At 52.2% G+C, this 115343-nt stretch carries 102 protein-coding genes (1 of these 102 running past the window's edge); 47 read left to right on the forward strand and 55 right to left on the reverse strand.

What is annotated here, in order from left to right; all coding sequences use genetic code 11:
* Positions 1 to 318: 318 nt before the first annotated feature.
* From J2I46_RS25930 to J2I46_RS25940, 3 genes are all read right to left on the reverse strand, one after another.
* A complete protein-coding gene (locus J2I46_RS25930; RefSeq protein ID WP_207332005.1) occupies positions 319 to 1806 on the reverse strand; it encodes a glycoside hydrolase family 130 protein in 1488 nt (495 codons plus the stop codon).
* 146 nt (positions 1807 to 1952) lie between these two features.
* A complete protein-coding gene (locus tag J2I46_RS25935) occupies positions 1953 to 4307 on the reverse strand; it encodes a glycosyltransferase family 4 protein (RefSeq protein ID WP_207332006.1) in 2355 nt (784 codons plus the stop codon).
* Between the two features lie 142 nt (positions 4308 to 4449).
* Entirely contained in the window at positions 4450 to 5031 is a 582-nt protein-coding gene (locus J2I46_RS25940) for a T9SS type A sorting domain-containing protein (protein ID WP_207332007.1), read from the reverse strand.
* 139 nt (positions 5032 to 5170) lie between these two features.
* Between J2I46_RS25940 and J2I46_RS25945 the strand changes: the two genes are divergently transcribed.
* From J2I46_RS25945 to J2I46_RS25955, 3 genes are all read left to right on the forward strand, one after another.
* Positions 5171 to 5329 carry a hypothetical protein gene (locus J2I46_RS25945; protein WP_207332008.1) on the forward strand — a complete coding sequence of 53 codons (159 nt, stop codon included), beginning with the start codon at positions 5171 to 5173 and terminating at the stop codon, positions 5327 to 5329.
* A gap of 163 nt (positions 5330 to 5492) precedes the next feature.
* Positions 5493 to 5912, forward strand: coding sequence for a VOC family protein (locus J2I46_RS25950; RefSeq protein ID WP_207332009.1), 420 nt, complete (start codon positions 5493 to 5495; stop codon positions 5910 to 5912).
* Positions 5913 to 5949: 37 nt separating this feature from the next.
* Positions 5950 to 6348, forward strand: a complete 399-nt coding sequence (locus J2I46_RS25955) for a DoxX family protein (RefSeq protein ID WP_207332010.1) — start codon at positions 5950 to 5952, stop codon at positions 6346 to 6348.
* A 175-nt stretch (positions 6349 to 6523) separates the two neighbouring features.
* On the opposite strand, the gene J2I46_RS25960 is transcribed toward J2I46_RS25955, so the two are convergent.
* From J2I46_RS25960 to dtd, 4 genes are all read right to left on the reverse strand, one after another.
* Positions 6524 to 7093: a DUF3109 family protein gene (locus J2I46_RS25960; RefSeq protein WP_207332011.1), complete on the reverse strand. Its 570-nt coding sequence runs from the start codon at positions 7091 to 7093 to the stop codon at positions 6524 to 6526.
* Between the two features lie 5 nt (positions 7094 to 7098).
* Complete coding sequence (locus J2I46_RS25965; RefSeq protein WP_207332012.1) at positions 7099 to 9423, reverse strand: LysM peptidoglycan-binding domain-containing protein; 2325 nt, start codon at positions 9421 to 9423, stop codon at positions 7099 to 7101.
* Positions 9424 to 9426: 3 nt separating this feature from the next.
* On the reverse strand, positions 9427 to 10068 hold the full coding sequence (locus J2I46_RS25970) for an O-methyltransferase (RefSeq protein ID WP_207332013.1): 642 nt from the start codon (positions 10066 to 10068) through the stop codon (positions 9427 to 9429).
* A 137-nt stretch (positions 10069 to 10205) separates the two neighbouring features.
* A complete protein-coding gene (gene dtd, locus J2I46_RS25975; protein ID WP_207332014.1) occupies positions 10206 to 10655 on the reverse strand; it encodes a D-aminoacyl-tRNA deacylase in 450 nt (149 codons plus the stop codon).
* A gap of 199 nt (positions 10656 to 10854) precedes the next feature.
* On the opposite strand from dtd, the gene J2I46_RS25980 reads away from it, so the two are divergent.
* Positions 10855 to 12249 carry a sensor histidine kinase gene (locus tag J2I46_RS25980; protein ID WP_207332015.1) on the forward strand — a complete coding sequence of 465 codons (1395 nt, stop codon included), beginning with the start codon at positions 10855 to 10857 and terminating at the stop codon, positions 12247 to 12249.
* Positions 12250 to 12320: 71 nt separating this feature from the next.
* On the opposite strand, the gene J2I46_RS25985 is transcribed toward J2I46_RS25980, so the two are convergent.
* Together J2I46_RS25985 and namA are read right to left on the reverse strand one after the other, a co-directional pair.
* The gene (locus J2I46_RS25985) at positions 12321 to 13577 is read right to left on the reverse strand and encodes a metal-dependent hydrolase family protein (protein ID WP_207332016.1); all 1257 of its coding nucleotides are present in this window, start codon (positions 13575 to 13577) and stop codon (positions 12321 to 12323) included.
* Positions 13578 to 13738: 161 nt separating this feature from the next.
* Positions 13739 to 14812 carry an NADPH dehydrogenase NamA gene (gene namA, locus J2I46_RS25990; RefSeq protein WP_207332017.1) on the reverse strand — a complete coding sequence of 358 codons (1074 nt, stop codon included), beginning with the start codon at positions 14810 to 14812 and terminating at the stop codon, positions 13739 to 13741.
* A gap of 199 nt (positions 14813 to 15011) precedes the next feature.
* Between namA and J2I46_RS25995 the strand changes: the two genes are divergently transcribed.
* The 3 genes from J2I46_RS25995 to J2I46_RS26005 all read left to right on the forward strand — a co-directional run bounded on the left by J2I46_RS25995 (position 15012) and on the right by J2I46_RS26005 (position 18377).
* Positions 15012 to 15515, forward strand: a complete 504-nt coding sequence (locus J2I46_RS25995) for a hypothetical protein (protein WP_207332018.1) — start codon at positions 15012 to 15014, stop codon at positions 15513 to 15515.
* A 133-nt stretch (positions 15516 to 15648) separates the two neighbouring features.
* Positions 15649 to 16704 (forward strand): ferredoxin--NADP reductase, encoded by a 1056-nt coding sequence (locus J2I46_RS26000; RefSeq protein WP_207332019.1) that lies wholly within the window; start codon positions 15649 to 15651, stop codon positions 16702 to 16704.
* Between the two features lie 11 nt (positions 16705 to 16715).
* On the forward strand, positions 16716 to 18377 hold the full coding sequence (locus J2I46_RS26005; protein ID WP_207332020.1) for an NAD(P)/FAD-dependent oxidoreductase: 1662 nt from the start codon (positions 16716 to 16718) through the stop codon (positions 18375 to 18377).
* A 22-nt stretch (positions 18378 to 18399) separates the two neighbouring features.
* Here the strand turns inward: J2I46_RS26005 and J2I46_RS26010 are convergent, their stop codons facing one another.
* The 3 genes from J2I46_RS26010 to J2I46_RS26020 all read right to left on the reverse strand — a co-directional run bounded on the left by J2I46_RS26010 (position 18400) and on the right by J2I46_RS26020 (position 22553).
* Positions 18400 to 19305, reverse strand: coding sequence for an NAD-dependent epimerase/dehydratase family protein (locus J2I46_RS26010; protein WP_207332021.1), 906 nt, complete (start codon positions 19303 to 19305; stop codon positions 18400 to 18402).
* A 248-nt stretch (positions 19306 to 19553) separates the two neighbouring features.
* Positions 19554 to 21668, reverse strand: a complete 2115-nt coding sequence (locus tag J2I46_RS26015; protein ID WP_207332022.1) for a peptidylprolyl isomerase — start codon at positions 21666 to 21668, stop codon at positions 19554 to 19556.
* Positions 21669 to 21833: 165 nt separating this feature from the next.
* Positions 21834 to 22553 carry a DUF3291 domain-containing protein gene (locus J2I46_RS26020; RefSeq protein WP_207332023.1) on the reverse strand — a complete coding sequence of 240 codons (720 nt, stop codon included), beginning with the start codon at positions 22551 to 22553 and terminating at the stop codon, positions 21834 to 21836.
* 125 nt (positions 22554 to 22678) lie between these two features.
* On the opposite strand from J2I46_RS26020, the gene J2I46_RS26025 reads away from it, so the two are divergent.
* On the forward strand, positions 22679 to 25000 hold the full coding sequence (locus J2I46_RS26025) for a glycosyl hydrolase family 95 catalytic domain-containing protein (RefSeq protein ID WP_207332024.1): 2322 nt from the start codon (positions 22679 to 22681) through the stop codon (positions 24998 to 25000).
* A 127-nt stretch (positions 25001 to 25127) separates the two neighbouring features.
* On the opposite strand, the gene J2I46_RS26030 is transcribed toward J2I46_RS26025, so the two are convergent.
* The 5 genes from J2I46_RS26030 to J2I46_RS26050 all read right to left on the reverse strand — a co-directional run bounded on the left by J2I46_RS26030 (position 25128) and on the right by J2I46_RS26050 (position 29045).
* A complete protein-coding gene (locus J2I46_RS26030) occupies positions 25128 to 25676 on the reverse strand; it encodes a sll1863 family stress response protein (protein WP_207332025.1) in 549 nt (182 codons plus the stop codon).
* A 150-nt stretch (positions 25677 to 25826) separates the two neighbouring features.
* On the reverse strand, positions 25827 to 26435 hold the full coding sequence (locus J2I46_RS26035; RefSeq protein ID WP_207332026.1) for a thioredoxin family protein: 609 nt from the start codon (positions 26433 to 26435) through the stop codon (positions 25827 to 25829).
* Between the two features lie 346 nt (positions 26436 to 26781).
* A complete protein-coding gene (locus J2I46_RS26040; protein WP_207332027.1) occupies positions 26782 to 27873 on the reverse strand; it encodes a M28 family metallopeptidase in 1092 nt (363 codons plus the stop codon).
* Positions 27874 to 27876: 3 nt separating this feature from the next.
* Positions 27877 to 28404 (reverse strand): hypothetical protein, encoded by a 528-nt coding sequence (locus J2I46_RS26045; RefSeq protein ID WP_207332028.1) that lies wholly within the window; start codon positions 28402 to 28404, stop codon positions 27877 to 27879.
* 152 nt (positions 28405 to 28556) lie between these two features.
* Positions 28557 to 29045, reverse strand: coding sequence for a hypothetical protein (locus J2I46_RS26050; protein ID WP_207332029.1), 489 nt, complete (start codon positions 29043 to 29045; stop codon positions 28557 to 28559).
* A gap of 383 nt (positions 29046 to 29428) precedes the next feature.
* Between J2I46_RS26050 and J2I46_RS26055 the strand changes: the two genes are divergently transcribed.
* Positions 29429 to 29623: a cold-shock protein gene (locus J2I46_RS26055; RefSeq protein WP_085412350.1), complete on the forward strand. Its 195-nt coding sequence runs from the start codon at positions 29429 to 29431 to the stop codon at positions 29621 to 29623.
* 98 nt (positions 29624 to 29721) lie between these two features.
* Here J2I46_RS26055 and J2I46_RS26060 read toward each other — a convergent pair whose 3' ends face one another.
* The 4 genes from J2I46_RS26060 to J2I46_RS26075 all read right to left on the reverse strand — a co-directional run bounded on the left by J2I46_RS26060 (position 29722) and on the right by J2I46_RS26075 (position 32858).
* Positions 29722 to 30717 carry a c-type cytochrome gene (locus J2I46_RS26060; RefSeq protein WP_207332030.1) on the reverse strand — a complete coding sequence of 332 codons (996 nt, stop codon included), beginning with the start codon at positions 30715 to 30717 and terminating at the stop codon, positions 29722 to 29724.
* A 179-nt stretch (positions 30718 to 30896) separates the two neighbouring features.
* Positions 30897 to 31478, reverse strand: coding sequence for a carboxymuconolactone decarboxylase family protein (locus J2I46_RS26065; protein ID WP_207332031.1), 582 nt, complete (start codon positions 31476 to 31478; stop codon positions 30897 to 30899).
* A 75-nt stretch (positions 31479 to 31553) separates the two neighbouring features.
* A complete protein-coding gene (locus tag J2I46_RS26070) occupies positions 31554 to 32108 on the reverse strand; it encodes a peroxiredoxin (RefSeq protein WP_207332032.1) in 555 nt (184 codons plus the stop codon).
* Between the two features lie 330 nt (positions 32109 to 32438).
* On the reverse strand, positions 32439 to 32858 hold the full coding sequence (locus J2I46_RS26075; protein WP_207332033.1) for a hotdog fold thioesterase: 420 nt from the start codon (positions 32856 to 32858) through the stop codon (positions 32439 to 32441).
* Positions 32859 to 32922: 64 nt separating this feature from the next.
* Between J2I46_RS26075 and J2I46_RS26080 the strand changes: the two genes are divergently transcribed.
* The 3 genes from J2I46_RS26080 to J2I46_RS26090 all read left to right on the forward strand — a co-directional run bounded on the left by J2I46_RS26080 (position 32923) and on the right by J2I46_RS26090 (position 35730).
* Positions 32923 to 33558, forward strand: a complete 636-nt coding sequence (locus J2I46_RS26080; protein ID WP_207332034.1) for a histidine phosphatase family protein — start codon at positions 32923 to 32925, stop codon at positions 33556 to 33558.
* Positions 33559 to 33807: 249 nt separating this feature from the next.
* Positions 33808 to 34890, forward strand: a complete 1083-nt coding sequence (locus tag J2I46_RS26085; protein ID WP_207332035.1) for a sensor histidine kinase — start codon at positions 33808 to 33810, stop codon at positions 34888 to 34890.
* Positions 34891 to 34986: 96 nt separating this feature from the next.
* Complete coding sequence (locus J2I46_RS26090; RefSeq protein ID WP_207332036.1) at positions 34987 to 35730, forward strand: LytR/AlgR family response regulator transcription factor; 744 nt, start codon at positions 34987 to 34989, stop codon at positions 35728 to 35730.
* 292 nt (positions 35731 to 36022) lie between these two features.
* On the opposite strand, the gene J2I46_RS26095 is transcribed toward J2I46_RS26090, so the two are convergent.
* On the reverse strand, positions 36023 to 36184 hold the full coding sequence (locus J2I46_RS26095) for a lmo0937 family membrane protein (RefSeq protein WP_207332037.1): 162 nt from the start codon (positions 36182 to 36184) through the stop codon (positions 36023 to 36025).
* Positions 36185 to 36686: 502 nt separating this feature from the next.
* Here J2I46_RS26095 and J2I46_RS26100 point away from each other — a divergent pair.
* Both J2I46_RS26100 and J2I46_RS26105 read left to right on the forward strand, forming a co-directional pair.
* Entirely contained in the window at positions 36687 to 37061 is a 375-nt protein-coding gene (locus J2I46_RS26100) for a response regulator (RefSeq protein WP_207332038.1), read from the forward strand.
* Positions 37062 to 37190: 129 nt separating this feature from the next.
* Positions 37191 to 38663 (forward strand): sigma-54-dependent transcriptional regulator, encoded by a 1473-nt coding sequence (locus J2I46_RS26105; protein ID WP_207332039.1) that lies wholly within the window; start codon positions 37191 to 37193, stop codon positions 38661 to 38663.
* 50 nt (positions 38664 to 38713) lie between these two features.
* On the opposite strand, the gene J2I46_RS26110 is transcribed toward J2I46_RS26105, so the two are convergent.
* Entirely contained in the window at positions 38714 to 39358 is a 645-nt protein-coding gene (locus J2I46_RS26110) for a porin family protein (protein ID WP_207332040.1), read from the reverse strand.
* A 342-nt stretch (positions 39359 to 39700) separates the two neighbouring features.
* Between J2I46_RS26110 and J2I46_RS26115 the strand changes: the two genes are divergently transcribed.
* Complete coding sequence (locus J2I46_RS26115) at positions 39701 to 40150, forward strand: response regulator (RefSeq protein ID WP_207332041.1); 450 nt, start codon at positions 39701 to 39703, stop codon at positions 40148 to 40150.
* Between the two features lie 73 nt (positions 40151 to 40223).
* Positions 40224 to 41708, forward strand: coding sequence for a hybrid sensor histidine kinase/response regulator (locus J2I46_RS26120; protein WP_207332042.1), 1485 nt, complete (start codon positions 40224 to 40226; stop codon positions 41706 to 41708).
* 82 nt (positions 41709 to 41790) lie between these two features.
* On the opposite strand, the gene J2I46_RS26125 is transcribed toward J2I46_RS26120, so the two are convergent.
* Together J2I46_RS26125 and J2I46_RS26130 are read right to left on the reverse strand one after the other, a co-directional pair.
* Positions 41791 to 42327 (reverse strand): hypothetical protein, encoded by a 537-nt coding sequence (locus tag J2I46_RS26125; RefSeq protein ID WP_207332043.1) that lies wholly within the window; start codon positions 42325 to 42327, stop codon positions 41791 to 41793.
* A 9-nt stretch (positions 42328 to 42336) separates the two neighbouring features.
* Positions 42337 to 43743: a BamA/TamA family outer membrane protein gene (locus tag J2I46_RS26130; protein WP_207332044.1), complete on the reverse strand. Its 1407-nt coding sequence runs from the start codon at positions 43741 to 43743 to the stop codon at positions 42337 to 42339.
* A 255-nt stretch (positions 43744 to 43998) separates the two neighbouring features.
* Here J2I46_RS26130 and J2I46_RS26135 point away from each other — a divergent pair, with 255 nt between their 5' ends.
* Positions 43999 to 45501, forward strand: coding sequence for an MFS transporter (locus J2I46_RS26135; RefSeq protein ID WP_207332045.1), 1503 nt, complete (start codon positions 43999 to 44001; stop codon positions 45499 to 45501).
* Between the two features lie 77 nt (positions 45502 to 45578).
* Here J2I46_RS26135 and J2I46_RS26140 read toward each other — a convergent pair whose 3' ends face one another.
* The 3 genes from J2I46_RS26140 to J2I46_RS26150 are packed head-to-tail and all read right to left on the reverse strand — an operon-like array spanning position 45579 to position 48442.
* Positions 45579 to 46793, reverse strand: coding sequence for a hypothetical protein (locus tag J2I46_RS26140; protein WP_207332046.1), 1215 nt, complete (start codon positions 46791 to 46793; stop codon positions 45579 to 45581).
* Positions 46774 to 47346, reverse strand: coding sequence for an RNA polymerase sigma factor (locus J2I46_RS26145; RefSeq protein WP_207332047.1), 573 nt, complete (start codon positions 47344 to 47346; stop codon positions 46774 to 46776). Before J2I46_RS26145 ends, J2I46_RS26140 begins: the two co-directional genes overlap by 20 nt.
* Positions 47339 to 48442 carry a hypothetical protein gene (locus J2I46_RS26150; protein ID WP_207332048.1) on the reverse strand — a complete coding sequence of 368 codons (1104 nt, stop codon included), beginning with the start codon at positions 48440 to 48442 and terminating at the stop codon, positions 47339 to 47341. Before J2I46_RS26150 ends, J2I46_RS26145 begins: the two co-directional genes overlap by 8 nt.
* Before the next feature lie 172 nt (positions 48443 to 48614).
* Between J2I46_RS26150 and J2I46_RS26155 the strand changes: the two genes are divergently transcribed.
* The 3 genes from J2I46_RS26155 to J2I46_RS26165 all read left to right on the forward strand — a co-directional run bounded on the left by J2I46_RS26155 (position 48615) and on the right by J2I46_RS26165 (position 53232).
* Positions 48615 to 49553: a carbohydrate kinase family protein gene (locus J2I46_RS26155; protein WP_207332049.1), complete on the forward strand. Its 939-nt coding sequence runs from the start codon at positions 48615 to 48617 to the stop codon at positions 49551 to 49553.
* Positions 49554 to 49963: 410 nt separating this feature from the next.
* A complete protein-coding gene (locus J2I46_RS26160) occupies positions 49964 to 51625 on the forward strand; it encodes a DUF1800 domain-containing protein (protein WP_207332050.1) in 1662 nt (553 codons plus the stop codon).
* A gap of 98 nt (positions 51626 to 51723) precedes the next feature.
* Positions 51724 to 53232, forward strand: a complete 1509-nt coding sequence (locus J2I46_RS26165; protein ID WP_207332051.1) for a DUF1501 domain-containing protein — start codon at positions 51724 to 51726, stop codon at positions 53230 to 53232.
* On the opposite strand, the gene J2I46_RS26170 is transcribed toward J2I46_RS26165, so the two are convergent.
* Together J2I46_RS26170 and J2I46_RS26175 are read right to left on the reverse strand one after the other, a co-directional pair.
* Positions 53222 to 54058, reverse strand: coding sequence for a hypothetical protein (locus tag J2I46_RS26170; protein WP_207332052.1), 837 nt, complete (start codon positions 54056 to 54058; stop codon positions 53222 to 53224). The genes J2I46_RS26165 and J2I46_RS26170 overlap by 11 nt on opposite strands.
* 361 nt (positions 54059 to 54419) lie before the next feature.
* On the reverse strand, positions 54420 to 55622 hold the full coding sequence (locus J2I46_RS26175; RefSeq protein WP_207332053.1) for a PQQ-dependent sugar dehydrogenase: 1203 nt from the start codon (positions 55620 to 55622) through the stop codon (positions 54420 to 54422).
* Between the two features lie 194 nt (positions 55623 to 55816).
* Between J2I46_RS26175 and epsC the strand changes: the two genes are divergently transcribed.
* Positions 55817 to 56638, forward strand: a complete 822-nt coding sequence (gene epsC / locus J2I46_RS26180; protein WP_207332054.1) for a serine O-acetyltransferase EpsC — start codon at positions 55817 to 55819, stop codon at positions 56636 to 56638.
* A gap of 21 nt (positions 56639 to 56659) precedes the next feature.
* Here the strand turns inward: epsC and J2I46_RS26185 are convergent, their stop codons facing one another.
* From J2I46_RS26185 to J2I46_RS26195, 3 genes are all read right to left on the reverse strand, one after another.
* A complete protein-coding gene (locus J2I46_RS26185; protein ID WP_207332055.1) occupies positions 56660 to 57697 on the reverse strand; it encodes a glycosyltransferase family 2 protein in 1038 nt (345 codons plus the stop codon).
* Between the two features lie 126 nt (positions 57698 to 57823).
* Complete coding sequence (locus J2I46_RS26190; protein ID WP_207332056.1) at positions 57824 to 58174, reverse strand: YbaB/EbfC family nucleoid-associated protein; 351 nt, start codon at positions 58172 to 58174, stop codon at positions 57824 to 57826.
* A gap of 56 nt (positions 58175 to 58230) precedes the next feature.
* Positions 58231 to 60126 carry a T9SS type B sorting domain-containing protein gene (locus tag J2I46_RS26195; RefSeq protein ID WP_207332057.1) on the reverse strand — a complete coding sequence of 632 codons (1896 nt, stop codon included), beginning with the start codon at positions 60124 to 60126 and terminating at the stop codon, positions 58231 to 58233.
* A 255-nt stretch (positions 60127 to 60381) separates the two neighbouring features.
* Between J2I46_RS26195 and J2I46_RS26200 the strand changes: the two genes are divergently transcribed.
* The 5 genes from J2I46_RS26200 (at position 60382) to J2I46_RS26220 (ending at position 66589) form a co-directional block, all read left to right on the forward strand.
* Positions 60382 to 61608, forward strand: a complete 1227-nt coding sequence (locus J2I46_RS26200) for a bifunctional 3,4-dihydroxy-2-butanone-4-phosphate synthase/GTP cyclohydrolase II (protein ID WP_207332058.1) — start codon at positions 60382 to 60384, stop codon at positions 61606 to 61608.
* 147 nt (positions 61609 to 61755) lie between these two features.
* Positions 61756 to 63873: a BatA domain-containing protein gene (locus J2I46_RS26205; RefSeq protein WP_207332059.1), complete on the forward strand. Its 2118-nt coding sequence runs from the start codon at positions 61756 to 61758 to the stop codon at positions 63871 to 63873.
* A gap of 132 nt (positions 63874 to 64005) precedes the next feature.
* The gene (locus J2I46_RS26210; RefSeq protein ID WP_207332060.1) at positions 64006 to 64809 is read left to right on the forward strand and encodes a TauD/TfdA family dioxygenase; all 804 of its coding nucleotides are present in this window, start codon (positions 64006 to 64008) and stop codon (positions 64807 to 64809) included.
* Entirely contained in the window at positions 64806 to 65798 is a 993-nt protein-coding gene (locus J2I46_RS26215; RefSeq protein WP_229379960.1) for an aldo/keto reductase, read from the forward strand. Before J2I46_RS26210 ends, J2I46_RS26215 begins: the two co-directional genes overlap by 4 nt.
* A gap of 26 nt (positions 65799 to 65824) precedes the next feature.
* A complete protein-coding gene (locus J2I46_RS26220; protein WP_207332061.1) occupies positions 65825 to 66589 on the forward strand; it encodes a glycosyltransferase family 2 protein in 765 nt (254 codons plus the stop codon).
* A gap of 70 nt (positions 66590 to 66659) precedes the next feature.
* Here the strand turns inward: J2I46_RS26220 and J2I46_RS26225 are convergent, their stop codons facing one another.
* Positions 66660 to 67094, reverse strand: a complete 435-nt coding sequence (locus J2I46_RS26225; protein ID WP_207332062.1) for a hypothetical protein — start codon at positions 67092 to 67094, stop codon at positions 66660 to 66662.
* Between the two features lie 128 nt (positions 67095 to 67222).
* Here J2I46_RS26225 and J2I46_RS26230 point away from each other — a divergent pair, with 128 nt between their 5' ends.
* The gene (locus J2I46_RS26230; protein ID WP_207332063.1) at positions 67223 to 68191 is read left to right on the forward strand and encodes a YheT family hydrolase; all 969 of its coding nucleotides are present in this window, start codon (positions 67223 to 67225) and stop codon (positions 68189 to 68191) included.
* Between the two features lie 139 nt (positions 68192 to 68330).
* On the opposite strand, the gene J2I46_RS26235 is transcribed toward J2I46_RS26230, so the two are convergent.
* The 4 genes from J2I46_RS26235 to J2I46_RS26250 all read right to left on the reverse strand — a co-directional run bounded on the left by J2I46_RS26235 (position 68331) and on the right by J2I46_RS26250 (position 72832).
* Positions 68331 to 68567 carry an acyl carrier protein gene (locus tag J2I46_RS26235; protein WP_207332064.1) on the reverse strand — a complete coding sequence of 79 codons (237 nt, stop codon included), beginning with the start codon at positions 68565 to 68567 and terminating at the stop codon, positions 68331 to 68333.
* Positions 68568 to 68707: 140 nt separating this feature from the next.
* Positions 68708 to 70012 carry a TolC family protein gene (locus J2I46_RS26240; protein ID WP_207332065.1) on the reverse strand — a complete coding sequence of 435 codons (1305 nt, stop codon included), beginning with the start codon at positions 70010 to 70012 and terminating at the stop codon, positions 68708 to 68710.
* Between the two features lie 107 nt (positions 70013 to 70119).
* Positions 70120 to 71730 (reverse strand): DHA2 family efflux MFS transporter permease subunit, encoded by a 1611-nt coding sequence (locus J2I46_RS26245; RefSeq protein ID WP_207332066.1) that lies wholly within the window; start codon positions 71728 to 71730, stop codon positions 70120 to 70122.
* 13 nt (positions 71731 to 71743) lie between these two features.
* Positions 71744 to 72832, reverse strand: coding sequence for an HlyD family secretion protein (locus tag J2I46_RS26250; RefSeq protein ID WP_207332067.1), 1089 nt, complete (start codon positions 72830 to 72832; stop codon positions 71744 to 71746).
* A 175-nt stretch (positions 72833 to 73007) separates the two neighbouring features.
* Between J2I46_RS26250 and J2I46_RS26255 the strand changes: the two genes are divergently transcribed.
* Positions 73008 to 73490 (forward strand): MarR family winged helix-turn-helix transcriptional regulator, encoded by a 483-nt coding sequence (locus J2I46_RS26255; protein WP_207332068.1) that lies wholly within the window; start codon positions 73008 to 73010, stop codon positions 73488 to 73490.
* A 94-nt stretch (positions 73491 to 73584) separates the two neighbouring features.
* Here the strand turns inward: J2I46_RS26255 and J2I46_RS26260 are convergent, their stop codons facing one another.
* The 4 genes from J2I46_RS26260 to J2I46_RS26275 form a co-directional block, all read right to left on the reverse strand.
* Positions 73585 to 74454 carry a geranylgeranylglycerol-phosphate geranylgeranyltransferase gene (locus J2I46_RS26260; protein ID WP_207332069.1) on the reverse strand — a complete coding sequence of 290 codons (870 nt, stop codon included), beginning with the start codon at positions 74452 to 74454 and terminating at the stop codon, positions 73585 to 73587.
* 77 nt (positions 74455 to 74531) lie between these two features.
* Positions 74532 to 75368 carry a hypothetical protein gene (locus tag J2I46_RS26265; RefSeq protein WP_207332070.1) on the reverse strand — a complete coding sequence of 279 codons (837 nt, stop codon included), beginning with the start codon at positions 75366 to 75368 and terminating at the stop codon, positions 74532 to 74534.
* 124 nt (positions 75369 to 75492) lie between these two features.
* Positions 75493 to 78816 carry a S41 family peptidase gene (locus J2I46_RS26270; protein ID WP_207332071.1) on the reverse strand — a complete coding sequence of 1108 codons (3324 nt, stop codon included), beginning with the start codon at positions 78814 to 78816 and terminating at the stop codon, positions 75493 to 75495.
* 133 nt (positions 78817 to 78949) lie between these two features.
* Positions 78950 to 80461: an amidohydrolase gene (locus J2I46_RS26275; protein ID WP_207332072.1), complete on the reverse strand. Its 1512-nt coding sequence runs from the start codon at positions 80459 to 80461 to the stop codon at positions 78950 to 78952.
* Between the two features lie 260 nt (positions 80462 to 80721).
* Here J2I46_RS26275 and J2I46_RS26280 point away from each other — a divergent pair, with 260 nt between their 5' ends.
* From J2I46_RS26280 to J2I46_RS26295, 4 genes are all read left to right on the forward strand, one after another.
* The gene (locus J2I46_RS26280; protein ID WP_207332073.1) at positions 80722 to 81150 is read left to right on the forward strand and encodes a response regulator; all 429 of its coding nucleotides are present in this window, start codon (positions 80722 to 80724) and stop codon (positions 81148 to 81150) included.
* 90 nt (positions 81151 to 81240) lie between these two features.
* A complete protein-coding gene (locus J2I46_RS26285; RefSeq protein ID WP_207332074.1) occupies positions 81241 to 81639 on the forward strand; it encodes a response regulator in 399 nt (132 codons plus the stop codon).
* A gap of 234 nt (positions 81640 to 81873) precedes the next feature.
* Complete coding sequence (locus J2I46_RS26290) at positions 81874 to 82842, forward strand: HNH endonuclease (RefSeq protein ID WP_207332075.1); 969 nt, start codon at positions 81874 to 81876, stop codon at positions 82840 to 82842.
* A 120-nt stretch (positions 82843 to 82962) separates the two neighbouring features.
* Entirely contained in the window at positions 82963 to 84267 is a 1305-nt protein-coding gene (locus tag J2I46_RS26295) for a HEPN/Toprim-associated domain-containing protein (RefSeq protein WP_207332076.1), read from the forward strand.
* Between the two features lie 51 nt (positions 84268 to 84318).
* Here the strand turns inward: J2I46_RS26295 and J2I46_RS32955 are convergent, their stop codons facing one another.
* The gene (locus J2I46_RS32955) at positions 84319 to 84567 is read right to left on the reverse strand and encodes a HigA family addiction module antitoxin (RefSeq protein ID WP_262898058.1); all 249 of its coding nucleotides are present in this window, start codon (positions 84565 to 84567) and stop codon (positions 84319 to 84321) included.
* Between the two features lie 324 nt (positions 84568 to 84891).
* Between J2I46_RS32955 and J2I46_RS26305 the strand changes: the two genes are divergently transcribed.
* Together J2I46_RS26305 and J2I46_RS33575 are read left to right on the forward strand one after the other, a co-directional pair.
* Positions 84892 to 85110, forward strand: coding sequence for a hypothetical protein (locus J2I46_RS26305; RefSeq protein WP_207332077.1), 219 nt, complete (start codon positions 84892 to 84894; stop codon positions 85108 to 85110).
* A gap of 109 nt (positions 85111 to 85219) precedes the next feature.
* The gene (locus J2I46_RS33575; RefSeq protein ID WP_374758104.1) at positions 85220 to 85540 is read left to right on the forward strand and encodes a PIN domain-containing protein; all 321 of its coding nucleotides are present in this window, start codon (positions 85220 to 85222) and stop codon (positions 85538 to 85540) included.
* Positions 85541 to 85949: 409 nt separating this feature from the next.
* Here the strand turns inward: J2I46_RS33575 and J2I46_RS26315 are convergent, their stop codons facing one another.
* The gene (locus tag J2I46_RS26315; protein ID WP_207332079.1) at positions 85950 to 87011 is read right to left on the reverse strand and encodes an alpha/beta fold hydrolase; all 1062 of its coding nucleotides are present in this window, start codon (positions 87009 to 87011) and stop codon (positions 85950 to 85952) included.
* Between the two features lie 165 nt (positions 87012 to 87176).
* Here J2I46_RS26315 and J2I46_RS26320 point away from each other — a divergent pair, with 165 nt between their 5' ends.
* Entirely contained in the window at positions 87177 to 87485 is a 309-nt protein-coding gene (locus J2I46_RS26320; protein WP_207332080.1) for a hypothetical protein, read from the forward strand.
* 34 nt (positions 87486 to 87519) lie between these two features.
* Here the strand turns inward: J2I46_RS26320 and J2I46_RS26325 are convergent, their stop codons facing one another.
* Positions 87520 to 87981, reverse strand: coding sequence for a GAF domain-containing protein (locus J2I46_RS26325; RefSeq protein WP_207332081.1), 462 nt, complete (start codon positions 87979 to 87981; stop codon positions 87520 to 87522).
* Positions 87982 to 88129: 148 nt separating this feature from the next.
* Between J2I46_RS26325 and J2I46_RS26330 the strand changes: the two genes are divergently transcribed.
* The 3 genes from J2I46_RS26330 (at position 88130) to J2I46_RS26340 (ending at position 91210) form a co-directional block, all read left to right on the forward strand.
* Positions 88130 to 88408 (forward strand): hypothetical protein, encoded by a 279-nt coding sequence (locus tag J2I46_RS26330; RefSeq protein WP_207332082.1) that lies wholly within the window; start codon positions 88130 to 88132, stop codon positions 88406 to 88408.
* An 87-nt stretch (positions 88409 to 88495) separates the two neighbouring features.
* The gene (locus tag J2I46_RS26335; RefSeq protein WP_310589086.1) at positions 88496 to 89968 is read left to right on the forward strand and encodes an MFS transporter; all 1473 of its coding nucleotides are present in this window, start codon (positions 88496 to 88498) and stop codon (positions 89966 to 89968) included.
* A gap of 48 nt (positions 89969 to 90016) precedes the next feature.
* Positions 90017 to 91210: an acetyltransferase domain-containing protein gene (locus J2I46_RS26340; protein WP_207332083.1), complete on the forward strand. Its 1194-nt coding sequence runs from the start codon at positions 90017 to 90019 to the stop codon at positions 91208 to 91210.
* Positions 91211 to 91325: 115 nt separating this feature from the next.
* On the opposite strand, the gene J2I46_RS26345 is transcribed toward J2I46_RS26340, so the two are convergent.
* The 3 genes from J2I46_RS26345 to J2I46_RS26355 all read right to left on the reverse strand — a co-directional run bounded on the left by J2I46_RS26345 (position 91326) and on the right by J2I46_RS26355 (position 93969).
* On the reverse strand, positions 91326 to 91712 hold the full coding sequence (locus tag J2I46_RS26345; RefSeq protein WP_207332084.1) for a DUF779 domain-containing protein: 387 nt from the start codon (positions 91710 to 91712) through the stop codon (positions 91326 to 91328).
* Between the two features lie 106 nt (positions 91713 to 91818).
* Positions 91819 to 93333, reverse strand: a complete 1515-nt coding sequence (locus tag J2I46_RS26350) for an aldehyde dehydrogenase family protein (RefSeq protein WP_207332085.1) — start codon at positions 93331 to 93333, stop codon at positions 91819 to 91821.
* A gap of 120 nt (positions 93334 to 93453) precedes the next feature.
* Positions 93454 to 93969, reverse strand: coding sequence for an OsmC family protein (locus J2I46_RS26355; RefSeq protein WP_207332086.1), 516 nt, complete (start codon positions 93967 to 93969; stop codon positions 93454 to 93456).
* Between the two features lie 298 nt (positions 93970 to 94267).
* Between J2I46_RS26355 and J2I46_RS26360 the strand changes: the two genes are divergently transcribed.
* Entirely contained in the window at positions 94268 to 95200 is a 933-nt protein-coding gene (locus tag J2I46_RS26360; RefSeq protein ID WP_207332087.1) for an AraC family transcriptional regulator, read from the forward strand.
* Positions 95201 to 95212: 12 nt separating this feature from the next.
* Here J2I46_RS26360 and J2I46_RS26365 read toward each other — a convergent pair whose 3' ends face one another.
* From J2I46_RS26365 to recF, 3 genes are all read right to left on the reverse strand, one after another.
* Positions 95213 to 97384: a glycoside hydrolase family 9 protein gene (locus tag J2I46_RS26365; RefSeq protein ID WP_207332088.1), complete on the reverse strand. Its 2172-nt coding sequence runs from the start codon at positions 97382 to 97384 to the stop codon at positions 95213 to 95215.
* 302 nt (positions 97385 to 97686) lie between these two features.
* Positions 97687 to 99078 carry a glycoside hydrolase family 140 protein gene (locus J2I46_RS26370; protein ID WP_207332089.1) on the reverse strand — a complete coding sequence of 464 codons (1392 nt, stop codon included), beginning with the start codon at positions 99076 to 99078 and terminating at the stop codon, positions 97687 to 97689.
* Between the two features lie 83 nt (positions 99079 to 99161).
* A complete protein-coding gene (gene recF, locus J2I46_RS26375) occupies positions 99162 to 100256 on the reverse strand; it encodes a DNA replication/repair protein RecF (RefSeq protein WP_207332090.1) in 1095 nt (364 codons plus the stop codon).
* 229 nt (positions 100257 to 100485) lie between these two features.
* On the opposite strand from recF, the gene pdhA reads away from it, so the two are divergent.
* The 7 genes from pdhA (at position 100486) to serS (ending at position 106562) form a co-directional block, all read left to right on the forward strand.
* Positions 100486 to 101535, forward strand: coding sequence for a pyruvate dehydrogenase (acetyl-transferring) E1 component subunit alpha (gene pdhA, locus J2I46_RS26380; protein WP_207332091.1), 1050 nt, complete (start codon positions 100486 to 100488; stop codon positions 101533 to 101535).
* A gap of 157 nt (positions 101536 to 101692) precedes the next feature.
* Positions 101693 to 102385 carry a tetratricopeptide repeat protein gene (locus J2I46_RS26385; RefSeq protein WP_207332092.1) on the forward strand — a complete coding sequence of 231 codons (693 nt, stop codon included), beginning with the start codon at positions 101693 to 101695 and terminating at the stop codon, positions 102383 to 102385.
* Positions 102386 to 102563: 178 nt separating this feature from the next.
* Positions 102564 to 103058 (forward strand): 6,7-dimethyl-8-ribityllumazine synthase, encoded by a 495-nt coding sequence (gene ribH / locus J2I46_RS26390; protein ID WP_207332093.1) that lies wholly within the window; start codon positions 102564 to 102566, stop codon positions 103056 to 103058.
* Positions 103059 to 103171: 113 nt separating this feature from the next.
* Positions 103172 to 104515, forward strand: a complete 1344-nt coding sequence (locus J2I46_RS26395; protein WP_207332094.1) for an aspartate kinase — start codon at positions 103172 to 103174, stop codon at positions 104513 to 104515.
* 57 nt (positions 104516 to 104572) lie between these two features.
* Entirely contained in the window at positions 104573 to 104881 is a 309-nt protein-coding gene (locus tag J2I46_RS26400; RefSeq protein WP_207332095.1) for a nucleotidyltransferase domain-containing protein, read from the forward strand.
* On the forward strand, positions 104878 to 105222 hold the full coding sequence (locus J2I46_RS26405) for a HEPN domain-containing protein (RefSeq protein ID WP_207332096.1): 345 nt from the start codon (positions 104878 to 104880) through the stop codon (positions 105220 to 105222). Before J2I46_RS26400 ends, J2I46_RS26405 begins: the two co-directional genes overlap by 4 nt.
* Positions 105223 to 105269: 47 nt before the next feature.
* Positions 105270 to 106562, forward strand: a complete 1293-nt coding sequence (gene serS / locus J2I46_RS26410) for a serine--tRNA ligase (protein WP_207332097.1) — start codon at positions 105270 to 105272, stop codon at positions 106560 to 106562.
* A gap of 48 nt (positions 106563 to 106610) precedes the next feature.
* On the opposite strand, the gene J2I46_RS26415 is transcribed toward serS, so the two are convergent.
* A complete protein-coding gene (locus J2I46_RS26415) occupies positions 106611 to 106862 on the reverse strand; it encodes a hypothetical protein (RefSeq protein ID WP_229379962.1) in 252 nt (83 codons plus the stop codon).
* A 152-nt stretch (positions 106863 to 107014) separates the two neighbouring features.
* A complete protein-coding gene (locus tag J2I46_RS26420; protein WP_207332099.1) occupies positions 107015 to 108295 on the reverse strand; it encodes a DUF349 domain-containing protein in 1281 nt (426 codons plus the stop codon).
* A gap of 70 nt (positions 108296 to 108365) precedes the next feature.
* On the opposite strand from J2I46_RS26420, the gene ettA reads away from it, so the two are divergent.
* On the forward strand, positions 108366 to 110033 hold the full coding sequence (ettA, locus tag J2I46_RS26425) for an energy-dependent translational throttle protein EttA (RefSeq protein WP_207332100.1): 1668 nt from the start codon (positions 108366 to 108368) through the stop codon (positions 110031 to 110033).
* Positions 110034 to 110111: 78 nt separating this feature from the next.
* Here the strand turns inward: ettA and J2I46_RS26430 are convergent, their stop codons facing one another.
* Complete coding sequence (locus J2I46_RS26430; RefSeq protein ID WP_207332101.1) at positions 110112 to 113915, reverse strand: RICIN domain-containing protein; 3804 nt, start codon at positions 113913 to 113915, stop codon at positions 110112 to 110114.
* 189 nt (positions 113916 to 114104) lie between these two features.
* Positions 114105 to 115343 carry the 3' portion of an isochorismate synthase gene (locus tag J2I46_RS26435; RefSeq protein ID WP_207332102.1) on the reverse strand. It continues 30 nt past the right edge of the window, so the window shows 1239 of its 1269 coding nt (coding positions 31-1269); its start codon lies beyond the right edge, outside the window; it ends in the stop codon at positions 114105 to 114107.

Raw genomic sequence — 115343 nt, forward strand, 5'->3', positions numbered from 1 at the left:
GGCCAGCAGGGGAACGCTGAAAAGGCACAGCAGTAGCTGTGTCATCATTAAAAGTTTTCTCATTGTGAGTTGATCAGTTTACGTGTAAATGGTAATCATAGTATGCCTATAGAAGATAGCTACAAGGCTTACCAAAATTACCAGATAGTTGTCAAGCGAACAAATGGATTTTAAAGCTTTTTAACTGTCGATTATTTGGTAATCTGCAGAAAGACTTATATAAAATTTTGCGAACAAGGTATTTGAAGAATTGTACTCAAAATAAAAAATGCCTCTCCAGAAACCAGAGAGGCATTTTTTTGGTAACAATTACTTAATCTATACCAGTTCAATAGGATGCTGAGTGGCTATTTTTACTCCCGTTAACTCAGCCAGTAGTTCATCTAGATTTACGGTGGCAAAACTGCTGGCATAATCAGACATAGCGTACGGAATAATAAGCGTATTGCCATGAATTTGACCGCCGCAGCTATACACCACATTGGGTACGTAGCCTTCGCGCTCATTTTCGTCGGGACTAAGCAACGGTTCCTTCGTTCGGCCAATCACTTTGGATGGGTCGTTGAGGTCGAGCAGAAAGGCACCGATAGCATACTTACGCATGGGGCCTACGCCATGACTCAGCACCAACCAGCCCGCCTCCGTCTCGATCGGCGATCCGCAGTTGCCCAGTTGCACATATTCCCACGGGTACGTTGGTTTGACAATTAATTCCTTTGTTTGCCAAAAATACAGGTCGTCGGAGTACATCAGAAAGATGTTTTCGCCATCCTGCCGCGACAGCGTAGCGTAGCGCCCGTTGATCTTTCTCGGAAACAGAGCCATGCCTTTGTTCTGTACTTCGGCCCCGTTGAGCGTGCTGATCGAGAAGTGGGTGAAGTCTTTTGTTTCCAGCAACTGCGGAAACGTTACCCGACCATTATAGGCGGTGTAGGTTGCGTAGTAGGTGATCTCGCCATCGTCGTCGCGGAACTCCACAAAACGAGCATCTTCGATACCATTCGTTTCGTTGGGCGAATGCGGGAAGATGCAGCGTTCATCAATGCTCTGGTCGTCATCGAAGTGCATTTCATAATTCGACCGCGCCAGGGCAAGCAAACCGCTCGTGATCGTTTCGTATTCGGCATTATGGCGAAACTGACTCATGACCCGCTTCACCTGCGCCTCAATGTCCTGAAGGGTGAATTCATCGCTGAGGCCAGCCAGAATTCCTTCCGAAATGCTATTGATCAGCCGTAACTCATACAGTTTCTTAACAAACGTATTCTTGTCAAACTGCTGGCTAACAATGGCTTCCGGCGAGGTAACGTACCTGGATGGCTTCTGAAGAACCACTTTGCCTTCTTCGTCGATATACCCGGTTCGAAACGAAATAGACGAGATATGCCCCTCGCCAGTGGCACGGAGGCTGAGAACGAATCGTTTGTAACCCGGCGGCAGGTTTCTCTGGTCGGGGTGCCAGATCATCGACGGGTTGAAAAGCGCCGCCGATTCCAGCGAGTATTCCATCGTGAAATAGGCCCCCAGCAGCAGTTTACGCTCATCGGTCAATGGCTCATCGGTCAGCAACTGCGCCTTTACCTGATCAAAACGTCGTAAGAAAAACGTGTTCAGCTTGTGATGGCGGTTGCCAAATTCGCGAATCACCTCATCGAGCTTCTGACGAACTTCATCTTCCGTTAGCGAGTTAACACGGGCAATGATTTTTAGAACTCGGGTACTGTTACCCAAGTCAAAGGGACGAAATAATACCCGAGCCGGGTCGGGACGCAGCACGACGCCCGTGCGAGTGGCTTTGATGCTCATAGGCAGTTTTCAGGAAGCAAAAGTCAGTTACCAGATATCAATTGGGGCATAGTGCTCCTGTTCTACTAAAATAGGTTTCGATAGATGAACGATGCACAACTGGCGACTGATTAATGTTGGCTGATAAAATCTACAGATTTACCCGGCTAAGATAACGCACTCGCCACTGATCGGGCTATTGATTTTTCAATGGTTGGTTGAAAAGCCTGTTGCAATTCGGCTAGTGATAAGAGATACGATAGTGTAGATTCAGCGCCTTGGTTTTGGTTTACCCGATCGATGTGCAGCCCGTCGCGGCAACCGCCCGTGAGCGAATCATAGAGTGGTAATCCCAAATCGTTGAGGCCTGTAAACCACCGAAATACGCGCATCGCTTTCCGTTGCCAGTCGGTATCTCCCGTAACGCGCCAGGCCGCGAGGCAGGCCGAAATGGAACTGTATGCCTCCAGTGGCTGCTGATCGAATTCGGCCCGGTGAAGTCCTTTTGAATGGAATCCGTTTGAACCAATAGGTTGAAAATGAGTGCGATTGTCAGTCGATAGGTTGCCTTTCTGAGTCACAGGAGGCTGCGGTTTGGATGTTTGTAATTCCATGAGCCACGTCAGGGCTTTCATCCCTACAGCAATCGCTTCTTCGTTACCAGACACAATCAGGGCATGGCACAACACGCCATTATCATAGGCTACGGTGTCTTCAAACCACTGCCAGTCGGGGGTGGCTGTTTCGCTAAAACGGAACATCAGCTTATCAACCAACTGCTTGCAAATATTTTTGGCCAGGCGGTCGTCGCTAAAGCGTTTCAGGTACTCGTGAATACCCAACAAGGCGAAGGCCCAGGTTCTTGGCGATCGCATGGTTAGAATCGTTGGCAACACCTGCTCAAATACGTTCATGGCCCATACCAGCGGATTGTGTTCGTCGGTACGCCCAATGCATGTACCCAGCGCCCAGATAGTGCGGCCAGTGCTGTCTTCAGACCCCACATCCTCAAGCCAGCGACGGTCGTAACTCATGAAATTCCGGAACTGCTTGTGTTCATCGGAATAGGCATAGTTCAGGAATGCCATGTAGGTGTCGGCCAACTGGTCAATCCGGCGGTCGTGCACACCCGATTCTTTCAATAATAGCGTCAGAATAAGTGCACGGGCGTTGTCGTCGGTACAGTAGCCTTCCTCATAAAAGGGCAAATGATACCGGGCATGCTGGATCATTCCGGTCGAATCGGTAAGCCGGTACAGATGGTCAAGTTTTAAGGTTGGCAGATGGAGGCCACCGCCAAGGCCACCCGGGTAAAGCCCCGGCGTGTAAGTTGCGCTCATGCGTTCTTTCCGGGCCTGGGCAAATGAATCAGCGTACTGATTGATGACATGTTCCCAGGTCATGCTGCGTCCCATCAGATAAGCGCGTTTCCGCATAGCATGCCGGGTTGGCTCATCACTAAGCAGGTTGATCACTTCGTCGGCAATCGCGCCTGAGTCACCAAACGGGACCAGACGCCCCCGGTCATCGGCCAGTAGCTCCTCCGCATGCCAGTAGGGCGTAGAAATAACGGCTTTGCCCACGCCAACCGAATAGGCTAACGTACCTGACGTAATCTGGGCAGGATTCAGGTAGGGGGTGATGTAGATATCGGCGGCTCCCAGGAATTCGAGCAGGTCCTCGAGCTCAACAAACTGGTTGTAGAACTGCACGTTGTTGCGCACTCCGTTATCCTCGGCCAGTTGTTTCAGCTTATCGCGATAGGCTTCTCCTTCGTGCCGGATCAGGTGTGGATGGGTGGCGCCCAACACCATATACACTACGTTCGGAAACTGCTCTACAATGCGGGGAAGGGCATTGATTACGTTTTCAATGCCTTTATTGGGAGAGAGTAACCCGAACGTAAGCAGGATCTGCTTGCCTTCCAGCCCGAACCGATCTTTATAGAAGTGCGGATCAACAAACGGCATATCAGGTATACCGTGAGCAATCACGTCGATTTTCTCGTCAGGAATTTCGTAGATCGTTGTCAGGAACTGCCGCCCCTTTTCCGACATACAGACTACCCGTGCCGACAGGTCAGCGATGGCTTTCAGGGTCAGTAATTGATCCTGATCGGGGTTTTTAAGGATGGTGTGGAAGGTTGAAATAATGGGCATCGTCAGCCCGCGCAGCAACGTCAGTATATAGTTACCCGCCGGCCCGCCGTAGATGCCATATTCGTGTTGCAGGCAAACCACCTCAACGTTTTTGGAATTCAGAAACTCGGCCGTTTTACGATAGGCTTCCAGGTCATGCTGGTAGAAGTCGTAGCGCACTTCGGGGGGGTAATCGTAGCCTTCTACTGTGTCGTTGACTGATACGACCCATGGCTTCGCGTCTGGAACAAATCGCGCATACGACTGGTACATATCAGCCGTAAAGGTGGCAATACCACACTGCCGGGGGAGATAATCACCAATGAAGGCTACGTTCTTCGGATTTTGTTTTCGGACAGAGGCGGAGGTGGCGTTCGGTATCATAACAGAATGAGTAGGGAGCTTTAAAAATATCAACATAAAATGACCAGACCATGTTTGAATACATTATAGAGTGGTCTAAACGCGAAAAGCCAGCACACACGTGCTGGCTTTTCTAAAGTCTACGCAAGTAATTACCTGTACGCTATTGTTTTAGCAGGCGGATGGTTTTCGTCTGGTTACCAGTCTGCAGTTGGTAAATGTAAACGCCGGTTGGCAGGTTAGCACCCTCCACACCAACTTTATACACACCCGCTGGCTGCAGATCGGTTGGTGCGTTCTGACGAAGAACAACGCCGCGCGAATCGGTCAGAGTGTGTTTCACCGTACTGCTTTCGGGTAGTTTGTATTCAACCGTTGTCTGGTCCTGAAATGGATTAGGCCAGGCCGACACGGTCAGGTCTGCGCTTGCCTCAGTTGCTCGGGCAGATACTGGCGAAACTATTGCGGCGAAAACCGATCCGGCCCTGGCTTCAAAACCGGGCTGAAACACAATGGCTTTGCCGGCAGTATATGTAGCCGTAGCGGCACGTTCAACACGGTTCGATGCCGTGATTTGCTCAACTGCCTGCACATCGAGCGGCGTATCGGCTTTTACGGCGTCAACGACTATAGCTACCGTATTACTAAAAACGGTTTTGGTAGCCGTGGTACGTTGAGTCACGTTCTGCGCCTGAGTGGCGGCGGCGGCAAAGCAAAAAGAAATGAGAAGTAGCGTCTGTTTCATGGAAGCCAATCGTTTTCACAAGTTTACATAAATTAAGGCAATAGTTTATTTATTGTCTTATAAAATGACGGACAGGCGATTAACCGATTTCCCGACAGAGAGGTTATTTTTATAGAGTCAAAGGCCCATACAACCATTTATGAAAGTAGAACACATCCGCGAGCAACTGCACCTGCTCATTGACGAGGTCGACGATATTTATGTCCTTAATGGGCTATATCGTAATCTGCTGGCCGATAAACGGCAGCGGGAAGCCTACGAAGAACAAATTCGGAAGACGAAAAAGAAGGACAAATAAAGGCGTCAGGCGGTTTGGGTAACGTCGATGGGCGAGTACTGGCGAAGCACCTGGATATAGTCGGAAAGATGGCGCAATTACCCCCTTAAGTTGCCGCTATCACCCCCCGCTTACGGGTCTCAACGGTGGTAAATTTGATCTGTAATCAAACAACAACTACTGTATGAAACAGATCAATGCGTACATGCACTTCAACGGTAACTGCCGGGAGGCCATGACGTTTTACCAGGAGTGTCTGGGTGGTGAATTAACCTTGTTGCCAGTAGGCGAATCACCAATGGCTGAGCAACTGCCTGCTCAGATGAGTCAGCACATCGTGCACGCTACGCTGAAGAGTGACGGACTGCAACTGCTGGCTTCTGACCTGTGCGTTGGTGATGGAGAAGCCATCGGTCATTCAATTTCGTTGTTCATCGATTGTGCCAGCGAGATGGAAATCAGCGCATTATTTGATAAGCTCTCCGCTCATGGGCAGGTGGTACATCCGCTGGAAGATACGTTCTGGGGCGCTATTTTTGGCGATCTGACAGATCAGTTTGGCTTCCACTGGTGCCTGAATTTTGCCAAAAATCAGCCCGTATAACCTAGGTCACTACACCCGCTTAAATCCTTGTTGCATCATGAAAAAGACAAATATCCTGTACTGGATCTTCACCGGCCTGTTCGCTTTCTTTATGCTCGGTTCGGCCATTCCCGACATTCTGATTATGCCTATGGCCGTGGAAGGTTTCAAGGGCATTGGCTACCCGGCCTATCTGGTTCCGTTTCTGGGTTGGGCCAAACTGCTGGGCGTAATCGGTATTCTGGTGCCGGGCTATCCCCGAATTAAGGAATGGGCCTACGCCGGATTGATGTATGATATCATTGGCGCGATCTATTCCGTGGCGTTCATTGAGCCAATCGGCACCTGGGCCCCCATGCTGATCATCCCGGCTATCGGCGCGGTGTCGTATGTCTACTACTGCAAACGGCAACAGCTACGGGCAGCAACAAACCGGCTGGATCTAGTGCCTAACTGACAACATAGAAGCGTACCTGCAAAAACTATAGATCAGTGAATGAATGATGAGAGCCATCGGCCCGGCCAATCTAAACTAGGCCGAGCCGATGGCTCTCATTTGTGTGGACAATCCTGTGTCGACGGGTTAAAAATCGTTGCCATAACAGGAGCCAATGACTCTTACAGGTACGTTCTTACTCTTTCTCGCCTTCGATCTCTTCTACCAGTTTGTCGTACCAAACCTGGCCATAGGCGCGTACGAGGGCTTCGCGCACAAATTTGTAGACAGGTACGTTCAGTTCCTTGCCGAAGCCGCAGGCGGGCGCACAAATGGGCCAGCGGTCGTAGTTAAGGGCGTGATATTGCTCATACTTCGTGACGCGGATGGGGTACAGGTGGCACGAAATCGGCTTCTTCCAGTTAACTTTTCCGTCATTGTACGCCGCCTCGATACCGCATTTCAGGATGCCTTTTTCATCGTAGATTGCGTAGACGCACTCCCGACCGCCAACGGTTGTGGTCACGTAGTCGCCATCTTCGTCTGCTTCGTACAGTCCCTGTGCTTCAATAGCCTGAATGCCCGCCGCCGAGAGGTAGGGCTTCACTTCAGGATACACTTCCCGGAGCTTGTCCAGTTCGGATCGTTCGAGCGGAGCACCGGCGTCTCCTTCGACACAGCAGGCACCTTTACATTTTTCGAGATTACAGACGAAAAACTGTTCAGCAATGTCGTCGCTGATGACGGTATGGTCGATTAATATCATGGGCGTTACAGGCTTACTTTCAACTTCTGACCCTCCTTCACACCCAAATTGGGCAAATCGTTCCATTGCATCAACTGCTCAATGGTTACGTTGTAGGTCTTCGAAATCCGGTACAGCGTTTCGCCTTTGGCCACCACGTGGTAAGTAGGTTCGGCTACAGGTGTTGCCACAGGTGCTGGTGAAACCGGACGAGTGGTGGCCCCCGACGCTGCGGCTGGCACTGATGTTGGCTGCCCAACTGGGTAGCCCGATGGCACGTTTGGTACCACCAGTGATTGCCCAACAGCCAGCTTATCGTCTAGTGTCAGGTTATTGGCTGCCAACAGGTCTTCAACACTGATACCGTAGTAGCGCGACAGGCTGTAGTAAGTTTGCCCGGCCTCAATGGTATGTTTCATGGTGCGGCCTTTGCTTGTCTCTGCCGGAGCCGGGCTAGTTGTCATCGGCGGCAGGGGGGGAATGGAAACCGTCTGATTCCGCGGAATCGGTGTGCGCTCAATCGGCTGTTGCTGCTTTGCCGGCGTGGTGGTTGTAACAGGTCGTGTGGCAGGGGCACTGGCTGTGCTGCCAACCGGATCTGGCGTTTCTGGCAACGTACCTGGCACCTGGCGGGCAGGCGTAGTGCGTTCGCGTACAGATTCCCCTTCTGAACGCACAATGATGGTGCGTTGTGGCGAGCCGGCATCACGGGGCGCTGCTATAGGCACTTCAACCGTTTCGCCCGGATTTGCCCGGTCGGGGGTTACTGCCGTTGTCACCGTGGGCGTTGGCGACGCGGCAACAGGTCGATTCGTCGGATTTGAAGCTGTTTTCGACGGAGCTGGGTTAGGCTCAGCTACGCGTTGCTCATCAGTCTGTGCCGATGGGGTAGCACTGCCAACCAGTTTGGGCTGATAGCGTTTCCGCTCAGACGCGTTACGCGGAATCTGCCCCGATGCGGTGGCGTCCATACCCGGCCGCTCAACAACCGGGCGGTTAGAAGGCGTGGCAGGTGAGTTGTCGTAAACGGGCGGGGTAGGGGCGGTGATGACTTCGATCGGCGTTTTAGATGGGCGACGTTCGCGCAGCCAGAGCACTCGGCCTACCTGAAGTTTCTGCACCCGGTCCATCCGGTTGTAACGCAATAGTTTTTTTAGCCGCAGGGCGTACCGTTGTGAAATGCCGCGCATGGTTTCGTCGGGCCGGGCCGTGTGGAAAGGTACCAGCGCTTTCTTACGCTTCTTGGCCAGGTAATATACTTCGCCCGAGGAAATAGCGTCGCGCTCACCCAGGTCATTGAAACGCAGGAAGCTCGACAGGCTGATCTTCGCTTTCCGGGCCAGTGAGCCAGCATTGTCGCCGTCCTGCGCCTGAATACCCGGTAGCCCGTTTATTTCATACAACACCGGGTCATTCACCGACGTGGTGGCCAGGGTTACGCGCTTCAACACCGGAAAACCAATATCGTCGGTTATAACGGCTTTGATCGGCTTATCGGTCGTTTGGGCAATGCGTTGCCGCAGGTCGTTGATCTGTCCGTTAGGCGTCGGGATAACCAGTACGTACGGCTTGTCGATGGGTACATGGTCGATCAATAACCAGCGGTTGTAGGTACGTATGTCATTGGCATTCAGGCTAAGTTCGCCCGCAATTTCATTGATCGTCTTGCCTGCTCCGCCCGTGTATTCAACCAGCGAGAACGTGTTGACGGGCTGGTAGGTCCTGATGGCGTATTCGACCGCCAGCTTGTGCGCAAAGAACCGAAGCATGTACCGGTCTGTACGACCGTCGAGAGTAATATCGCGCGAATTGGCCCACTCTGGTGACACGATCTTGCTGATGCCGCCGGTGCCGAGATAAAACGAAAAGAGCGATGATAACCAGTTGGTATACATGCCGTTACTGCGACGAAGGTAACGCGCTGCGGCGGCTGTAGATGCCGAAATGTTTTTCCGCTCGTCTACCTCTTCGTTCACCACCATGCCATAATCCTGGGCTGTTTCGCGCTTAAACTGCCAGAAACCAACCGCTTGCGACGACGAAACGGCATCGGGCGTGAGCGAACTTTCCTGCAGGGCCAGGTACTTAAAATCGGTCGGAATCTTTTCGTTCAACAGTACCGACTCAATGATCGGGAAGTAAAGCAACGCCCGGTCTAGTTTGGCGTTCCAGTACTGCCGGTTGTTCATCAGAGCGTTTACATCCTGCTGAATCAGCCGCCGGGCGTCGGGGTCGAAACGAACAGTCAGGTCGGCAAACGTGGCCTGCTCTGGTACGGTTGGCGTTGGCAACGGCTGGGCAATGCTTGCCAGCGTGAGCCAAAAGAGAAAGAAGGAGAGGGCGTATTTCATAAGTTATAATTTGCGGGCAATGAGAACACCGTCGCGAACGGGCAGCAGAATATTCTCGACGCGTGAATCTGTGTGGATTTTCTGATTAAAGGAAATGACCGCCTTCGTGTCGCGATCAGCGGGCTTCACCGGCTCAACCACTTTGCCGCTCCAGAGTACATTATCAGACAGGATAAAGCCACCAGGCCGGACCTTATCAAACACTAGATCGTAATACAGACCGTAATTTTCTTTGTCGGCATCAATAAAGACAAGGTCGAACGTTTCGTTCAGCGTAGGAATGATCGCCTCTGCTTTCCCGATGTGCAGCTCAATCTGATTGGCAAAGGGCGTTTCTGCCCAGTAGCGACGGGCAATCGACTCCAACTCCTCGTTTTTATCAATGGTGATGAGTCGGCCGTCTTCGGCCAGCCCTTCGGCCAGACAAATGGCAGAGTAGCCCGTAAATGTGCCGATTTCGAGTATCCGCCGGGGTCGGATCATGTGCGCGAACATGGACAACAGCCGCCCCTGCAAATGTCCCGACAGCATGCGCGGGTGGAGTACGTGGGCGTAGGTGTCGCGGTTAAGCCGCTGTAGCACATCACCTTCAGGCGAGGTGTGGTCATCGGCATAGGTGGCAACATCAGTAGGCAGAAAGTTCATTCGGAACGCGGCAACGCGAGGATTAACTGTAAAAGTACGTTTTTCTCCAAAAACGGTAGAAATGTATCATCAGGTATACGGCATTTGGCGTGCCCTGGCCGCCTGCAAACGTACCTGGCCGGGCGTTGCCCACTCTGTTACGGGTTTTTGGTGTCGATGATAATCGTTACGGGGCCGTCGTTAATCAGAGACACCTGCATGTCGGCGCCAAATTCACCGGTTTGAATAGGGTGCCCGAGCGCATCAGACAGCCGGGCAATCATCTGTTCATACAACGGAATGGCTACCTCGGGGCGGGCGGCTTCAATGAAACTGGGCCGATTGCCTTTTTTTGTTTCGGCATGAAGCGTGAATTGACTGATGAGTAGTATACTGCCGCCCACAGACGCCAGATCCAGATTCATCTTTCCGGCTTCATCGTTGAAGATGCGCATCCCGGCAATCTTTTTCGACAACCACACTACATCATCGGCCGTATCCGAATGCGTAACGCCCAGTAATACCAGAAAACCCTGTTGAATCTGACCACGTACCTGATCGTCGATGCGAACAGTAGCCTCAGACACACGTTGAAGAACAGCAATCATACAATAGCGAAGCAGAAGAACTTCCTGCAAAGCTAACCTCGTTCTGATTGATATGAGCAGGATGTGTGGTCTATGCTCTCTCAGTAAGCCTTTTACACAGCCTGTCTACCTGTTTTTCAGTTATACGTACATCGCCTGTCTGGCAGACCGTTAACTTACCTGCCAGAACGTAAACCACGGGCATTAAACTCACTTTCTCATGGCTACTCTTGCCGACCTCCAGGCATTTCCGCAGTTTAAGAACGTACCTGACGAGCAGTTAAACTGGCTTCTCGACCGGGTAGAGGTAGCTGATTTTCCGAAAGGGCGTGTTATCAATGAAGCGGGAAAGCCAGTCGATTCATTGCGGTTATTGCTTGACGGCCAGATTAATATACACGGGCAGGCGTCTGAAGACATGATAACGTACCTGGCTCCGGCGGTGCTTGGTCTGTTACCCTACTCGCGGATGTCGGAAGCCCGGTTTCCTATTGTTGCTGAAACGGATGTTCGCACGCTGGCCCTGCACCGGGATCACCTTCGGGAAATGACCCGCCAATGCTACGAGCTTACCGAAACCTTTGTTCAGCAAATGACCGATCGGGTTCGGACGTTTGCGCATCAGGTGCAGCAGGAAGAAAAAATGGCGTCTTTGGGTCGATTGTCGGCCGGGCTGGCGCACGAACTCAATAACCCTGTGGCGGCTATCGTCCGCAATGCTGAGGCGCTGAAAACCCATATGCGGGCCACCCCCGAACGATTCAAAGTAATTATGCGGCTGGCTCTTACCGATGAACAGACCGACGCAGTAGACGAATGGCTGTTCGAGAAGCTGGACAACCGGCCAAAGACCCGCTCGTTACTGGAACGAAGCAGCCTGGAAGATGACCTGACCGATTGGCTCGACGATCATAGTATTTCGCCCAACGGTTCTGATGCCGCTGATCTGGCCAGCACTCTGGCCGATTTCAACTTTTCGGAAGACGACCTGGAGTATATCCTGGAACAGGTAGGTGCGGCAAACCTGACGGGCGTTCTGGAATGGGTCAGCAACAATCTGGTCACCGAAAAACTGGTTGTCGATATTGGCGAAGCATCGAACCGGATGGCGACGCTGGTAGCCTCGATCAAATCATACACACACATGGACCGTGGGGCGGGTAAAGAGTTGATCAATCTGGCAGAAGGCATTCAGAGCACGCTCACGCTGCTGGGCCACAAGGTGCGCGCCAGAAACGTAACCGTAACCGTTGATATCCCAACCGATCTGCCCGAACTCTGTGGCTGGCCCGGCGAACTGAACCAGGTATGGACCAACCTGATCGATAACGCACTGGATGCCATGCCGGAGAAAGGCGGCTCTCTTACGATAAACAGTGTACTGGATCGGAATCAGTTCGTGCTGACTACCTTTACCGATAACGGCTCAGGCATTCCTGACGCCATCCAGAAGAAGATTTTTGAACCGTTTTTTACCACAAAGGGCGTTGGTAAAGGCTCTGGTCTGGGCCTTGATATCGTTCAGGGCGTGATCAAACATCACAATGGCAGCATCAAGGTACAATCCAAACCTGGCGAAACCACCTTCACCGTTTGCCTGCCAGTTGAGGGGTGACTGGTTGACTGGTGAAGTAGTTGACTGGTTGATTGGTTGGCTGGTTATTTGGCTATCAGCCAACCAGTCAACTACTTCACAACCGCCCCACCTTTCATTACCATCCGTACCTGACGAATGGCGTTGATCTGACGGGTTGGATCGCCTTCTACGGCCACCAGATCGGCCAGTAAGCCAGCTTTGATTCGGCCACGATCGGCGAGATGAAACACATCGGCGTTGACCGATGTAGCCGAACGGAGCACATCAGTTGGTGTCATGCCGTAGTCGACCATCAGTTCTAGTTCGCGGGCGTTCTCGCCGTGTGGGAACACGCCCACATCGCCGCCGGCGCAAATGATGACGCCTGCCTGAAGTGCCTGCTTTACCGTCTGGCGTTTTTGTTTGAGGCGTTCTGGTTCCGGCTCGCCCCGTTTCCAGCCCCGATACTGAGCAATAGCATCACCAGCCGCAATGGTGGGGCATAGCGCGGTGCCGTGCTGCTTCATTAAGGCAAAGATCTCCGGTGTTCCGGCGTCGCCATGCTCAAGCGTTTCGCAACCCGCCAGAATAGCGCGCCGCATGCCTTCAGCCGTGCCCGCGTGGGCAACCACGCCCCGGCCACTGCTTTTGGCCACCTCCACAATCAACTTCAATTCCTCAATTGTGTAAGTGGGTCGGGCATCGGCCATCAGCCCCCAACGGTAATCGGCGTAGACTTTTATGACATCGGCACCTTTGCCAATCTGCCGCCGTACCGCCTGAATGAGCTGGTCGTGACCATCGGCTTCTTCGGCACCTTGAGGTATGGTTATATCGGCGCTGAACCCTTTCGGTGCGTAACTGCCTGTAGCTATTAGTGCCCGTGTGGCCACAACCATCCGTGGTCCCTGAATAATGCCCTGATTAATGGCCTGCTTCAGGCCCACGTCGTCATAATCAGCGCCTTCTGTGCCCAGATCGCGAACAGTGGTGAAGCCCGCCCGAAGGGTTTTTTCGGCATGAACCGTTGCCCGGGCTACCCGCAGCGAACGCGCCTCGCGCAGCACCTGATCGTCCCAGGGCGTTTCGTTATAAGGGTGCAGCAACAGGTGTGAATGCCCTTCGATCAGACCCGGTAGCAGGGTCGTGTTGGGCAAATCGATGACGGTTGCCGATGTGCTGCTCCCGCCTGTCAGGCTGGCGACTGGCCCAACGGCATCGATCTTATCACCACGTACCCGAACGCCCCACCCTTCGTGCATGGTTTCCCCATCAAACACGCGGGCGGGCCGCAGTAACGTAACTGTCTGAGCAAACGTGGAAACAGTAAAGAGAAAGGTAACTAGATAGCAGTAGATGAAGCGCATGGGCTATTGGGTCAGAATCCAATGCCTAATGTAAGCAACAGTGGTCATATTGCCGATGCAGGTACGTTGCTGTTGCTTATGATTGCCGTTCTGTTTTGCTGACGCCTGGTTGACGGGCCACGCCACGCATCAGCAAAACAGAACGGCAATCATACATAACGCTACTGCTTCGGCTTGGCACGCTCGTACTGAACAGGCCAGGGGATGTCGTCGCCCAATTCAGCGGCGGCATGGAGCGGGAAATACGGGCTACGTAGAAACTCACGGGCCAGGAAAATAAGGTCGGCTTGCCCGTTGGCCAGAATGGCTTCGGCCTGAACCACGTCGGTGATCAGCCCAACGGCACCGGTAGGGATGTTTGCCTCACGCTTGATCTGTTCGGCAAAGGTTACCTGATAGCCCGGTTCATTCGGAATAGTTGCCCGGGGTACGTTGCCGCCAGTCGAACAGTCGATCAGATCAACACCCTGTTGCTTTAACAAAGAAGCCAGTGCTACGGAGTCATCGGCTGTCCAGCCGCCTTCGGTCCAGTCGGTGGCCGATATGCGTACGAAGAGCGGGTACGTATCAGGCCATATGCCGCGGAGGTCATCAACGATGTCGCGTAATAGCCTGACCCGGTTTTCGAATGAACCGCCATACGCGTCGGTCCGCCGGTTGCTCAAGGGCGACAGAAACTCATGGAGCAGGTATCCATGTGCCGCGTGAATTTCGGCCACCACAAACCCCGCCAGCAATGCCCGTTTAGCGGCCTCCCGGAAGTCGGAACGTACCTGTTGCAGGCCTTCGCTGGTTAATGTAGTTGGAATGGGTTCATCGGACGTAAATGGTAAAGCACTTGGCGCTACTGTTTGCCAGCCGGTGGGTTCGTGCGGTGCAATGGCTTTTCCGCCCTCCCAGGGGCGATGATGGCTGGCCTTCCGACCAGCATGAGCCAACTGGATACCCGGTACCGCTCCGTTGGCGCTGATGAAATCAGTAATGCGTTTCAGGCCGGGAATATGTTCGTCTGTCCAGATGCCCAGATCGTGCGGGGTAATCCGGCCTTCCGGCGAAACGGCGGTGGCTTCGGTAATGATAAGTCCGGCACCACCCACAGCCCGGCTACCCAGATGCACCAGGTGCCAGTCGCTGGCAAAACCGTCTATACTGGAATACTGACACATGGGCGAGACAACAAGGCGGTTTTTTAACTGAACGCTGCGCAACGTTAGCGGCGATAAGAGTAACGACATAATCATGAGTGCATTTCGGGCGTTTGAAGCCTTGTTGAGGCAATACTGGCCTTTTGGTGGCCGAGGTGACTTAGTAAGTTGGTGTCATTACCAGTAACGTAAAGAATCCGTTAACGTTTGGGGGCTGCATGATATATGCTTAAATAGCACTATCAGGATCAATCTGCTTTATCTTTCAGTTCTTATACCCTCCGTTTTCATGACGTTCCGTGACTTGTTCGAGTACGCTGCCGCTCAGCCAGGAGTAGTAGCATTTTTTTTACTGATCATTCCTGCGCTGGTTTTTCTTCTCAATCTGTGGGTTGGTGAAACAGCAGAAGCTATCTGGCGCTGGCGCTATCTGTATGCGGGTCTGGTATACGCTGCCTGCATTCCGGGTATGTTTGCGGTCACGCTGGCTATTTACCTGTTTCTTTTCGAGCGGCAAAGTATCTGGGATGTGAGCCTTGTGTTGCAGGTATTACCCATACTAACTATGGTGGCGACGCTGGTGCTCATCCGGCGTAAATTGCCGTTTCAATATATTCCGGGCTTTGGCCGGTTATCCAGTTTCCTGACCCTCATTGCGGGCCTTATCGGCGTGCTGTGGTTTGTTGATCGGCTACGGTTGGTTGCCTTCACCTATGTGCCTTTCAGCTACGTTCTGATCGGTTTTGTGGCCCTGCTGCTTATCATCCGTTTCGCCTGGAGCCGCATTTTTTAGTACCTTATACGCAAACAGGATACTGGTCAAACGCTGTTCGCGCTGTGTTGAAAGGCTAAAAAAACAACCGGCTATTACCCATAAGCACTGGTTTCTGGTTGTATTAACAACGCACAGACTTAGCTTTCTTAGAATGACTGACGAATTAATCCGGTTCAGGATTACCCACGTTCAGGCCGAAACGGCTCTAGCGACCAGTTATTTTCTGGAACCGGCACAAAATCAGCCAATTATTTATTTTGCCGGGCAGTTTCTGACCATTCTGGTTGAACGGCACGACCAGATCGTTCGCCGTTCTTATTCGTTGAGTTCGGCGCCCGGCGAACTGCTACGACTCACGATTAAACGGGTTCAGAACGGCGAAATATCGCGTCATTTACTCGACAACCTGCGCGTTGGGGATTGGCTGACAAGCCTTCCGGCTGCCGGTCGGTTTACCGTCGATACAAGCCAACCCGGCGATCTGGTGTTGTTAGGTGCCGGTAGCGGTATCAACCCGCTGTTCAGTATCCTGAAAGACGTACTTCGCCATCAGCCAGCGCGGCGGGTAACGTTGCTCTACAGCAATACCAGCGAAGCCGACATTATTTTCAGAAACGAACTCGCCGAATGGCAGGCAACGTACCCAGACCGTTTCCGGCTGATCCATCTACTGAGCCACCCCGTCGATCGGCAGGCTTGTAAGCAGGGACGATTAAACAATTTGCTGCTCGGAACTCTGTTGCCCGACCTGATCGGGTCATCAGACCGTAGTACGCTTCAGTTTTACATCTGTGGCCCCGCCGATTATATGCGGATGGTGCAGTTTACGTTGATTGTCAATGGTATACCATCCGATTTGATCCGAAAAGAGAATTTTGTGGTTCAATCGGCTGTTGTCGAGTCGGCCCTTAATACATTACCTGCCGAAGCAGCTATTGACCGGACAGTCAGCCTGCAGTTTCGCGGAAAAACGCTCGCTCTGCACGTACCTGCCCGCAAGTCGGTGTTGCAGGCCGCGCTCGCAGCGGGCATTTCGCTGCCGTACAGCTGTCGGGGTGGTCGTTGCTCTACCTGTATGGCGCGGTGTACATCGGGGCAACTGTTTATGACCATCAACGACGTACTTACCGACCGTGATTTGCGCGAAGGCTGGGTACTGACGTGTACAGGATACCCAATGAGCGATACGGTCAAGCTAGACATATAACTACCCATGTTATGAAACTTCCTATTATCCTTGCCATTGACGACGACGAACAGGTGCTTGAAGCGCTTCGTCGTGATCTGCGGGCGCACTACCGTAAAGACTATCGGATTCTGACGACGGCGTCTGCCAACGAGGCGCTGGAGTCGCTGGCCGAACTAAAAAAACGGGGCGAAACAGTGGCTCTCCTGCTGTCTGACCAGAAGATGCCCGATATGCTCGGCGTCGATTTCCTGCGTCAGGCCCGCGTCATTTTCCCCGATGCCAAGAAAGCCCTGCTCACGGCTTATTCCGATATTGATGCGGCGGTGCGGGCCATCAACGAGGTGCAACTCGATTATTACATCGCCAAACCGTGGGATCCGCCTGAAGAGAAACTGTACCCGGTTCTGGATGGCCTGCTATCCGACTGGAAATACAAATACGTACCTGATTACGTGGGGCTCCGCCTGATCGGTTATCAGTTTTCGCCCAGTTCGCATCAGCTGAAAGATTTTCTGGCCGGCAATCTGTTTCCGTATCTGTGGCTCAACATCGAAGCCGACGAGCGGGGAAGGCAATTACTTGAGCTGCACAACCTAACCACCGCCGACCTGCCTGTCATTGTTTTTGAAGATGGTTCGGTGCTGAAACAGCCGTCCATTCAGCAATTAGGGGAGAAGCTGGGCCTGAGTCCTAAAGCGGAAGGTGATCTGTATGATCTGGCCATCATTGGCGCAGGCCCTGCCGGTCTGGCGGCGGCGGTATATGGCGGGTCGGAAGGGCTGCGTACCATTCTGATCGATAAGCGCGCACCGGGTGGGCAGGCAGGTACGTCGTCGCGGATCGAGAACTACCTGGGTTTCCCAAATGGGCTTAGCGGCTCAGAATTAACCCAGCGGGCCATCACGCAGGCTAAACGATTTGGCGTTGAGTTTCTGGCGCCGCAGGAAGTGAACGAGATTCAGTCGGAAGGGCAATATAAACGCATCAAAATGGCGGATGGAAGTGAACTGACAGCCCGCGCCATTCTGCTGAGTACGGGTGTTTCGTACCGGAAACTGGCCAACGAAAGTCTCGATAAATTTACCGGCGCGGGTGTCTATTACGGAGCTGCAACTACCGAGGCTTATGCCTTCAAGGGCCAGCCCGTTTATATCGTAGGGGGCGGCAACTCGGCGGGGCAAGGGGCCATGTATCTTTCGCGAACGGCGTCAGAAGTATTTATCTGCATTCACCGCCAAAGCCTGTCTGAGACGATGTCGCAATACCTGATCGATCAGATTGAGCGGACGCCGAATATCAAGCTGCTGCCGTGTACCGAACTGGTTGAAGGCAAAGGCACCAATAAACTGGAGACGCTGGTGATCGAAGACCTGGATACGAATGAACGCCGCGAAGCCCCCGCCGCCGCCGTGTTCATCTTCATTGGGGCAAAACCCCTCACCGACTGGATCGAGATGGATATTATCCGCGACGAGAAAGGCTTCATCCAGACCGGCCGAGACCTGATCAACCATACCCGGTACCGCGAGATCTGGAAACAGAAGCGCGAACCGTTCTTGCTCGAAACGTGTAGTCCTGGCATCTTCGCGGCGGGCGATGTTCGTTCGGGAGCCATGGCGCGCGTAGCCTCGGCCGTGGGTGAAGGTGCCATGGCCGTTAGCTTCGTACACAAGTACCTGGCCGATAGCTAACGTACCTAAACTCCAAGTAGCCTCACGACTCCCATTTTACATAGTCTCGCCAGTTATGCTGTTCCCTGAATCCCAGCACGTCGCGGATCTTTTTGTTCGAAAATAAGGCTTCGTGTTCCCCTAATTCACGCGTAATCGGCACAGTCGGGAAGAACCGTTCTGCCAGTTCGCTGCTGGGGATAATAGCCCCGTTTTGATCGTTTCCTGCGTTGAATATCTGAAAGCCGAGGTTGTCTTTTTGTAGGCACAAGTCGACAATTTGCCCCAGATCACGGGCATCAATATAACAGAAAGCATTCCGGCGGCGCACTTCCGGGTTAGCGAAATAATGCGGAAACAGTTCGGCATATTCGTGTGGTTCTATCACGTTACCGATGCGAAGGGCATAGATATCGACTCCCGACCGTCGCTGAAAGCTGCGTGCCGTCTTCTCATTAACAACTTTCGACAGTCCATAGCTATCCATGGGGTCAACGTCATAATCTTCTTCCAGAGGCAACGAGGTAGGGTTTGTTTGGCCATCTGAAAAGCAGATACCATAGGTGGTCTCCGACGAGGCAATGATAATCTTTTTAATGCCGAGCTTGACGGCCGCTTCGATCACATTGTAGGTGCCAATGGTGTTGACCCGGAAGGTTTCATTATCCGGCTTTATCAGGATTCGGGGTACGGCAGCAAAATGGACCACCGCATCAAACTTCGGCACGCCAGTTCCTGCCTCCAGTTCATCTAACCCGGCATACGAACTCATGGCATTGAACATTTGGCCAGAATCCGTAATATCAGCTATCAGGTTATCGACTCCCGGGTGGTTCAGGGGCGCGAGGTCCACATTCAGCACCTTGTGCCCCTGATCGAGCAGGTAGGGAATCACGTGTTTTCCTGCCTTGCCGGATCCTCCTGTAAAGAATAGTCTCATTTTAGTCATGCACTCGTTGGTTTTGTAAGGACAACTCGTTCTCTGGTAAAGTGTTGGTCGACTGTTCAAACAGGTTTGTGCAAAAATAGATCAGCAACGTACCTGGATCATAGGCTGAGCAATGTGTAAACAGCCTATTGCTATACATGAGCAGGTACAAAATACACGTTTCCTTTTCGAATGAGTGGGATTTCGCTTATAAGAAAAGCCCCGCTAACATCAGCGGGGCTTTTCTTATAAGCGAAATGTGAAGCAGCTTAGTAGAACTTGGCGCGACGGTCCGTGATTTTGGCGGCGTCTTTGATGGCTTCGTTCACATATACTGTTGTGCGCTGACCCTGATTCTGTTGGATCGAGGTTTTGTACATCGCGTAATCAGCTACGGCTGGCGCAGGTGCAATGCGGGTTGGTTCTACAATCAGAACGCCACCTTCACCAGCGAATGGCTTCGACCGTTTGCCTGCTTTCAAACCGAAGGCACGGCCCAGGGCCACAGGATCAACACCAGCGGTGCGCATAAAACCGGTAGCGAGGTTGATGTCTTCAGCGGTTTCAACAATAGCACCGGCACCATATTTCTGAGCAATGGTTTCCAGCGTGCCACTTGGGTTGCCCAGCTTTGCCAGAATTTGCTCGGCTTTCTTCTGGTTACGCACTTTAGCGGTCAGTTCAGCACGGTAATCATCGGCTTTCACTTCATCCTTTTCGGTGCTGCCCGTCAGAACAGCCACAACATACTGCTCGCCCACCTGGAATGGCTCTGATACGCTGTTTTTGTCAGTCTTGTCGTCGAATGCCCAACGAACAATAGCACGAGCATCGGTCAATGCGTTGACGTTCGTAGCCGTTTCCGGAATACGATCTGCATTGGCAATCACCAGCGACTTGTCTTTTTTGGCGTTTTCATCAAACGCTTCCTTCGTTTTGCTATTGGCCGCAAACTGGCTGGCCTTCTGATACGCCTCGTTTGTCGTGGCTTCGCTTGGCGTGATAGTCTTGCCAATACCCGCTACACGGTACAGTTGGTTCGTTTTAGGCTCGGTGATCTTGATGATGTGATAACCGAAATCGGTTTCAACCACACGTGGAATCAGACCTGAACCAGCGAATCCGAAGATGGCTGACTCGAAGGGTTTCACCATCCGGCCATCATTTTTGAAGTAACCCAGATCACCACCCTGCTGGGCCGATCCGTCTTCGCTGTTGCTTTGCGCCAATGCCTCAAAGCTGGCACCGCCCTGAATCTGCTTCAGAAGGCTTTCGGCCCGGCGACGGGCGTCGGCTTTCGCTGAGTCGGTCTTAGCCGTTGCCCGGATCAGGATGTGGCTGGCCCGAATGGTAAAGCTGGTGTCTTTCTTGGTGCCGCCGTACTTGTAGATAAAATACGTGTTGCCTTCCCGGAACGGGCCGTACACGCCACCTGGCGAGAACGTAGGAATGGCCGCGCGCAGTTGCTCGGGCATTTCACCCGCCGTCAGGTAAAGGGGTACAGGTACGTCGCTGTTCTGACGGGCAAAGGTCGAATCGTTTTTAGCACCACCCAGGCCACGTGCCAGCGTTTTGATTTCGTTGTATAACGAAGCGCTGTCTTCTTTTGATGGGTTCACGGCAAACGATACGTACTGGATCGAACGGGTGTCGGCGCCAGGGTATTCGTCTTTGTGCTTACTGAGGTAGTCGCTCAGTTCCGAGTCGGTCACTTTCACCGTTGTATCGTTTACCGAGTAATACGGAACGAACAGGAATTTCACGTCGGCTTTTGTGTTCTGAGCCTGGTATTCCTTCTGCGCTTCGGCCGTAGTGGCGTAGTTCGAGAGACGCATCAGGTTGTCGAACTTCTCGCGAAGACGGTTAACGCTGATCTGCTGTTCAAACGAAGCCCACTGTGCCTGTTGAGCCGGTGGTACATTCCGCAGCCCTTTCAGGTACTGAACAACCTGATTCTTGTCGAACACACCAGTTGAAGGGTTGGTAAACGCCTGCCGTACTTCGGGGCTTACGTTGCTACCCTGTACCATGTCGACGAGTTCTTCGGGCGACACTGTCAGGCCGAGCTTATCGAATTCTTTCTGATAAGCCGTTTCAAAAATGAGTTGATTCCAGGCTTGTTCCCGAATCTGAGTCATTTCCTGTTCGCCTGGTGCGCGGCCCGTTTGCTGCTCATACTGAGCCCGGACCTGCTCTACTTTTGCCTGGAAGTCCTGATTATCAATGGTTCTTCCATCGATCGTCCCGATTTCCTGGTTATTGTTGCCAAACAGCGTACTCTTGCCGCCTAGCAAATCGCTCCCCACAATGAACAGAATCAAGCTAACGGCGATTACGCCTACTGCTAATCCGGAGCGTTCACGGATTTTGTTAATTAATGACATCTCGGTTTATACACGAATTTAGCCCGCAAAATAACAATCTTTCCTGCAGGGATACAAGAATAGGGCCAAAATGGGGCGCTTCTTTAATGAACAAAGTGTCAGATAAATAGTAGGTAGGGGTGCGGGTTCGTAATGCCTTGTAAACTAGGTAACTTACGCAGTAAATTAGTTTGCGTTTTCGTTGAAACCGTCCATTCTCAGTACGGTAAACCGGGCAAATAGTTCTTCAGAGTACCATTTTCGCTGCCTTGTTTTCTTAACAATTTCCCGATGGCCGCTTTGACGGTAAGCGAATTGATCAACCAGTGCGGCGTTTTGCCACACGCTGATGGTGCATTGTTGCACTAGTGGTTTCTCGCCGGCACCAAGGGCCATCAGTAGGTTATCGCCCTGTTCATCAATGCGTTTCCGGGCCTCAGGTACGTTCCGCCAAAAGTCGAGCAGGGCACCGGTTCGAATGCTGGCCCGCGTCAGCACAGCAATGGGGCGGTCAGCGGTGGCGGCATCGGTAGGTACGTTGCTGCCAGGTACGTTGGTCGTAACCGGAAACGGATCAACACCGTCCCACAAGCCATGCGACTTGATCGGTTGCAGGTAAAGTGTACTGGTCGGACTAGTGGCTGTATAGCCTGCTGTTGGCAGGAACGACTGCCATTGTTCGGAGGCAAAAAAAGCCGTTGCCTGTGCTTCTGTTGCCCAAACGCCCAGAAAAACGTACCGCGAAAAGTCGGGCCAGAGACCAAAGTTTTTTCCGGTTCCCATCATTTTCTGGAACCCAAGACCCGGTACATCGAAAGGTTTCATGAGCCAGCGACCCATGTTGGCAAAAGCGCGATAGCGCTGGCCCGGAGCAAAATTCAGAACAGTTACGGTAACAAGCGACATGAGGGCGGGTAGGATTAACGCTATCTGTTAAACGATAAACAGGCTCGGGCGGTTTGCCGTGCTTTCAAGGATGGGCTACCTTTGGCTATCGCGTAGTTGTTTTCTGTCAATTACGGCTTCCCACTATGAACCTACTTCGCTCTGCTTTTTTATTCTTTCTGACGATCACCGTGGCGTTGGCACAAACGCCTCTGCGTACGCTGACGTGGCAATTTCCGCTCCCCCGGCCCCACACGGGCGTGTTGCTGGGTAATGGTACACAAGGAATCATGGTATGGGGAGGAGGCCGAACGCTCCACTTCACCATCAGCCGCACAGGGTTCTGGGATCATCGGGGAGGCGTAGAGTTCAACACCAAAATCACCTACGCTGATCTAAAAACAAAGCTACAGGCAGGCGATAAAGCAGGCATCGAGGCGGCTTTTGCGGCCCCGAAACTGGATAAGCCGTCGCTGGGCCATCCGCAGCAGTTGGGGGGGGGGCGACTGGATGTAACCCTACCCGAAGGCTGGGTCATTCAATATGGAAACCTGTTTACCGACCGGGGTCTGCTGCAGATCATCGTGCGCGACCCACAACTGGTGAGCCACGTACTGAATGTTCGGCAGGCGGCGAGTCTGGAAATAACTGAGCTGGAGATACCCAAAGACCTGCGCGGCAAGCTGAACTACAAACTCATTCCGCACTACACATTTGTGGCTGAAGCGCTGCGGGCGGCCAGCATCGAAGAGCCACAATGGGTGCTGAAAGACAACAACGGAAAAGGCGCTTTTATCCAGCCGCTGCCCGAAGACGATCCACTGCTGGTTGGCTACGACCTGGTTAATGATCAGCACCTCTATATTCAGACGAGCAACCTGTATTATAACCGCAAAACACGTCGCTTCGATTACCCCGCCATGCAGGCGCTGCTCGATCGGGGGCCGTCGGCCGTGGCCAGCGCCGACACATTCTGGCAGAGCTACTACAAAGTGGTACCCCGCATCGCCCTGCCTGATCCGCTATTGCAGGAAATCATTGACTACGGACTGTATAAACAAGCATGTGCCACCTCGCCGAATGGGCTGGCCTGTACGTTGCAGGGGCCATTTATGGAAGATTATCAGCTACCCCCCTGGAGTAACGATTACCACTTCAACATCAACGTGCAGATGATCTACACGCCAGCGCTGGCCACAAACCGACTGGCTAATTTTCGTCCGTTATGGAAAATGATCGGTGGCTGGATGCCGCAATTACAAAAGAATGGCGAAGCCTTCTTTGGTCGGAAAGGTGCCCTCATGCTGCCGCACGCTGTAGATGACCGGTGCCACGTGGTAGGTACCTTCTGGACCGGCACCGTTGATCACGCCTGCACAGCCTGGATGGCGATGATGGCCTGGCAGAACTACCGCTATGGCCTCGATCAACCGGATGCACCGCAGCTATTAAGTCAGACCGCCTGGCCCTTGCTGAACGGTGCGTTTGAGGGCTATTTCGCTATGCTTGACGAAGTGTCGACGGGCGACGGGGGCAAAAAATATAGCCTGCCTGTTTCGGTAAGCCCCGAGTACCGGGGATCGGACATGAACGCCTGGGGGCGCGACGCTTCGTTTCAACTGGCCGCCCTGCACCGAATCTGCCGGATTTTGCCGCAGGCTGCTGCGGCGCTTGGAAAACCCGTTGATCCGCGCTGGGCCGACGTAGCGAAGCGCTTACCCGCTTACACGACCGTTAAGGGAAAGTTCGTGGAGGAGTGGAACATGAGCAATGAACGTATTGCGCTCTGGGAAGGCATGGACCTGATCGAGAGTCACCGGCATCACTCGCATTTGGGTGGTGTGTACCCGTTTGCCACGCTCGACCTGAACGACCCCACCCAACGGAAACTAATTGATCATAGCTTGCAGGCCTGGCGGTTTAAAGGCGCAGGAGGCTGGGCTGGCTGGTCGGTTCCGTGGGCATCAACAATCCTGAGCCGGATGGGCCAGACCGACGCGGCCGTTAAGTGGCTGCACTACTGGAAAGAGAATTACACCAACGAAGGCCGGGGTACATTGAGCAATGCCAACACGAATGGAACAAGCTTGCTGGGAGCGCCGGATTGGGAAACGGAAAAGCAGAACCGCGAGGTGATGCAGCTTGATGCGGGCTTTGGGGCTTTGAATGCAATACTGGAATTACTGGTGCAAAGCCGCGATGATGCCATTTATGTACTCCCCAACCGACCACGTACCTGGCAGAATCTGAACTTCGACGACATCCGGGCCGATGGCGCTTTTCTGATTGGCGCTACTGTAAAAGAGGGTGCGGTGACGGAGGTGCGGGTAAAGAGCCTGGCTGGTGGAAAACTCTCGCTTATTCACCCCTTCGGCAAGAAAGTCAGCGTGAACGGGCAACCCCTCGAATCTGAGCAACTGGTCCGCGATTGCAAACCCGGTGAAGTACTTATACTGAAATCATTGTAGGTGATTTTCCACGGAAGTGAGAAAAACAGGGGTCAGTTAACAGGTATCAATTAGCGCTGAACCCAGCTACTATCACCATGTCGGTGCAGTAGCTGGGTTCAGCGCTAATTGATACCTGTTAACTGACTTAGTCGTCTTTTCCGTCCGGATCAACTTTATCTTCGGCTTTATCGAACGCTCGGCCAATCGATTTGCCGGCTTGTTTGAAACCACCTTTGATGTCTTTCCAGGCAGCGGCCGTAGCGTTTTGCGCCTTGTCCATATCATCGCCGAGTTCTTTGCGTTCCTGCTCTAATTCAGCGAGTTGCTCTTTCGATTCGGCTTTTGCTTTGGCACCCTGGCGCTTAATGTCGGCCTTCATGTTGTCGATCTTGGCGTCGAGCTTGTCGCGTTGTACCCGCATATCGGCAACCATCTCGTCGCGTTCCCGGCGAAAATCGGCAGCAGCCTCATCTCCAGCCGCTTCGGCTTTATCACCAGCTTTATCCAGCCCTTCGCGAGCGTCTGCAGCAGCGTCTTTCGAGTCGGCTTCAATGGCATCGCCGGTGCGCTCCATGGCATCTTCCGTACGTGATTCTTTTTTGCCGTCAGAACCGCATGCCTGAAGCAATGTCATAGAAGTGGCCAGCAGGCCAATGCCGAAAAGAGAGGCGAAGGATCTTGTGTACTTTTTCATCGCGTTGTGTGCGTGTTTGGTTTAACACCAAATTAATTTGCCAAGACCGTGCCAGAGGGGAAAGAGTCGATAGTCAAATAGTCAATAGTGGCGCTGCTTATCGCAGTCTCCAGATGAAGCAGCGCCACTATTGACTATTTGACTATCGACTTACTTCATCTTGATCGCGCAGCCGATGGCTTTGGTAAGGGGCGTAACAACAGGTTTGCCTGCCAGCAGGCTTGTTACGGCTTCATCGACGTAAGCACGTTGTACATGGCTGGCATCCTGCGGACTATCATCAATACTGCCAATGTATTCAACGGTGAACCGTTCCCCGCTGTGTTTCAACACATAGACCTGCGGGGTCCGTATCGCGCCAAATGCTTTGGCTACTGCCTGACTGGCATCGAGCAGGTAGGGAAACGTATAATTTTTGGTGCGGGCACGTACCTGCATCCGGTCGAAACTATCTTCTTCATACAGTGAAGCATCGCTCGATAGTATGGCAACTACAGGAAACCCCTGCGGCCCGAACTTGCTATCGAGGGCCATAATACGGTCTTCGTAGGCTTTTGAAAACGGGCAGTGGTTGCTGGTAAAGACTACGATAACGCCCTTCTGATTCTTGTAGTCAGTTAGCGAAATGGTACGATTATCTACGTTTGTCAGCGCAAAGGAAGCCGCTACATCGCCCAGCGTGTAGCCCGATGCAGGCCGTTGTGCCAGAGCCGGTACCAGGGAAACTCCCAGCAGAAAGGCCAGCAAAAATGATTTCATGGTGTTATTGTTCACAACGGTTAGACAGCTAATAATGGCAAAGTATTAATGAAAGCGGTTCGTGCCCAACGTTTAGCGATTTATCGCCGCAATCTTGCTAGTACAACGCCCATCGCCTGCTTAAATCGGGGCAAAGTTTGATCTTCAATAACTTGTTTTCGACGTGCTTTATGAGGATGAATTAACCAATTGAGGATAACAACTGTAGGTACAGTTCAACTTTGACCAGCTCTGATTGTCAGTGTGTTATAATGTGGCAGTGTATCTGATACTGCTTTTTCTGCATGTAAGAAAGAAAACAGGACAGAAACAACGGATGCCAGGCTGGAGCTGGGTACGTTACTGCTCATTGATTAGCCAGGAGCCACGCCGTTTGCAAAACCAGCGTGGCTCGTTTCTGTAATACCTCGTAGTTAATCTTGTCGGCGGTATCTGAAGGGCGGTGGTAATCAGGATGGGTACCATCCATAAAGAATATGACCGGAATACCTTCTTTACCGAAATTGTAGTGATCAGACCGGTAGTAGTATTGATTAGGGTCGTATTCGGTATCGTAATCCCGATTCAATACCATGTTTACTGACTGAGTATTGGCCTGATCAACAACCTGACGCAGGGTTTTATCACGTGGACCGGCGATAAGGTAACAGTAGTCCGGCTTTTTCCGGTGTTCTGCATCTACCCGCCCCACCATATCGATGTTGAGGTCGCAGGCGATCTGCGATAAGGAAAATGGGAAGTTCCAGACGAAATATTGAGAGCCAATTAATCCGCCTTCTTCGCCAGAAAACAAGGCAAAAAGAATGCTCCGCCTGGGTCTGATTCCTAGTCGTGCCAGACTATCGAATGTGGCGGCAATACTCAAGACGGATGCAGTACCTGAAGCGTTGTCGTCGGCCCCAGGATAAAGGACACCTCTTTTGCGGCCCAAATGATCGTAATGGGCTGATACAATGACAAACTCCTTTTTTAAATCGGTACCAATTAGCAATCCAGCTACATTTTGGCCGTAGCTTACCTGAAGGCTGTCCTGCCTGTTTTTCGGAATTTGAACTAGCTCAAATCGGTTAACTACCATGTCTGCCGACTGGCCGGTTCGCTTGCCATATGGAGCGCTCATGGCGCCATAAGGAGTAATGGCTGTGCTTATAAATGGATACGTTTGGCGATACGAAAAGCGGGCAGAATCGAGCCTGAAGATGGGCGTTAGTCTGCTTTTTGTAAAAACACGGGAGCAGTACAGAGCAGCATCGCGCTGCCCTTGTTGGCCCGTTTCTCGTCCCTGTAGACTGTCTGAGGCTAACGCATACACGTGTTTCTTAAGCAGACCAACGGATACCCTTACCTGCGATAGGTCTGTCTGCGCCAGGCAGCAATTACCAAGGAAGATTAACCCACTAATTAAATACCCCCGCTTTACTGATAATGTACTGGGCATCGACTAGAGCTGTTTAGTCAGCGTTTTGCCGTCTGGGTACGTTAGCTCGGTGATGCGCCAGCGCCCCGCCGTTTGTAGAAGATCAACGCGTATTTCGGCCGGTTTGCCTGCCAGCAGGTACGTTACATACACAAGTGCACGGGTTCCACCCACGGCGGCTGGTTCCACCCATATCTTGGAAATGCTGGCATCGGGCGCGTTGAACAGGGGATTCAGTTTAGGCGCTTTATAGCCTGCGTTCGATACACGCTTCCATATCCTGTCGGCCACGGGACGCGCAAAAAACTGATCGATAATGGTACCCGTTCTGGTTTCGCGGAAGGGATTGTCGGTTTTGTTGTGCTCGAAATACAAAGCGCGCACTAATCGGTCGGCGGCTGATCGGGGCGCATCAGGACCGGGGCGTTTGGTCAACGCGGCTGCACTATCAACGGTAACCGTTTCTGAACTGGCCTGACTGGTCGGCTTTTTTGTGTTGCACGAGCAGAGGCCTACAAACAGGAGGGAGATGAGTAGGAAAGACGTTTTCATGTATGCGTGTTTAGGACCAGAAAGGTACATAATGAGCCAATACGTTTGGCTAGTACTAAGGTTGCCAGCGGTGCCGGATAGCCAAAAAAAGACCCCGTTCAGTTGCCTGAACGGGGTATATCATGAAAGGTGGAATAAATCGGAAAGCCAGTTTACCAGCGTCGGCCGGTTGGTGGGCTCCAGTCGCGGTCTGCATTACCACGGCCTGATGCATAACTGCCTTGATTATACGAGCGGTATTGCTCGTAGGCAAACAGTCTGTTGCGTTGGGCGGGAGTCAGGATTGCAATGACATCCTGGCTTTTCTGCCACAGCATCCGTTGTTGGACACCTGGGTTACGGTATGCCTGACTCAGTTCACGGTCGTAATAATTTTCAATGTTCAGCAGGTCTTTCTTCTGGCGGCGACTCAGATCAACGATCTGATCGAGCTGACGTAGCTGGAACAAATCCTGGCGGCGGTCACTGTCGTAGCGGCCGCCCCCCTGATTGCCGTAGCCAGGACCGTTTCCGTTGTAACGAGGATCAGGGCCGGGGGTATTATATGGGTTACGATCGTAACGAGCGTTGGGTTGTTGAGCTACCGTTGCTCCGCCTGTAAGGGTTACCAGAATGGCGGCAATAAACAGGGGACTGTTCATGAGTATAAGCGTTTATCAAGTGAGGTAAAACAGATAAGCAGATCGTTGCAACGGAATCTATGGATTAGAGAACCGCCGTTTGCAAAGGTTTAATGACCGCTTAAAAAATTTCGCCTTCGCCCCAATCAGCCACTCAATCACTTGCTTATCTGGATACATATATTAAATTGTTTGGCTATTTTCTCTATTTGTGGAACCATATCGAAAAAATGCCGTTTTTTGTACGATGCTTCTTTTGTCATTTATGGGAAGCTACCACACTGTCTGACAAATTGCGCTCAGTTGATTACCAAGTACTCTTGTTTGCGTCTTTGGATCCCTGTTTTGCATCTTTTGTAGAAAAGTGTTTTTTTTAAGTTTTCAATTTTTATCGTTTTACAATCATGCAAACAGGAGTAGTTAAGTTCTTTAATGAGAGCAAAGGTTTTGGTTTCATCGTCGATGACGAGTCAAAAAAAGACATTTTCGTACACATCACTGGCCTGAACGGCCTAACCATTCGTGAGAATGATCAGGTGTCATACGAGATCGTTGATGGCAAGAAAGGCCTCAACGCCGTTAACGTAAAGAAAATGTAGAGATTCCGGGTTGCCGGCGGTAACCTTGTCTTTATATGAATTATAAAAAACCCCGCTCTGCCTCAGAGCGGGGTTTTTTTTGACCGATTCTGGTGTAGCTATAACTTAGCCATTTGCGACGATTTGGGCGAAAAGCGCACAACCGTGTTTGAAACGGGCGTTAGCGACCTCAGGTACGTATAAATGGCACCTAAATCCTGCTCCGTCATGCCGGCATACATCGCCCACGGCATAACCGAGTTGAAGCCATCTGCACCTACAGGTTGTGCTTTACCAACAACTGATGAGGCTTTGAATCGGGCAATGAAGGCTTCTTTGGTGTAGGCGGCCAGGCCTGAGGCATGAGGAGTTATGTTTGCCGAACGAACCGTACCGCCAGGCATGGGAAACTCGCGCCCGCCGGCCATATACATACCGGGTAGTGGTTGCCCCTTATCGTCAACGGGAGTATGACAGTCATTACAACTGGCAAAATTGGTCAGGTAACGGCCATAGGCAACTTCGTCAGAAGGGTCGGGGCGGGGTTTGTGTTCGCTTTTTCCGGGAATTGTGTTGAGAATGAACGTCATAGGAAAATCGGGTTCCGAGGCAGGAATGGCTTTATTTTCAATGGGCTTCAATGACCGGATGTACGCAATAATAGCTTCAATGTCGGACCGGTCGGCCTGGCCGAAACTTTTGTAAGGCATCACCGGAAACAGGGCATGGCCATCACGGCTCACGCCGCTGGTGATGGCCCGGTAGAGTTCGCCATCGCTCCACGTACCCAGATGGGCGGGGGTAATGTTTGGCGCGTAGAAGTTGCCGGGAAAGCCCCATTCACGAATGAATCCCTCGCCGCCTTTTCCTTCTGTACCGGCTACCATAGGCCCGTTCAGTCTGGTCCAGTCGCGGGTGGAATGGCAATCGACGCAAACGGCTACGTGATTAGCCAGATAATGACCTCTGGCCAACTGTGCCGAATCGGCCCTTACTGTCAGGGTAGGCGGTGGGCCAACGTTGGGCAGCGCATACCGGACGTAGAGCAGACCAGCAACTGCTATGACCAGGAGTAGCGCTACCAAACCTCCTAATAAGCGTAGAATACGTTTCATTAGTGAACAGAGTTAGTTATATCTACTTCAATAATAGTGGATTAGGTCATTTTTACATAGCTGTTTCTACTAGATTTATTAGGCGGTGTTCCGACCCGAAAGGCACGAAAAAACCCGAACCGATTTACCGGTTCGGGTTTACTTACAGAAGTTACGGAGACTACAGAATCGGACGTCCGTTACAAAACGGTGATCAGGCCTTTAATAACGGCACCAAGCCGGATGGCGTCAATAACGCGTGCTTCCGATGCACCATGTTTCAATACGCTCTCTTCGTGTGAGCGCACGCACATTTCGCAACCATTGATAGCTGATACGACCAGGCTCATGAGCTCAAAAAACTCTTTTCCCAACACCGGCGTCATCATGATGCTCATACGAATACCGGCCTGTGCATTGGTATACACCTCTTTATCAACAAAGTGGCGAAAACGGTAGTAGATGTTATTCGTGCTCAGCAGCGATGTGCAAGCCAGGGTTTCAGCTACTTCGGCATCAGTTGCACCTGCCTGCACCGCTGCCGCAGAAAACGCGTCGATCAGTGGCTGATGTTTTTCGTTAGCTGCTACTGACAAAGCCAGCAAGCGGCTTTCTTTAGCAGTAAGCTGTTGGCTATTAGTCAGTACATTACCCACGTTGATCTTCAGATCGCGCAGGTACTTACTGTCGCCCATCGCATCGAGTACAGGGAAATCCGCGTTTGTATCGAGACCCAGATTGGTCAGAATAGCCGTGGCGGTATCAGTTCTGGTAGTTGTCATTGTTGTTGGCGTAGGGTTTGGAGCTGGGGTATCGTTCTTGACTAAACGTAAGCCAAGCCCCGTGTCCAAAGCTAGTTATGCATTGATTGTCGCTTCGCCTTTTACCCAGTTGCAGGGGCACAGTTCGTCGGTTTGCAGCGCGTCGAGCACCCGGATAACCTCGTTTACATTCCGGCCAACAGACAAGTCATTCACGTTTACCCAACGTACGATTCCCTGTGGATCAACGATATACGTTACCCGATAAGCCACTTTTTCGTTGGCTTCCAGGATACCCAGTTCTTCGGCAAGTGACTTCGAGGTGTCGGCCAGCATCGGGAATTTAAGGCCGCGCAGATCATCGTGGCTTTTGCGCCAAGCCAGGTGAACAAACTCACTGTCGGTCGAGGCGCCAATCATCATCGTGTCGCGATCTTCGAAATCTTCGAACTTCTTGTTGAACTCAGCAATTTCTGTTGGGCAAACAAAGGTGAAGTCTTTAGGCCACCAAAACATGACCAGCCACTTGCCGGCATTGCGATGATCGCTTGACGAGACCTCGTAAAATTCGTTGCCTTTATCGAGCGAAACAACGGCGAGTTTTTTGAACTCAGGAAAATCAGATCCGACAGAGATAATATGATTTTTCATAGAAACAATAAGTAGGTTGTACAGTGTAATATGCGGTTTTTGACGCAAATTTGAGGCAAAAATACGCACCTGTCATATCATTCCTATCAATCTGTCATAGAACATATTGATCAGAAACATGCTCTGTTAGCTATCTGACCCATTCATGGTTCGTTTTGGGTAGTATGCATACTACCTGCCCCGCTAATTTGACCGGATTGATTTATTCCTGTCTTATAAAAAATTAGAATTGTATTATTTATATATAACGCTTATTGTCTTTTTATGCTGGCCAGCGCATCTATCAGCGTTTGAACTGATGTTGGTCAGGATTCTGATTGAGTAAAAACATTACTTGGCCGCGATGATAGCAATGGTCAGTCGGCTGATGCAGACGAGGCGGTCCTGTTCGTCGGTGATCCGAATATCCCAGACGTGGGTAGTACGCCCAATGTGAATGGGTGTGCATTTGCCGTAGACCCAGCCCGAACTCACTGACCGGATGTGATTGGCGTTTATCTCCAATCCCACGGCCCGTTGGGTGGTAGGGTCGCTGAGGCGCAGTACAGAGGCTATGCTACCTAATGATTCAGCCAGCACTACCGAAGCGCCACCATGCAAAATGCCAAACGGTTGGTGGGTACGTTCATCTACAGGCATACGGGCAGAGACGTGGCTATCGGTGGCTTCCAGGAACTCAATGCCGAGGTGACCAACAATCGATTTCCTGTTAAGTTCAATTAAACTCTCTAGTGTTAGAGTAGACTTCATAATGCGCTGATTTATCTGTAATTTTGCGGCCAAAATAGGTTACCCGAAGGTAACAACAACCGCTTTGGCACATAAAGACATTTATATAATTCGCCACGGTGAAACCGATTACAACCGCCGGGGCATTGTGCAGGGCAGTGGTGTCGACGCCGACCTAAACGAGATGGGCAGGGCTCAGGCGCTGGCTTTTTTCCAGGCCTATCAGCATGTGCCTTTTGCCAAGATTTACACCTCTACGCTGATACGTACCTATCAGACGGTCGAACCGTTTATCGAGCTGGGTATTCCGTTTGAAAAGCTAGCTGGTTTGAACGAGATCAGTTGGGGAATTATGGAGGGCAAGATTCCAAATACCCTTGCCGACGATTATTTTCGGAACCTGATCGAAAACTGGTCGGCCGGCAACACGGCTATGCCAACCGAACAGGGCGAAAGCCCCGAAGATGTGGCGGCCAGACAGCGCCCGGCAATGGCTCATATACTGGCTCAGCCCGATGAGTCGCCAGTGCTGGTGGCCATGCATGGCCGGGCTATGCGTATTCTGCTGTCATGGCTACTTAACAAACCGCTTGCCCGAATGGATGAATTTGAGCACAGCAACCTGTGTTTGTACAAACTAACTTACCAAACTAACAGTGCCACGTTCACGCTTGACATTGCCAACGATACTGCTCATCTGCTGGCGGTAAACACGTTCTAAAGGTCGGAAAAGTCGATAGCCGTAAGGTTGAAAAGCCTGTTTAGTGTTACTTACGCAAGTGTCTTACTGACGCGTAGGCAACGCCAAACAGGCTTTTCAGCCTTACGGCTATCGACCATCAACTTTCTCCTCCGCCTTCTTTTTCAACCGTTCATCCACGAATAGGATGGTTTCCCACAAACCACAGCGTTTTCGGGTATTGTTGCGTAGTTTCGTTAGTAGACCACTAGCGGGTCTGCTTTTTTCTGCATGTCGAAACAACGGATATACTGGTTTTGCCAGATCGTCGGCTGGACACTGCTCATCATGGTTGATTTTATCATCTACTGGATCGATGATGGGTTCAAACCGGAAGTGTTCTATCTGGCCATTGCCGATATAATGCTGGGCATCAGCCTTACGCATCTGTACCGCCTTACTATTCAGCGGTGGAACTGGGTACGTTTACCTTTTCTGCAACTCGTGCCGCGTGTGCTGGCGTCGGTGATTGTACTGGCATTTATCATGTCGGTAATCAACTTACCTGTAGACATTGAACTGATTACGAATCCGCAATTGCATGGGCTTTCGTTGTTTATGGCCACTATGGTAAGCTGGGTAAAGACCATGCTGGCCTGGGTGCTGAGTTATACAGCTTACCATTACGTGGAACGGACCCGACAAGCGGAGATCGAAAAAATTCTGCTGAAATCATCAATCCGAGAAACGGAGGCGAAAGTGTTACGTTCGCAATTAAACCCGCATTTTATGTTCAATGCGCTTAATAGCATTCGGGCATTGGTGTATGAGAACCCGCAGAAAGCACAGCTGGGAATTACGCAGCTTTCCAACATTCTACGGAATTCGCTGCTGGCCGACCGCCGCAAAACTGTTGAACTGCGCGAAGAAATTAAAACCGTACAGGATTATCTGGCGCTTGAGAAAGTTCGCTACGAAGAACGACTCGATTGCCGCGTCACCGTTGATCCGCAGGCGAGCTATTGGCAAGTTCCGCCCATGATGCTGCAAACACTGGTTGAAAACGCCATTAAACACGGAGTTTCGAAAGACGTGAACGGCGGTTTCGTTGAACTCGTTGGCCGAATCGTAACTGGTACGTCGGGGCGGGATGAGCTACATATCCGCATCCGGAATACAGGTACGTTGGGTGATAAACTGGCATCGGGCGGCTTTGGCCTCAAAAATACATCACAACGCCTCGACCTGTTGTATGGCGCTGAGGCCTATTTCACCATTGAGCAGGAAGCACCCGGTGTTGTTGTAGCCAACGTACAGATTCCCCAGCATTCAGATAGTATTTTTAAACCCGAACGCGAAACCCTTCATCAGTGAACAAGCACTTGCTGTTAAGTGGTAATGTTGCCTGTATACGGTATACCTGCGCTTGATAAGCAATGATTACTCGCTGACAATTGATACCTGCATCCCATGAGAACCCTAATTATCGATGATGAGCGGCTTGCCCGTAACGAACTGCGCCGTCTGCTCGAAAACTTCCCTAAAGTTGATATCGTTGGCGAAGCGGCCAATGCTGATGAAGCGTTACCGATGATCGACGAGCTTCAGCCCGACCTGTTGTTTCTGGATATTCAGATGCCCGGCAAGAATGGGTTCGAGTTGCTGCAGTCTATTGAAGGGAAAGCGCCGGAAGTGGTATTCACAACTGCCTACGATGAGTATGCCATCAAGGCGTTTGAATTCAATGCACTCGATTACTTGCTCAAACCGGTTGATCTTGCCCGCCTGAGTGAAGCTGTTCATCGGGTAGAGGAGGAGCTTCACCAAAGTACGGTAGCTGAACGCCCCGGCGCAGTAAAAGACCACACCAAGCTGCTGGGTGAAAATGATCAGGTGTTTGTAAAAGACGGCGAAAAATGCTGGTTTGTGAAGCTGGGTAAGGTGCGGCTGTTTGAATCGATGGGGAACTACGTGCGCTTATATTTCGATGATCAGAAACCACTGGTCCTGAAATCACTAAATGCGCTGGAAGATCGCCTCGATCCGGCTACGTATTTCCGGGCCAACCGAAAGCACATCATCAATCTGCAATGGATCGACAAGATTGAGCCCTGGTTTAGCGGTGGGCTACTGGTTACGTTGCGTGGTAGCAATGATAAAATCGAGATCAGCCGTCGGCAGGCTATTCGTTTCAAAGAGATGCTGAGTCTCTAAAAAAAGTCAACAGTCGGTAGCTGCTAGTCTGGAAAGTCTGTTTTCAGTGTTGCTCACGCGTAAGTAACATTAAAAACGACTTTCCAGACTAGTAGCTACCGATTGTTGACTTTTTTACAATAAAAATCCCTGCGTTCAAACTGACGCAGGGATTCCGTACCCACCGTAACTTGTACTTAACCTAAAATGAAACCATAAGGGCGAACCCTTACCAAACCTAAACGTACCACTAGTTTAGAATCAATTCTTGAGTGGCCTTATCGATCTGTGAACTACGTACCTGGCAATTGCCTCAGACGCCACGCCCACTAATCAGCCGAAACAGGACCGCTATGATTGCTATAACTAACAGAGCATGAATCAAACCACCCATTCCGAAGCCACCGAATCCGAAGAAACCGAGTGCCCAGATGATTACTAAGATCACTGCAATAGTGTACAGCAAATTTCCCATAACGTTCGTGTTGTTGAGTAAATCAGAAAGCCGTTAAGCTCACATTCTGTATATCTCTTTTGAAAATTCCGTGCCAGTTCGCAGCTTACCAGTAGTAAAAAGGTAGAAACAGGTCCTCACAAGATGAAAATGAGGGAGATACGCTGCTGAGATGCCTTTTTCAGCCAAAGTGAAAAAAGAAGCTATATATGTAGATTGTAGAAAACATTCCACACAATGGTGTTGCGCACTAGGCAACAAATCCACACTTTTCCCCAACTGGGAATCGGGCTCGAACGTAAACCCGGCAGGGCAATCACTTATTCATAGAGCTAACTGCTTCTATACGGGTCTTTTATCACTATGTGAGGTGTTTATTCGCGGCTGACGAAAAATCAGGCATCATATTTTATAGTAATTAGCTGACAACGAATATATAAAATTACGTGAGCATACTATGAATGGGGCAAGAGTAGGAGGGACGGTAACTAATTATACCTTCAGACCGGCCATCAACACCAATATGACAACTACGAAGCACGTATTGATAGTGGACGACGAGGCCGATATTTGCCTGCTGCTATCTGGGTTGCTTCGCCGATTAGGCTATCAGCCTACATGCGCGCATTTCCTGGAAGAAGGTCGTCAATGTTTGAGTCGTCAGCATTTTGACGCTATATTTCTGGACCTGAACTTACCCGACGGGATAGGCTTCGATTTGTTGCCAGTTATAAAAACAGGGCTTTCTATTACCGAAAGCCCAAAGGTGGTGATGATTAGTGCTTTTGATGGCATGGCAGAGCGGAAGCGCGCCAGCGATCAGGGAGCCGATTACTTTATGGGTAAACCATTTACCCGTAAAACCGTTGAACAGGCGTTAGAGTCTATACAGGTTTAATTGCACCTTTGTCTTTACGCTTTTGTTTCACAATGCAGGAGGCTAGTAAGGCTAGACCTAACGCATTTATAGCCTTTCCACCATTCCTTCGACCCGAGACGGTGTTACTAACCGGATCGGGTATTTCCTATGGAAAAAATCCTGATCATCGACGATAATAATGACATCTGTGTTTTGCTGGAGAAGTTTCTGACTAAACAGAAATACAAAACAGCTTCAGCGCAACGTGGTGAAGATGGTCTGTTGCTGCTTCGCAAGGAATCGTACGATCTGGTAATTTGCGATTTTAAGCTGCCCGACACTGACGGGCTTGAAATGCTCCGCCGCATAAAGGTGCTTAGCCCCAATACCGCAGTTATCATCATTACTGGTTACTCCGACGTTCGTATTGCGGTGCAGGCTTTAAAATACGGTGCCTTCGACTATGTAACGAAACCGCTGCTACCCGATGAGATTCTGTACACGATCAAAAGTGCATTAGATAAAAAGGGAGTAAGCAGTACCAGTGCTAAAGCATCACCAGCTGCGGTTGTTGAGCCGGAGAAACCCGTTGTTACCAAGCCAGCCCGAGCCGGACGAAATGATCTGGCACCGAACGGTAAACGGTTTATTTTTGGTAAAAGCCGGGCCGCCGAGCAACTCCAGAAACACATTGAGCTGATCGCACCCACCAACATGTCGGTTATTATTACCGGCGAAACTGGTACGGGAAAGGAATTCGTAGCCAATGCCATTCACCTGAGTAGTAAGCGGGCCGAAAAACCATTTGTAGCCATCGATTGCGGTGCACTATCGAAAGAACTGGCGGGGAGTGAACTGTTTGGTCACGTAAAAGGGGCATTTACAGGCGCAACTTCAGATAAGATGGGGAGCTTTGAATACGCTACCGGAGGTACGTTGTTTCTGGATGAAATCGGTAACCTTTCTTACGAAAACCAGATAAAACTGCTGCGCGTGCTGCAGGAGCGGAAGATCAAACGCGTTGGCGGTAATAACGACATCAATGTTGACGTCCGTATTCTGTGCGCAACGAACGAAGACCTCCGCGACGCCGTTCGGCAAGGCCGGTTTCGCGAAGACATTTTTCATCGCCTCGACGAGTTCCGCATCGACCTGCCCGCACTGCGTGAGCGCCGAGCCGACATTATGATGTTTGCCGAGCATTTTCTAGAGGTGGCCAATCGTCAGTTGGAGAAAGACGTTTTAGGTTTCGATGATGAAGCCAAAGAGAAATTCAAAGACTACTACTGGCATGGTAACCTGCGTGAGTTGCAGAACGTTGTGAAACGGGCTGTGTTGCTTACTCAGGGCGATTACATCACGGTTGATGTGTTGCCGCACGAAATTGTATCGCCTACCTATATTTCGGCTGAAGAGTCGGCTGGCTTTGTAGTAGATGCCGTACGCCCGGGTTCGCCGCCCATCATGCAACAGCCTTCGCAGGGAGGAAACCTGAAGTCTGTGTCTGAAAGTGCTGAGCGGGCTGCCATTTTAAAGGTGTTGGAAAAAACGGGTTACAACAAAACAAAGGCAGCCGAAGTACTGAACATTGATCGCAAAACGCTTTATAATAAACTGAAAGCGTATGACATCCATCTTTAATCGGTTTACGGATATCAGTCTTTTTCGCAGACTGATATCCGTAAGCTGGTTTAGTTGAAGCTGTAGCCAATCGAAAGAAGACCAACTCCGTTTTTGGCATTGCTGAATATCGCCTGCGACGCCGTTGTATTAGCAATCTTCTGAAGGCCCTGCGTGTAACGTACCCCGAGTAATACCTGACCGAAATAGACGTTCAGACCACCCGCCAAACCATAGTCTACGCGGTTAAACTGATCGGCATTGAGGTTGATAGCTGAATTGCCCACGATGCCGCCTGTATTGCTTACGTTTGAATTAAGAAGGTAACCTGCATAGGGTCCTGCCTGAATTTCAACCGCATCGCCAAGCTTCAACGTGGCCAGTACAGGCAGATCGATATAGTTTAGGTTAAACGAGGCCTGGCTATCTTGACCTAGTAAACGGTAGTTTGACGAAGCCCCTTTGTTTACGTACAACAATTCAGGCTGAATGGCGAAGGCTGAACCAACAGGAATTTGTGTAAAAACACCCGCGTGAAAACCAATACGCTCTTTCCGGTTTGAAAAGTCTACCTCGTTGAACTGAAGCGTGCTGGCCGAAAGGCCTCCTTTTATACCCGTACGTGCCCGGCCCTGAGCCACAGCATCTGTGGTAGTTGAGACAATCCCAGCTGCAGTCAACAGAGCCAGTGCTAGTGTTGTGATTGATGATTTCATGACGTTGATATTGATTGTTGTGAAAGTTGGATAAAGCGTAATGAACTATGTATTCATCAATTGACAGAGACAAATCTGTGCCAGTTTATGAATTCTACAATTTATAGTTGGAGTAAGTGGTTGATAATGAGATTTTTAGTTGCAGGTAAAATTGTACTGCGCCTAAATGAACTTCCTTGTTTTGACAAGTAGTTGCGGACACCACTCCACACTTTCGGGCTGTAGAGGCAACACTGTAGACCTGCCTGGTGCTATTAATTGGATTCAATGACCGTAGAGTTGCTGGGGTAAATGTTAACTTAGCTTTCGATCAACTGACTAACCGGTATTCGCCGATTTTGCATGACAAACGCTACGTCAACCACTGTAAAAACAATACTGATTGCTGATGATGATGCCGACGATAGGTTGTTCATGATTGAAGCGCTTCGCCACAATGGATTTCGCCATGAAGTGAAGTTTGTTGAGGATGGCGAAGATCTTATGAATTATTTAACGCACCAGAACGGATTCAACGCCGAGAATGCGCCCCTACCCAGCCTGATCCTGCTTGATCTGAACATGCCACGTAAGAACGGCTTTCAGGCGCTGGCCGAGATCCGTAGCAACATGGGTCTACGGCGTTTACCGGTGGTTGTTATGTCGACCTCTACGGCCAATGGTGATGTAGTTAAAACCTACGAGATAGGAGTGAACTCATACATTGTGAAACCCCATAATTTCAACCGCCTGGTTGAGGTGGTCAATTCGTTAAAATATTATTGGCTGGAAACGGTTCAACTGCCAGTCTGATACGTGACTACGGTAGTTGTGAAGCGTCTTTAACGCACATGACTGCTCTCTACTTTTTGCTCAACTCAAACTTATGAATACTGCCGTCATCCTGCCAACTCCCGACGTGTCTGATAAAGCTGCTACCATTCGTGTACTGCTGGTTGAGGACGATGAAGATGACTACATTCTGACTCGCACGTTGATGAGTGCGCCCGAGAATCGTAACCTCCGCCTGGATTGGGTTGAAGGATATGATGAGGCTTTCGAGCGAATCACAGCCAACGGGTATGATGTATACCTGATTGATTATCGCCTGGGCGAGCGAACGGGTATTGAACTGATCCAGGAAGCGACTGATGCTGGTTGTCAGGCTCCCATGATCCTGCTAACAGGGCAGGATGACCAGTCGATTGATTACTCGGCTATGGCTATCGGTGCATCTGATTATCTGGTAAAGGGGCGAATCGACGCTCAATTGCTTGGCCGTAGCGTACGCTATGCTCTGCGGCAGGCCGAATCGTTGGCAAAATCAGTTGAACAGGAGAAGAAATACCGCTCGTTGTTCGAGCGGTCGTTCGACGCTATTTTTGTTGCCGACAGTCACATGCAGTTTCGGGATGTGAACCCGTCTGTTGAGAAACTGCTGGGATACAGTCGTGATGAACTGCTGCACATAAACCCAGCCCGGCTTTTCGATCGGCTCGATGCGTTGCGTCAATTACGCTTCTCGGTACGGGAATTCAACCAGATCAAAGATTTTGAAACGACGATCGTCAGCAAAGAAGGCCGCAAGCGTATATGCCTGATCTCGGTCTGGGCCGTTGATGATGCTGCTGGCCGCCCGGTCTGGTATCAGGGCATTGTGCGTGACATTACAGAACAGAAAAAGGCACAGCAGGAGCTGATCATTGCCGAAAAGCTGACCATGACGGGAAAACTTGCCCGAAGCATTGCTCATGAGGTCAGGAATCCGTTGACGAACTTAAGTTTGGCACTCGACCAACTGCGCGACGAGCTAGGCGAGAATCAGGAAGAAACGCAGCTCTATACCGATATCATCGGGCGGAACGTGGAGCGAATCAGTACGTTGATCACCGACATGCTGAACTCGTCGAAACCCCGTGAACTGGACCGGAAACCACAGGATCTGAACGCTGTTGTCCGCGATACGCTTGGGCTCGTTACCGACCGTATCAAACTCAAGCAGATGCAGTTGGTCACCAATTACACTACTGACGACTGCGTGGCCCCCCTTGATCTGGAACAGGTACGTATGGCCCTGGCCAACATCCTGATCAATGCCGTTGAAGCGATGGAGCCTGGCGTAGGTAAGTTATGGATAGACACGCACTGCCTCGACGACACGCAGGTGTGCGTCATTATTCGCGATAACGGAAGCGGCATTGCTCCTGAAAATATTCAGCGGCTGTTCGATCCTTTCTTCACCGGCAAACAGAGTGGTATGGGATTGGGGCTTACCGCCACCCAAAATATTGTAACCAGTCACCGCGGCCACATCGACGTAGACAGCGAAATGGGCCATGGTACCACCTTCAAGATTACCTTCCCGAAATAGGGTCAAATCGTCTGTTTTCAAGTGCGCTGACAACCCGATTGCCATCTGGTCGCAAGTAGTCGGCGCACTTGAAAACAGGAGACTATTGTATTGTCAGTTTAAGGCCAAAATCCTTTCCTTTCGAAACGTCTTTCAGAGTTACGTTTCCGCGCTTCCAGGCTAACGTACCTGCGCTGGTTGTAGATGGGCCGTAGCGGGCAGTCAGGTACGTTGCCAATTCCTGCTGGTACGTTTTCACGGCACTGGCGCTGTTCAGGTAAAAATCGACCTGAATGCTTGAAACCTTGTTTCCCGCCTGAAAATATTGGTAATCAATCGATTCGAGATTGTCAAATTCTTGTGTGTACCCAATATGGCTGGCGTCCTGTTCAAAGGCTTCCGCTTTTTCGGTGGCTTTGGCAGCCGTGAAATCATCGCCCAGGTTTACGTTTCTCCAGTCGTGATCACTGGTTAAGCCCAGGCTGGACAGAGTGGGGGTGAGGTCTACAGTTGCCGATGTTTCGGTAGCGGCAGAGTCAATGCGGCTCGAATCGGCGGTGGTAGTAGCATCAGACGATTGGCGGCTGGTGCAGGCAGCCACGGTACCTATGAGGAAGAGGGAGACGAAAAGGCGTTTCATACCGCGAAGCTACAACTCGCGCTGAATGTTCAGGAAAAAACCCGTCTCCCGTTGTGCATTTACAACCGTGCTGAACCGGAAAACCATATTGTAGTACGTAACCACGTCGAGGCTAAGGCCCCCGCTATACAGCCAGCGGTTGGCCAAGCGGCTCTGGTATTTTTCAGCTATTGTACTGTTTACATAACCAGCATCGGCAATTAACGATAGATACGCGGCAATGGGTACGGTATTGAACTGCCGTATTGGAATCCATTTCCATTCTTTTTTCACGTCGAACAGGCGAAAGCGAATGTTATTGCGAAATACGCCGTAACGGTTTCCTTCAATCACATAGAGTTCGTAACCCCGAATAACGTCATCGCCCACACCAAGGCCACGGGTTGTGAAATAGGGCTGGCGCGTTGCCCATACGTTACGCAACCGAACCGTGTTGGCCGCAAAGAAGCGTTTACCCAGCGGGTAGTAGCGACTTACGCCTACCAGTAAGTCTGTTTGGGTCAGATCGGCGTTGGGCATCCAGCCCGAATGCGCTACCATGGCGGTCAGTAAGGTGCCCTGCAGGGCATAGGCTACGTTGTCTCGCCGGTCGTAGCGGTAATTGTAGGTAAGCGTCAGAAACTGCTGCCGGGTACGTCCATCCAGGAAATAATCGGGATTGAGACTGGCCACCGTGTCGGCAATGGTATTGTTGGTATAACGGGCCTCCAGCTCATGGAAATTATAGAAACCATCGCGGCGGGTAATACCGATGCTGGTAGTGAGGCGCGTACGTAGCATATTAAGCCCGTCGGGGCGAATGTATTCCCACTTATCGCGAAAAGGGCGGTAGGCTATCTCGCGGTTGGTAGCGTAGTAAAAGTCGGCGTTGGCCCCGATCCGCTGTGCTTTGTCTATGTAGGGCCGATCATACGACATGATATATTTGGGAGTAAAACCGGTCTGGGCCACTGCCGTTAGTTTGTCATTTCGGCCCGTGAAGTTTTTCCAGCTGAGTTGAAGGCCGTAGTTGGTTCGGCGGAGGTCATGCCCCCGGTCATACCACCATTCGTTCAGATTCCGGTCGGCAAGCTCGAAGATGGGCACTACGAAAATATACCACCGTTCTTTCATTGTCACCGTTATATCAACGGGCCGGTTTTCGGGCGGGGCGGTAGAGTCTTCAACGGCCGCCACATCAACGGAGATAAACAGATTCGTATTCCAGATTTTGCGCTGGTCCCAGGCTATCTTTTTGGGCAACTCGCTGCGGCGCAGCGTATCGCCCGTGTGGATGGCCATTTCCCGGAAAATAATCCGGTCGCGGGTACGTGCATTGCCCACTAGCTTTACCGACCTAACCACCACGGCCGAATCGGCGGGGGCAGGTACAGCCGTCAGCTGCCAGAGCGAAAAAATGAACGTAAAAAGCGACATAACGGGCAGGAGAGCGGGCTGCAATGGGTGCAGTGTTCTACAATAAACGAAATTCGGAGCTTATTGGATGAATTGTGCCCCCAGTGAATAGAAAACGGCTTTGGCAACCTCTAAGGTAAGAAAATAACCCAACTCCATCGCCGAATCATGCAATGGTCTGCGTATTATTGTTCTTTTATTACGTTACTAAATCAAGGCTGGTTGCGTTGCCTGTTCCAACACAGCGCTAACCGGTTTCGACCAACGATCATACCTATGCAAACTGAACGCGCGCCTTCTGCCGCCAAAGCATCCTCTAAACCAAACCTGAGCTTCTGGCAGATCTGGAACATGAGTTTCGGATTTCTGGGTATTCAATATGGCTTTGGGCTGCAACAGGCCAATATGAGCCCTATTTACCGATATCTGGGTGCCGATGAATCCTCTATTCCGGGCCTTTGGCTGGCCGGGCCGCTAACCGGTCTGCTACTACAACCCATCATCGGCGCCATTTCTGACCGTAGCTGGTCGCCTACCTGGGGTCGGCGAAAGCCGTTTGTGCTGGTAGGTGCGTTGGTGGGCAGTATAGCCATGATTCTAATGCCTAATTCCTCGTCGATCTGGATGGCTGCCGGCCTGATGTGGATGCTCGACGCCGGCCTGAACTCGGCTATGGAGCCTTTCCGCGCGTTTGTCGGCGACATGCTGAATGATAAACAGCGCCCAACAGGCTTTGCCGTGCAATCGTTTATGGTAGGCTTCGGGCAAACACTGGCCAACGTTATGCCTTTTCTTCTTCCGTTGATTGGCATATCGATGGTAATGTCTGAATCGCAGCTGACCAATGGTATTCCCAATTCCGTGCGTTATCCGTTTTATATCGGTGGCGTGTCTATCCTGATCTCGGTGTTCTGGACCATGCGTACTACCAAAGAGTATCCGCCGGTTGACGATGACTATAAAAAGGCGCACGTTTTTACGGATGAAGAAAAGAAATCGATTTCGTTCTGGCACCTGGCGCTGACGGTTGGTGCTGCTATTCTGGCCTTCTTTTTCGCCTACGGAGCCGGTGGGTTGGCAAACGGACTGAAATGGGGGCTCGGTGTTATGGCCGGAGGGTATCTGATTCTGATGCTGCCCGTTTTTAAAGAGGTGCTGGCCTCGCTGTCGTCAATGCCTACGGTGATGAAACAGTTGTGGTGGGTGAAATTCTTTACGTGGTATGGCCTGCCGCTGATGTGGCAATACTTGTCGCTGGCCGTAGCTAAATACGCCTTCGATGCACCCAACGCCACGTCGAATCCGGCGGGGTTCGAAGCGGGTACCAAGTGGGGGGGACTTTGTTTTGCTATGTTCAGTATCACCTGCGCCATTATATCAGTCTTCATTCCGCGCATTGCCAAGGCTATTGGTAGTGCCAGGGCTACCCACGCGCTGTTTTTATGCCTTGGGGCTACGGGTTTTTTCCTGACCATAACATCCAACGATAAAATGATCTATCTGGTTGGTATGGGGATCATCGGTATGGCCTGGGGCTCCATTATGTCGATGCCCTATCTGCTCCTGGCCAGTGCCGTACCGAAAGAGCGTATGGGCGTATACATGGGTATTTTCAACGGGTTTATCTGTGTACCACAGTTCATTGGTATGCTGACGGTGCCCCTCTTCTACAAAACCATTCTGGGCGATGATCCGCGCAATGCGCTGGTGCTGGCCGGCGTTTGTATGCTGGCCGCCGCCGCGTCGTGTTTCCTGGTTAAAGAGAATCGCACGGCTTAATCTGATCTATGGCTGTTGATAGAACGTACCTGACGTTCACAGAAAAGCCCGGCCAGCAAGCCGGGCTTTTCTGTGCTCTACCAGTGCAGGCCCAACACACGGATGGGGCGGTGTCTGTAGTTTGTTTTCATGAACCGGCCCCTGCGAGTAACGTACCTGTAGTAAGTTGACCCTAACCGAACGAAAGTGCTATTGGTAAGCTTACCCGGGTCAATGTCATCATCGAGGGTGTGCAGGCTGCCGTTGGTATGTTGGGCGATCCGGAATTGATCCGGTTCAAACGCGTAGTCATGCCCGGACTGGGTATCGCAGGCGATAATATGGACGGGTACGTTAAGGCTGGGCAACAGTGCCATGTCTTTAACACCACTCTCGTTATCGGCAATAAGAATCAGATGCTGCGCTTTAGGAAACTCCCGATGAGCGAACTGTAACGCCTCAACCACATTTTCTGCATTAAGGCGATTGTTGAGTGTATTGCGGGCAGCGGCCAGCAAAGTAGGTAAAGCTCGGCGAGGCTCGCGCTCACGAGTGACGAAGAACATGCCGGCCGGCCCGTTGGGGCGGGTCTCCTGCCCCAGGCTGTCGCAGTCTGTGTAAAAGACCGTCCCCTGAATCTGGGGGCTTTGGCTATTATGCCGGAACCAGGCGTAAATCTGCGCGGCGAAAGGGTCCATGCTGGTTGTAAGATCACAAACAACTACGGCATTTGGCCAACGGCGCAAATTGCGGGTTAGCGCCGCAAATACGGTCGAATCGGCCCCGATGTCGCCCGACACCAGCTTTTTCTCGAGGTCCATTTCAAACGGAGATAACGTACGAAACGTAACCGCTGGCCACTGCCTGACCGGTTGAATAACGCCGAGAACAGGACGTACCTGAGCGCCTGATGGTGGTGGCGTTACGACTCGTTCAGGTTGGGCGTCTGCCACCGTTGTTGCACTCGGCGATGTGTGTACTGGCTTCTTTGGTATAACGCTGGCTGGTTGCCGTTTCGGAGAAGAAAGCTTGATAAGCCTTTCCCGGCCTGGTGAACAAACAGCAGCTAACGTACCTGTCTGTCGACTGGTTGAGCGGGGCCTGGGTGGGGTATCAGCAATAGATAGATCCACGATATACCCAGCGGTGCCCATCAGGAGTAACAGGCTACTTATAAGGAGCCCCGTACGCCACTTGCGCCGACGCACTTGCCGTCGGATCACCAGCCAATCCTCAGGTTGATAGGCTGGCTGGTAGTCTTTCAGCGATTGACGTACCCAGTCGTGCAGTGATTTATCGTCGGTGCTGTTCATGGGTATGATGCGTTTGTGAAGCTAAAGCGCGGCGCAATAATCGATTGGCTTCGGTGAGGTGAGCACGCGAGGTACTTTCCGCGATGCGCAGCTGATCGGCAATGTCGTGGTGCGAGAAACCTTCCAGTACATACAGGCTAAACACCATGCGATAGGCTGGGGGAAGGCGGTGAATCATATCCAGAATATGATCGGCCGACAGTTGAGCCAGAATAGCCTCGTCGTTCTGGTATGGTTCAGCCACCAGCTGTTCAATCTGTTCGGTCGAAACAGTAGGGGTTTTCGTCGTTCGTCTGTAATGGTCAATGGCCGTATTGACCATGATCGTGCGCAGCCAGGGTTTAAGGGCAGCTTCGCTTTTCAATTCACCAATACGCCTGAATACTTTCATGAATCCATCATTGAGCAACTCACGGGCATCTTCGCGATTGTCGGCATAAGCCAGGCATACCGACAACGCATACGGGTAGAAACGTTCATAAAACGCGCTCATAGCTGCTTCCTTCCCCCGTCGGCAACCATCAATCAGGCTGACAGTGGCGGCGTTAGTCACAAGATCCGTCGAGGGTGTAGGTTGTTGTAGACGTTAGCTGGCTTAATACCGTACCCGCCGCATTCTGATAGGTAGTTGTCACCTGATCAGATGATTGTACATAACCTGCATTTGTCAGTTTAAGCTGTACCTGCGAATTGCTGGCTTTCATGAGCGGCCCTGTTGAAAAGGTATCATAATGGGTAGATGCGCTCATTACACCAGGCACACCGGCTATGTTCACTACAGTTGGAAACCCGTTGAAATTGCCGGGGGGCAATCCCGGTGGTAACTGGGCCTGAGCATAGGTGTAGTCTGTGTACGAATGCAACTGGTCATTGACCCAGAACTCCTGTTTTATCCGGTGCCCCTGGCTATCGTAGGTAAAAACTGAACGGTAATTGGCGCCCGTCTGCGTCTGAAGAAATCCGTTCTGGAACGCGTATGGATGCACGTCGACCCCGCCCTGTCTTTCAACATAATCGATCGTCTTGCCATTTTGATACGTCCATTCTGCCGTGCTGCCAGTAGCAGAAGCAGGCTTTTCTGGTGCTGAAGCTGGAATAACCGGGTACGTTGTTTCGTCTGTCCGGGTAGTTAACGAGCCAGTTGCGTCATATTTGTATGTGCTGGCTGTTCGGGTCTGTAAACCGTAGGGATTTGTCTGCCGATTGATCTGTTGAGTCAACCGGCCATTTGTATAGGCGTATGTATACTGTGAGGTGCGTGTATTCGTGCTGGTTGGGCCGTCGCTGGGCGACCAGTGAGCGTCAGACGACTGCGCGGTCAGAAAGCCGGCGTCGTCATACACATAACTGGTGTTCTCTGCGTAGCTGTACACTACGGCCGACTGCCCAGCCAACCGTTTCTCATAATGACGGGCCACACGGCTGATTCTGCCTTGCCCGTCGTACTCGTAAATGGTCTGATCAGTGGTTTCTTCAAGTGTCTTGTTCGCCTGCCGTACCGTTGCTTTCTCGTCAATCTGCTTGATCCGGCAAGGGCCAGCGGCTTTTTTCTCTACAGCCTGCTGGGTACAATGGCTGGTTGACCCCAGTAGGAAACTCAGTACCAGCAACTGCCGAATACTTGTCTGTAATCGTTTTGTCAGTGTCATATCTGTTGAGTAAATCCTGTTTCAGACAAAGACGACTTTGTTCACCAGAACGCTGGGTACGTTGCCGTTTATTTTTTACCTCACCGAATTGGCGCGTTGAAAACAGCCCTATTTTCGTGAATTCGCTTGAGTTGGCAGCAAACCAACACGGAGCTTTTAGCACCCTGTCCCTATGATCCTTACATCGAAACAACTCATTCTTTCTGTTGGCGAATTGCTGGCCGATTTCATTGGACAAAATTTCTCGGAAAGCCTGTTCGATGCCGCTGATTTTACCCGGTTTCAGGGCGGATCGCCAGCCAATATGGCCGCAAATATGGCCCGGTTGGGCAATCAGGCCGCGTTGGTGTCGTGCGTTGGCGACGATAATCTGGGCGCTTTTCTCATCCAGAAAGTAGCTGAAACCGGTATCGATGTGAGTCACGTTGTTATTGAGCCAACCGAGCCCACAAGTATCGTGGTGGTATCGCGAACGAAAGGAACGCCCGATTTCATTGCGTATCGCACCGCCGATTGCATGATTCAGCCCGAGCATTTGCCCAATCAATTGCTCGATCAGACGGCGCTGTTTCATACCACTTGCTTTGCCCTCAGCCGTAATCCGGCTCAGCAAACCATTGTTGATGCGGCCCGCCGTGCTTCCGTTGCCGGTGCGCAGATAAGCATCGATGCCAATTATGCGCCCAGTATCTGGTCCGACCGTGATAATGCCTGGCAGGTATTAACCGATTATTGCTCGCTGGGTACGTTGGTAAAACTGAGCGAAGATGATGCCGAACGGCTGTATGGCTCGCCCCAAACGCCTGAGCAGGTATGTTCCGATTTTCACCGAATGGGGGCCAGGCTGGTCTGCCTGACATTGGGAGCGAAGGGCAGTATTGTATCGACCAACAACGGAGAAAGTGTGGTAGAGACACCCGGAAAACCATTGTCGGTTGTTGATGCTACCGGGGCGGGTGATGCGTATTGGGCTGGTTTCCTTACTGCCTGGCTCGATGGCTGTACACCCGCCGAGTGTGCCGGGGCGGGGTCTAACCTGGCGGCGCTGAAACTCATCCGCCGCGGTTCACTTCCGCCAACCGTTGACCGGAAGTTGTTATACGAATCATAAGCAGGCAATACTGCGTTTGTCGGGTAGGCTGTGAAGACATAGTCTACCCGTTTTGTTTATAAACGAATAGTATATCATGCCAAAGAATCCTGCTTTATGGATAGCCGATCCGGTACAATGTAAATTGAGAAAAAATACTCTGCTGTTTGTAAGACGAAGTTGTTGTTTTCGTGTACTTAACCTAAAGATAAACAGTTAATTGTGGTACTTTGGGGGGATAGAATTAAGGGTAATGAAGATTAAGCGAATTACTACTTAAAAAAACAAATAACGATTCAAAACTGGCATGTAAGTTGGTGCATAATCAGATACGTTGGTCTTCGCAGGCTGACGGAATTGGCCTGTGAGTGACTGGTGTTGGCTACAGCCTGATCAGCTGACTTGACTGGCGCTGTGACTTACCTGTTTAAATGGCCGTTTTAGATCCATATACCGTTCCGCTCACCCGCGCAACGGCAGCCCATTTGCTACGCCGGGCTACGTTTGGCCCAACGCCCGCGGAAATAACGGCACTGGTTGGCCAAACTGCCGCCCAGGCCGTGCAGAGCCTGATCACCAACGGTAATTACAATCCACCACCACCGGTTGAACTGGACGAAAACCAACCGGGAGCTGGTGAGCCGTTTCTGGATAAGCCGTTCAACGGTGGCCGGAACTTTCAGTTTGGCTACGCCATCAAATACTGGTGGCTGGGCATCATGAGCCAGCAAACCGGCGCCCCCGCGCTGCTCGATAAACTGACCATGTTCTGGCAGAATCACTTCGTCACTACCCGCACTGTGGTCGACGATTATCGGTTTGTGGACCGGTATCTGCGATTGTTGCGAAACAATGCACTTGGCAATTTCCGTAGCCTGGTCATTGCCGTGAGCAAAGATCCGGCCATGTTGCGCTTTCTGAACGGCAACGAAAATGAAGCCGGAAGCCCTAACGAAAACTACGCCCGCGAACTACAGGAGCTGTTCACCGTTGGTGCCGTTGATTTCGCCGGTACTAAAAACTACACTGAAGAGGATGTGAAAGCGGCGGCACGGATACTGACCGGCTGGAACTATACCAACTTCTGGACAGAAGGCTCAACATCCTTCGAAACAACCTTTACCGTTAGCCGGCACGACACAACCGATAAACTATTTTCGAGCCATTATAATAACACACGTATTACGGGCCGGTCAACCGCCACGGCTGGCGATCAGGAACTGACAGACCTGGTGGCGATGCTGCTGGCGCACCCGCAAACGGCCCGGTTTATCTGCCGGAAACTGTACCGCTGGTATGTGAATCCGCATGTTACGCAGGCAATTGAAGACACCGTCATTGTGCCGCTGGCCCTGTTTTTTGCGTCGCCGGCCAATGACTTTGCCATTCAGCCGGTAGTGGTAAAACTGCTGACGAGCCAGCATTTTTTCGAAGCTGCCAACCGGGGCTGTATCGTGAAATCACCCGCCGAATTGATTGTCGGGTCAATCCGGTTTTTCGGTCAGCCAATTCCGGACATGACGACCGACTATGTTGCCTTTGGCAAACTGCTGGACTTCATGCAGTGGCGGATGGACCAGCTTCAGATGAATACCCTCGATCAGCCTACGGTTTTCGGGTATGAGCCATATTACCAGACGGGTTACTCGAAAAACTGGATGAATACAACCACGATTGCCATGCGCAACGAATTTACCGATGCGCTGATCTGGCGGTGGCTCGAAGTGAAACCCGGCTACAATATGGGAATCGATGTGCTGGCCTGGGCTACATCGCTCCAGGCCGATTTTAACAACGTACCCAGCGCCACCAACCCCTCAGGGACGCCTGCCATCACGTGTGAAACGATATTGGCGGCTTTTATTGCTGATCTGTTTGCCACCGACCTGTTCCAGAGACAGAAGGATTTTCTAATCGACACGATCATGATGAATAGCCTGCCACGAACATCCTGGGGGTTTGAATGGAATGCCTACCGGACGGCCCTGATAACCAACTCCGGCGAATTGAGCTGGCGACAGAACAGCGTGACCTGGCGATTGCAAAACCTGATGCGGTACACGCTTCGACTTGCTGAATACCATGTGTTTTAAAACAAGTCGATAGTCGGGGAGTCGATAGCTACGCTGCTAAGGCGCGTATCGAACCTGGCAGCGCGGCTATCGACTCCCCGACTATCGACTCTCTTCCTATGACTCGCAGAGATTTTCTGGCCGCTTCAACGGCCTTTACGGTACCGGTTATGCTGAATGGGTTCGGGTTGAAAGCCATGACCCGTCAGTCGGCGCTTGTGCAGTCGCTGATGCAGTCGGGCGCGGTCAATACTGACCGGGTGTTGGTCATCGTGTATCTGAACGGCGGCAACGACGGGCTGAACACGGTGATTCCGCTCGACCAGCTCCCGACCTACAACACCCTGCGGAGCCCTATTGCACTACCCGAAAATAGCCTGCTGCGGCTCCAGGGGACAGATAAAATGGCCTTTCATCCGGCCATGACGGGGATGCGGAACCTCTATAACGACGGTAGACTGACGGTGATCAATTCGGTATCCTACCCTAACCCTGATCAATCGCATTTCCGCTCAACTGATATCTGGATGACCGCCGCCAATGCTGATGTTAGCCTGACAACGGGCTGGGCAGGCCGGTATCTGGAAGACCGTTTTCCGGGCTATCCGGTTGGTTTCCCGAATGAGCAGATGGAAGACCCGCTGGCCATTCAGATCGGATACCTGACGTCAACGGCGCTGTTGGGCAGCCAGCAGTCGATGGGGGTGGCCATTAACGACCCTGAGGCGTTTTATCAGTTGGTTGGTGCGGGCGAACCCACTTCGCCCAACGATATACCCGGCGGCGACGCGGGTACGTTGATTTCGTTTATCCGGCTTCAGCAGGCGCTGGCCGTGGGGTATGCGGGCGAGATCAAAAATGCGTTCGATGCCGGGCAGACGCTGGGTACGTATCCGTTGGAGAATATGAACAACAGCCTGGCCGAACAGCTGAAAATTGTAGCGCGGTTGATTCATGGTGGCTTGAAAACCAAGATTTTCTTTGTTGCGCTGGGTGGTTTCGATACCCATTCAGGCCAGATTGTCAATAGCCCGGTAACGGGCCCTCACGCTGATCTGCTGGGCAAAGTGTCTGATGCGCTCTATGCCTTTCAGGAAGACCTTCGCCTGCAGGGAACCCAGGACCGCGTAGTGGGTATGACCTTCTCTGATTTTGGACGGAGGGCAAATGCCAATGCATCAAACGGAACCGACCATGGTGTAGCTGCTCCGCAGTTCGTCTTTGGCTCGTCGGTACGGCACCAGGTAATCGGAACAAACCCTAACCTGTCTGACCTGATCGAGAGTTACGGTGGCAATAAAGACGTGAAGATGCAAATCGATTTTCGCCGAATCTACGCCGATCTGCTCAACGACTGGTTTGAAACGGGCCGCGCTAAAGCCGACAACCTGTTGCTTCACAATTTCCCCACGATCTCGCTGTTTTCCGACGTCTGTGAAACCCTGACCTCAGGGCCATGGAACAGCCCCACCACCTGGACAGTTGGCCGCGTGCCAATGTCCGGCGAAAAAATCAGAGTCAATGCTGGTCATGTTGTCACGCTCAGTGATGTTGTGTCGGTACGATCGGCGCAGGTGCAGGGTACCATCAGGTATGGTGCAGGCGGCAAAATACGTATTACGGGATAGGCAGCAGTATCTCCTGTGGCCCCCGCTCAATCTCAACCGCGCTCGACGCACGCTCTGCCCTGGGCCAGGAATAAATGAGCTGTTCGTCTAGTAGCGGTTTGGCGGGATTGATGAAAACACGCAACTGATACCGAATGCCAACGTGTGTTTTATTAGGCCCGCCTATATACACTATTCCTTTCCAGGTTCCGTCTTTAGCTACTCTAATTGGGTCCTGAACATAGTATTCGTCGATTGGGTTGGCGTGAGTGCGGCTTCGTATCGGATGCACAATGGGCCAGACAACTTCTGCATTGCTGGCTTTGCCTTCAACAACCATGAGCCTGGGCACAACCATACCGTTGGCAGGGTTACTGATAACTAATTCATCAGTCAGTTGGCGGCTGACTACGTAAATGAGCCCCCCTATGCCAATTGCCAAACCGGCTACCAGCAGGCTGCGTCGGGTAGTCCAGCCAAGGGAAGTTTGGGCTTCGGGCATTGCCGTAGGTACGTCCGTTTTCTCTAACGCTCCACTGGCAGTATCTCTTGGCGTGCCCCATACGTACAAATAGCAGGTATTGAGGATTTTTTCATCCCTAAGGATGTATCCATCATGAAAGATTTTTGCCCAGGTCTTTGCGCTGGGAATCGCCGCGAGTGCTTCCTGCATATCGGCATTTCCCAGCTTGTCGAACTCTTCTTTAAACGAATTCCGGAGGTGCTCGTAGGAGGCTGGGTAGCTATTGAATTTAAGCGCCGGATATTTTCCCGGCTTGGCTAAACGGTATGCGTCGTATTTCTTCCTGATGTGTTCTTTTAAGTTCTGCATTTCATGTTCAGTCATACAGCGAAGATTTTTAGTGCGGAAACAAAAAAGAAGAGCAGAGAGGATAGGTAAGGAATAAATAAAGGAACAAAAAAGGAATATGTTAACGAATACATATGAACATCAAGTATATACTTTTATCAGGAAGTTAATCTGTGCCCATATGGCTTCGCAGTGCCTTTGCTTTCCGTTTCTATTCACACCTTTATTAGACCTATGGAACGCACAGATTGCCTTTGTTTCATTGAGTGACTGCCGCAAGCTATTCAGATCGCTTGCTACATTAACAAATTGAGCCCCACCGCTTGTTGCGGTGGGGCTCATCCATAAATTTACAGCAGTAACATGCGCGCAGGTATGTCCTGTGCTGCGAATGACGCTACTTTGCCAGTTTCAGAATTCGCCCCTCAGCATGGTCGCAGAGGTACAGTTCACCGGAGCGGTCTTCCCCGAAAGCCGATATAGTACCAGCCCGTTCAGAGATGAGCTGATTCGTAGCTTTGTTCGCACCGGTAGGCGTCAACGCCCACACCCGGCCGCTCACATAATCGGCATAAATGTACTTCCCGGCCAGAGCCGGTACTGCTTTTCCTTCATAAACGTATCCACCCGTAACCGACAGATCGCCGTTGGCGTGGGTGTAGGTATGAATCGGTTCGATCAGTTGATCGGCGGCTTTTTCATTTTGTTTATAACCGGCATTTCCTTCGCGGATACGCCAGCCGTAGTTGCCGCCTTTCGTCACCACGTCGATCTCTTCAATCTCGTTCTGACCCACGTCGCCGGTCCACAGCTTGCCTTGTTTATCGAAGCTAAACCGCCAGGGGTTTCGCAATCCATAGGCGTAAATCTCTTCCTGAAATCCTTCCTTATTTGCCTTGTACGGATTGTCGGACGGGATGCCGTACTGGCCTTTGTCTTTTCCGTTTACATCAATACGCAATATTTTGCCAAGCAGGCTTGCCCGGTTCTGCGCATTGTTCTGCGGGTCTCCACCGCTGCCGCCGTCGCCCGTGGCAATGTACAGGTAGCCATCTGGTCCGAAGGCCACCTTACCGCCATTATGATTTGAGTAGGGTTGCTTGAACGTAAACAGCACTACCTCCGAAGCCGGATCGACCTGACGGGCATTGGCTGAACTGGCTTTGAACCGGCTGATGACTGTTTCGCGCGGATTATTTTTTGTGTAATTGACGAAGAAATAACCGTTCTGCCTGAAGTTCGGGTGAAAGGCCAGCCCCAATAAGCCCATTTCGCCGCCGTAGCCCACTTTATTTTTAATGTCCAGGTACGTATCGGCCGATTTAGCGCCGGTAGCCTGGTCAATTACCTTGATCTTTCCGGCCTGCTCAACCACAAACATCCGGTTGGTACCGTCATTGGCGTAGGTGTATTCTACGGGCGCATCGAATTTGAGGCCGGGGTGCGCATCGGCGGTTGTAATGGCAATGGCGGTCGGCGCTTTCTCAGACGTTGTGCTGGTCAACTCGGCCGGTGATGAACACATCATCGACACAAAATATGAGAAGCCAGAGGTAGCTGCCAAAGAATACAATAAGATACTTAGGGTTTTATAAATCATGACTGTAGAAGCTGGATTGCCTCTACGCGAAGACAAAAGGCAGGCCAATTCGCCAAGACGAACTATTTGGCCTGCCTTTTGTTCGCCAATCAGTTGATTAGGGGTATTTTGCTCCTGACCCTTCCGTAAACAAAGTAAGCTGGATTGTTGGGTTGCTGCCCCAGATTGGGGCAGATTAGCCACTGTATTTACGTATGTCTACTCCGCTCGTTGCTTTCCTGAACCGTTTGTCTGCGCAACAGCAGCACTATCAATATCGCCTGCCTTCGCGCCCCGACGCCGGCCGGTTTATCGATCAACTGATGCGTTTGCTGTTTCCTGTCACTCAGGATTGCCAGTCGGCTACGGCCAATGCCGGTGAAACATACCAACGCCTCAACGATCAGTTGCTGTGCCTGTTGCACCCGCTTCAACCCAACCTGAACACGCGGGCAGAAGCCGTTGCTCTGCGCTTTTTCGACGAGCTCCCGGCCATTCATGATAACCTGCTGCTCGATGCCAAAGCCATTGCCGACAATGATCCGGCGGCCATCAGCATCGAAGAGGTAATAGCCGTGTACCCCGGTTTCTACGCCATTGCCGTATATCGAATTGCCAATGTGCTGCTAAAAGCCGAAGTGCCGTTGCTACCCCGGATGCTCACGGAATATGCGCATGGCCAGACGGGAATCGATATTCACCCCGGAGCTACCATTGGTGCGTCGTTTTTTATCGATCATGGTACTGGTGTGGTCATTGGCGAAACAACCATCATCGGCGAGAATGTGCGGGTGTATCAGGGCGTAACCTTGGGCGCAACACACGTGGCCAAATCACTGGCCCAGAAAAAACGCCACCCAACCATCGAAGACAACGTGGTGATCTATGCCAACGCCACCATCCTTGGCGGACACACGGTGGTTGGTCATGATTCAATCATTGGCGGGAACGTCTGGCTCACCGAAAGTGTAGAACCACATTCGCTGGTGTACCACCAAAGCCATATCGACGTTCGGCCCATTCTGCAACAGGGGTAAAGCAGTTTCCCGCTTCAAGCGTTATAACTCTGAAAAGCGGCGCTTGCCTTTCGCGAAATACTGCCAGATAATGCTCATCGGGAAAAGCGGTACCGCCGTCGTTGCTGTCTGAGCCAACTGACTCCGCTGACCGCGCAACCCCGAAGCGTCGGACCGACTCAGCCAGCCATAAAAAGCGAAATGAGCCCGAAGGATAGCCCAGATAGACGCCCATTCGCCGCGCAGCAGCAACGGCCCCGCCGAGAGTCCGTCGACCATTAAACGGAGCAATAATAAACCCCAGGGACTACCACCGGGCAGATTCTTATACAGCATAGCCAGGCTGTTCCGGTAATTCAGGTACGTCTTCTTCGGATTGGTCTTCGCCAACGTACCTGCCCCGACGTGATGAACGACCGACTCGCCACAGGTCCAGATTTCGTGGCTGTGCCGTTGCGCCCGCCAGCACCAGTCGATCTCCTCCATATGGGCGAAAAAGGCCGGATCGAATCCGCCCAGCTGATGAAAAACAGACGCTCTGACGAATAGGCAGGCTCCTGAAGCCCAGAATACCGGCCGATTGTCGTTGTATTGACCCGTATCGGTTTCGAGAGTATCGAACAGTCGACCCCGGCAAAAAGCAAAGCCCAGCCAGTCGAGGTAGCCGCCTGCCCCGCCCGCATACTCAAACTGCGTGGGCTGGTCGTAGGCAAGCAGTTTAGGCTGACAAGCCGCCACACGCGGGTGCGTATCGAGCAGGGTCAAGACAGGCCTGATCCAGCCAGGTGTTACGGCCACGTCGGAGTTGAGCAGGCAGTAATAGGTGAAGGGAACAGGGGCGGTATCCCGAATGTGGGCCAGTGCTGTATTGTAGCCACCGGCATAGCCTTCGTTGACAGGCAACTCGATCACCTGAACGGCTGGGAACTGCCCACGAAGGAGGGCCACCGAACCGTCGGTGCTTCCGTTATCGGCTACATAAATGATAGCACCATCGGCATGATCAACAACGGCGGGTAAAAACCGGGAGAGAAAGCCCCGGCCATTATAATTCAGGATAACTACAGCAAGGGAAGACATAAAGTAGTCGTAAGTCGATAAACGTCGTAAGTCGATCGTCGTAAGTCAATAGGCGCACTGCTGAGGTACGTTGTTTGACACAGCAGCGCGACTATTGACTGATGACAATCGACTTACAACTACTTTTTACCCCATCATGCTTCCCAGGTCCAGGCCCGGAATATTGGGCAGCAGACCTTCGGTGGCCTGTTGTAAATGGGCTTTGATGATCGGCTCAATGTTTTCCATTGCCTTGTTCGTAGCAGCAACAACCAGGTCCTGCAACATCTCCCGGTCGTCGCCCGATTTGACCAGATCGGGATCGATAACCAGACTGGTCAGCTGTTTCTGGCCGTTAACGGTGGCGCGAACCATACCAGCCCCCGACTCGCCGGTGGCCGAGAGGGTACTTAAACTATCCTGGGCGGTTTTCATGCGGGACTGAATTTCCTTCATCTTTCCCATCATGCCCATCATATCTCCGAGGTTACCAAACATAAGAGTAGGTGCAATGTCTATTTGTAGACAACTAACCACAAAGATCGCAAACCGGTTTACCGAATCAGCAATACCTGCCCGGTTCGTTCAAAAGCACGGCCCGTTGAATCAATTACGCGGATCCGGTATCCGTAATAACCCGATGTGGCCGGGCTGCCGTTTACCTCGCCGTTCCAGCCGGTGGTGTTTTTGTCGGTGCTGTTGTAGACCACATCGCCCCAGCGGCTGTAGACCGTCATCTCGAACGTATCCCAGAAAGCCATCAGGCCTTTAGCCATAAACGATTGATTTTGCGCATCGCCATTGGGTGTAAACGCGTTTGGCACAAATACACGCAGGCCAAGCTCCACCTCTGCCGGGTTCGAATAGCTTTCGATACCCGCTTTGTTGATCGCGGCAATTTGGTATTGGGTAACCTGACTGTCGGGGTCGGGCTGGTAGGTGGTTACATTGCCAAGCGACTTTTTATCGGAAGCGCCCGTAACCGGATCAATGAAAATGACCTGATAGTTCTGGGGTGGCTCATTGGAATAGGGGGAGGCCGATGTCCAGCTGATTGACCCATTAGGGTTCTTTGTCAGCAGTATAGTGCAGGCTGGTGCGGTTGGTTTCGACAACGCCCCGCACGAATTACGAATGGCTACCTGGTAGCAATAACTCTGGCTGTTTGTCTGCGCTGTAGCATCCAGATAAGATCGGTCGTCGCCAATACCCAACGGATTGAAAGCGCTACCGGCCCCATCGGCCCGGGTAATGACGAGTGTGTATGGCGAAGGCAAACCCAGTGTAGGCAGAGTAGCCTGTACGTTTACCCCGTTCGGTTGCACCGATACATAAGCCGACGTAGGTGATACCACGGAGCCGTTATCGGAACCAGATACGCAGGTAGACATTGACCGAACCGTTGTTGGCGACGTCGTCGTGTTTCTTATAATGGCCTCCAGAATGTAACAGTACGATTTGTTGCAGGTGATATTGCCAATATCTGTGTATGCATTTATCGCCTGGTTCCGGGCTGAGAAGATAGGCGGACCACTATTTCTATAAACACGATAGGTATCGAAAGTGCCACCTTTGCCAGCATAGGGTTGCCACTTAAGTACGTTCTGCTTGTCTTCGGCCGTGCCGGTGATGACCAGGCTGCAAACTTCGGTAGAGCGCCGTTCAGACCCTCCGCAGGCATCTTTGGCCACCAGCTGGAAGCAATTCGCAGTGGCTGGGTTGGCTGGAATCGAAAAGCTGCCGCCCGACGTACCTGTCAGCCCGGTTGGCGCATAGATGCCGCCCGCATCTTTCTGGTAGAGTTCCAGGCTGTACCCGTCTGGCCCCTGAAAATCGACAGTTGCTTTTGTCGCATCAGATGTCAGCGCCAGAATGTTCGGATCAACAACTGACGTTGTCTGTAACTTAACGTTCTGCACAGCCGGAACGCTCGTACAGGCATTGGTATAAGAGCCGGATACCTGGACAACATAATTGACTGCGGTCCCTGTGTAAGTATGAGTAATTGTTCCCGTAGTCGTTGATCCATTAAGAACAACAGTAGACGTGGGCGTGCCGTCACCCCAGTTGATCGACAGGAAATTATAGCGAATTGTTTCAGCGTCTAACTTGTACGTAAGCCTGACAACGCCATTAGAGCAGGTTGTTGTACTAAACGAAACGAGGGCGACTGGCAGCACTTCTACTACCCGGCAGGCGAACGTACCTGTAGCATTGCTACCGGCCGCAACCTGTAAAATAGTGTAACTGCCTGGGTTTGTATAAATGTAGCTGGTAGTAGCCACACCACCCGGTATGCCATTTCCACTGTACTGATACACGTACCTGATGTTTGCCAGTGAAGCAGGTACGCCTGTGATTGTAACGGGTTTGCCAGCGCATACCTGCGGTTGGACCGTGAAGCCACCCGTTTCTGCCGTGGTTGATGTTGGGCAGAAATTTTGTGCCAAACTTGGTAGTGTATTGACTGACAGGGTTATAAGTAGCGCCAGTAAGCGCCATTGCCTGTTCCAGAATCCATTCACGGTATAGTGTTGTTTCGTAGCTACTTCCTCGTTGATCTTTACCCTTAACGCAATTCCCGGTGTTTTCGCGCATCTGACGAAACGTATCTTTGCCGGACAGAGTTTTCTAACTTAGTGGATAGTGGTGATATAAAATGGAGCAAATAACTCGCCAAAAAGCACTGCCAATTCCAATTACCTATGGACAAAGATACGGGCACTAGCCAGTTAGATCGAATAGAAGAAGCCATCGCCGATATCCGTGCCGGTAAAATTGTACTGGTTGTCGATGACGAAGATCGTGAGAATGAAGGGGATATGATCTGCGCCGCGGAGCTGGTTACCCCCGAAATGGTTAATTTTATGGTAAAAGAAGGGCGCGGACTGATGTGCGCTCCCCTAACCGATCAGCGTTGCCGCGAACTGGGCCTCGACATGATGGTGACCAGCAATACCTCCGTACACACAACGCCGTTCACCGTTTCGGTCGATTTGCTGGGTCATGGTTGCACCACCGGCATCTCGGCGTCTGACCGCGCCAAGACCATCCGCGCCCTTGTTGATCCGGCCACGGTGCCGGATGATCTGGGGCGACCGGGCCATATTTTTCCGCTACGGGCGGTTGATGGAGGCGTGATCCGTCGGGCAGGGCATACCGAAGCGGCTATTGATCTGGCACTGCTGGCCGGTTTGCAGCCTGCGGGCGTACTCATCGAAGTGCTGAACGAAGATGGTACCATGGCCCGCCTGCCACAGTTACGTATCATGGCCGACCGCTTCAACATGAAACTGGTCAGCATCCAGGACCTGATCTCGTATCGTCTGCGCAAAGAAACCCTCATCAAACGCGAAATCGGCGTTGATATGCCCACCGAATGGGGGCACTTCGATCTGATAGCCTACCGCCAGAACGATACCGATGATACCCATCTGGCCCTGATCAAGGGCAAATGGGAACCCGGCGAGCCAGTGCTGGTCCGTGTTCATTCATCCTGCGTTACCGGCGATATTTTTGGCTCATGCCGCTGCGATTGCGGTGCCCAGTTACACGCGTCGATGGAAATGGTGGAGCGCGAAGGCAAAGGCGTAGTACTCTACATGTTTCAGGAAGGGCGCGGTATTGGTCTGCTCAATAAGCTGAGAGCCTATAAGTTACAGGAAAGCGGCCGCGACACGGTTGAAGCCAACCTGGACCTTGGCCTGCCAATGGATGCCCGCGATTATGGCGTCGGTGCGCAGATCCTTCGCGATCTGGACGTGCACAAGCTACGGTTAATTTCAAATAATCCGAAAAAGCGAGCCGGCCTGATGGGTTACGGTCTGGAAATTGTAGAGACAGTACCGCTCGAAATGCCAACTAACCCCCACAACCTGCGCTACATGACAACGAAGCGTGATAAAATGGGGCATACCATTTTGAAAGGGTAAAGGCTAAACGAGCATTTTAAACAGGATTACGGGATAGACTGGGGCCTTTTCACTAAGAAATCCTGTCCAATCCCGTAATCCTGTTTAAAATGGTGACTGTTCTACCCCTTAGCACCCTAACTTGGGGCTTGAAAGCGTTACGCCTCTATGAGTTTCCTATTTCCGTCGTTTTTGTGGGGATTGCTGGCCCTTGCGGTTCCGATTGCCATCCATTTATTCAATTTTCGGCGTACCCGTCGGGTTTACTTTACCAACGTAGCCCTGTTGCAAACGGTACAAACGACCACGCGGTCGTTCCGGCGGCTACGCGACTGGCTGATCCTGCTGGCTCGCTGCCTGTTTCTGGCCGCCCTGGTGGCCGCTTTTGCGCAGCCGTTCATTCCGTCGAAAAGCAGCCTTGGCTTATCACGGCAGGGCGCTACCAGTCTGTATATTGATAATTCGTTCAGTATGCAGAACGAAGAGGCCAACAACGCTCCGCACCGCCGCTACATCGATATCGCCGTAAGTAAACTCGATCAGTTGCTCACTCTGTTCAGGAACGCTACGTCGTTGCAACTGTTGACGAACGATTTCTCAGCCGATGAGCAGCAGACGGCTACGGCCGAAGCCATCCGCGATCGGCTGGCGTCTGTGAAACTAGCCCATACACCACGCACGCTGGAGGCCGTATACCGCCGTCAGCGTAACTTGCTGGCCAGTACGGGGCGCGGCGGCACCCATCAGTTGTTCTGGTTTTCAGACTTTCAGAAAAGCACGGCTGGCGATCTTCGCCGCCTGAAAATAGACACGGCCGACCGCTTGTTCGTGGTGCCCGTCACGGCGCAGGCAGAACGCAACGTGGCCGTTGACTCCGTCTGGCTCACAACGCCGTTTGTGCGCGAAATGCAGAACAATAGCCTGAACGTTCGGTTGCACAACAGCGGGAAGGAGGCAGTACAGAACCTGCCCATTCGGCTTTATCTCGATGACGTACAGGCTTCTACGGCCTCCGTCAATCTGCCTGCCAACGGCACCAGCGATGTAACGCTGACAGTAAACGTCACCAAAAAAGGCTTTCACCGGGGCCGCGTTTTTTTCGACGATCAGCCCATTACATTTGACAACGACTACTACTTTGTCATCGAAGCATCACCTGCCATTCGGGTATTGCACCTGTTCGGTCAGAAAACTACGCCAGATTACATCCAGGCTGTTTTTGAGAACGACAGTCTGTTCGCCTTCCGGCAATTTTCGGCGCAGAACTTCGATGTTGGTCAGCTAAAAGGAACCGACCTGGTTGTGCTCGAAGGCGTTTCCCAGGTGTCAGGTACGTTGCGCACTGAACTCGATCAGTTTGTGAAACAGGGGGGGAGCATGGTCGTTATTCCACCCGCCCGCCCTGATGGCGCCAGTTACGGCCCCTTTTTAAGCAGCCTGAACGTACCTGGCGTGCAGGTGAGCCCGGCCGATGCCGCCCCGATTCCTGTTGCCGAACCCGACCGGCGTAATCCGTTTTTTGCCGATGTGTTTCAACAGGGATTCCGGCAGGAGGTGCTCAATATGCCGCAGGCTGCGCCTGTCTGGCAATGGAATGGCGGTGACCGGCTACTCACGCTTCGCAGCGGGCAGTCATTCCTGACACAGTCGCGTGTGGGCGGTGGCACGGCGGGGCAACAGGGGCAGCTCTATATCCTGGCCAGCCCGCTCAGCGCCGATTACGGTAATCTGGCCCAACATGCGCTGTTTGTGCCGGTGATGTACAAAATGGCGGCTCTGAGCGTACGGCCCCAACGTACTGCCTACTCGTTTGACGATAACGTGCTGACTTTTCCGGCAGTAGCCAACGCAGGCAATGCGGCTGATCGGGCGGTATACAAACTGAAAAACAAATCGCTGGAAATCATTCCGGTGCAGCGTGTGGTGGGCAATCAGCTCATCCTCGAACTACCCAAAGCCAACCAGCTGACGGCAGGCCAGTCGGTTGATGCGGGCTATTACGAACTGCAACGTACCGGCGAGAACGGAGCGCCCCAAACAGAACGGATCATCGCCCTGAATCATGGCCGGGCCGAGTCGCAGATGGCTTTTTACAGCCCCGCCGAATTACGTCAGGCATTTGCCAATCAGCCCAACATAGAGGTCTTCGACAGCATTCAGGACAGTGATTTTGGGCAGGCGCTGGAACGCGAAAATCTTGGCACTAATCTATGGCCATACTGCATAATGGCAGCATTGGCCTTCCTTTTGCTAGAAATCCTGCTGGTTCGCCTGTTGAAAGCCTGAACAGGGTAGACAATAACCCGGTTTGTTTTTACCTTCGCCCTGCATACCGTTTAAGTAGGTTGAGAGCCGGAAGTGGCTTGGCAGCAGAGGGTTATCATCCACCATTTTTACGAAACGAAACGCAAGCTCGATATGAACTTCTTTGCTAAAGTAGCGTACACTACGCTCGATGAAACAATTGAAAACGTAAAGCAGGCCGTGTTAACCAACAAAGTGGTTCACCTGTCTGATTTCAAACCCGATCTGCCTGTCCACGACTTCTATAGCCGCCTGTCAGAAACAATCGGCAAAATCCACGCCGCTGATGAAGACATCGCAACCGGTCAGCAAACCGGAAACCGCTGGATTGATATTACTTATAACCCCGAAATTCCTGATCGGTACCGGTCGAGCAACACGCGGCAGCCAATGCACACCGACGACTCGTATGTAGAGTTGTATGACGAGGTAGCCGTGAATTTTTTTTACAGCGCGTCGCAGGCTAAACTGGGTGGTGCCACCACGTTCATTGATCTGCCAACGCTGGTTGAGTGTCTCCAGCTGGATGGTGCTACCGACCTGCTCGACGAACTGATGCGCACTGAGGTAGTGCACTCGAAAGGTGGTATGCGTAAGGTGAGAAAACCGCTCGACAAAGACGAAGAGGGTTATCTGGCCAACTGGAATTATTACTGCCTCGACCGGGAAGAAAATTCGCCCGAAGTGCTCGACATGTGCGAACGCTGGCAGAAATTCCTGGAAACCCGCATTATAGAGTCTGGCATTGTGATGCCCGTTGTGTTGAAACAAGGCGAATGCGTCTTCTTCCACGACGACCGGGTGATGCATGGCCGCAATGCATTCTTTGCTGAATATCCTGGTCAGCGTAGCCTGATCAAAGGTAAAATTATTCTGTCGGCTGCCGGTCAGACTAGCGATCCGGCTATGACAGTATGAGTGACGCCGAAGCGACGACTACCTATCCGTCAGCCATATCTCGGCTGGGGATAGGTACGTGGCAATTGGGTGGCCCTAACTACGTTGGCGATAAGCCAACGGGTTGGGGCGCCGTAAACGAAAAGGAGGCCGTTCGGGCTATACAACAGGCGCTCGACGAAGGCGTTCGGTTCATCGATACGGCCGATAGTTACGGGGCCGGTCAGGCCGAAACGTTGGTGGGGCAAGCGCTGGCCGGTCACCATCAGTCGGCATCGTTGGCTGTTGAAATTTGCACCAAGTTCGGTAATCGTCGGGATGCCAGCGGGCAGCCTACGCAGGACTACAGCCCAACGTACCTGACCGAAGCCGTTGACGCCAGCCTGCGCCGGTTACAGCGCGATACGCTTGATATCCTGCTGCTGCATAGCCCGCCCGATGCGTTTGACTGGTCTGTCTATGACCCTGCGCCATTCGAGGCTCTTATTCGGGCCGGAAAAATAAAATCGTACGGGGTTAGTTCGCGTTCTGTGTACGGAGCCAGACGCGTAATGGAAGCCGGATTTGGCTCCGTGCTGGAAGTGATCTATAATGCCCTCGACCGCCGGGCCGAAACCGTTCTGTGGGACGATCCGGCCGCCACAGCCTACCGGTTCATTGCGCGGGTGCCGCTGGCATCGGGCTTCTTAAAGGCAACGTACCTGGAGCAGGACCCCGTCTTTCCAACTGATCAATACCGGCATTACCTGCCCGATCGTGACCGTCAGTGGCTGCTCGATAGTGCCCGGCAACTGGCTTTTCTGAATGAACTGGAAGGCGGTATCAGCGCGGCGGCAGTACGGTTCTGCCTGAGCCACCCGGCCATATCGGTCGTTATCCCCGGTGTTCGATCAGAAGAGCAGGTAAGCAGTCATAGTCGGGCAGTGCGGCTGGGTCCGCTACCTAACGAAATAACGGAACGTATAAAAGTGGCCGTGCCCGATGTGCCATCTCACTGGAAACCAGCGTAACTTTGTCCGTCACCTAATTCTCACTCATGAAGCTAAGTGTAGTTATACCTGCTTACAACGAAGAAGAGTCTATCTCTGAGACTCTACGTGCGTTGTATCAGACGCTTGCCAAGTATGGCATTGATCACGAAATCTGCGTAACCAACGATAATTCGAGGGATAATACGCTGGCCGTTCTGCAAGGGCTGCAAGCCGAAATTCCTTCGCTGGTGATTTTTACAAACCCCGGCCCAAACGGTTTTGGCTATGCGGTGCGCTATGGCCTCGAACGCTTCTCCGGCGATTGTGTAGCCGTATTCATGGCTGATATGTCGGATGATCCGGAAGACCTGGTGAAATATTATTACAAGATGCGCGACACCGGCACCGATGCCGTATTTGGCTCACGCTGGCAGAAAGGCGGTAGCGTTATCGATTACCCGGCCCTGAAAAAAGTCATTAACCGGGTAGCGAACATGATCATCCGGCTGATGATGAACATCCGTTACGACGACACCACCAACGCCTTCAAACTGTACCGTCGCGAAACAATGGAAGGCATCAAGCCATTCCTGTCGCCACACTTTAACCTGACGGTAGAACTGCCCCTGAAGGCGATGGTGCGCGGCTACAGCTACGAGGTAGTACCCAACAGCTGGACTAACCGGAAATACGGCGAATCGAAGCTGAAGATCAAAGAGATGGGAAGCCGTTATTTCTTTATCTTACTTTATTGCCTGATTGAGAAGCATTTCTCACGTGGTGATTTCCGTAAGAAAACAACCAAGCCAGCAGTAGAAGTAAGTCGGTAGGCCAGTCAGAACGTAAGTCGTCAGTGGCGTTGCTGTATCACCTGGTTGAGAAGGGCAGAGCACGTACGACTTATTTAAACAGCCCCGGTATCTGGTACATGCCCCAGGATAACACCACTCCCCAGAAACTGCCGCTCATCAGCATGGCCAGGATAATGCGCGGGATGGGGACCCGGAACGAAATGGCGAGCGCAGTACCACCGATTGGCGTTAAAAGAATGGGCGTTAATAACGCAATGCCGGTTAAACCGGCCCGTTGCCAGATTCGTACGGCCAGTCGGGTACGTTTCGAGAACAAACGGGGTACGGCTTTTCGGTAGCGTGCCTGAATCTGGTTAATGGCCGATCCCGCAAAAAGCACCAGCAATACGCTGGCCATCATACCTACGGCCGAACAAACAGCCGTTTCGTGCCAGCTAAGCTTCAAAGCCATACCCGCCAACGGGCCGCCAATGAACTTAAGCATGCTGGCCAGGGCTACTGAAATGTATTTGGCGTAACTCATAGATTAAGTTGTCGTGTAGCTTCGCTGTCAGTTATTGTTGTACGATCAATGACCATCTGCTGACAGCGAAGCGTACTGATAATAAATGACTACGTCTTCCCTGAACACGGATTAATCACTAGAAGTTAATGCCTGTTATTGCTTCGGCCTATCCTGGTCCGCCACGTTTTCAATATAATGCTCATCTGCAAACAATTATACCCAGTTTAACCCGACGGATTCCGGGCGTAATTTATCAACGGGAACGATTGACGCTCGAAGACGGCGACTTCGTTGATCTGGATTGGCTCCGCACCTCAGCAAACAGACGGCTGGTTGTGTTAACACATGGCCTGGAAGGTGACAGCAGTCGCCATTATATAGTGGGCAGCGCCCGGCTGTTCCACGAACAGCAGTTCGACGTGCTTGCCTGGAACTGCCGGTCGTGCAGCGGTGAAATGAACCGGGCGTTCCGGCTTTATAATCACGGCGAAATTGGCGATATTCATGAGGTGATTACCCATGCGCTTGCCCTGAAACAGTATGACGATGTGGTGCTGGTGGGCTACAGCATGGGCGGTAATATCTCGCTCAAATACGCTGGTGTTCACGGAGCAAACCTGCCATTGGCTATTCGTAACGTAATTGCCATTTCAGCCCCTGTCGATCTGAAAGCGAGTGCGTCGTTGCTCGATCGTCCGTCGAACCGCTTCTATCGCAACCGGTTCATGAAGAAGCTTCTCGTGAAAATAACCCGGAAGGCAGCCCTGTTCCCCGGTCGGCTCAACATGGCCCGGTTAGCGCAGGTACGTGTCTGGAAAGATTTCGATGAGTGGTTTTCGGCCCCGGTAAACAGCTACCGCGATGCCGATGATTTCTATGAACAGGGCTCGGCTATCAACTTCATGCAGAACCTGACTGTACCTACGCTACTGCTCAACGCCCAGAATGACCCCTTACTCTCGCCCGAATGCTCGCCGGTTTGGCTGGCCGATCAACTACCCAATTTCTTCCTGGAAACGCCCCAACTGGGCGGTCACGTTGGTTTTATGATGCCCCGGAGCCTGTTTAGTTACGCCGAACGCCGGGCATTGGCATTTGCAATGGGTAAGAGGTAAAGCGCGTCATGCTTCTCAACGCAACCTGGCCCGTAAGGCAGGAAACTACGTCGCAGCCAACGTACCCAGTTTTACCAAAAAGGGTCTCCGGCACATGGCTGGAGACCCTTTTTGGTAAAACTGGGTACGTTGGTATTAATTAAGCAGCCACAGAAATATGCTGGCATTCCAGGTACGTTAGTACGCCCCCATAGGTGGCCAGCTTGGTATAGTCTTCATCGGGAATACGGATGCCGAACTCCTGTTCTAACTGCATGATCAGGTCAACCGTATCCAGACTATCGAGGCCAAGGTCGCGGGTGAAATGGACGTCAGCAGCCAGTTGCGACTCTTGGATACCAAAGTTTTTGAGGATATTGATGACCTGATTTTTCATGGTGTTAAGCGCTTGTCTATCGTGAATGGAAATAGTACGTCTTGAAGAAGGTGTTTGCTCCGATAACGTCCAAATGCTTGATTTTGTTGCCTATACCACAAACCGATAAATCACAATTTAGGAGTTTTTAATGATCAGGTTTATAACGATTCACCCATTAACCGCTTCAATTCCAGCTGGTTTAGCACTAACTGGTATTGAAAGGCCAATTGACCCAGCAGCGCTTCTTCAATACCGGTTTCGGCACTTTCCAGTTCCACTGCCGTAATCACGCCATTGCGCAGGCGGGTTTGGGCAATCTGAAGGGCCTGACGAGCCTGCAACACCTGCGTATTCAGATTCTGTAGTCGGGTCTGGTTGGCGGCAATGTCGGCGTTGAGCAGGGCAAGTTGCTGCCGAAGTTGTGCGTTGGCATTGTCAACCGCGTAGCGGCTGGCATTCAGGTTGATTTTTGCGGCTTGCTGCTGTAGCTTATAACGCCCACCAGCATAAAGCGGTGCCGAAAAAGAGACCCCCGCTGCCACGTTGAACCGGGGCGTATTCACGTCAGGTACGTATCCGTTCCGGAAACCGCTAGAGCCAACCGCTACCAGACTGGGCCGTCCGGATAGTTCATCGACCCGGATGTCGGTCTGGGCTAACTGTACCCGATCCTGAGCGGCCAGAATATCTTTGTTTCCAGCCTGAGCCAGCTGAAGCTGTCCATCAAGTGCAAATGGCTGAATGATGCCGCTAAATTGCCGGGCATCAGCACCTATCGCCGGGTCAGTATTGCCGGTCAGGTACGTCAGTAAGGCACGCTGCCGATCGAGTTGATTTTGCAGATCGATCTTCCGGTTTTGGGCCGTTTTCAGACGCACCTGCTGCGTAATCACGTCGTATTGTAACGCGTCGCCGTTCTGGAGGCGGGCGCTCAGGATGGTGACATTGTTGGCGGCGGTGCGAATAACCGAATCCTGCACGGTCAGGCTGCGTTGAATAAACCCGATGCCGTAATAAGCCGCTGCCACCTGATAGGTCAGGTTATGGCGGGTCAGTTCCTGCTGACGCTGTATGATGCGCAGGTTATCGCCCGCCCGTTGAACGGCCGCATTGGTCCGCCCAAAATCGTAGATCGACTGCGATACCGACACGTTGGCATTGACGTTATGATTTGGTTGAAACTGCAACTCAACATTCCGGCCATCGACGGGTAGCGTTGCTTTCGGAACGGGGTTGATATACTGGTACGTACCATTAACTGCCACTTGCGGTTTGAGTGCCGTTCGGGCCAGATCGGCCTGTATGCCAGCCGCCTGAATCTGTTGCTCCTGCTGTTTCAGCAACGGAAAATTGGCCGATGCCTGCTGTAACAATGTGGTTAGGTCGGCAGGCAATGCCTGGGGTTGTTGCGCCATGGCCAGAAAAGGCACCAGCAGCAGCATAAAAGTATGGAGTGATTTCATTGTTTTGATGTTTACAGTTTACTGTCTTCCGTCTTCTGTTGCTTTGCAGCGGTTATGCGCCTTAGCGGAGCAACGGAAGACGGAAGACAGTAAACTGACTGACAGTTTTAGTGGGCTGCATCGGCAGCGGCTTTGGCCGTGGCGGCATCCATTTTTACGGCCCGTAGCAGAAACAGCAGCGGAAACGAGATAACGAAGAACATCCCCGCCAGCCGGAACGCATCCAGATAGGCCAGCAGGAGCGACTGCTTCTGAACGGCCAGATCAAGCGTACGGTAGGCACCCGAAACGGCGTCGATCGCGTTCATGCCCTTCGCCGTCAGGGTTTGGGCCATGCCATTGATTCGTTCGGTAGCCAGTGGGTTTTCGGCCGTGATATTGGCCACCAGATCGCCCCGGTGAGCGGCCACCCGCTGGGCAACGTACGTGTTTGTAATAGCTACGCCGAAAGCGCCGCCCAGTTGCCGCATCATGTTGGTAATGGCAATACCCATGGGTAATTGCTGCGGCTTCATACCCGACACCGATGAGTTGATCAGCGGTACGTTCACGAACGCCAGGCCAACGCCCCGAATAAGTAGTGCCTGCACATAATAGCCGTCAGATGTTTCGGTCGTGAACGTCGACATGATAAAGCAGAACGTAGCAAAGGCCACGTACCCAACCATTACGATGTAGCGCGGTGATACGCCTTTGCCGAGCAACCGGCCTACCAGCGGAAAACAGATCGCCGCAATGGCCCCGCCTGGAATCAGCAGACGGCCGGTTTGCGTGGCTGTGAAACCTGCTACTCGCTGCACCATCAGCGGGTATAGCAAAACCGACGTAAACAGACCGTAACCGACAATGAACATCAGAATAGCGCCCACAGCCAGGTTGCGGCTTTTCAGCACACGCAGATCGAGGACCGGTGAGCTTGTGCCGCGCAGCTGCGACCAGATAAACCAGGGAAGGGCAACAACCACGGCTCCGGTCAGGTAACGGATCGTTTCATTATCGAACCAGTCGTCGGCTTCACCCCGTTCAAGCACGTATTGAAGGCCGCCCACGCTAACGGCCAGCAGAAAGATGCCCAGCCAGTCGATGTGTATTGCTGAGCGATCGATGTTGAACTCATCGGCTTTTTTATCGATAAACCGGATGCTTAGGAAGGTAGCGGCTACACCCACGGGAATATTGATGTAGAACATCCAGCTCCAGTGGTAGTTATCGATGATGTAGCCACCCAGCGTTGGGCCGAACGTTGGGCCGAGCACGATTCCCAGACCAAACAAGGCCGAAGCCAGCGCCCGTTGCTGCGGCGGAAAGGCGTCGAACAACAAGCCCTGCGAGGTTGACAGGAGTGCGCCGCCACCAACGCCCTGCAGGAAGCGGAAAAAGACCAGTGTCCAGAGGTCAGGGGCAATACCGCAGCCGTAGGAGGCAATGGTAAACAGGATGATCGAACCGATATAGTAGTTCTTGCGGCCAAAATAACGCTGCAAAAAGCCCGTCATCGGGATCACGATCACGTTGGCAATGCCGTATGACGTAACAACCCAGGAGGCGTCTTCGATGGTGGCACCCAGGCTACCGGCAATGTCGGTCAGCCCTACGTTGACGATCGATGTGTCGATCAGTTCCATGATCGCCGCCGTTACGGCCGTGATCACGATGACCCATCGCCGCAGCCCCGTTGGGAGGGCCGGGGCCGTCGGGGCCTTCAGTGTGGTTTCCATGTGGGCGTTGAGGTTAGTCGGCTACCCGTATGGCTGCATCAACGCTCAGACCGGCGCGAAGCTTGTCTTTGTACTTTTCTGGGTTCAGAATCTCGATCTTGACCGGAACGCGCTGCGTGATCTTAACAAAGTTGCCCGACGAGTTATCGGGCGGAAGCAGCGCAAAACGGGCACCGGTTGCTTCTGACAGAGACGCTACACGGCCCTTTACCTCCAAATTGGGATACGCATCGATCTTGATATCAACGGGTTGGCCAACGACCACTTTCTCCAGCTGCGTTTCTTTCATATTGGCAATAACCCAGAATGTGCTGTCATTCACGATGGTCATCAGCGTTTGACCCGGCTGTACATACTGGCCAACCACGGCATTTTTCTTGCCGATTTTTCCGGTAATGGGTGCCGCCAGTTTGGCGTAGGTGAGGCGAAGTTTGGCGCTTTCAACGGCGGCGGCTTTCACCTTCAGCACCGCCTGCATTTTCTGAATGGCTGCCTGCGCTTTCTGGATACCAGCTTCGGCTACACCCTGCTGGGTACGTGCCAGACCAATCTGCTCCTGGCTATTCTGGTAGGTTTGCGCTTGCACCTCTACCGTGTTGCGCGAATCGTCGAGCTGCTTACGGGTCAGCGACTGGTCATTGTATAAGTTCTGATCGCGTTGCAAATCGGCCTGCGCTTTGTTACGGCGAACAGCCTGTACGGCAGCGGCCGATTGGGCTACTTTCAGGTTCTGAGCCACGTTGCGGGTGGTAGCCTGGGCCGTGGCCAGATCGGCCTGGGCCGTTTTGATATCGGCCAACGTCGACTGGTAATCGGCTTCGGCCTGTTGTAACGCTACTTCATATTCTTGCGGATCGATGGTAAGCAACGGCTGGCCGCGTTTCACCGTAGCATAGTCAGCCACGTCTACTTCCTGAACGTACCCGGCTACCCGCGCCAGCACGGGGGCCGATGTGCCTTCAATCTGTGCATTATCAGTTGATTCGTATTGCTGTCCGCGACGGTAGGCTGTGAAGCCCCAATAGGCGGCAGCCACAATGGCAACCAAACCGATGAGCCGGGGTAAATATGTTTTAACAGGAGATGTTGAGTCAGATGCCATAGATTTAATTAGATGAAGCACGAAAAATCCAGTTGTGAACAGAACGGGCGGGAGCACCCGTTGATGAACCAAGCAAAGGTAAACCGGGTTGACTATAAAAGTCAAGTGAGTTGACTATATTTGTCTATTAATTAATCATTAATCAGTTTGCGACTTATAAAAGTTCGCCACGGTCATGAATTCTGCAGATAGTAAACTCTTCACCTTTGAGATGTTCCGGGAAGTTCGAAGCCGGTCGATGGGGCGTCTTGCCTGGCGACTCAAGCGTTTTCTGGATGAATTTATGGAGCCCCGCTTACACCAGCGTGGATTCACTGACTTTAAGCTCAGTTACCTTCGGCTGGTTGCTAATATTGAGGAGAACGGGATTACCAACAACGAGCTTGCCCGTAAGGCCGACGTGACCAAGCAGATGATGAGCAAGGTGGTTAGCCTGCTTGAGTCAGGGGGGTATATCTACACGAAAAAGGACGAGACCGATTCTCGTGCCAGCCGCATTTTCCTGAATGAGCGCGGCTTTGAGTTATTGATTGGGGTGCACCAATGCATGGAAGAAGCCCACGCGCACTTCAGCACCATCATCGGCCAGGACCGCCTTACGCGCCTAATCGACGATATGAAAGACCTGGTCAACGGCCTCGACAGGGGGGAATGCTAATTGATTTTGGACTGGGGATGTCGGATTGCGGATTCTGCTCCGCTACTTTGAAAAAAGGGCGGAGCAGAATCCGCAATCCGACATCCCCAATCACCTACGCCCACACCATCGTCAGCACGCCCATCAGCATGATCAATTTGCAGAGGTTGCTGAGGTAGCTGTATTCGCGGCGGGTATCAGCCAGCACCAGTTTATATACCAGCCAGGCCACGGGTAAAAGTAGTAGCATGAAAATCCAGCCTAAACGGGGGTTCTGCCAGTGTTCGGCCGTCAGAAAGAGGGTCATGATAAACCCGGCAATGATAACGTAGAGCAGGTATTTGGTGCGCCGGATGCCCCAGACGATTGGCAAGGTGCGGCAGCCGTAGCGGGCATCGCCGCGCACGTCTTCCATATCTTTAATGATTTCCCGAACCACGGTGACTACGAAGGCAAAGGCCGCGTAGACCAGCAACAGGTTTTCGTTCTGTTTGTAATAAACAGCCATCACGATCAGCGACAGCGCCGTCAGGAACGAGACTACGAGGTTGCCGATGAACGGTTGCCGCTTTAAATTGGCCGAATAGAACCACAACAACGACACCGACAGTACATCAACGGCAAATACCCAGCGGCTTAGTAAAAGGCCTAGAAAGCACCCAATTACGTTTAGGGCCTGATGCGCCGTAATGGCCCACCGCCTCTTCAGATATCGTCCAATAATGACCCGCTCGGGTTTATTGACAATGTCGATCTTAACGTCGAAATAGTCATTGATGATGTAGCCCGCCGCCGCAATACATACTGTCGAAAGCGTCAGGATGAACAGCCGGCCATCCAGTAGCAGGTTTGGCCAGTCTTCGCGTGGCCCAATCAACGCAACCCGTGCCAGATACTGCGTGCCGACCACGATCAGCAGGTTCTGCACCCGGATCAGACGCAGAAATCCTTTGATGTAATCGGAAGCAGAAATAGATCGAGTCATATAGTTTAAGAGTCGTAAGTCAGAACAAGTAATACGCCTGGACAGTCGCAACAGTAATACGACGCGGCTTGCCAAACTTATGATTCCTCGACTTTTTCAGACCTTCGTACAAACTTATAACTCCCCGAGTTATAAACAGGAATGTAGCCAAAGTCTATAGCATTACTTTCGTTAAACGGTAGGGGAAGCCAGTCACGGACGTAGCGAATGCCTTCGTTAGGGTGGAGCCAGAATTGCTGCGGGAGTGTCTCGCCCGTTTGGTCGAACCCCAGCTTTCGGTAGCTGGCCCCGTCCGACCAGTCGCGGTCGGCGTAGGTCATGAGGGCGTCGGCGGGGTGATTGGTCAGGTAGGTTTTTACCAGTTTATCCAGCCCGCCCACGACCGTTGTGCCAACGCGACTGGCCATGCGCAGAAGCTCGGCCGAGCGAAACGGCAGACCATTGCGCTGCTGGGTACGTGGTTGAGCAAAGGTGGCTACGGCGACTAGTAATTCGTCGGTGGGGCAATTGGTCAGGTACGTATCCGGTAAGATTCGGTAATACCGCTCGGGTAGATATAGCCCGTAGCGAACCTTACCGGGCAAAGCTACCTGCAAATGATGGTCGTCCAGGAATGCCACTGCCGTTGCCTTATCGATACGCCGCGCCTTTGTTAGCCGCCCCGGAATTCGGATGGAGTGCCCCTGCAAAGCGGCCAGTCGTGAGGCAACTACGGCTGGTTTTTGCCGCTCCACATCTTCCCACAAATGAATGACGCGCTCGCCCTGTTGGGCAAACTGATCGGTCATGTCGCGGAAGAAGAACGTAAAATCCTGTTCCCGCCACAAAGACGCATACGTACCCAGATCGATCCGGTGCAGGTATAGGCCCGGTGCCAGGTACGTTAGCGTGAAGGGTGTGGCTTTTTTTGTCATTCCGACGTCAGGAGGAATCGTGGCGTTCCTTTTGAATACGTCAAGCGGAACCCCACGATTCCTCCTGACGTCGGAATGACAAAAAAAACTATGGAGTAGTTGCTTGCAGGTGCAAACCTGCCATCTACTCCCCGGCCGCGCGCTGATCGCCCTTAGGCATGGCGCGTAGCTCGACGGGGGATTTTTTCAACTGGGCCTGAATGACTTCGATGGCTTTCTCCAACTGCGGATCGGCCCCGTTCTGGCTCAGCTTCGGTGTCATGTCTACGTCAACATCAGGCGCGACGCCTTCGTTTTCGATTTCCCATTTTCCTTCCGGACTGTAAATACCGAAGCTGGGCGACGTAACCGAACCACCATCAATCAGCGACGGGTAGCCCGAAATACCAACCAGACCACCCCAGGTACGTTTGCCTACAATGGTGCCCAGATTCCGGCGACGGAAAAATGCAGGCAGCGCATCACCACCCGAACCGGCATATTCATTCACGATCATCACCTTTGGCCCGTAAATCGACGCGGCGGGGCTGGTAAATGGCTTGCCTTCGCGGGGTGCCCAGTAGCTCAGCAGTGGCCGGTCGAGCATATCCACAATGTAGTCGGCTACGAGGCCACCACCGTTGAAACGCTCATCGACGATAACCGCCTGCTTATCGACCTGGCTGAAGTAATAGCGGTTGAAATTGTCGTAGCCCTGCTGACCTGTGTTGGGCAGGTACACGTAGGCTACCTTACCCCCCGTGGCAGCGTGTACTTTGCGGCGGTTGCCTTCTACCCAATCCATCAGGCGCAGGTTCGTTTCGGCGGCAATGGGCACGACCGTCACTTTCCGCGCACCCGACATCGAAGCGTTTGGCCCCACGGTGAGCGTAATCTGCCGGTCAACGGTATTTTCCAATTGCTGATACACATTGTCGGTGGCCGTCAGTGGCCGCCCGTTGATGGCCAGCAGGTATTCACCCGCTTTCACGCTGACACCCGGTTCGGTCAGCGGGGCGCGGAGGGTTGGGTTCCAGTTTTCGCCGTTGAAGACTTTTTTGAAGCGGTACATACCATCGACCAGCTCAAAATCGGCACCGAGCATACCTACGGGAACGGGCTTACTGTCGGGAATGTCGCCGCCGCTGACGTAGTTATGGCCTACGACCATCTCGCCCATCATCTCGCCGATGAGGTAATTCAGGTCTGAACGGTGCGCTACATGCGGTAGAAAGGGGGCGTACTTTGTCTTGATGGCATTCCAGTCGACGCCGTGATAATTGGGTACGTAGAAATAGTCACGTTCAATGCGCCAGAACTCAGCCAGCATCTGCGACCACTCATGGCGCGGGTCGATCAGCGCCTGCAACGGCGTTACATCGACTTTGCCATCAGCCACGGCTGGTTTACCCGCTGCGTCGGCGATGTTCAGCTTGTCGGAACCAGTCATGAACAGGAGTTTCTTCCCATCGGCCGATACTTCGTAGTCACTCACGCCGGGCAATAAGGCTTCCGTTTTGCGCTCCTTGAAATCGAAGCGGTAGAGGGTTGGTGCGGCGGTGGCGGGTGTGTAGCCAATGTAAAACAGCTTGCCGCCATCGGCCGACTTCAGCTTGTCGATACTTCCTGCCGGAACAGGCAATGCCACGATCCGCTGGCCGATATTCTCCAGATCGATCACCGTTCTGGGTACGTTGGGTATCACCGTCGTAGTAGCAGCCGATTTTGTGACGACCGGTGCGGGTTTCTTCGTTGGCGTGGCGCGGGTGCTGTCGGTGGCCGGCATGGCCGGTGCCTCTTTTTCATCATCCGACTCAGGCGCGAACGGGCTGGCATCTTTGGCGTTCAGTACCACGGCATACAGGTTCTGCGTCACGAGGCCGCGACGGTCCAGACCGGCCATGTCGAGCCAGGCGAAGGAGGGACCCACGTTGGTGCTGGCGGTGAAAATCAGGTATTTACCGTCGCGGCTAAAGGCGAGTGCGTCGGTATGGCTGGCGCCGTCGGTAATGGGCGTGGTCTTGCCCGACGCCAGTTCGTACAGGTGAATCTGATTCAGGTAATTGTCCATCTTCCGCGAGAACGCTACCCATTTCGAATCGGGCGACCAGTCGGCTTCGATGGTCGAATTGGGACCGAATGTGTCGGTGGTGATCTTCACAGGCTTGCGACCCGCCGACAGGTCCATGTACCATAAGTTCAGCTTTTTGTCTTTATACAGAATCTTCTTCCCGTCGGGCGACCATTTGTCGAGGGTGTAAAATGACGGATCGCCCAGCGAAATGGCCTCGGCGGCTTTCTCGCCTTTGGCGTCGCGCAACATCAGCATGTATTCGCCCGTCGCGTCAGACACGTAGGCAATCCGTGCGCCATCGGGCGACCAGAGTGGATTTCGGTCGTGCACGCCGTCGGTAAGGGTCAGGTTGCGCCAGTCGCCTTTTTTAGCGGGTAGTGTATAGATATCGCCGCGTGCTTCAACCACCGCCCGGGCGCCCGTTGGCGATAGGTGGAACGACCGCATCATGTTCCCCACTGGTTTCCAGGTAGGCCGCAAGGCCAGTACGTCGATATTCCCCGCCAGCGATACACGAATGAGTTGTCCTTTGCCGGCGGCCGTCGAAGCAGCCGGATCGAGCAGGAATAGGCGGCCAGCCTGTTCGTACACGAGCGTTTGTCCGTCGGTAGCCAGCGATTTTACGTCGAAGTCGGTGTGGTTCGTAACCTGACGAACCTGTTTGGTGCTTTTGTCGAAGGCGAACACGTTCATGATCCGTTGCCGGTCCGACAGGAAGTAGATGGTGTTGCCCACGTACACCGGCTGCACATCCGACGCGTTGACGTGCGGGATATCCTCCGCATCGAGCGTTTGCAGGTTCAGCATCCGGATGGGCGTTGTCATACCACCCCGATACCGTTTCCAGGTGTTAAACGCGTCGGAGGTGACGCTGTAAGCTAGTTCCTTGCCGTCGGGCGACAGCTTCGCCCAGCTGCCTACCGTCGGAATCGGCAGTAGCTGTGGCAGCTCGCCCTTCGTCGATACGGTAAATGCTTTTGGGGAGCGGGCTGGTGCCGACAGGCTGTTCGAGACAAACAGCACCCGCTGCCCATCGGCCGACCAGCCTTTCGCCGTTTCCGGACTCGGGTGGAAGGTTAGTCGCTTGGGCATACCACCGTTGATGCCAACCAGATAGACGTCGGTGTTCCCGTCATACGTAGCTGTGAAGGCGATGGTCTGTCCGTCGGGTGAAAACTGCGGCCCACTTTCGGCACCCGGACCCACCGTAAGCCGCCGGGGTGATGATCCATCGCGGTTGGCCACCCACAGGTCGCCGCCATAGCTGAACGCCACGTGTGTTTTAGAGAGCGACGGTTGCCGCAACAGCAGTGTTTCGCCAGGTACGTCGGTTTGAGGCTGGGCCGACAAGGGAGCTACGGCAAGGGCAAGGAATGTTGTGAGAAGGTATTTCATATATGTCGATGAGGGTTATTTATGGGTGGTTGTTGGGTGACGATTGCTGGGGCGTATTGCTGACGCAGGCGTAGGGCGGAGGCGAGCCCCGCCCTACGCCTGCGTCAGCAATACGCCCCAGCAATCGTCACCGCTATTTTCTGTAATCCAGCGCGGGTTTGCGATCGCCGAGCAGGGCTTCGTATTTGAAATCAGCCCCGCGTTTTTGAATCCATTCGGCGCGGGCTTTTTCGATAAGCGTGGGGGTGGTGTAGAGGTCGAGCGCAGTAAGGGCCAGCGTTTTGGCGGCGACCAGCATGCCTTTCTGCCCGATGCTCATGCCACTGGCTGCCGTCGACTGCCAGCTGTGAGCCGATGAACCCGGTACCCAGGTGGCCGTTTGCAGGCCCACGGTTGGTACCGTCCAGCTTACATCGCCCACATCGGTAGAGCCGCCGCTGGTGGCGCTTTCCGAGGCGTCGCGGAAATCTTTGATCAGGGCGGCGTTGGTGACGGGTACGCGCTGATCGTCAGGGAAGGTACTCCTGATCTTTTCAGCGAAGGCCGTTTCTTCGGGTGTGTAGGTGATGCCGCCAACGGTTTTCAAGTTGTTGTGCATCACCTCGGCCAGCGTCACGTTGGGTAGCAGGTTGAATACGCCACCCAGCACTTCCCATTCCACTTTGGTGCCTGTTCCCTTGGCGGCCCCTTCGGCGGCATTCTCGATCCGCTTCCAGACACTTTGCAGAATGTCGCGGTCTTTGTGGCGGGCATAATAATACACTTCGGCAAAGGCGGGTACCACGTTGGGGGCTTCGCCGCCTTTCGTGATCACGTAATGAATGCGGGTATCCTGCGGTACATGTTCGCGCATCATGTTCACCATGTAGTCCATCGCCTCAACGCCATCGAGACCCGACCGGCCGCGTTCGGGCGAGGCGGCGGCGTGGGCAGCAATACCCCGGAACCGGAATTTGGCGTTCTTATTAGCCAGCGACGTACCAGCGTCGGCGGCGTTCTGTGAACCGGGATGCCAGTGTAACACCACGTCGACGCCATTGAACAGCCCTTCGCGCACCATATACACCTTGCCCGCGCCCCCTTCTTCAGCCGGGCAACCGTAGATTTTAATCGTACCCGCGTGACCCGCTTTCAGCCAGTTCTTCACTTCGATGGCCGCCGCCATCGACGCTGTACCGAACAGATTATGGCCGCAGCCGTGCCCACCTTTCTGACCCGGAATGGGTGTGAAATCGGGTTTAGCTTCCGTGGCCAGACCGGGTAAGGCATCGTATTCGCCCAGGATACCGATCACAGGTTTACCCGTTCCGTAGGTAGCCACGAAGGCTGTGGGAATGCCCGCTACGCCCGCCTGCACGTCGAACCCCTCTTTCTTTAGCTGTTCCTGAAGCAGCAGTGAGCTTTTTTCTTCCTGGTAGCCCAGTTCGGCAAAGTCCCAGATCTGTTTCGAGATGCCCGCAAATTCCGGCATCCGCTTGTCGAGGTCGGCGATGATCGCCAGTTTGTCTTTGTCGGGCCGCGTTCGGTCGGCGGGCGCGGCCGCCCGATTCGGCGAGCTTACGGTTTTCTTCGATTGAGCGGCCAGTGGTTGAGCCAATGCCAGCGCTGGAAGCAGCAGCGCCTTAGCAAGGAATTGTGTACGCATACAGGTTGTGATGAGTTGGGTACGTGATTAGCGGGGCTACGCCAGAGCAGTCCCGATAATCCCTAAAAATACCAAATTACCGTATAGTCTGGGTAGCTCTACCGAAAAGTCGTCAATCCTGCCACGGTGGTTGAGCTAGATGACTACGGGAAGGTCACGCGTGGTTATTAATCTATAGTCAAACTGGCTTAATGCTGGTTGCTTTCAAACACTTGCCTATAGGTACGTAGTTAATAGACGGTACTCTACTTCAATAAATTATGAATGAAGCTCCTATTCTATTAATCGATTCAGACGAAGACGATCAGGCCATGTTTATCAAAGCGCTGGCCGAGCTGAAATCGCCACACCCACCGTTGTTCTTTGATGAAGGTGAAGCCGCTTTAGAGTACATCACCTCGAGCGAGACCGTGCCATTCCTGATTTTATCAGATGTATCGCTGCTCAAAATGAGCGGTTTAGAAATGCGTCGGGAGATCGAGAAGAGTCCGGCGCTACGCAAAAAATCAATTCCCTTTATTTTCATAACGCACCCCGTCGACGAGCGGACGGTGGAACATGCCTATGAGTTCACTATTCAGGGACTATTTGAGAAGAAAGCTACCTATGCCGAATGGGTTAGTCAGTTGGGGGCAATTTTGTCTTACTGGTCAGCCTGTTATCATCCCAAGCAGTTTCAGAAGACCTAGGTTGCTGAAGAAATGTAGCTTTTAACTTAAACATAACAACATATAAAGAACCCAGTCATGAGCTAGTCTGTTGTATAGACACGTATCCGTATGACCGACACAAAAGCGCAGCACATCTATTTAGTAGATGACGATGAAGACGATCAATTTCTGGTCCAGCATCTTATCAAAGAGCATAGTCCAGAAGCTGTTGTCGATATTTTAGAAGACGGTGAAGCGCTTATCCAGGCGCTTGACCAGACCGATAAGTTGCCCAATCTGGTACTCCTCGATCTGAATATGCCCCGCATGAACGGGATGGAAGCCCTGGAACGCATTCGGGCTAACGAGGCCTATAACGATCTGCCCATTATTATCCTGACAACGTCAGACAGCGAACAAGACCGCAAGAAGGCCCTGCAATTGCAAGCCAGCGACTATCTGGTTAAGCCCGGCTCGGGATATCAAATGAACCAATTGGTATCTGCCATTAAACAAAACTGGTTGTAACACTAAACCATCAGCCCGACAAAACCACCACAATCATTGCACCGGATCCACAAGACCGGGCGACGAACTGTTTGTGCGTTGCGCCAAAGGGTGGGGCAAAAGCCTGTATGTCGCTAGTGACATTGAGTGACATTGGCGGCCGCACCGTTAGTGATGGGTTGATAGCACGAACATGGTCGCAGAATAGGGCACGTACCTGGAATAGGCTATTTTGTGGCGAAATACGCTCACGTTATGCCTAGCCCAATTAATCAGGAACGCCTTGCCTACTACGTCCGGAAATTCACGAAGCTGAAACGGGGCGGCACCCAGTACGGACCAGCGCCCCACAAACCGGTTTTCCTGCTAACGTTGATCGACCTGATTGACCGGCAGTTCATCACCGAAAACCGGATCGGTGTTTCGCCGGAACTGGTGGCCACATTCAAAGAGAATTTTGCGCTGCTGGTGAAGACGGCCAATCACGACGATTTTACGCAGCCGTTCTTTTACCTGAAAAGCGAAGGGTTCTGGTTTTTGCAACCGAATCCCGGTTTCCTGCTTGACACCTATATCCGCACCGTACAAACGCTGAGCGACCGGCTGGCCTACGCCTATCTCGCCGATGACCTGTATACGCTACTGCTGGATACACAGGCGCGAGCGTACTTGAAAACGCTGCTGCTCGATACGTACTTTCCCGTCACGAAAGCAACGTACCTGAGCGTGAAAACCGTCGGACGAAGCTATGTGCAGGACATGGCAACGTACCTGCTGAATGAGAAGGCCGTGCCCTACCAAACCACCCTTTCGCTCACCACCGACGATGACGAAACGCGTTTCATTCGCGGTGGCCTGTTCAAAAAGCTGGTGCCGAAAGTATATGATTTCACCTGCGCCATTTCGGGCCTGAAAGTGATAGCAACGGATGGAGCTACGCTGGTTGAAGCCTGCCACATCATCCCGATCAGCGTCTCCGGCAATGACCATGTGACCAACGGCATCGCCCTCTGCCCAACCCTACACACCGCCTTCGACCGGGGCATGATCGGCATAGACGATCGCCTCCGCGTCCTCGTCTCCCCCTCCATCGCCGAAAACCCCACCAGTCCCTACAACCTCCGCCAGTTCCAAAACCAACCCCTCCGCCTCCCCTTCGGCGAGATGCACTACCCCAACCGCGAAGCCTTCGCATGGCATCTACAGGAGCGGTTTAGGGGATAGGGTAGTCTTGTCACAATATATACCAACGTTTATATTGTGACAAGACTGTCCGTATACAATTAGTACTGTTTGGCTTAAAATTACTTACTTACCGATTTTACGACTTAAGCTAGAGAAAATATGGGATACTACTGCGAATTGATGATGGGCGATTATCCTATATCATCAGATAGGAACGAAGTTAATCCTTATATCGCAGCGTTATTTGATGTAGATGATTTATACATTTATAGAAGAAAAAAAGGTGATAGAAATAAAATTGTTTGGGGCGATATTGAGGACAAAGAAGAAAATGAAATGTGTGCTGTTTTCAGAGCAAGCGCAGATATTATAAAAGATCGTTTGATAGTTTTAGGATTTAGTTATCAGCGCGGCGAAGATGATTTTTATTCATCAATTGCTGACAGAATAAGTATGCTAAAGCAAGTTTTCTCTGGTGAGAATAATAAACGCGCAAGAAGTGAAATAAGCTTCTTAAAAAAAGCCTCCTACCACACTTTTTTTGAAGCTTTGATATACATATTTGAAAATAAAATTCAAAAAAAGGATTTGGATAATTATAAAAAGAACAAAAATTACAAAACTTTATTGTATCTTTTCAGAAATACAAATCCATTTGAAGATTTTCCTAATTCAGATGCAAGAAACGTAATAAGGGGGTTAGTAGAAATATCACCTAAAAATATGTTGTTAGAATATGATATAACTGAACATCTATATTCTCAATTGTATGATGATAAATTTCCTAAAACCAAGGAAATTTATAGAGATTTAATTTTAGAAGATGAATTGCCATTTGAAGACAGAATAAATGAAAAAATAATTATTCTTACAGAAGGTTCGTCTGACGCCAATATTTTAAAAAGATCATTACGCCTATTATATCCACACTTATCAAAATATTATTCGTTCATGGATTTTGACAATGCCGCTGTACAAGGCGGTAGTGGCTCTTTAGCAAATAACACTAAGTCATTTATAGGCGCAGGCATAAACAACAGAATTATTAGCTTGTTTGACAACGATACTGCTGGATATGCTGCAACTAAGCAATTATCAAAATTGACGATCCCAGAGAATTTCAGAATTCTTCATTTACCTGATATAGAATTAGCTTCAAACTATCTAACACTTGGGCCAACCGGATTAACCCATGCAGATATAAATAAATGTGCATGTAGTATCGAGTTATATTTTGGCAAAGATGTTTTAATGAATAATAATGATTTTTATCCAATACAATGGACTGGCTTTGAGAAGGGTGTAGGTAAATATCAAGGTGAAATTATAGAAAAAGCTGCTGTTCAACAACGTTTTAATAAAAAACTGGGTAAATGTGAATCTGACAAAAAGCTTATTCTATCTCATGATTGGGAAGACATGAAAAAAATATTACAAATGATATTTAGTGCATTTAATGAATGAGTTTTCGACTCTTTAATCACATTTTCCATTATCAAAATTGATAAAATTGTCCTATAAAGAATTAGATAAATTCATTACTGGCTTCCAAAATACTGTTACAGTGCTGGTATCAACTTTTTGCCGCGCTTGTGCAAGGTCGTAGTTCTCCTGCACCGTCAGCCAAAATTCAGGGGACGTATTGGCAAAAGCAGTGCCTAAGCGAATAGACATTTCAGGCGAAATGCTCTGTTTACCGTTCATGATGGCAGACAACGTTTTGTGCGTTGTGCCGATACCGGCGGCAACATCCGCAGCGGTCAGTTTTTTGCCGGTTTACTCAACGATGTCTTCAAGGGTTTCGGGGATCAACTCGCCGGGGTGCGCTGGGTCAACTGAAGTCATGATCTGTTTTGTTCGATCAATACTAGGGTAAATAATTTACATTAAATGGCATTGTGAATACAAAATGTAAATTTTGTGTAAACGGTCATAGCTTATCGCATACTTAGTAGATGTAATCACGCCAGCCAGCTTCATTTTCCGATGGGCAGCATGTCACGTCAGGCCCTTTGCACAAAGTAGGCATGGTTTTCGTTATATTGCCATTGGTAATCATGGAAGCTACGTTTGTTTTGGATACACAGGATGACCGGCGAGCGTTTGCTAAACGCCTATCAACGCTATTCGCAGACAAAAAGCATCCGAGTCCGTATTGAAGAGATTCAGAAGCCGGATTCAGGGCAGCAAAATCTGCTTGAGAAAATGCAGTCCCTGCGTGAACGGATGGCACAAACACCAATCGTTATACACGCTGGCCTTGATATTAATGACATCATTGACGGTGTGAACGATAACTCGTTGTAGTGTTATTGTATGATCTACTTTGATAGTGATGTTCTTGCTCACTACTTCATCGGCTATGCTCCCTTGCCACATGCTCAAGCTAAAGGACACGTTGAGAAAGCCCTTTTAAATGGGCTTTCTCAACGTGTCTCAACTGTCTATGCAGGAAGTGGCCTTCACAATGAGCAAGTTCGAAAAGCCTGCTCCGCTCATTGAGGAAGCAATGAGCACACTGCGAAGTGTAGCCCCTATCAACTACGATCTGACACATTTCGAGCGGGCAATGAGATTAGCTGCGTTCACTGGATTTAGTAGTATCAACGATTGTCTACATACGGCTATAGCCGAGTCTCAAAACTGCACGGAGATTATTACATATAATCGAAAGCAGTTCGACATTATTAGATTTAAGACAAAGCTGAAGGTAACTATTCTGAGGGCTATTGAATAGTTGCGTCAAGCATTAACTCGCTTATTCACCCCACCTACGCCCGTAGCTCCTCTACCACGCGGTTGATGGCGTCGATGGTGGCGGTAAGGTAACGTCGGCTTCGGTGTTGATGCGGCTGAGGCGCAGGCAGGAAAATGAGAAAGACTTTTTTCAGGCGATTTGGCGTGCGTTTGGGCTGTCGCTACGTAACTCATAGCCGAATTTAAACAGATTGCCGGGTACGTTGTCTTTTCTGGGAAAACAGACTTGCTTTCGCTATGTCGAGAGGCCATTTGAATAGGTACGTATTCTGGCATGGAAAAAGTTTAGTAATCCCGGTTGTGCTCCTGACGGGCACGTTTGATACGTAACACCTTGCGAGATGAGACCGGGCACAAAAGAGCGGTTCGTACGGCTCTTTAACTTGCTTCTATTTTAAATCCTCGCTACTGCTGCTTGTTCCCAGTTTTTCCTTCACGAGGGCGTTGAATTTTTGCGGTTCTTCCCAACATAAGAGGTGGGCCGACTCGTCGAACCAGATGAGTTCTTTGTGAGGCGCTTTCACGGATTCATAGTAATCAGCAACTAAGGCAGACGGGCAGTTATGATCGTAGCGACCCAGGCAGAAATAAACAGGTACGTTGACGGCTGGAACCTGTTTTTTCAAATCAAGTGTTGGCCAGATCGTCTCCAGCATTGGATAAGAAAGACGCTGTATTTTATTGGTTTTGAACAGGGTGAAAAAGCTGTACTCTTTAGAATGTAAAAAGAGCTGAGAACCGGGCATCCTGAGGGCCTGGTGCACTACACCGCCATACGTTTGTACCAGGGCCCGCTGCTGTTTCAGGGCGCTTAGTCCCTCTTTATACAAGCCGTTTTCGGGCGGTCCAATTCGTTGTAGTGTAGCCAGGGCGTTTACATCCTGTTTCTGCTGTGCGCTGTTAAGCGTAAACTTATACGATACTTGTTCGCTTTCAGGCCCGTGCGAGACGGGCGATACGGCCATAAAAGCCTGATAATCGGCAGGGTGTTTGGCGATGACGTGCATGCCCAATAACCCGCCCCACGAATGGCCTACCAGTACGATTTTGGATTGATTGAATCGTTGTTTGAGCCATGTTGTCAAGGCATGCGTATCGGCCACAAATTGGTCTAAGGTCATTGTCTCGGGTGCTATACGAGGCGAATAGGATTTCCCCGATCCGCGCTGATCCCAGTATACGACCGTAAACCGATCTTCCAACGAGCCATTGTAATGCATGTAGAAGGGCATCGACAGGCTGCCCGGTCCTCCATGTAGCCACAGCAGAACCGGGTTACGTCGATCTCTTCCCCGTATGGTTACGAATTGTTTGATGCCATTAATCGTAACCCGCTGAATTTCAGCAACGCTTGTATCCAGCAGCTGTCCATCGGCCGTTTTGAACGGGCGGGTCGTGCTACAGGCTCCACAGAAGATAAGCAGGAGGAGACAGACGGTTTTCAGACGCATGGTGTTGGCAGAGATCGTGATAAAGTCAGGATGCTGCAATCAGGCTCCACGTTGCGTCAGGCAAACTAGTTTCTTATCGTGCGTTGCTCAACCTATTCGATCGTAGCCGAATATAAAAGATTGCCGGGTGCGTTGTCTTTGTTGGGAAAACAAACTGTCTCAACAATGAAAACGATCACGATTGATCTGAAATCCTTTTGCTTCGGCGTGATAGCAATGGGAGCCATGTTATTGATGGCCAATAAACCCGCCAGTCAGCCACAGCCCGAACCGGTAAAGCAGCCGGTAGTAGAACCCCGGCCGTGCGAAGATATGCGCCGCTATCAGGCCCTTTACCTCGAATCTCACCTCATCATCCTCGATACGCAGACCGGACGATTCCTGCGGGAGGGCAATGTGAAGCTTCGGTTTACCAGCAACGGTTTCGAAGAGATCTACCAGCAGCAGGAACAGCTACAACAGCAACGTCGGTAACATCAGCAGGCACGTTGCCGTTGTAGCGACCTACCTATAGTTTCCGGCTGATGGCTTCGCCGAGTTGCATCAGGGCGGCTACTTCGTCGTCGGTGAAATCGTAGGGAACGGGTTTGGCAATGCCCAGGGTTCCGTGCAATTCGCCGTTGAGCAGCAGGGGCAGGGCAATCGATCCTTCCACCTTAGTGTCGCGGGCTGCGGGACGAGCCACACCCGATTCGTCGGTTTGCAGGTTGCAGAGCTGCACGGCCTCGCGGCGCTCGGCAGCAATACCCGCCATGCCTTTGCCAATCGGAATCTGGCTGATCTTCGGCAGCAGAAATTCGGGCATACCGGCGTAGGCAACCAGCGTCAGCAAGCCCGTGGTAGAGTCGAGGCGGTGCAGGGTGCCGGTAGTGCAATCGAACTGGGCGAGGGTTTGGGCAAGCAGCGCGTTCCAGTCGGGTGTATCGGTCGCCACCAGGTCAAGTAGGGGCTGAATGTCGGTTGTCGTCATGAGTTGAGGCGTTTGCGGGAGCGATCCGTGGTCAGGTACGTTCCGGTTGTTAGGCCAAAGGTAAATGATGGTTATTTGTGTCCATTCGTTTCAAACCATATTCAGGTACGTTGTGTCTTATGCTCTGTTAACTAAACAACGCATGATCATGAAATCAATCACATTCTCAATCGACCTGAAATCATTTTTTTTGGGCGCTCTTCTCGTGGGTGGCCTGCTCATTCTGGCTAACTTCAAACCAGCTGACAAGCCCGAAACAGCAGCCCCTGGAGACAATCGCCGCTATCAGGTTGTTATTAGCGCCCACAGCCGGGATATTATTATCGACACCCAGACAGGCCGATTCCTGATCGAACGTCCCGGTTTGGGTGTTCCTGGCTGGACGCCTATGGATTTTGAAGAGCTATACGAACAGAAACGGAAATAAGGCCGCAGGTACGTTACTTGTTCCTCGTCTCCCAAACAACGGGGCTCATTGGGGGGTTACGAATTAACCCCGTTACATGATCGCCCTGTGGTCTCTGATACAACTCTTTCTCCCCCTGCTACGCCGAATAAATGGCTGGTGCTGGCCACCCTGGCTTTTGGCACCTTCATGGCTACGCTCGACAGCAGCATTGTCAACATTGCTCTCCCCACGATTCGGCGCGAACTGAACGCCGGGGATAGCGTAGAGTGGGTGGTGCTCAGCTACCTGCTCACCACCACCAGCACATTGCTCATCATGGGCAAACTGTCTGACTGGCTGGGGCGACGGCCGATGTATATTACCGGGTTTGGCATCTTCGTGCTGGGGTCTCTGCTGTGCGGGTTATCGTGGAATATTCTGTCGCTGGTGGGTTTTCGGATCGTGCAGGGGCTGGGCGCAGCCATGATTTTTGCCATTGCCCCCGCCATCATTTCCGACACGTTTAGTCCGAAAGAACGGGGTCAGGCACTGGGACTAATGGGTGCCATTGTGGCGGCGGGGTCGAGCACAGGACCAGTAGTGGGCGGTTTGCTGCTGGGCAAATTCGGCTGGTCGAGCATTTTCTTCGTGAACGTACCTATCGGGCTCATCGCCATCTGGCGGGCGTCGGTGGTGCTGCCGCGCAGCCCTAAATTGCCCCGTCAACCGTTCGATCTGCTAGGGGCGGGTCTGTTTCTGGTGGGCGTAACCACCTTGCTAACCGGCCTCGACTTTGGTCCCGAAGCTGACTATGGCTGGCAGCATCCGCTCGTATTGGGCCTGCTGGGCACCGGTTTCGTGTTGCTGGGCCTGTTTTTTTACTGGGAAGGCCGCACGCCTGTCCCCATGCTACAACTGGGCTTATTTAAAATTAAACCCTACACATCGGCGATTATGGCGGCATGGCTGGGCTTTGTGGCGTCGGGCGGAAACCTGTTCATTATCCCGTTTTTTCTACAGCAACTGCTCGGTTTCTCACCACAAACGGCCGGACTCGTGCTCTTATCCGGTCCGCTGACGCTAAGCATTGTGGCACCCATTGGTGGGTATCTGTCAAGTCGGGTGAGCACGCGCTGGCTGGCGAGTACGGGTCTGCTCATCACGGCAATTGGGTACTTCTCGTTTTCATTTCTACAAACCGACTGGAGTTGGCACAATGTAGTCTGGCGCAGTTCGCTGGTCAGTCTGGGCTTTGCCTTGTTTCAGTCACCCAATAGTAGTAGTGCCCTCAACGCGGCTCCACTGGCACAACGGGGTGTGGCTAGCAGCGTGATCGCTTTCATGCGAAACATGGGCCTGGTGGTGGGTATTGCCCTTTCCGCGGCGGTCTGGTACAGCGCCCGAAACTACTACGCCCAAACGAACCATATTGATGCCATGAGTCCCGCCGCGCAACTGACCGGTATGCGCCTGGTTTACTGGGTGATGACTGGCCTGATTCTGACGGCGGCAGCTATCTCCTTTTTCCGGGGTAAGGGCGTTTGCCTGTCAGATAATGCTGAGGTGCCCGGCGAGAGTGTAGCGACACTGGCGGGGTAAGGAAACCGGTTTTTGTGTATGTTGCTTTTCTAAACCTGCAAGAGCAGCATGAAGCGGATTTCTACGATTGATACAGTACGCGGTTTGGTTATGGTCATTATGGCGCTGGATCATGTGCGGGATCTGCTCCACATGCCGGCATTGACTCAGAACCCAACCGATCTGTCCACTACAACCGCGCCTATTTTCCTGACGCGCCTCGTCACTCACCTCTGTGCGCCCACCTTTGTGTTCCTCGCCGGTACGTCGGTTTATCTGTCTGTTCAAAAAGATGCCGCCTTATACGCAACTGGCGACAACGATGGCCGGAGTCTGGCAGAACGGAGTCGCTTTCTGCTAAAACGGGGACTCGTGCTTGTTCTGCTGGAGGTAACCCTGATCAACTTCGCCTTCTGGACCGATATTCAGTTTCGGTCGATGATGTTGCAGGTGATCTTCGTGATCGGTGTTGGGCTGGTGTTGCTCTCATGGCTAATCCGGTTCCAGGTACGTTCGATACTGATAGCGGGGCTGCTCATCGTTTTTCTCCACGATCTGTTGTTGCTGGTACCACCGTTTACCAATCAGTCAGCGCGACTGGGTTGGGCCTTGTTGTTCCGAACCGACTTCTTTGCCGTCAGCCCCAATTTCTCGTTGCTCGTTGCTTATTCCATTGTGCCGTGGTTCGGTATCATGCTGCTTGGCTATGGTTGCGGCCCCCTGTTTGCTAAACCAATCGCCGAGCGAAAAACGCAGCTGATCAGGCTTGGTGTCGGGTCGCTCGCCCTGTTTCTAGTTTTCCGCTTCCTGAATCTATACGGTGACCCGGTACCCTGGTCGGCTCAGAAAAACGGCTTGTTCACGGTCTTGTCGTTTCTGAATATCAACAAATACCCGCCGTCATTACTGTATACAGCGTTTACCCTCGGCATCATGTTCCTATTGCTTGCCCTGTTCGATGGCAGCCGGAGCGGGTTGGCTCGTCGACTGGAAGTGTACGGAAAAGTGCCGCTGTTTTACTACCTCATTCACTGGTATCTGGTAAAAGGTGCCATGATCGGCATGGTCCTGCTCCAGGGCTATTCATTCAGCGATATGCCGCTTGGTCCGATGAGTTTTGGTCGGCCAGCCGCCGCCGGGGTAACCCTGCCCGTTGTCTACGCCGTTTGGCTGGCGTTGGTCATTATACTTTATCCCCTCTGCGCCTGGTATGGCCGCTACAAAGCCGAACACCCGGAGGTAGCGTGGACGAGGTATGTTTAAAGGGAAGGAGGAAAGGGAGAACGGAGGAAGGAGGAAAGGGTGCTCTGCAGAGCAGAACGATCCGTTGCAGAGCACCCTTTCCTCCTTCCTCCGTTCTCCCTTTCCTCCCCACTATTTAGTTTTCCCCAAAATGAATTGGCGTTAAATGCGCCAGTTCATCGTCTTCGAAGAGGCGTGAGCGGATCAGGAAACGGATGCCCATCGGAATTTCGAGCGAGAAGCTGGCTCCGCGACCCGGCGTAACGTCGATGGTCAGGTGCGTGTGTTGCCAGTACTCAAACTGACTTTCGGCCATCCAGAAAGCACAGCCTTCAATTTCGCCCAGCCACACGTCTGACTGCCCAACAATAAAATCGCCTTTTTCGAAACACATAGGCGATGAACCGTCGCAGCAACCGCCGCTCTGATGAAACATCAGTTCGCCGTGTCGTGCTTTCAGCTTGGCAATAACGTCGGCCGCCGCTGGGGTGACGTCGATACGGGAAATCGTTTGGGTTGTCATAAGGGGGGGAGGAAAGGAGGAAGGGGAGAATGGAGGAAAGGGGGCTTCGCAGGGTCTGGATTCTGCTCTAGCGAAGCCCCCTTTCCTCCGTTCTCCCCTTCCTCCCTTAAAAGAATCCCAGCTTTTGCTTGCTGTACGAGATCAACAGGTTTTTCACCTGGCGGTAGTGGTTCAACATCATCAGGTGGTTTTCGCGCCCGAAACCTGATTTCTTGTAACCACCGAACGGTGCATGTGCCGGATAATCATGGTAACAGTTTACCCACACACGACCCGCCTGAATCTGCCGGGGAATGGTATATAGTTCGTGCGCATCCCGCGACCAGAAGCCCGCACCAAGACCGTAAAGCGTGTCATTGGCGATGGCAACAGCTTCGTCGGCGTCTTTGAACGTCGTTACCGACAACACCGGTCCGAAGATCTCTTCCTGGAAAATCCGCATTTTGTTGTGGCCTTTGAAGATCGTCGGCTGGATATAATAGCCGCCTTCAACGCTGTCGGCCGGTCCGCCGCCGGTTAGTACTTCAGCGCCTTCCTGTTTGCCAATGTCGATGTACGACAGAATTTTCTCGTACTGGTCGTTGCTGGCCTGCGCGCCCATCATCGTGTCAGGATCGAGCGGGTGACCAAGTTTGATAGCTTTGGTGCGGGCAATAACGCGCTCGATGAACTTGTCGTAGATGTCTTCGTGAACCAGTAACCGCGATGGGCACGTGCAGATCTCGCCCTGGTTCAGGGCAAACATGACGGCGCCTTCTACGCACTTATCGAAGAAATCATCGTCGGCATCACCAACCGATTTCATGAAAATGTTGGGCGATTTACCCCCTAGTTCCATCGTTACCGGAATCAGGTTTTCCGAGGCGTACTGCATAATCAGGCGGCCCGTAGTGGTTTCGCCGGTGAAGGCCACTTTATTGATCCGTTTGTGCTGTGCCAGTGGTTTACCTGCTTCCGGGCCAAAGCCTTGAATAATATTTACCACACCCGCCGGAATAATGTCTTCCAGCAGTTCCATCAATACGGTCAGTGACGTTGGTGTTTGTTCGGCTGGTTTAATTACCACGCAGCAACCGGCCGCCAGGGCTGGGGCCAGTTTCCAGGTAGCCATCAGCAGCGGGAAGTTCCAGGGAATGATCTGGCCCACCACGCCAACCGGCTCTTTAATGATCAGTGATAACGTATCGGCATTGAGTTCGGTTGCTGACCCCTCTTCGGCGCGGATAACCCCCGCGAAATACCGGAAGTGATCGACACAAAGGGGAAGGTCGGCCGCCATGGTTTCGCGCAGGGCTTTGCCGTTTTCAACGGTTTCAACGCGGGCCAGAAACTCCAGGTTTTTCTCGATCACATCGGCAATCTGAAGCAGCACTTTACTGCGCTCTGTAGCCGACGTTTTGCCCCATGTTGAAAAGGCTTTATGGGCCGCGTCGACGGCCAGATCAACGTCGGCCGCTTTTGAACGGGGCATTTTAGCGATCAGGCTGCCATCGACCGGCGAGGTGTTTTCAAAATATTCGCCATCAACGGGTGGTACCCATTTGCCGCCAATATAATTGTCGTAATGCGACCGGAATTTAGGTCGGTTAGCGTGGGTTTCTACTAATTCAAGGGTTTCCATATAAGACGATAACTATTAGTTGATAATTGAATCGTCACAAAGTTTGCTTGAATTGTTCAAAAAGAATTGAGCAATCGTATCGACTGCATGCACTATTCTATCAATGTTTAACGTACCTGATCAGGACGCCGCCAGCGTTTCGATGGATAGTTCCAGCGATGGTGAATGCTGGAGGGTCTGATAAATGACGCAGTACCGCTTGGTAAGCCTCACCAGCGTTTCCATCTCCTCTTCGCTGGCGTGGGTGTCGAGTTCAAACGTGAGCCGGATTGCCTGAAAACCAACCGGTGCATCTTTGGCTACGCCCAGCGTACCGCGGAAATCGAGATCCCCTTCAGCCCGAACAACACCATACTGGATGGTAACGCCAATCGCTGTGGCTACGGCTTTCAGTGTCACGCCCGCGCAGGCAACCAGTGCTTCGAGCAGCATATCGCCAGGCGAGGTCAGTTCACCTGTTCCTCCGGTTGCTTCGGGCAAACCCGCATTAACCTGCGTACGGCCCGTGGCTACATGGCAGGAGACTTTATCGCCCAGGGTGCCTTCTGCGTGCAGGCTAATCATGGCCGTTTCGGGCTGCTGCTGATACTGTTGTTTGATCGGTGCCTGTATGGCCCTAAGCTCGTTGGTTGTCATTGATTAAATGGGGTTAGAGGGCTGTTGGTTGGTAGGCACCAGGCAGGCTGATAATCAGGCAACATACCTGGCTCAGATGCAAACAAGTATAATCCGTTTGCCTACTGCATTTTTAATTCGTTATCTCATGGTCAGGCCGCCACGCAAACGGCTACATCTGCGTTATAAGGCAACACAGGTACGACATTACTAATAAAAAATGTAATAATAATAGTAAAGCGCTGTAGGCAATGACCTATATTTCAGGCCGGTATTGGCGAGGCATGCACCAACAGGGACTGCTAATCAACGACTACTTATGAAACGTACACAACTAGCTCCGCTTGATATTTCACGCCATTTACATTCACGGCGGCTGGAGCAGGAGGTCGAGAATAGAACAGCGTATACGATCGACACGGCGGAGCTAAACATCTATGAAACACAGCACATTGCCGAAAAAATTGAACTGACATTCAACAGCCCCGTGCTGGCCAGCATGATTCGGGGTAAGAAGGTAATGCACCTGCCCGGCACACCCTCTTTTGATTTTCTGCCGGGCGAATCGGTCATTGTTCCCGGTCAGGAAATGATGCGAATCGACTTCCCGGAGGCGCAAAAGAATAACCCTACGCAGTGTCTGGCGCTGGCCATTGCTCCCGACAAAGTGCGGCAGGTAACCGACATGCTCAACGACCGGTCGCCGCTGATCGATAATGCGCAGGGGTGGCAGTTCGGACAGCATAATTTCTTCCTGACCAACGATGAACCCATTCACCAGCTCATTGCCCGCCTAATCTACATTTTCACGGAAGACAACAAAGCCAAAGAGGTTTTTGCCAATTTTGTGTTGCAGGAACTGGTGGTTCGGCTGATGCAAACGCAGGCGCGCACGTTGCTGCTGGGCCCCGAAACGGCGCACGCCAATGTGAACCGGCTGGCCTATGTGGCGCAGTATATCAACAAGCATCTGAGCCGCGCCCTGCACATCAAGGAACTGGCCGATCAGGCCTGCATGAGCGAACCCAATTTTTACCGGATCTTTAAGCAAACGTTCGGTATGACCCCGGTCGATTATATTAATCAGCAACGCATTGCGCTGGCATCCAGGTTATTGCGTACTACCAATCGTTGCCTGGCCGATATCAGTATCGAGTGTGGGTTCAACAACCTGACGTATTTCATGAAGCTGTTCCGGCGCGAAATAGGTACGTCGCCCTCGCAATACCGGAAACAGATTCTACTGGCCTAACGCCTGACGTTCCTACAGCACACTCACTTTCCTGACCACCTCCTGCTGCCCTAGCTGGCAGCGAATCAGGTACGTGCCGGCGGGTAACTGTTGAACAGACAGCTGTACCCGGTTGCTCCCCGCCCTACTGGTGTACCGGATCTGGTTAACCGAACGGCCCAACACGTCGGTGATGGTAAAGACGCAATCGCCTGCTTGCTCAGTGGTAAACAGTACCGTCAGATTGCTGCTGGTCGGATTCGGGAATAGATTGAACAACCCGTTTTCCGGCTCCGTAGCTGTAATGACTACCACCGGATTAACTGGCAATTCGTACTTCGTTGGTGTATCAACAAACCGCGATAACGCCTTCACGTAGGCCGACTGGTAATAAATACCGGGCTCGGTTACAGACCAGCTGGCGTCGGGCCAGGTGACGTTCCAGTCGCGGTAGCTTTTCTGCGTGGGCTGGTTGCAGGGCGGTGTCAGTAGGCAGGTTCCCTGTCCAGGCTGGTAGCTTTTGTTTGGGCCGCCGGGTATGTAGCCCGGAGGTGGACCGCCTTTCGCTGAGGTCTCGGCTTCGGCCCAGTCGGTTTTGTCGCCAAACCACGAATGATAGATGCGCGTGGCTGATTTCTCGGCTCCAAGCTGGCGCATGTTGGTCAGGTACACGATGTTCAGCGGGTTTACGCCGTGCAGCGCATGAAGCAAGTCTTCAGCCCGCTGCCTGTAATAGTCATTGCCCGACGGGTCTATTCTGTACTGAACCAGATCGAAGTTGATGTTGGCAAAGTCGGCCCTGATCTGGTTGCTGCCCCAGTGGTACTGCGCTTCGGGCATGTAAGCCCGGTAGGCGTCGGCCTGCGCCGTTGGCCGGTAAAGGTCGAGTTGCTTACCGTCGCTCAATTTGCGGGCAATGATCGTTTGCGCCACGGTTGCTGTTGCTCCGGGTAATTGCGTGTAATAGAGCAGGGCATCGCCATGAACGGTTTCGTATGGCCCCCACCAGCCCAGTACACCAATGAGCCTGTAATTATCGTCCACGATTTGCCGGTAACGTACCTCGCCGGTCAGCGCATACAGGTAGGTAGCGGCCGTGACGCGGGCTTTTTTCTGCTCGGCTTCGTCCCAGTCGGCATCACCCGCTTCAATGGTGCCATCATCGATATTCGTGTTCTTGGTGGGTGTGTTTTCGTACCAGTCGAACCCCAGGATCGCGAGCCGCCGCAACTCCGCCGCGTAGGCTTTCTGCGACGGAATTTTGTCATACACCAGCGCCGCGTGGGCAAACATACCGGCAATGGCGATAGCCGCAGCCGTTGATTTTTCGGGGTAGTAATAGCGCGGCCGGGTGTCGGTGCTGGGCGGTAGGCTTGAACCGGGCGCATTGGCCACCAGGCCCATCTTTATAATGGCCGACCCATCGGTGTTCTGCATTTTCCGCAACCAGTCGAGCTCCCATTTTACCTCGTCGAGTAGGTCCGGTACGCCGTTGCCGCTTTCGGGCAGGTTCAGGTCGTCGGTCCAGATGGTGGGTTTCTGGTCGTAAGCGTCGAGTAACTGGTGAACGGGCTTGGCAGCAAACGTCGTGTACTTGTTGTAATCACCGGCATCCCACCAGCCACCCGATAGATCGCGGGCGGTGGCAGCGTTGGTCCGATCGCGGATAGACCGGGCCGACGGGTCCTGGTTCGGACCAACAAATGACGCACCATCGGCCCAGTTGGCGCCGGCAAACTGGGCTTTCTTCTCGAAGTTGCAGCGGTTGTAAAAAAACATCCGGACGGCCGTTCGCAGCAGGTTATTATACACCTCGTCGTGAATCTCGAACCGGTACGAACCCACCTGCTGACCTACATCATATACGTAATAACTGCCCAGCACCTGCACCGACGAGAAATCGAACCACCAGGCTTTATCGCCCGATGTGGCGTCGGTGTTGCCGTTGTTCCAGACAGACAACGTACCCCGGAGAATCACGGCATCATCCTGCCAGCGGCGCAGTTCATATTGATTGGCACCTGTCGATGGCGCAAATGGCTGGCTGGCATTGAATCCCTGCACCGGGTTGCTGATGACCGCCACTTTCCCCGACAACGATCGATAGCCAAACTGATCGATATGAATGTTGTCGGCCGTTCGAACTGGCGCAGCGCCAGCTGAGAAGGCATTGAACAGAACGCCGAGCAGAAAAAGTCTCACCATGAGTCAGATACACTATCGTTGGGGAAATGAAACAGGCACGAAGTATGACTGCGCGCCTGTCTGATAGAAAACCTATGAAGCAGTGAACGCTAATTAATCAGAAGAGAGGGCGCGTTGCCACGCCGGCCTGTGTCTGAATACTACGTAGCTGGCCAGGCACCGGCAAACAGATAAAGTCTATTTCTGGGTCCGGTACTTAACAGTGGTAAAATTGCCTTTTATCAAGGCAAAATAGAATGGGCTAAACCCTAATTTATCAGGGCCTAGGGTTTACACCAGGAAAACAACTAGTAGACTGATGCTTATTCCGGCATAGCGTATCTCTTGGCAGCATCGTCCAGAATCAGTACCCAATCCTGGCCGTAACCAGCGGTAGGGGGCGTGAACCGGTATTGCCCCTGATTGCCGAACGAACCGGCAGGCCGAACCTCGCCCTGCCGGGGATTGAACCAGTAGGCAGCCACCCGGCTACCCGACAACGTACCCAGCTTTACCGTAAATGGTTTACCGGCAGCGGTGTACACAAAGGCGTAGTCTTTCCCGCGCGTGGCCTGAATCCGTTCGGCAGGTGGGTAGGCGTTCTCGACGATCATCGACTGGTCGGGTACGCGATCAAGCAGTGGACGCGACTCCAGTAAGCGCCGAACAAACTTCATCTGGTTGGCGGCGGGCAGTTCCATGGCTTCGGGCCAGAATATATGAGGGCTATTCACGCCTAGCCGCTGGGGGCTGTACATCTGCCAAATATCATGACAGCCGTAGGTGTGGCCATGAGCGCCGGCAAACAGATCCAGGTAGGCGTATTTCCTGACATCGTAGGCGTTGGACGTACCCAGGTCTTTGGCGTTGAAGCAAACGGGATGGTCTTCGTAGATAGGTTCCGCATCCATCGTTGGGCGGGTAGGTAACTGGTTATATGAGGCCGTTATAAAATCGTAGACTGGCGTATCGCGGCAATGGCCATTCTGGTGCATGTTGACATCCAGCCACTTATCTGCTGCGAACCACTGCACAGAACCGCCGTTCATGCCGTTGGGCTGGGGGTGAAAGCTGATCAGCGCTTTGTCTGGGCCACCAACACCCATTTCAATGCCAGTTGCCAGTTCACGCCAGACCATTGTGTCGGGCGAGTCTGGGCGCGGGTTGCGGTCGCCGCCAGCAATCCAGATGATATTCGGTCGGTTTTTGTATCGTTCGCCCAGCCATTGCCCATACACGCGGGCATTTTGTGGCGTAAAAATTTCGGGTCCGGCGCCCCACCTGTCTTTAAATACTTTATCGCCCCAGGTTGGTAAAAAACCAATGACCAGCCCGTTCTCAGCAGCTTTATCGATTATATAGTCGACATGCTTGAAATAAGCTTCGTTGGGCTGAGTGGGGTCGTTGTTTAGTAAAGGCACTTCGCCGTAGGGGTTTGGTTCCCGTAAACCGTCAAATTCGGCCAGTGCCACAGCCTGTATGACCGTAAACCCCTGTTGGGCCCGCCGTTTAAGGTAGCGGTCGGCCTCTTCCCGGTTCAGGCGGTGAAACAGCTCCCAGGCGGTGTCTCCCAGATAAAAGAAAGGCCGCCCGTCGGCATGAACCAAATACCGTTTGTTATCAGCTACTTTCAACGGCCCACTCGTAAATGGCCGTTGGGCAAAGGCAATGAACTGCAGTGACATAAGCCCCAGCAGGACAACACATGTTCTCATGTTTAAAGATTTATTCTTACGGAAAATTAATGATTTTCCGATTATTACTCACTCGTAGGTATGAATCGTAGCTTATCTATTTTTTAGTAACCTTCTTTTCCTATTCGGAAATAGCGCACGTCGCTCTGGACGGATGCCAGCAGGTGCTGGGTACGTTCGGGGCGGGCATCGGTGATGAACAATTGCCCAAACGCGCCTTCATCCACGCGCTGAATTAGCTTGGCAATGCGCCCGTCGTCGAGTTTGTCGAAGATATCGTCGAGCAGCAGAATAGGCCGGGTCTGTTTTTCCTGTTGCAGCTGATCAAACTGGCCGAGTTTCAGGGCAATGACAAACGTTTTCTGTTGCCCCTGCGAGCCAAAACGTTTTAGCGAAATACCATCGATCAGGAAATCAAAATCGTCGCGGTGAACGCCCATCGTGGTTCGTTGCATGGCCACGTCGCGGCTCCGGTTCTGCACAAACAGGTCATCGAACCCCATTTTGTCAAGGTCTGAATCGTACAGAATAGTTACGGCTTCGCGCCCGTCGCTCAGGTACGTATAGTGTGCCTGTACGCTGGGCAGCAGATCGGCGATGAACTGCTTGCGCCGGTCATGGATGCGCTGACCTATATACAGAAGTGGTTCGTCGTAGGTATCGAGCAGGTCGTGGTCAACGTTGCGGCGGTCAGCGAAGAGCTTCAGCAGGCTGTTTCGTTGCTTCAGTACGTGCTGGTATTGCAGGTAATCCTGGAGGTACTCGGGGTCGAGCTGCGCCAGAACGCCATCCACAAACTGGCGGCGGTCTTCACTATGTTCGCGTACTAGATCGGTATCATTGGGGGCCATCAGTACCACCGGAAACCGGCCAATATGCTCGCTGACGCGTTCATACGGCTTTTTATCGGCCAGAATTGCCTTGCGTTGTCCGCGTTGCAGGCTGATGGTAATCTGCGTGGGGCGGTCGTGTTTAACGAAGGTGCCATCGAGAATGAAGTAATCTTCGTTGTGCGTTACGCTCAGCGCATCGAGTGACTGGAACGCACTTTTCGACAAAGCGAGGAAATAAATGGCGTCGAGCAGATTGGTTTTACCGCTGCCATTTGGCCCCACAATCACGTTTACCTGCCTGCTGAACGTAAAGAGCGCATCTTCATAGTTTTTAAAATTGGTCAGGCTTAGTTTATCGAGGTACATAAAACTGGGGAGGAAAGCAGGAAAGGGAGGAAAGGAGTAAAGGAATGCTGACTGGACTGACGGTATCGTATAAATAATTCGAGTGTCTGTAATCCCATTCCTCCTTCTTCCTTTCCTCCTTCCTCCTTTGTTCGTACTTTTGCGAGCATTTTGCCCGGAAATAGCAACAAAGATACGTTCCCTTTGTTCGGCAGATAACAGGGCAATATACCCTCTACTTAGGATACACATGGCAACCGTCAAAGACAAGGCTCCAGCCGCTAAAAGCAACGGCAAGGCAACTCCGACCAAAACACAGCACCCCAAAGAGCGGTACATGTATTGGTATGAGTCGATGCAACTTCAGCGGAAGTTTGAAGAAAAGGCTGGCCAGCTCTACGGGCAACAAAAAATCAAAGGCTTCTGCCACCTCTATATCGGTCAGGAAGCCTGTTCGTCAGGTTCGTACTCGGCCCTAACCCCCGACGATAAGTGGATCACCGCCTATCGCGATCACGGTATCCCACTTGCCTTAGGTTCAGATCCTAAGGCGGTTATGGCCGAATTGTACGCCAAACAAACGGGATCATCGAAAGGTAAAGGTGGATCGATGCACATCTTCGATAAGTCGGTCAATTTCGTTGGCGGGCATGGTATCGTTGGGGCGCAGATTCCAATGGGTGCCGGTATCGCATTTGCCGAGAAGTACAACAAAACAGGCAACCTCTGCATCTGTTTCTTCGGCGATGGAGCCGTTCGTCAGGGTGCCCTTCACGAGGCGTTCAACATGGCCATGCTGTGGAAGCTGCCCGTGATTTTTGTGGTTGAAAACAACGGGTACGCCATGGGTACGTCGGTTGCACGGACCTCGAACGTAACGGAGCTGTACACAATTGGTGAGTCATACGACATGCCTTCTGAGCCAGTTGACGCGATGGAAGTGGAAGCCGTTCACGAAGCCGTTAGCCGCGCTGCCGAGCGGGCCCGTGCTGGTGAAGGCCCTACTTTCCTGGAATTCCGTACGTACCGGTATCGTGGTCACTCCATGTCTGACCCACAGAAATACCGTAGCAAAGATGAGGTTGAGCAGTACAAACAGCGCGACCCGATCGAGAACGTTCGTCAGTACATTCTAACCAATGGGCTGGCAACCGAAGACGATCTGGCGGCGATCGATCAGAAGATCAAGGCAACGGTTGATGAGTCGGTGAAATTTGCCGAAGAATCGCCTTACCCACCTGTCGAAGAAGCGTTCAGAGACGTATACGTGCAAAAGGATTATCCATTTTTGATGGAGTAGAGAAAGTTGGTTTGGTATTTGAGGTGTCGGCTTCGATGAACCTGTTCGGCTAGCCTCTTTCCTCAGCGTAAAGGGCTTACCAGCCGATTAAACTTCAACCGGCAGGTGTCAAACATCAAACTATTTTCTTACTTTTGCCCCTCAAATTGCAACTTGTATGAGCAAGAAAAACGCGGGTTTAGAATTTCTTGAAGATCCCGACGCACTGGCAGGCCGTTTAGAAAAGGCCGAAGATTTTTTTGAAATGAACCGCAACCTCATTTTTGGGGTAATTGGTGGTCTTGTGCTTGCCATTGGCGGCTACTTTGCTTACCAGTATTTCCAGGGAGAGAAGAACATCGAAGGGCAGGATAAACTGTTCAACGCCGTGTACAAATTCGAGCAGGATTCACTGCAACTGGCCTTGAACGGCAAAGGAGCAACGCCTGGCCTACTGGCAGTAGCCGATGACTACAGCGGAACGAAAGCCGGTAATCTGGCTCATTTCTACGCGGGCACTGCCCTGCTGAAAGAAGGCAAGTACGATCAGGCAATCGAGCAGTTGAAAGACTTCAGCTCATCGGATTTGCTGGTCCAGGCTCGTGCGTATTCACTGATTGGCGATGCTTATTCTGAAAAGAAAAGCTACGCTGAGGCGGCTGAGTATTACGAAAAAGCGGCTGAATACAAGCCAAACAAGTTCTTCACGCCTGGTTATCTGCTGAAGCTGGCTATTGTGCAGGAAAACGCGAAAGCAACCGACAAAGCCATTGAGGCCTATCAGCAAATTCTGGATAAGTATCCGGAAACTGCCGAAGCCGTCAGCGCCAAGAAATATAAATCCGTGCTCGAAGCGCAAAGCGGCGAGTAGTCAACCGGGTACGTATCAGTATGCATACACAAAGGGACGAAGCCGTAACAGGGTTCGTCCCTTTTTTTATAGTTTACAGTTTTCTGTTTACTGTTTTCAGTTGCGCTGCCACTTGGCAGGCGTAACGAATAAGCAGCGCAACTGAAAACAGTAAACAGAAAACTGTAAACTCTCTTCTATGTCTTCAGCCGATAAAAATCTCAGCGTCTTCACCGTTGACAACCTGCCTGATATCAGTGCACGTCGCTTTGCCCTTGTTGTGGCTGAGTGGAATACCGAGGTAACAGAAGCCTTGTTTCAGGGGGCTTATGATACCCTGGTCAAGTATGGCGCTACCGCCGAAAATGTACTTCGGGGCAACGTACCCGGTAGTTATGAGCTGACTCTGGCCGCTCAATGGTTTGCCGAACGGCCCGACATCGACGCGGTAATCTGCATTGGCTGTGTTATTCAGGGCGAAACCAAGCATAACGATTACATCAACCACGCCGTAGCGCAGGGCTTCACCACCGTAAGTCTGAAGACCGGAAAGCCGGTCATCTTTGGCGTACTGACCCCCAACACCCAGCAACAGGCCCTCGACCGGGCGGGTGGCATTCACGGCAACAAAGGCGACGAAGCCGCTATGACGGCGATTAAAATGTTGGGATTGAAAGAAACAATTAACAAATAAATATACTATCCTCTGTCTTCGGTCTTCTGTCCTCTGTTGCGCTGCTAAGGCACATATTTCTGAATTAGCAGCGCAACAGAGGACAGAAGACCGAAGACACAATTTCTACCTCCATGCACGTTTGGAAATTTGGCGGAACCTCGGTTGGAAGACCAGAGCGGATGCACTCGATTCGTAATCTGATTACGGCTGATTCTACCCGGAAAGTAGTGGTGTTGTCGGCATTGTCTGGCACCACAAACGCGTTACTGTCTATCGGCGAGTCGCTGAAGAGCAACGCCGAAGACGAAGCATTCGAGAAAATCGAACATCTGAAAGCACATTACGATAGCTTCGTACGCGATTTATTTAAGACATCCGAGGGATTGGCCGCCGGTCAGCGGATTATCTCCAATGAATTTTCATTCCTGCGGTCGCTTACCCGAATCAAGCCATTTACGCTGAAACAGGAAAAAGAACTGGTGGCCGAAGGCGAGTTACTGAGTACGCAGATCTTTGCTGCCTATCTGGCCGAAGAAGGCGTGTCGTCGGTGTTGCTACCTGCACTGGAGTTTATGCGGATCGACGCCGACAACGAGCCTGAACTGGCTGTTATTGACCAGAATCTACGCGAGATGTTGCCTCCGCATGCCGATAAGCAGATCATCGTAACCCAGGGTTTTATTTGTCGAAATCCGCGCGGCGAGATCGACAACCTGAAACGGGGTGGTTCCGATTATACGGCGTCGCTGATCGGCGGGGCTATTCGTGCCGACGAAATTCAGATATGGACCGACATCGACGGGATGCACAACAATGACCCGCGCATCGTGAAAAAAACATTCCCGATCCGTGAACTGACCTTCGACGAAGCAGCCGAGCTGGCGTATTTCGGCGCTAAAATTCTGCACCCATCCACCATTACGCCGGCGAAGATGAAAGGTGTTCCGGTACGTCTGAAAAACACGATGGCGCCTGAAGCGCCAGGTACGTTGATCACGGATAAACTAAGCACTGATGCGCAAAACGGACAGGTCTTTAAAGCCATTGCCGCCAAGGATAACATCACGGCGCTCTACATCCACTCTACCCGGATGCTGAATGCGTACGGTTTCCTTCGCCGTATTTTCGAGATTTTCGAGCGCTTCAAAACGCCAATCGACTTGATTGCTACGTCGGAAGTGTCGGTATCGGTAACGATTGATAACACGGATAATCTGGCGGCTATCCAGGCCGAATTAGGGCAGTTCTGTGAACTGGAAGAGCCCGATTATAATCAGACTATTATCTGTATTGTGGGTAATTTCAGCTCCGATCATCCGGGTATTGCCCTGCAGGTATTGAAAGCGCTCGAAGGTATTCCAATCCGTATGATATCATACGGTGGCACCGAGCACAATATTTCGCTGCTGATGCACGGACAGTACAAAAATGAAGCGCTAAATGCGCTGAACGACAGTCTGTTCGTAAACGCTTAACTTTAGCCAGTCATCCAGCGCAGGTACGTCTGCGCTGGATGGATTAACGCTACTTCCATGACTGACGCCGAATTCCTGCAAGCTGTAAAGCGCTCCGTGTGTGAGATCGACCCTCAAGCCGAAGTATGGCTGTTTGGCTCCCGTGCCCGTGGCGACGCCCGCCCCGATTCTGACTGGGATTTCTTAGTGCTTACTGAAAAGCCGGTAGATCGAGCTTTCAAGTATGTCGTATGGGATCAACTTAACGAGTTGGAACTTTCTGCTGAGCGGGTTATCAGTACAAGGGTTTGGAACAGGCTTCATTGGAAAGATATGGTTGTAACCGATTTGTATCAAAATGTTCAGGAAGATGATAAGCGGCTATGAACAAGAGCAAAGAGGAAACTATCCGATTCAGGCTTGACAAATCTGACGAGGTAATGCGTGAAGCAAAAGCACTGGTTGCTATCAAGAGTTGGTCAGGCACAGTAAGCAGACTATACTACAGCACCTTTCATGTTGTATCTGCCTTAATGTTAGATCGGGACATTCGAATTAAAGCGCATGCCGGAGCTAAAGCTATGTTCGATCTATATTTTGTTAAAACAAGTATGGTCGAGGTAAAATGGAGTAAACTTTATAGTCGGTTATCTGATGCCCGGCATAGCAGTGATTACGGTGCTTTCATAGAGTTCACTGCCGACGATGTGTTGCCTCTTGTACCGTAAACTTAAGAATTCATCGACGTGATTAAACGTCTGATTACCAAAAACTAATGCTACAAATTCCATTCATCCGTGAGAATAAAGACCTGGTTCTGGCCGGGCTGCGGAAACGCCATTTTGCCGATGCCGAGTCGACGGTTGAACAGTTACTGAGCCTTGACCAGCAGCGCCGCGATACACAGAAGGAGCAGGACGACAAACTGGCCCGGCAAAACGCGATTGCCAAAGAGATTGGTCAATTAATGAAAACCGGCCAAAAAGAAGCAGCCGACGCGGCTAAAGCGGAGACGGCTACGCTGAAGGAGCAATCGAAAGTGTTGGGCGAACAACTAACAGGTATTGAGCAGCAGGTGCAGGCCATACTGGTAACGGTCCCCAACATTCCACACAGTAGCGTACCCGAAGGCCGCTCGGCCGATGATAACGAAGTTGTGCTGGAATGGGGCGACAAACCGAACCTCCATGCCGGTGCTGAACCACATTGGGAGCTGATCAAACGGTTTGGTCCCGGTGGTAGCCCAATGATTGATTTCGATCTGGGCAACAAAATTTCAGGCGCTGGTTTTCCTGTCTACAAAGGCCGGGCGGCTCGTCTGCAACGGGCGCTGATCAACTTCTTCCTGGATAAGGCACTGGCTGCCGGATACGTTGAAGTACAGCCGCCTATCGTAATTAACGAAGATTCGGGCTTCGGCACGGGCCAGTTGCCCGACAAAGAAGGACAGATGTACTATGCCGATGCCGACAAGCTGTATTTGATTCCAACGGCCGAAGTCCCTGTTACGAATCTGTACCGCGATGTGATGGTGGCCGAGTCTGACCTGCCTATCAAAAACGTAGCATATACGCCCTGTTTCCGGCGCGAAGCGGGTTCATGGGGTGCCCACGTGCGCGGCCTGAACCGCCTGCACCAGTTCGATAAAGTGGAAATTGTCAGGATCGAGAAACCGGAGAATTCGTATACGGTACTCGAAGAAATGAGCCAGCATGTGCAGGGCCTATTGCAGGTACTTGAATTGCCTTATCGTGTGTTGCGCCTGTGCGGTGGCGATATGGGTTTCACGTCGGCCTTAACCTACGACATGGAAGTGTGGTCGGCCGGGCAGGGGCGTTGGCTGGAAGTTAGCTCGGTGAGTAATTTTGAGACCTACCAGGCCAACCGGTTGAAGCTTCGCGCCAAGCTCGATGGAAGCAAACCGACGCTGCTGCATACGTTGAACGGCTCGGCCCTGGCATTGCCACGCATCCTGGCTGCGATCCTGGAGAATAACCAAACTGCAGAAGGGACAATTCGCATTCCTGCAGTGCTGGTTCCATACTGTGGCTTTGACGTGATCGACTAGAGGGCAATTCAACGAATGTAATGCGGACTTTAGCTGGCCGCATTACATTCAGCAATCGCACGAATAATTGGCGTAGCCGGGGTAGTGGGGTGATAGCCGCCCGGCAATGCTGATAACCCGATCCAGCGGAATATGCTGACCGTCGGCCAGGTCGAGCGTATCGAAGTCGTTTTCATGGCCAACGCCCAACACCATTGCGTCGGTTTTAATGAACTCATTCAGATCAGTAAGGTATTCTATTCGGACAAATTTCCGGGGCTCAATGGCAGCGCGGAAGTCATTCAGATCGGCGGTTTTCATAAGTGAAAGGTCATTAGTGGTTATTGCAGTCATCCATTGTCAGTTGCTGTACGAACTGACAACAGTTGTTTATCTGTAAAACAAACAGAGCCGGTCAGATAGTTGCGTAAACTACCCGACCGGCTCTGTTCTTAATCGATAACGTACCCAGCCTATTCTGCTGCGGCGAGGGCGCGGTGGAAATCGCGAAGGATCACCTCCTTCATGGCAATCTTGCGTTTTTGCGTATTGATTTTATTCAGAATCTGCTTGTCTTCAGGGTTTTCGGGATCGAGGCTGTCGATGTCCTGCATCGAAAACTGGAGATCGTTTTTCTCGCGTTTTACCAGGTATTCCAGCTCGCGGATTTTGGTCCGTAGCTGCTCGGCCTGACTTTTCAGGCTGAAAGCCGGGTATTTCCGGTCGAGCACACGCCCAAGGTAACTAAGTTCGAAAATCTTGTCGCAGGCCGCGCGGAACTTCTCGTTCACGGCTTTGTCCTGCATTTTGAACGGCACCTTAATCTCTTTCCAGGCATTGAGCAATTCTTTGGCCCGATTGGCTGAAGCGAAGATTTGCGAGTCAGGGACTTTGGCAAGCTGTTCGGCTTCGTCGGCCATTTTCATCTGCTGCTCAATACGCGGGTCAATCCGTTTCTGGATGACGATACCTTTCGCGTTATTGTATTTTTCAAAGACATACTGCACCGTTCGCTTGAAGCGTTTGTGTAGTTTTCCCCCTTTTTTGATGGGTACTTCGCCAATGTTTTTCCAGGCATTATTCAGCCGCCGAACCTCCTGATACACAACGTCAAGGTCGGGGTTCCGAACGGCGCGTTCAACCAGTTTGATCATCTCTTCATACTGATCGAGACGCTCCTGGATGACCTTATTCTGTTCGTTGAAGAACTCACGCCGCCGCTGGAAAAAACCGTCGAGAAGGCCCTGAAATTCCTCTTCAATTTCAGCCTCGATACTTTTATCAACTGGTCCGGTTTTGATCCACTTCGTCTTGATATCTTGAAGGGCTTCGGCGGTTGGTTTCCAGTCGTCGCTACCGGCAATTACCTCTGCTTCACCAATTAACGCCCGTTTGATTTCGAGGTTTTTCAGCTGGTTGGTATGAATCAGCCCCGATAAAATATCCTCGAGTTGATCGAGCCGGTCGAGTAATGGAGGGAAATCGCCGATGGCATCGAAGCTGATCAGTTTGCGGCGTAATTGCAGCAATTTAGTCAGGTACGAGCCTTTATTTTGCGCCTCGGTTACCTCTTCTTCCAGCTGGGCAACCTTACTCTGGGCGATTATAAAGCGATTTTTAAAGTAATCGAGCGCTTCCTGCTCTGTTCGTTTAACTTCGCCGATCTGGCGGTCTGGATAGTCGAGATAGCCCTTTAAAAATACCTTTCCGTCTTCGACGTAACCGTATTCGTCTACCAATGAAGCATTTTCCATTTTTCCTTACTGAAGGGTTCTTGCGAGGGTTAATTACCGATATTTGCCCAACCACAAACATAGGCAAAAAATGAGCCAGGAAACGATTATCTTTTCTATGGCGGGTGTAAGTAAAATTATTCCCCCCAACCGACAAATCCTAAAGAACATCTACCTTTCATTCTTTTACGGTGCCAAAATAGGGGTGCTTGGACTCAATGGTTCCGGCAAGTCTACCCTCCTCCGGATCATCGCCGGCATCGACAAAAGCTACAACGGAGAGGTGGTGTTCTCGCCCGGCTATTCAGTCGGTATGCTCGAACAGGAGCCGCAATTAGACCCCACTAAAACCGTTCGTGAGGTCGTAGAAGAAGGCGTGCAGGAGATTGTTGATCTGCTGAAAGAATTCGATCAGATCAACGAAGCATTTGGTGACCCCGACGCCGACTACGAAAAGCTGGGAGCCCGCCAGGCCGACGTACAGGAGAAATTGGATCATTTCAATGCGTGGGAACTCGACACCCGGCTCGAGCGGGCCATGGATGCCCTGCGCACACCACCGTCTGACGCGTTGATTGCAAACCTCTCTGGTGGTGAAAAACGCCGGGTCGCGTTGTGTCGGCTGCTGCTCAAGGAACCCGATGTGCTCCTGCTTGATGAGCCAACCAACCACCTTGATGCCGAGTCGGTCCTGTGGCTGGAAGAACACCTTCGGCAGTATAAGGGAACGGTCATCGCCGTAACCCACGATCGTTACTTCCTGGATAACGTAGCGGGCTGGATTCTGGAGCTCGACCGGGGTGAGGGTATTCCCTGGAAAGGCAACTATAGCTCGTGGCTCGATCAGAAACAGCAACGGCTGGCAAAAGAAGAGAAGACCGAATCGAAGCGGCAGAAGACCCTTCAGCGCGAGCTGGAATGGGTACGTATGGCACCAAAAGCCCGTCAGGCAAAGTCGAAAGCGCGTCTTGGTGCCTACGAGAAAATGCTCGATGAGGACTCGCAGCAGCGCGAGAGCAAACTGGAAATCTTTATTCCGCCAGGACCACGGCTGGGTAGCAAAGTCATTGAAGCGCAGGACGTGGCCAAGGCATTTGGCGACCGGTTGCTGTTCGAACACCTCGAGTTTAAGCTGCCACAGGCGGGGATCGTTGGTATTATTGGACCCAACGGCGCGGGTAAAACCACGCTCTTCAAGCTCATCACCGACAAGTATAAGCCCGACGCAGGTACGTTCGAGGTGGGCGAAACGGTGAAGGTGGCTTACGTGGATCAGGAACACGACGGACTCGACCCCGAGAAGACCGTGTATCAGACCATCGCCGACGGCAACGATTGGATTATGCTGGGCGGCAAACAGGCCAACGCCCGGGCGTATTGCAGCCGGTTCAATTTCGCCGGTGCTGATCAGGAAAAGAAAGTAGGTACGTTGTCGGGTGGCGAGCGAAACCGCGTTCACCTGGCCATGACCCTGAAAGAAGGCGCCAACCTGTTGTTGATGGATGAACCGACCAACGATCTGGACGTAAACACGTTACGGGCGCTGGAAGAAGGTCTGGAAAACTTCGCGGGTTGCGCCGTTATCATCAGCCACGATCGCTGGTTCCTTGACCGGGTAGCCACGCACATCCTCGCATTCGAAGGCGATTCGCAGGTGTACTGGTTTGAAGGCAACTTCTCGGAATACGAAGAAAACCGCCGCAAACGCCTCGGAAACGACGCCACACCGAAACGAATCCGGTATAAGAAGCTGGCGTAGCGTAGTATGGCAATGCGTTTAACCAAAAAGAGCCGGATTCACGTCCGGCTCTTTTTTTATACTGTTTTTGCTTTGCGGTTAGTGCTGGATGAGGGCCCGCAGGGTGGTGGCAGGCAGGCCAGGTACGTTCAAATTGATCAGATAAACGCCTGATTTTAAGCCTGATGTATTGATGCGGTGTGGTTCCCCGGTAGAGATGGCCACGCGCGCCTGGTGAAGAATGTGGCCTGTTTCATCGGTCAGCGAAATGGTTACGGGTTGTGCACCGGCTGCCTGTAGATCGAGCAGAAGGTAGTTCTGGGCGGGGTTAGGCCAAAGCCTGAAACCATCAGAAATGCTTTCGCCAAGGGTATTGGTCATAGCAACAGGTTGCTCGTTACCACTACGGGCATTGCTGGCGAGGCAGGTGGTTTCTGCGAAGCCCCATTGCTGATTGGTGCCATTATTCAGGGTGAACTGAACAACCTCACCGCCTTCATTTGTGTTACTACCTTTTACGTCGATGGCTTTACCCGAATGCCGGGCTGTGAGGGTATGGTAGCCACTGCCGTTACGGGTAATCAGCCACTCCTGATGCGCACCGCCCCAATACGTCCATTGAACCAGCGGGTTGTTATCCTGTGTCGAGGCGTTGGCGACGTCGATGCCTTTACCGGTATGGCCTACGATCAGCTTGTAATAAAGGCCCCCCACCGATTGCACTTTCCACTGTTGCCAGGCATGATTGGCGTAAGTGTACTGTCGAATAACGGTCCCGTCTGAGGGGAGACCATTATAAACGCCTAACACCTTACCGCTACTACGCGACGTGATTGTATAGCACTTGTTGGGGTCGAATGAAGGAGCGGTGCTGACACAGGTACGTGCCTCGATAGACCATTGCTGAGCGGCCGTACCATTGGCCGTGAGTTGAATAACCTCACCACCTTCTGTTTGATTGCTGCCTTTAACATCCAGCAATTTTCCTGAATGCCGGGCAACCAACTGATAATAACCGGCCGCATCGCGACGGATTGCCCACTGCTGATTATTGCCGCCGACATAATCCCACTGGTGAACGGGTGTATAGTCGTCATAGGAAACCCCCGACACATCGAGCACCTTATTACTATGTTGAGCAATGAGTTGGTAATAGCCGCCCGACGTTGCCGCGAATTTCCATTGCTGCCAGGGCTGATTGGCGTCGGTACGTTGTCTGACGGTTGAGCCATTGTCCAGGCCTCCATTATCTACGCCCAGTACTTTGCCGCTCACCCGCGAAATGAGTTGGTAGCAGGTGTTGGGTGAAATAACGATCGAAGCAGACGTGGGTGCGGCCGGAACAACGCTGGTCTCGACGCCCCCTGTCCAGGCGGAGCCACGGCGGGTATATACCCGGAAATAGTATCGGGTTCCGGGCGTCAGGTTTGTCACTACCAGCGAAGTGGATATACCCTGATAAAGCACTTTCCCGCCAAAGAAAGCGGCGCCATTACCTGTAAAGCTTGGATCGGCCGTATAAACCAGATCGGTAGGCCGATCCGTGAAACCCGATCCTGCTTTGCCCACTACCAGTACATTGTCGAAAGTAACGGTGGGGTTTATCCAATTCAGACGGGCCGAATTAACTAGCGACGTTGCTGTTAAACCACTGATCGATAACTGGCCCGAACTGCAATCCGGGACTATTTTTACCGAATCCAGGGCTGTTAATCCGCCAGCGTCTGTCACTTTCAGCGAAATGAAGTAATAATAGGATTCTCCATCGCACCCGACCGGCGATACCTTGATAACCGGCGAACTGGCCGTCAGCACAGGTTCGAAGTGTTCATGGTTATTATGGCGCAGGCTCACCTGCCAGGCGTAGGTTAAACTGGCAGGTGCTTCATCGGTTACGGCGGCCGTTAGCGTGTACGAGCTTTCGCGGTCAAGCACATATTTCGCATTATTGACCGGATTGGTAATGCGGGCAGTTGGTGCCGTATTATTGACCGAGATCTGGAGCGTTTTGGTATCTGAAAGCCCCAGATTATCCGTTACCGTCAGCTTCACGGAGAAGCCTTTGGTAACCGCTGACGAGAACACGTGCGTCGGATTAGCGACGGTGGCTGTAGTACCGTCGCCAAAGTCCCAGCGATAGGTCAGGGAGTTGGCGTCCGGGTCGCTGGATGCGTCGCCCCGAAAAGAGACAGTCAGCGGCGACGGACCACTCGTTACAGAAGCTGTAGCCACGGCAACGGGTGGCCGATTACCCCCGTAGCTGATACGCATGATCTCACCGGTGTTGATGTTGACATAATGCAGCGAGCCGTCGAGCGGATTAGATTCTATATCAACGATACCCTGCGTGGTACCATTGGCCATAAATTCACGTACCTGGCTCACCGCCCCGGTATTCGTCAACGTAGCAACGCGTATCCAGTTGGCGCCGTAATCAGCGAAGAAGTAGGCTCTTTGCCAGGCTGCAGGGAACGCAGCACCGGCATAATAAACACCCGCCGTTGACGCATTTCCCCGAAATGGCTTCCCCAAAGCAAGGCCGCTGGTGGCTGTTTCGCTCAGGGTAGTGGCGGTGGCAACGGTTCCACTGAAGGTTGGCGTGCGGGCAATGTCGGCACCGTGTTTCCAGTCGAGGGCCGGGCGGCTATGAACGTACCGTCGTTGCAAGCCGGGAAGTGGCTGGTTGCTACACGGGTTGGTAACTACAGTTGACCCCGAGGCCGGGTTAGTGACTTGTTTCAACAGGTCATCAAACGTTAGAAAAGGCTTGTTACAGGTATTGGCCGGCGATCCCGCGTTCGGGTTGGGCTCGTCTTTGTTTTCCAGCGTCAGGGCTGCCGCCGCATAGCTCGAGTTGGCTTCCAGCCCTTCGAACATAGGCCATCCTGCATTCTCTCCCGGAAGGCGAACTATGTGCATATCTTCCCACACGTTCCAGCCCACGTCGCCAATCAGCAACGTACCCGGATTGGCGTCGGCCGGGTTGGTGCTGCCTGTTTCGGGCTGAATCGTCATCCGATACGGGTTACGAAGGCCCAGCGTCCAGACGCGCGATTTGGCTGAACGCGGATTGGCGGAATCATAAAAGGGATTGCTGGTCAGGCCATTGCCAGTGGCAGGATCGAGGCGCAGCACCTTACCGCAAAGCGACGTCAGCATCTGCGCCCGAAACGCCCCTACATTCTGGTTGGCAGTCATGATACCGTCGTTGATGGCCGTCTGGAAATACGTTTCCGGCGCACTGCCTTTGTCAGTTGTGGTATAGCTGGCATTATCGCCTGTCGATAAGAGCAGTGAGCCATCGCGGCCAAATACGAGGGTGCCGCCCGCGTGGGATTCGTGGGTAAGCGGAATACCCGTCGACTTGGTTTCGCCCAGCAAGACTGCCCGGCTGGTTAGGTCTGCCGACAGTGTGTTGTTTGTGGTGATGAATTTGTAACGGGTTACCCGGCTAATGGTGGCATTGAAATACTCGTCTTTCGTACGGTCGTAGGCGGTAGTCCCTGCATTCATCAGGTGATGCCTATCAACAACGTAAAACAGATAGACCAGCCCATTTCGGGTATAATTAGGGTCTAGACAAAAACTGAGCAGCCCAAAATCACGCCAGTTGCCCACTTCATCGCTAATGTCGAGGGCAGGGGTCGTTTGTTTAACATACTGAGTGCCATTCCAGACAGACACCCAAACGCGACCAGCTTTGTCCCACACAAACTGACGCTGGCCGTCGGCTGAGAAGACCAGCCCCATTGGTTGCGAATAGCCATCCTGGGCTTTTGTATTACTAAAGCCTGCCGGGGGCGATTGGGCCAGTAAGAATGGTAAGCTTAGTAGCCAGAGGGAGACACTGACCAGAAATCGAACAGGTCGAGGTCGATGCGTTGTATGGATGGAGGGAAACATATCATCAAATGGTCTATGGGTTATATAGGTGATAAGTTGTTGAGGCTGACATAATTAAACGCCTACCCAGTCAGGACTGGGTAGGCGGCAGACCGTCACCGGTACGAGTAGAAAATAAAACTCGCGTTTACGATGCTGATCAAATAGTCACCGTAAACGCGAGTTAAAAAGCTTAGTTTGCTTGGTGTATCAGCCCTGCATACCACGCAGCAGTGTCTGGCATTTCATTTCGGTTTCCAGCCACTCTTTTTGCGGATCTGAATCTTCAGTGAGGCCCGCGCCGGCATACAGCGTAGCCGTTTTCCCTGCCAGCAACAGGCAGCGGATATGGACGAATAACTGGCTGGCCCCGTCGATGTTGACCGGGCCTACGAAACCGGCGTAGAAGCCCCGGTCATGTTGTTCGTGCGTCAGTATGAAATCAAGTGCTTCGGGGCGGGGCATGCCGCAAACGGCCGAGGTTGGGTGCAGTAACCGGAGCATGACAGTGCCAAGCTGCGGAAAATTCACGGCCCTGGTATCTACCGAATACTGCGAGCAAAGGTGCATCAGGTTGCCCGCCTGTGCTGTTTTCGGTCCTTCTTCCATGTACTCGCGTAACCGAATTTTCTTGAAACAGCCAATGATGTAGCGGCTAACCAGCGCCTGCTCTTCAATCTCTTTCTGCGACCAAAGCGCATCGGCCGTACGCTTCATCACGCCCTCCGGCGTATAGGCCGACTGGGTACCCGCCAGCGCTACCGTCCTGAAAATTCCGTTGGCATCTACGCTCGCCAGCCGTTCGGGCGTGGCCGATAGCCACACCTGCGCCGGGCGGCCACCGGTGCCTTCGGGCAGCGAAACAGCCGAGACGAAGGCGGTAGGATAGGCGGCGCACAACCGGTCGAAAAGGGTAACTACATCAGGTACGTTGCCGAACGTGAGGGTTTTCGTGCGCGACAGGACCACTTTCCAGAATCGGCCCGCTTTCATAGCCTCAACAGCCTCGGCTACGTTTGCCTCGAACGCCGCCTGTGCTTCCGGATCAGGTTGCTCCGTAAACGAAACAGGATCAGATAGGTTAGTGGGCTGGTTGGCTGCCAGGTACGTTGCTTGATCGAATGCGCGGGTGGCGGTGGTCTCGGGCGTAGGGCGGTACAGGAGCTGGCCATCAGCATCGAGCACTATGTGGCGGTCGGCATGCAGGTAAAACGCCCGGGCAAAATCATCGGATGCGGTCCCGTGCCCGGGCGCATCGAACAAACCAATGGCAAAACCGGGCGGACGCTCGTCTAAATCAATAGGTTGCTGCTCAGCGAGTGGTTCGCCGAGGTGAACGATCAACTGCTTTTCTGACTGATTGGGGAGCCGCCACAGCGCAGCGGGGTGATCATTTTTACGGGCAGTTTGCCAGAGATGGGTAAGCGTAACGTCTAAATGAACCGTAGT

It is taken from the genome of Fibrella forsythiae (genome assembly GCF_017353175.1).
Classification (GTDB): Bacteria; Bacteroidota; Bacteroidia; order Cytophagales; family Spirosomataceae; genus Fibrella; species Fibrella forsythiae.

Bases quoted from the DNA above. Each gene is read 5' to 3' on its own strand.
- J2I46_RS25930 (WP_207332005.1), bottom strand. From the start codon at position 1,806: ATGAGCATCAAAGCCACTCGCACGGGCGTCGTGCTGCGTCCCGACCCG.
- J2I46_RS25935 (WP_207332006.1), bottom strand. From the start codon at position 4,307: ATGATACCGAACGCCACCTCCGCCTCTGTCCGAAAACAAAATCCGAAG.
- J2I46_RS25940 (WP_207332007.1), bottom strand. From the start codon at position 5,031: ATGAAACAGACGCTACTTCTCATTTCTTTTTGCTTTGCCGCCGCCGCC.
- J2I46_RS25945 (WP_207332008.1), top strand. From the start codon at position 5,171: ATGAAAGTAGAACACATCCGCGAGCAACTGCACCTGCTCATTGACGAG.
- J2I46_RS25950 (WP_207332009.1), top strand. From the start codon at position 5,493: ATGAAACAGATCAATGCGTACATGCACTTCAACGGTAACTGCCGGGAG.
- J2I46_RS25955 (WP_207332010.1), top strand. From the start codon at position 5,950: ATGAAAAAGACAAATATCCTGTACTGGATCTTCACCGGCCTGTTCGCT.
- J2I46_RS25960 (WP_207332011.1), bottom strand. From the start codon at position 7,093: ATGATATTAATCGACCATACCGTCATCAGCGACGACATTGCTGAACAG.
- J2I46_RS25965 (WP_207332012.1), bottom strand. From the start codon at position 9,423: ATGAAATACGCCCTCTCCTTCTTTCTCTTTTGGCTCACGCTGGCAAGC.
- J2I46_RS25970 (WP_207332013.1), bottom strand. From the start codon at position 10,068: ATGAACTTTCTGCCTACTGATGTTGCCACCTATGCCGATGACCACACC.
- dtd (WP_207332014.1), bottom strand. From the start codon at position 10,655: ATGATTGCTGTTCTTCAACGTGTGTCTGAGGCTACTGTTCGCATCGAC.
- J2I46_RS25980 (WP_207332015.1), top strand. From the start codon at position 10,855: ATGGCTACTCTTGCCGACCTCCAGGCATTTCCGCAGTTTAAGAACGTA.
- J2I46_RS25985 (WP_207332016.1), bottom strand. From the start codon at position 13,577: ATGCGCTTCATCTACTGCTATCTAGTTACCTTTCTCTTTACTGTTTCC.
- namA (WP_207332017.1), bottom strand. From the start codon at position 14,812: ATGTCGTTACTCTTATCGCCGCTAACGTTGCGCAGCGTTCAGTTAAAA.
- J2I46_RS25995 (WP_207332018.1), top strand. From the start codon at position 15,012: ATGACGTTCCGTGACTTGTTCGAGTACGCTGCCGCTCAGCCAGGAGTA.
- J2I46_RS26000 (WP_207332019.1), top strand. From the start codon at position 15,649: ATGACTGACGAATTAATCCGGTTCAGGATTACCCACGTTCAGGCCGAA.
- J2I46_RS26005 (WP_207332020.1), top strand. From the start codon at position 16,716: ATGAAACTTCCTATTATCCTTGCCATTGACGACGACGAACAGGTGCTT.
- J2I46_RS26010 (WP_207332021.1), bottom strand. From the start codon at position 19,305: ATGACTAAAATGAGACTATTCTTTACAGGAGGATCCGGCAAGGCAGGA.
- J2I46_RS26015 (WP_207332022.1), bottom strand. From the start codon at position 21,668: ATGTCATTAATTAACAAAATCCGTGAACGCTCCGGATTAGCAGTAGGC.
- J2I46_RS26020 (WP_207332023.1), bottom strand. From the start codon at position 22,553: ATGTCGCTTGTTACCGTAACTGTTCTGAATTTTGCTCCGGGCCAGCGC.
- J2I46_RS26025 (WP_207332024.1), top strand. From the start codon at position 22,679: ATGAACCTACTTCGCTCTGCTTTTTTATTCTTTCTGACGATCACCGTG.
- J2I46_RS26030 (WP_207332025.1), bottom strand. From the start codon at position 25,676: ATGAAAAAGTACACAAGATCCTTCGCCTCTCTTTTCGGCATTGGCCTG.
- J2I46_RS26035 (WP_207332026.1), bottom strand. From the start codon at position 26,435: ATGAAATCATTTTTGCTGGCCTTTCTGCTGGGAGTTTCCCTGGTACCG.
- J2I46_RS26040 (WP_207332027.1), bottom strand. From the start codon at position 27,873: ATGCCCAGTACATTATCAGTAAAGCGGGGGTATTTAATTAGTGGGTTA.
- J2I46_RS26045 (WP_207332028.1), bottom strand. From the start codon at position 28,404: ATGAAAACGTCTTTCCTACTCATCTCCCTCCTGTTTGTAGGCCTCTGC.
- J2I46_RS26050 (WP_207332029.1), bottom strand. From the start codon at position 29,045: ATGAACAGTCCCCTGTTTATTGCCGCCATTCTGGTAACCCTTACAGGC.
- J2I46_RS26055 (WP_085412350.1), top strand. From the start codon at position 29,429: ATGCAAACAGGAGTAGTTAAGTTCTTTAATGAGAGCAAAGGTTTTGGT.
- J2I46_RS26060 (WP_207332030.1), bottom strand. From the start codon at position 30,717: ATGAAACGTATTCTACGCTTATTAGGAGGTTTGGTAGCGCTACTCCTG.
- J2I46_RS26065 (WP_207332031.1), bottom strand. From the start codon at position 31,478: ATGACAACTACCAGAACTGATACCGCCACGGCTATTCTGACCAATCTG.
- J2I46_RS26070 (WP_207332032.1), bottom strand. From the start codon at position 32,108: ATGAAAAATCATATTATCTCTGTCGGATCTGATTTTCCTGAGTTCAAA.
- J2I46_RS26075 (WP_207332033.1), bottom strand. From the start codon at position 32,858: ATGAAGTCTACTCTAACACTAGAGAGTTTAATTGAACTTAACAGGAAA.
- J2I46_RS26085 (WP_207332035.1), top strand. From the start codon at position 33,808: ATGTCGAAACAACGGATATACTGGTTTTGCCAGATCGTCGGCTGGACA.
- J2I46_RS26090 (WP_207332036.1), top strand. From the start codon at position 34,987: ATGAGAACCCTAATTATCGATGATGAGCGGCTTGCCCGTAACGAACTG.
- J2I46_RS26095 (WP_207332037.1), bottom strand. From the start codon at position 36,184: ATGGGAAATTTGCTGTACACTATTGCAGTGATCTTAGTAATCATCTGG.
- J2I46_RS26100 (WP_207332038.1), top strand. From the start codon at position 36,687: ATGACAACTACGAAGCACGTATTGATAGTGGACGACGAGGCCGATATT.
- J2I46_RS26105 (WP_207332039.1), top strand. From the start codon at position 37,191: ATGGAAAAAATCCTGATCATCGACGATAATAATGACATCTGTGTTTTG.
- J2I46_RS26110 (WP_207332040.1), bottom strand. From the start codon at position 39,358: ATGAAATCATCAATCACAACACTAGCACTGGCTCTGTTGACTGCAGCT.
- J2I46_RS26115 (WP_207332041.1), top strand. From the start codon at position 39,701: ATGACAAACGCTACGTCAACCACTGTAAAAACAATACTGATTGCTGAT.
- J2I46_RS26120 (WP_207332042.1), top strand. From the start codon at position 40,224: ATGAATACTGCCGTCATCCTGCCAACTCCCGACGTGTCTGATAAAGCT.
- J2I46_RS26125 (WP_207332043.1), bottom strand. From the start codon at position 42,327: ATGAAACGCCTTTTCGTCTCCCTCTTCCTCATAGGTACCGTGGCTGCC.
- J2I46_RS26130 (WP_207332044.1), bottom strand. From the start codon at position 43,743: ATGTCGCTTTTTACGTTCATTTTTTCGCTCTGGCAGCTGACGGCTGTA.
- J2I46_RS26135 (WP_207332045.1), top strand. From the start codon at position 43,999: ATGCAAACTGAACGCGCGCCTTCTGCCGCCAAAGCATCCTCTAAACCA.
- J2I46_RS26140 (WP_207332046.1), bottom strand. From the start codon at position 46,793: ATGAACAGCACCGACGATAAATCACTGCACGACTGGGTACGTCAATCG.
- J2I46_RS26150 (WP_207332048.1), bottom strand. From the start codon at position 48,442: ATGACACTGACAAAACGATTACAGACAAGTATTCGGCAGTTGCTGGTA.
- J2I46_RS26155 (WP_207332049.1), top strand. From the start codon at position 48,615: ATGATCCTTACATCGAAACAACTCATTCTTTCTGTTGGCGAATTGCTG.
- J2I46_RS26160 (WP_207332050.1), top strand. From the start codon at position 49,964: ATGGCCGTTTTAGATCCATATACCGTTCCGCTCACCCGCGCAACGGCA.
- J2I46_RS26165 (WP_207332051.1), top strand. From the start codon at position 51,724: ATGACTCGCAGAGATTTTCTGGCCGCTTCAACGGCCTTTACGGTACCG.
- J2I46_RS26170 (WP_207332052.1), bottom strand. From the start codon at position 54,058: ATGACTGAACATGAAATGCAGAACTTAAAAGAACACATCAGGAAGAAA.
- J2I46_RS26175 (WP_207332053.1), bottom strand. From the start codon at position 55,622: ATGATTTATAAAACCCTAAGTATCTTATTGTATTCTTTGGCAGCTACC.
- epsC (WP_207332054.1), top strand. From the start codon at position 55,817: ATGTCTACTCCGCTCGTTGCTTTCCTGAACCGTTTGTCTGCGCAACAG.
- J2I46_RS26185 (WP_207332055.1), bottom strand. From the start codon at position 57,697: ATGTCTTCCCTTGCTGTAGTTATCCTGAATTATAATGGCCGGGGCTTT.
- J2I46_RS26190 (WP_207332056.1), bottom strand. From the start codon at position 58,174: ATGTTTGGTAACCTCGGAGATATGATGGGCATGATGGGAAAGATGAAG.
- J2I46_RS26200 (WP_207332058.1), top strand. From the start codon at position 60,382: ATGGACAAAGATACGGGCACTAGCCAGTTAGATCGAATAGAAGAAGCC.
- J2I46_RS26205 (WP_207332059.1), top strand. From the start codon at position 61,756: ATGAGTTTCCTATTTCCGTCGTTTTTGTGGGGATTGCTGGCCCTTGCG.
- J2I46_RS26210 (WP_207332060.1), top strand. From the start codon at position 64,006: ATGAACTTCTTTGCTAAAGTAGCGTACACTACGCTCGATGAAACAATT.
- J2I46_RS26215 (WP_229379960.1), top strand. From the start codon at position 64,806: ATGAGTGACGCCGAAGCGACGACTACCTATCCGTCAGCCATATCTCGG.
- J2I46_RS26220 (WP_207332061.1), top strand. From the start codon at position 65,825: ATGAAGCTAAGTGTAGTTATACCTGCTTACAACGAAGAAGAGTCTATC.
- J2I46_RS26225 (WP_207332062.1), bottom strand. From the start codon at position 67,094: ATGAGTTACGCCAAATACATTTCAGTAGCCCTGGCCAGCATGCTTAAG.
- J2I46_RS26230 (WP_207332063.1), top strand. From the start codon at position 67,223: ATGCCTGTTATTGCTTCGGCCTATCCTGGTCCGCCACGTTTTCAATAT.
- J2I46_RS26235 (WP_207332064.1), bottom strand. From the start codon at position 68,567: ATGAAAAATCAGGTCATCAATATCCTCAAAAACTTTGGTATCCAAGAG.
- J2I46_RS26240 (WP_207332065.1), bottom strand. From the start codon at position 70,012: ATGAAATCACTCCATACTTTTATGCTGCTGCTGGTGCCTTTTCTGGCC.
- J2I46_RS26245 (WP_207332066.1), bottom strand. From the start codon at position 71,730: ATGGAAACCACACTGAAGGCCCCGACGGCCCCGGCCCTCCCAACGGGG.
- J2I46_RS26250 (WP_207332067.1), bottom strand. From the start codon at position 72,832: ATGGCATCTGACTCAACATCTCCTGTTAAAACATATTTACCCCGGCTC.
- J2I46_RS26255 (WP_207332068.1), top strand. From the start codon at position 73,008: ATGAATTCTGCAGATAGTAAACTCTTCACCTTTGAGATGTTCCGGGAA.
- J2I46_RS26260 (WP_207332069.1), bottom strand. From the start codon at position 74,454: ATGACTCGATCTATTTCTGCTTCCGATTACATCAAAGGATTTCTGCGT.
- J2I46_RS26265 (WP_207332070.1), bottom strand. From the start codon at position 75,368: ATGACAAAAAAAGCCACACCCTTCACGCTAACGTACCTGGCACCGGGC.
- J2I46_RS26270 (WP_207332071.1), bottom strand. From the start codon at position 78,816: ATGAAATACCTTCTCACAACATTCCTTGCCCTTGCCGTAGCTCCCTTG.
- J2I46_RS26275 (WP_207332072.1), bottom strand. From the start codon at position 80,461: ATGCGTACACAATTCCTTGCTAAGGCGCTGCTGCTTCCAGCGCTGGCA.
- J2I46_RS26280 (WP_207332073.1), top strand. From the start codon at position 80,722: ATGAATGAAGCTCCTATTCTATTAATCGATTCAGACGAAGACGATCAG.
- J2I46_RS26285 (WP_207332074.1), top strand. From the start codon at position 81,241: ATGACCGACACAAAAGCGCAGCACATCTATTTAGTAGATGACGATGAA.
- J2I46_RS26290 (WP_207332075.1), top strand. From the start codon at position 81,874: ATGCCTAGCCCAATTAATCAGGAACGCCTTGCCTACTACGTCCGGAAA.
- J2I46_RS26295 (WP_207332076.1), top strand. From the start codon at position 82,963: ATGGGATACTACTGCGAATTGATGATGGGCGATTATCCTATATCATCA.
- J2I46_RS26305 (WP_207332077.1), top strand. From the start codon at position 84,892: ATGACCGGCGAGCGTTTGCTAAACGCCTATCAACGCTATTCGCAGACA.
- J2I46_RS33575 (WP_374758104.1), top strand. From the start codon at position 85,220: ATGGGCTTTCTCAACGTGTCTCAACTGTCTATGCAGGAAGTGGCCTTC.
- J2I46_RS26315 (WP_207332079.1), bottom strand. From the start codon at position 87,011: ATGCGTCTGAAAACCGTCTGTCTCCTCCTGCTTATCTTCTGTGGAGCC.
- J2I46_RS26320 (WP_207332080.1), top strand. From the start codon at position 87,177: ATGAAAACGATCACGATTGATCTGAAATCCTTTTGCTTCGGCGTGATA.
- J2I46_RS26325 (WP_207332081.1), bottom strand. From the start codon at position 87,981: ATGACGACAACCGACATTCAGCCCCTACTTGACCTGGTGGCGACCGAT.
- J2I46_RS26330 (WP_207332082.1), top strand. From the start codon at position 88,130: ATGAAATCAATCACATTCTCAATCGACCTGAAATCATTTTTTTTGGGC.
- J2I46_RS26340 (WP_207332083.1), top strand. From the start codon at position 90,017: ATGAAGCGGATTTCTACGATTGATACAGTACGCGGTTTGGTTATGGTC.
- J2I46_RS26345 (WP_207332084.1), bottom strand. From the start codon at position 91,712: ATGACAACCCAAACGATTTCCCGTATCGACGTCACCCCAGCGGCGGCC.
- J2I46_RS26350 (WP_207332085.1), bottom strand. From the start codon at position 93,333: ATGGAAACCCTTGAATTAGTAGAAACCCACGCTAACCGACCTAAATTC.
- J2I46_RS26355 (WP_207332086.1), bottom strand. From the start codon at position 93,969: ATGACAACCAACGAGCTTAGGGCCATACAGGCACCGATCAAACAACAG.
- J2I46_RS26360 (WP_207332087.1), top strand. From the start codon at position 94,268: ATGAAACGTACACAACTAGCTCCGCTTGATATTTCACGCCATTTACAT.
- J2I46_RS26365 (WP_207332088.1), bottom strand. From the start codon at position 97,384: ATGGTGAGACTTTTTCTGCTCGGCGTTCTGTTCAATGCCTTCTCAGCT.
- J2I46_RS26370 (WP_207332089.1), bottom strand. From the start codon at position 99,078: ATGAGAACATGTGTTGTCCTGCTGGGGCTTATGTCACTGCAGTTCATT.
- recF (WP_207332090.1), bottom strand. From the start codon at position 100,256: ATGTACCTCGATAAACTAAGCCTGACCAATTTTAAAAACTATGAAGAT.
- pdhA (WP_207332091.1), top strand. From the start codon at position 100,486: ATGGCAACCGTCAAAGACAAGGCTCCAGCCGCTAAAAGCAACGGCAAG.
- J2I46_RS26385 (WP_207332092.1), top strand. From the start codon at position 101,693: ATGAGCAAGAAAAACGCGGGTTTAGAATTTCTTGAAGATCCCGACGCA.
- ribH (WP_207332093.1), top strand. From the start codon at position 102,564: ATGTCTTCAGCCGATAAAAATCTCAGCGTCTTCACCGTTGACAACCTG.
- J2I46_RS26395 (WP_207332094.1), top strand. From the start codon at position 103,172: ATGCACGTTTGGAAATTTGGCGGAACCTCGGTTGGAAGACCAGAGCGG.
- J2I46_RS26400 (WP_207332095.1), top strand. From the start codon at position 104,573: ATGACTGACGCCGAATTCCTGCAAGCTGTAAAGCGCTCCGTGTGTGAG.
- J2I46_RS26405 (WP_207332096.1), top strand. From the start codon at position 104,878: ATGAACAAGAGCAAAGAGGAAACTATCCGATTCAGGCTTGACAAATCT.
- serS (WP_207332097.1), top strand. From the start codon at position 105,270: ATGCTACAAATTCCATTCATCCGTGAGAATAAAGACCTGGTTCTGGCC.
- J2I46_RS26415 (WP_229379962.1), bottom strand. From the start codon at position 106,862: ATGAAAACCGCCGATCTGAATGACTTCCGCGCTGCCATTGAGCCCCGG.
- J2I46_RS26420 (WP_207332099.1), bottom strand. From the start codon at position 108,295: ATGGAAAATGCTTCATTGGTAGACGAATACGGTTACGTCGAAGACGGA.
- ettA (WP_207332100.1), top strand. From the start codon at position 108,366: ATGAGCCAGGAAACGATTATCTTTTCTATGGCGGGTGTAAGTAAAATT.
- J2I46_RS26430 (WP_207332101.1), bottom strand. From the start codon at position 113,915: ATGTTTCCCTCCATCCATACAACGCATCGACCTCGACCTGTTCGATTT.